General features: G+C 42.4%; 85 protein-coding genes and 4 tRNA genes (1 of these 89 cut by a window edge). 41 read left to right on the top strand and 48 right to left on the bottom strand.

Annotated elements, in window-relative coordinates:
• Positions 1-779: 779 nt before the first annotated feature.
• Positions 780-1,553 (top strand): sulfite exporter TauE/SafE family protein, encoded by a 774-nt coding sequence (locus JMW39_RS06525; protein WP_227679435.1) that lies wholly within the window; start codon positions 780-782, stop codon positions 1,551-1,553.
• Between the two features lie 334 nt (positions 1,554-1,887).
• On the opposite strand, the gene JMW39_RS06520 is transcribed toward JMW39_RS06525, so the two are convergent.
• Positions 1,888-2,613: a GntR family transcriptional regulator gene (locus JMW39_RS06520; RefSeq protein ID WP_201544940.1), complete on the bottom strand. Its 726-nt coding sequence runs from the start codon at positions 2,611-2,613 to the stop codon at positions 1,888-1,890.
• Between the two features lie 305 nt (positions 2,614-2,918).
• Between JMW39_RS06520 and JMW39_RS06515 the strand changes: the two genes are divergently transcribed.
• The 4 genes from JMW39_RS06515 to JMW39_RS06500 all read left to right on the top strand — a co-directional run bounded on the left by JMW39_RS06515 (position 2,919) and on the right by JMW39_RS06500 (position 7,835).
• Positions 2,919-4,208 carry an SLC13 family permease gene (locus JMW39_RS06515; RefSeq protein WP_201544938.1) on the top strand — a complete coding sequence of 430 codons (1,290 nt, stop codon included), beginning with the start codon at positions 2,919-2,921 and terminating at the stop codon, positions 4,206-4,208.
• Positions 4,209-4,716: 508 nt separating this feature from the next.
• The gene (locus JMW39_RS06510) at positions 4,717-5,754 is read left to right on the top strand and encodes a tripartite tricarboxylate transporter substrate binding protein (RefSeq protein WP_201544936.1); all 1,038 of its coding nucleotides are present in this window, start codon (positions 4,717-4,719) and stop codon (positions 5,752-5,754) included.
• 117 nt (positions 5,755-5,871) lie between these two features.
• Complete coding sequence (locus JMW39_RS06505) at positions 5,872-6,327, top strand: tripartite tricarboxylate transporter TctB family protein (RefSeq protein WP_201544934.1); 456 nt, start codon at positions 5,872-5,874, stop codon at positions 6,325-6,327.
• A 5-nt stretch (positions 6,328-6,332) separates the two neighbouring features.
• Positions 6,333-7,835, top strand: a complete 1,503-nt coding sequence (locus JMW39_RS06500) for a tripartite tricarboxylate transporter permease (protein ID WP_149488930.1) — start codon at positions 6,333-6,335, stop codon at positions 7,833-7,835.
• A 265-nt stretch (positions 7,836-8,100) separates the two neighbouring features.
• Here JMW39_RS06500 and JMW39_RS06495 read toward each other — a convergent pair.
• Positions 8,101-8,177 (bottom strand) — tRNA-Val (locus JMW39_RS06495).
• 211 nt (positions 8,178-8,388) lie between these two features.
• On the opposite strand from JMW39_RS06495, the gene JMW39_RS06490 reads away from it, so the two are divergent.
• Complete coding sequence (locus JMW39_RS06490) at positions 8,389-9,141, top strand: type 1 glutamine amidotransferase (protein WP_201544933.1); 753 nt, start codon at positions 8,389-8,391, stop codon at positions 9,139-9,141.
• Positions 9,142-9,165: 24 nt separating this feature from the next.
• Here JMW39_RS06490 and JMW39_RS06485 read toward each other — a convergent pair whose 3' ends face one another.
• The 4 genes from JMW39_RS06485 to JMW39_RS06470 all read right to left on the bottom strand — a co-directional run bounded on the left by JMW39_RS06485 (position 9,166) and on the right by JMW39_RS06470 (position 12,062).
• Positions 9,166-10,011 (bottom strand): sterol desaturase family protein, encoded by an 846-nt coding sequence (locus tag JMW39_RS06485; RefSeq protein ID WP_201544932.1) that lies wholly within the window; start codon positions 10,009-10,011, stop codon positions 9,166-9,168.
• 117 nt (positions 10,012-10,128) lie between these two features.
• The gene (locus tag JMW39_RS06480; protein WP_201544931.1) at positions 10,129-11,073 is read right to left on the bottom strand and encodes a DMT family transporter; all 945 of its coding nucleotides are present in this window, start codon (positions 11,071-11,073) and stop codon (positions 10,129-10,131) included.
• Between the two features lie 104 nt (positions 11,074-11,177).
• On the bottom strand, positions 11,178-11,666 hold the full coding sequence (locus JMW39_RS06475) for a M48 family metallopeptidase (RefSeq protein WP_201544930.1): 489 nt from the start codon (positions 11,664-11,666) through the stop codon (positions 11,178-11,180).
• Positions 11,667-11,717: 51 nt separating this feature from the next.
• On the bottom strand, positions 11,718-12,062 hold the full coding sequence (locus JMW39_RS06470) for a DMT family transporter (RefSeq protein ID WP_201544929.1): 345 nt from the start codon (positions 12,060-12,062) through the stop codon (positions 11,718-11,720).
• A gap of 500 nt (positions 12,063-12,562) precedes the next feature.
• Here JMW39_RS06470 and JMW39_RS06465 point away from each other — a divergent pair.
• The 3 genes from JMW39_RS06465 (at position 12,563) to JMW39_RS06455 (ending at position 14,143) form a co-directional block, all read left to right on the top strand.
• Positions 12,563-12,638: transfer RNA gene (locus tag JMW39_RS06465), tRNA-Asn, on the top strand.
• A gap of 208 nt (positions 12,639-12,846) precedes the next feature.
• Positions 12,847-13,173 (top strand): CopG family transcriptional regulator, encoded by a 327-nt coding sequence (locus JMW39_RS06460; protein ID WP_149488924.1) that lies wholly within the window; start codon positions 12,847-12,849, stop codon positions 13,171-13,173.
• A 226-nt stretch (positions 13,174-13,399) separates the two neighbouring features.
• Positions 13,400-14,143, top strand: a complete 744-nt coding sequence (locus JMW39_RS06455) for a hypothetical protein (protein ID WP_227679434.1) — start codon at positions 13,400-13,402, stop codon at positions 14,141-14,143.
• A 78-nt stretch (positions 14,144-14,221) separates the two neighbouring features.
• On the opposite strand, the gene JMW39_RS06450 is transcribed toward JMW39_RS06455, so the two are convergent.
• The 3 genes from JMW39_RS06450 to JMW39_RS06440 form a co-directional block, all read right to left on the bottom strand.
• Positions 14,222-14,312, bottom strand: a tRNA-Ser gene (locus JMW39_RS06450).
• Positions 14,313-14,435: 123 nt separating this feature from the next.
• The gene (locus JMW39_RS06445; RefSeq protein WP_201544996.1) at positions 14,436-15,611 is read right to left on the bottom strand and encodes a type I glyceraldehyde-3-phosphate dehydrogenase; all 1,176 of its coding nucleotides are present in this window, start codon (positions 15,609-15,611) and stop codon (positions 14,436-14,438) included.
• 144 nt (positions 15,612-15,755) lie between these two features.
• Complete coding sequence (locus JMW39_RS06440; protein WP_201544928.1) at positions 15,756-17,687, bottom strand: AAA family ATPase; 1,932 nt, start codon at positions 17,685-17,687, stop codon at positions 15,756-15,758.
• Between the two features lie 274 nt (positions 17,688-17,961).
• On the opposite strand from JMW39_RS06440, the gene JMW39_RS06435 reads away from it, so the two are divergent.
• The 8 genes from JMW39_RS06435 to JMW39_RS06400 all read left to right on the top strand — a co-directional run bounded on the left by JMW39_RS06435 (position 17,962) and on the right by JMW39_RS06400 (position 28,309).
• The gene (locus tag JMW39_RS06435; protein WP_201544927.1) at positions 17,962-19,488 is read left to right on the top strand and encodes an aldehyde dehydrogenase family protein; all 1,527 of its coding nucleotides are present in this window, start codon (positions 17,962-17,964) and stop codon (positions 19,486-19,488) included.
• 119 nt (positions 19,489-19,607) lie between these two features.
• Positions 19,608-19,934: a DUF779 domain-containing protein gene (locus JMW39_RS06430; protein WP_201544925.1), complete on the top strand. Its 327-nt coding sequence runs from the start codon at positions 19,608-19,610 to the stop codon at positions 19,932-19,934.
• Positions 19,935-20,166: 232 nt separating this feature from the next.
• Entirely contained in the window at positions 20,167-21,810 is a 1,644-nt protein-coding gene (locus JMW39_RS06425; protein WP_201544923.1) for a GMC family oxidoreductase, read from the top strand.
• A 534-nt stretch (positions 21,811-22,344) separates the two neighbouring features.
• Positions 22,345-23,985, top strand: a complete 1,641-nt coding sequence (locus tag JMW39_RS06420) for an ABC transporter substrate-binding protein (RefSeq protein WP_201544921.1) — start codon at positions 22,345-22,347, stop codon at positions 23,983-23,985.
• A gap of 190 nt (positions 23,986-24,175) precedes the next feature.
• A complete protein-coding gene (locus JMW39_RS06415; protein ID WP_183620690.1) occupies positions 24,176-25,192 on the top strand; it encodes an ABC transporter permease in 1,017 nt (338 codons plus the stop codon).
• A gap of 151 nt (positions 25,193-25,343) precedes the next feature.
• Entirely contained in the window at positions 25,344-26,258 is a 915-nt protein-coding gene (locus JMW39_RS06410) for an ABC transporter permease (protein ID WP_025650615.1), read from the top strand.
• 1 nt (position 26,259) lies between these two features.
• The gene (locus JMW39_RS06405) at positions 26,260-27,348 is read left to right on the top strand and encodes an ABC transporter ATP-binding protein (RefSeq protein ID WP_265088446.1); all 1,089 of its coding nucleotides are present in this window, start codon (positions 26,260-26,262) and stop codon (positions 27,346-27,348) included.
• Positions 27,338-28,309 (top strand): peptide ABC transporter ATP-binding protein, encoded by a 972-nt coding sequence (locus JMW39_RS06400; protein WP_201544919.1) that lies wholly within the window; start codon positions 27,338-27,340, stop codon positions 28,307-28,309. Before JMW39_RS06405 ends, JMW39_RS06400 begins: the two co-directional genes overlap by 11 nt.
• A 12-nt stretch (positions 28,310-28,321) precedes the next feature.
• Here JMW39_RS06400 and JMW39_RS06395 read toward each other — a convergent pair whose 3' ends face one another.
• Positions 28,322-29,368: an NERD domain-containing protein gene (locus tag JMW39_RS06395; protein ID WP_201544917.1), complete on the bottom strand. Its 1,047-nt coding sequence runs from the start codon at positions 29,366-29,368 to the stop codon at positions 28,322-28,324.
• 225 nt (positions 29,369-29,593) lie between these two features.
• On the opposite strand from JMW39_RS06395, the gene JMW39_RS06390 reads away from it, so the two are divergent.
• Positions 29,594-30,199 carry a YceI family protein gene (locus tag JMW39_RS06390; protein ID WP_201544915.1) on the top strand — a complete coding sequence of 202 codons (606 nt, stop codon included), beginning with the start codon at positions 29,594-29,596 and terminating at the stop codon, positions 30,197-30,199.
• A gap of 163 nt (positions 30,200-30,362) precedes the next feature.
• Here the strand turns inward: JMW39_RS06390 and JMW39_RS06385 are convergent, their stop codons facing one another.
• The 3 genes from JMW39_RS06385 to serS all read right to left on the bottom strand — a co-directional run bounded on the left by JMW39_RS06385 (position 30,363) and on the right by serS (position 34,727).
• On the bottom strand, positions 30,363-30,683 hold the full coding sequence (locus JMW39_RS06385; protein ID WP_201544913.1) for a hypothetical protein: 321 nt from the start codon (positions 30,681-30,683) through the stop codon (positions 30,363-30,365).
• A gap of 440 nt (positions 30,684-31,123) precedes the next feature.
• Positions 31,124-33,121 carry a transketolase gene (gene tkt, locus JMW39_RS06380; protein WP_201544911.1) on the bottom strand — a complete coding sequence of 666 codons (1,998 nt, stop codon included), beginning with the start codon at positions 33,119-33,121 and terminating at the stop codon, positions 31,124-31,126.
• A gap of 319 nt (positions 33,122-33,440) precedes the next feature.
• Entirely contained in the window at positions 33,441-34,727 is a 1,287-nt protein-coding gene (serS, locus tag JMW39_RS06375) for a serine--tRNA ligase (RefSeq protein WP_201544910.1), read from the bottom strand.
• Between the two features lie 512 nt (positions 34,728-35,239).
• On the opposite strand from serS, the gene JMW39_RS06370 reads away from it, so the two are divergent.
• Complete coding sequence (locus JMW39_RS06370; RefSeq protein WP_201544909.1) at positions 35,240-35,905, top strand: YcxB family protein; 666 nt, start codon at positions 35,240-35,242, stop codon at positions 35,903-35,905.
• 372 nt (positions 35,906-36,277) lie between these two features.
• The gene (locus JMW39_RS06365) at positions 36,278-36,766 is read left to right on the top strand and encodes a Dps family protein (RefSeq protein ID WP_201544908.1); all 489 of its coding nucleotides are present in this window, start codon (positions 36,278-36,280) and stop codon (positions 36,764-36,766) included.
• Positions 36,767-36,891: 125 nt separating this feature from the next.
• Here JMW39_RS06365 and JMW39_RS06360 read toward each other — a convergent pair whose 3' ends face one another.
• The 3 genes from JMW39_RS06360 to JMW39_RS06350 all read right to left on the bottom strand — a co-directional run bounded on the left by JMW39_RS06360 (position 36,892) and on the right by JMW39_RS06350 (position 39,862).
• Positions 36,892-37,590: a DUF2057 family protein gene (locus tag JMW39_RS06360; RefSeq protein WP_201544907.1), complete on the bottom strand. Its 699-nt coding sequence runs from the start codon at positions 37,588-37,590 to the stop codon at positions 36,892-36,894.
• A 67-nt stretch (positions 37,591-37,657) separates the two neighbouring features.
• Positions 37,658-38,461, bottom strand: coding sequence for a DnaA regulatory inactivator Hda (hda, locus tag JMW39_RS06355; protein ID WP_201544906.1), 804 nt, complete (start codon positions 38,459-38,461; stop codon positions 37,658-37,660).
• Positions 38,462-38,755: 294 nt separating this feature from the next.
• A complete protein-coding gene (locus tag JMW39_RS06350) occupies positions 38,756-39,862 on the bottom strand; it encodes an AI-2E family transporter (RefSeq protein WP_201544905.1) in 1,107 nt (368 codons plus the stop codon).
• Between the two features lie 375 nt (positions 39,863-40,237).
• Here JMW39_RS06350 and purM point away from each other — a divergent pair, with 375 nt between their 5' ends.
• Together purM and purN are read left to right on the top strand one after the other, a co-directional pair.
• A complete protein-coding gene (gene purM, locus JMW39_RS06345; RefSeq protein ID WP_201544903.1) occupies positions 40,238-41,287 on the top strand; it encodes a phosphoribosylformylglycinamidine cyclo-ligase in 1,050 nt (349 codons plus the stop codon).
• Positions 41,287-41,988 (top strand): phosphoribosylglycinamide formyltransferase, encoded by a 702-nt coding sequence (gene purN / locus JMW39_RS06340; RefSeq protein ID WP_201544902.1) that lies wholly within the window; start codon positions 41,287-41,289, stop codon positions 41,986-41,988. The genes purM and purN overlap by 1 nt, the downstream gene beginning before the upstream one ends.
• Positions 41,989-42,150: 162 nt before the next feature.
• Here purN and JMW39_RS06335 read toward each other — a convergent pair whose 3' ends face one another.
• Both JMW39_RS06335 and JMW39_RS06330 read right to left on the bottom strand, forming a co-directional pair.
• Positions 42,151-43,539, bottom strand: coding sequence for an NAD-dependent succinate-semialdehyde dehydrogenase (locus JMW39_RS06335; protein ID WP_201544901.1), 1,389 nt, complete (start codon positions 43,537-43,539; stop codon positions 42,151-42,153).
• A 387-nt stretch (positions 43,540-43,926) separates the two neighbouring features.
• Entirely contained in the window at positions 43,927-44,916 is a 990-nt protein-coding gene (locus tag JMW39_RS06330) for a LysR family transcriptional regulator (RefSeq protein ID WP_201544900.1), read from the bottom strand.
• 906 nt (positions 44,917-45,822) lie between these two features.
• Here JMW39_RS06330 and JMW39_RS06325 point away from each other — a divergent pair.
• Both JMW39_RS06325 and JMW39_RS06320 read left to right on the top strand, forming a co-directional pair.
• Positions 45,823-47,409 (top strand): isocitrate lyase, encoded by a 1,587-nt coding sequence (locus JMW39_RS06325; protein WP_201544899.1) that lies wholly within the window; start codon positions 45,823-45,825, stop codon positions 47,407-47,409.
• Positions 47,410-47,672: 263 nt separating this feature from the next.
• Positions 47,673-49,367: a CYTH and CHAD domain-containing protein gene (locus JMW39_RS06320; protein WP_201544896.1), complete on the top strand. Its 1,695-nt coding sequence runs from the start codon at positions 47,673-47,675 to the stop codon at positions 49,365-49,367.
• Positions 49,368-49,613: 246 nt separating this feature from the next.
• Here JMW39_RS06320 and JMW39_RS06315 read toward each other — a convergent pair whose 3' ends face one another.
• The gene (locus JMW39_RS06315; RefSeq protein ID WP_413786216.1) at positions 49,614-50,228 is read right to left on the bottom strand and encodes a nitroreductase family protein; all 615 of its coding nucleotides are present in this window, start codon (positions 50,226-50,228) and stop codon (positions 49,614-49,616) included.
• Positions 50,229-50,439: 211 nt separating this feature from the next.
• Positions 50,440-50,979 carry a L,D-transpeptidase gene (locus tag JMW39_RS06310; protein ID WP_201544892.1) on the bottom strand — a complete coding sequence of 180 codons (540 nt, stop codon included), beginning with the start codon at positions 50,977-50,979 and terminating at the stop codon, positions 50,440-50,442.
• A gap of 146 nt (positions 50,980-51,125) precedes the next feature.
• Here JMW39_RS06310 and JMW39_RS06305 point away from each other — a divergent pair, with 146 nt between their 5' ends.
• Positions 51,126-52,421 (top strand): hypothetical protein, encoded by a 1,296-nt coding sequence (locus JMW39_RS06305; protein WP_201544890.1) that lies wholly within the window; start codon positions 51,126-51,128, stop codon positions 52,419-52,421.
• A 147-nt stretch (positions 52,422-52,568) separates the two neighbouring features.
• Here JMW39_RS06305 and JMW39_RS06300 read toward each other — a convergent pair whose 3' ends face one another.
• Entirely contained in the window at positions 52,569-53,807 is a 1,239-nt protein-coding gene (locus tag JMW39_RS06300; protein WP_201544888.1) for an argininosuccinate synthase, read from the bottom strand.
• A gap of 397 nt (positions 53,808-54,204) precedes the next feature.
• Here JMW39_RS06300 and pyrC point away from each other — a divergent pair, with 397 nt between their 5' ends.
• The 3 genes from pyrC (at position 54,205) to JMW39_RS06285 (ending at position 56,889) form a co-directional block, all read left to right on the top strand.
• Positions 54,205-55,275 (top strand): dihydroorotase, encoded by a 1,071-nt coding sequence (gene pyrC, locus JMW39_RS06295; RefSeq protein ID WP_201544994.1) that lies wholly within the window; start codon positions 54,205-54,207, stop codon positions 55,273-55,275.
• 318 nt (positions 55,276-55,593) lie between these two features.
• The gene (gene rnt / locus JMW39_RS06290) at positions 55,594-56,352 is read left to right on the top strand and encodes a ribonuclease T (RefSeq protein WP_201544886.1); all 759 of its coding nucleotides are present in this window, start codon (positions 55,594-55,596) and stop codon (positions 56,350-56,352) included.
• Positions 56,353-56,813: 461 nt separating this feature from the next.
• A tRNA-Glu gene (locus JMW39_RS06285) sits at positions 56,814-56,889 on the top strand.
• Positions 56,890-57,132: 243 nt separating this feature from the next.
• Here JMW39_RS06285 and JMW39_RS06280 read toward each other — a convergent pair.
• The 12 genes from JMW39_RS06280 to JMW39_RS06225 all read right to left on the bottom strand — a co-directional run bounded on the left by JMW39_RS06280 (position 57,133) and on the right by JMW39_RS06225 (position 72,343).
• Entirely contained in the window at positions 57,133-57,756 is a 624-nt protein-coding gene (locus tag JMW39_RS06280; protein WP_201544884.1) for a BLUF domain-containing protein, read from the bottom strand.
• 422 nt (positions 57,757-58,178) lie between these two features.
• The gene (locus tag JMW39_RS06275; RefSeq protein ID WP_227679433.1) at positions 58,179-58,970 is read right to left on the bottom strand and encodes an IspD/TarI family cytidylyltransferase; all 792 of its coding nucleotides are present in this window, start codon (positions 58,968-58,970) and stop codon (positions 58,179-58,181) included.
• A 115-nt stretch (positions 58,971-59,085) separates the two neighbouring features.
• The gene (locus JMW39_RS06270; RefSeq protein WP_201544882.1) at positions 59,086-59,394 is read right to left on the bottom strand and encodes an FtsB family cell division protein; all 309 of its coding nucleotides are present in this window, start codon (positions 59,392-59,394) and stop codon (positions 59,086-59,088) included.
• Positions 59,395-59,528: 134 nt separating this feature from the next.
• Positions 59,529-60,845 (bottom strand): phosphopyruvate hydratase, encoded by a 1,317-nt coding sequence (gene eno / locus JMW39_RS06265; protein WP_201544880.1) that lies wholly within the window; start codon positions 60,843-60,845, stop codon positions 59,529-59,531.
• Positions 60,846-61,176: 331 nt separating this feature from the next.
• Positions 61,177-63,525, bottom strand: coding sequence for a heavy metal translocating P-type ATPase (locus JMW39_RS06260; RefSeq protein WP_201544878.1), 2,349 nt, complete (start codon positions 63,523-63,525; stop codon positions 61,177-61,179).
• Positions 63,526-63,875: 350 nt separating this feature from the next.
• The gene (locus tag JMW39_RS06255) at positions 63,876-64,100 is read right to left on the bottom strand and encodes a heavy-metal-associated domain-containing protein (RefSeq protein ID WP_201544876.1); all 225 of its coding nucleotides are present in this window, start codon (positions 64,098-64,100) and stop codon (positions 63,876-63,878) included.
• Positions 64,101-64,330: 230 nt separating this feature from the next.
• Entirely contained in the window at positions 64,331-64,585 is a 255-nt protein-coding gene (locus tag JMW39_RS06250) for a hypothetical protein (protein WP_201544874.1), read from the bottom strand.
• Between the two features lie 27 nt (positions 64,586-64,612).
• Complete coding sequence (kdsA, locus tag JMW39_RS06245; RefSeq protein WP_201544873.1) at positions 64,613-65,488, bottom strand: 3-deoxy-8-phosphooctulonate synthase; 876 nt, start codon at positions 65,486-65,488, stop codon at positions 64,613-64,615.
• Between the two features lie 259 nt (positions 65,489-65,747).
• Entirely contained in the window at positions 65,748-67,382 is a 1,635-nt protein-coding gene (locus tag JMW39_RS06240) for a CTP synthase (RefSeq protein WP_201544872.1), read from the bottom strand.
• A gap of 155 nt (positions 67,383-67,537) precedes the next feature.
• Entirely contained in the window at positions 67,538-68,293 is a 756-nt protein-coding gene (locus JMW39_RS06235) for a hypothetical protein (protein ID WP_227679432.1), read from the bottom strand.
• A 223-nt stretch (positions 68,294-68,516) separates the two neighbouring features.
• On the bottom strand, positions 68,517-69,596 hold the full coding sequence (locus JMW39_RS06230; protein ID WP_201544870.1) for a porin: 1,080 nt from the start codon (positions 69,594-69,596) through the stop codon (positions 68,517-68,519).
• A 548-nt stretch (positions 69,597-70,144) separates the two neighbouring features.
• Positions 70,145-72,343 carry a malate synthase G gene (locus tag JMW39_RS06225; protein ID WP_201544869.1) on the bottom strand — a complete coding sequence of 733 codons (2,199 nt, stop codon included), beginning with the start codon at positions 72,341-72,343 and terminating at the stop codon, positions 70,145-70,147.
• Positions 72,344-72,922: 579 nt separating this feature from the next.
• Between JMW39_RS06225 and JMW39_RS06220 the strand changes: the two genes are divergently transcribed.
• Positions 72,923-73,666, top strand: a complete 744-nt coding sequence (locus JMW39_RS06220; RefSeq protein WP_201544867.1) for a tRNA-(ms[2]io[6]A)-hydroxylase — start codon at positions 72,923-72,925, stop codon at positions 73,664-73,666.
• Between the two features lie 131 nt (positions 73,667-73,797).
• On the opposite strand, the gene JMW39_RS06215 is transcribed toward JMW39_RS06220, so the two are convergent.
• From JMW39_RS06215 to mtgA, 5 genes are all read right to left on the bottom strand, one after another.
• Positions 73,798-74,175 carry a hypothetical protein gene (locus JMW39_RS06215; RefSeq protein WP_227679431.1) on the bottom strand — a complete coding sequence of 126 codons (378 nt, stop codon included), beginning with the start codon at positions 74,173-74,175 and terminating at the stop codon, positions 73,798-73,800.
• A 101-nt stretch (positions 74,176-74,276) separates the two neighbouring features.
• Complete coding sequence (locus JMW39_RS06210; protein ID WP_201544865.1) at positions 74,277-74,528, bottom strand: hypothetical protein; 252 nt, start codon at positions 74,526-74,528, stop codon at positions 74,277-74,279.
• A 96-nt stretch (positions 74,529-74,624) separates the two neighbouring features.
• A complete protein-coding gene (locus JMW39_RS06205; protein WP_201544863.1) occupies positions 74,625-74,795 on the bottom strand; it encodes a hypothetical protein in 171 nt (56 codons plus the stop codon).
• A gap of 331 nt (positions 74,796-75,126) precedes the next feature.
• Complete coding sequence (gene ppk1 / locus JMW39_RS06200) at positions 75,127-77,373, bottom strand: polyphosphate kinase 1 (protein WP_413786218.1); 2,247 nt, start codon at positions 77,371-77,373, stop codon at positions 75,127-75,129.
• 179 nt (positions 77,374-77,552) lie between these two features.
• The gene (mtgA, locus tag JMW39_RS06195; protein ID WP_201544861.1) at positions 77,553-78,239 is read right to left on the bottom strand and encodes a monofunctional biosynthetic peptidoglycan transglycosylase; all 687 of its coding nucleotides are present in this window, start codon (positions 78,237-78,239) and stop codon (positions 77,553-77,555) included.
• Positions 78,240-78,512: 273 nt separating this feature from the next.
• Here mtgA and JMW39_RS06190 point away from each other — a divergent pair, with 273 nt between their 5' ends.
• The 4 genes from JMW39_RS06190 (at position 78,513) to JMW39_RS06175 (ending at position 82,108) form a co-directional block, all read left to right on the top strand.
• Positions 78,513-78,830, top strand: a complete 318-nt coding sequence (locus JMW39_RS06190) for a glutaredoxin family protein (protein ID WP_201544859.1) — start codon at positions 78,513-78,515, stop codon at positions 78,828-78,830.
• A gap of 80 nt (positions 78,831-78,910) precedes the next feature.
• Entirely contained in the window at positions 78,911-80,098 is a 1,188-nt protein-coding gene (locus tag JMW39_RS06185) for an alpha-hydroxy acid oxidase (RefSeq protein WP_201544857.1), read from the top strand.
• A 134-nt stretch (positions 80,099-80,232) separates the two neighbouring features.
• A complete protein-coding gene (locus JMW39_RS06180) occupies positions 80,233-81,219 on the top strand; it encodes a rhomboid family intramembrane serine protease (protein ID WP_201544855.1) in 987 nt (328 codons plus the stop codon).
• A 76-nt stretch (positions 81,220-81,295) separates the two neighbouring features.
• Positions 81,296-82,108, top strand: coding sequence for a MipA/OmpV family protein (locus JMW39_RS06175; protein WP_201544853.1), 813 nt, complete (start codon positions 81,296-81,298; stop codon positions 82,106-82,108).
• Between the two features lie 154 nt (positions 82,109-82,262).
• Here JMW39_RS06175 and JMW39_RS06170 read toward each other — a convergent pair whose 3' ends face one another.
• From JMW39_RS06170 to fumC, 3 genes are all read right to left on the bottom strand, one after another.
• Positions 82,263-82,778 (bottom strand): DUF6680 family protein, encoded by a 516-nt coding sequence (locus tag JMW39_RS06170; RefSeq protein WP_193008758.1) that lies wholly within the window; start codon positions 82,776-82,778, stop codon positions 82,263-82,265.
• Positions 82,779-83,057: 279 nt separating this feature from the next.
• Complete coding sequence (locus JMW39_RS06165) at positions 83,058-83,489, bottom strand: adhesin (protein ID WP_201544851.1); 432 nt, start codon at positions 83,487-83,489, stop codon at positions 83,058-83,060.
• Positions 83,490-83,916: 427 nt separating this feature from the next.
• Positions 83,917-85,320: a class II fumarate hydratase gene (fumC, locus tag JMW39_RS06160; protein ID WP_201544849.1), complete on the bottom strand. Its 1,404-nt coding sequence runs from the start codon at positions 85,318-85,320 to the stop codon at positions 83,917-83,919.
• A 141-nt stretch (positions 85,321-85,461) separates the two neighbouring features.
• Here fumC and JMW39_RS06155 point away from each other — a divergent pair, with 141 nt between their 5' ends.
• Both JMW39_RS06155 and JMW39_RS06150 read left to right on the top strand, forming a co-directional pair.
• Positions 85,462-86,178, top strand: coding sequence for a 5-formyltetrahydrofolate cyclo-ligase (locus tag JMW39_RS06155; RefSeq protein WP_201544847.1), 717 nt, complete (start codon positions 85,462-85,464; stop codon positions 86,176-86,178).
• Entirely contained in the window at positions 86,178-86,411 is a 234-nt protein-coding gene (locus JMW39_RS06150) for a hypothetical protein (RefSeq protein ID WP_201544845.1), read from the top strand. Before JMW39_RS06155 ends, JMW39_RS06150 begins: the two co-directional genes overlap by 1 nt.
• A 28-nt stretch (positions 86,412-86,439) precedes the next feature.
• Here JMW39_RS06150 and JMW39_RS06145 read toward each other — a convergent pair whose 3' ends face one another.
• Positions 86,440-86,655: a hypothetical protein gene (locus JMW39_RS06145; protein WP_201544843.1), complete on the bottom strand. Its 216-nt coding sequence runs from the start codon at positions 86,653-86,655 to the stop codon at positions 86,440-86,442.
• Between the two features lie 127 nt (positions 86,656-86,782).
• Positions 86,783-88,144 (bottom strand): Na+/H+ antiporter family protein, encoded by a 1,362-nt coding sequence (locus JMW39_RS06140; RefSeq protein ID WP_227679429.1) that lies wholly within the window; start codon positions 88,142-88,144, stop codon positions 86,783-86,785.
• A 320-nt stretch (positions 88,145-88,464) separates the two neighbouring features.
• Here JMW39_RS06140 and lon point away from each other — a divergent pair, with 320 nt between their 5' ends.
• The 3 genes from lon to JMW39_RS06125 all read left to right on the top strand — a co-directional run bounded on the left by lon (position 88,465) and on the right by JMW39_RS06125 (position 93,076).
• The gene (gene lon, locus JMW39_RS06135; protein WP_227679428.1) at positions 88,465-91,083 is read left to right on the top strand and encodes an endopeptidase La; all 2,619 of its coding nucleotides are present in this window, start codon (positions 88,465-88,467) and stop codon (positions 91,081-91,083) included.
• A gap of 154 nt (positions 91,084-91,237) precedes the next feature.
• Positions 91,238-92,344: an META domain-containing protein gene (locus JMW39_RS06130; protein ID WP_201544841.1), complete on the top strand. Its 1,107-nt coding sequence runs from the start codon at positions 91,238-91,240 to the stop codon at positions 92,342-92,344.
• 174 nt (positions 92,345-92,518) lie between these two features.
• On the top strand, positions 92,519-93,076 hold the full coding sequence (locus tag JMW39_RS06125) for a superoxide dismutase family protein (RefSeq protein WP_183620600.1): 558 nt from the start codon (positions 92,519-92,521) through the stop codon (positions 93,074-93,076).
• Positions 93,077-93,175: 99 nt separating this feature from the next.
• Here JMW39_RS06125 and topA read toward each other — a convergent pair whose 3' ends face one another.
• On the bottom strand, positions 93,176-95,842 hold the full coding sequence (topA, locus tag JMW39_RS06120; protein ID WP_227679423.1) for a type I DNA topoisomerase: 2,667 nt from the start codon (positions 95,840-95,842) through the stop codon (positions 93,176-93,178).
• A 293-nt stretch (positions 95,843-96,135) separates the two neighbouring features.
• Positions 96,136-96,720, bottom strand: coding sequence for a hypothetical protein (locus JMW39_RS06115; RefSeq protein WP_201544839.1), 585 nt, complete (start codon positions 96,718-96,720; stop codon positions 96,136-96,138).
• Positions 96,721-97,090: 370 nt separating this feature from the next.
• Between JMW39_RS06115 and JMW39_RS06110 the strand changes: the two genes are divergently transcribed.
• Positions 97,091-97,630: a DUF2799 domain-containing protein gene (locus JMW39_RS06110; protein ID WP_201544837.1), complete on the top strand. Its 540-nt coding sequence runs from the start codon at positions 97,091-97,093 to the stop codon at positions 97,628-97,630.
• Positions 97,631-97,887: 257 nt separating this feature from the next.
• Here the strand turns inward: JMW39_RS06110 and JMW39_RS06105 are convergent, their stop codons facing one another.
• The 3 genes from JMW39_RS06105 to JMW39_RS06095 form a co-directional block, all read right to left on the bottom strand.
• Positions 97,888-98,289, bottom strand: a complete 402-nt coding sequence (locus JMW39_RS06105) for an ExbD/TolR family protein (RefSeq protein WP_201544835.1) — start codon at positions 98,287-98,289, stop codon at positions 97,888-97,890.
• 76 nt (positions 98,290-98,365) lie between these two features.
• Entirely contained in the window at positions 98,366-99,067 is a 702-nt protein-coding gene (locus JMW39_RS06100) for a MotA/TolQ/ExbB proton channel family protein (RefSeq protein WP_201544832.1), read from the bottom strand.
• A 152-nt stretch (positions 99,068-99,219) separates the two neighbouring features.
• Positions 99,220-100,212 carry an energy transducer TonB gene (locus JMW39_RS06095; protein ID WP_201544830.1) on the bottom strand — a complete coding sequence of 331 codons (993 nt, stop codon included), beginning with the start codon at positions 100,210-100,212 and terminating at the stop codon, positions 99,220-99,222.
• Positions 100,213-100,651: 439 nt separating this feature from the next.
• On the opposite strand from JMW39_RS06095, the gene JMW39_RS06090 reads away from it, so the two are divergent.
• Both JMW39_RS06090 and JMW39_RS06085 read left to right on the top strand, forming a co-directional pair.
• Positions 100,652-101,707 (top strand): siderophore ABC transporter substrate-binding protein, encoded by a 1,056-nt coding sequence (locus JMW39_RS06090; protein WP_201544828.1) that lies wholly within the window; start codon positions 100,652-100,654, stop codon positions 101,705-101,707.
• Between the two features lie 102 nt (positions 101,708-101,809).
• Positions 101,810-102,297, top strand: the 5' end (the start) of a protein-coding gene (locus JMW39_RS06085; RefSeq protein ID WP_265088445.1) for an ABC transporter permease. 622 nt of this gene lie beyond the right edge of the window; 488 of the gene's 1,110 nt are visible here — the first part of the coding sequence; its start codon is at positions 101,810-101,812; its stop codon lies beyond the right edge, outside the window.

Raw genomic sequence — 102,297 nt, 5'->3', positions numbered from 1 at the left:
CTCAGCGGGGGTAGCAGTTTGCTGAGTATAGCCTGTTTACGTTCTTCGCTATATCGTGGCATGATGTGTCCTCATTGTCCCCTTTGGAATTATTATTTAGGGGTGACAACTATCCTGCCATAGGGGGGTTCCTAAAAATACAAGATATAAAGGTCTTCCAATTATTGAGAAAATAGGGAGCATATTACCCATATTCATCAGTATTCCAATTACATTGAGTGGCAATGGTAAAACTAAAAATGCTGTTATTAAACAACTGTATAGGAGCATTACACATTTATTTGTGGGATGTTATTGACACTGGAATTGAATCTAGACGTTGAATTGCAATTAGATACAGTAATTATATAGATAGTTAGAACATCTGAAATTGAAAGTTAAACATTAAATAAGAATCAAGTGCACCTTTTTGACGCCTATCATTTTGAACTGAATAGCTATCGTATGCCTGCATATTTATAATGATACTTATAAGATGATCAATAATACCCCTGCAGAAATACTCAATGGCAAAGCTCGATACACGGTAGAAAATATTGCTTCACTGTTCTCATTATTGCGGTATGATCTTAGCATCACCACCTTACCAAAACTCTTTTTTTTCTAATAACCCAGAGCTGGCCTGGATAGCATTACTTCACCCTTCTTTGAACAGACAAATTGGTGTTTTTAAACGGGCGAATAGATACATCCCACCGCCATTTCAAGCCTTTTATGAGCTATGCATTAATTATGGGAAAAATCATTACTTGATACAATTTATGAAATAGGACTTTATAGTGTCCCTTGTTTTAGATCTATTGCAAGCCATCCCGAATTGGCACTTAGTAGGCTTGTTTACTGCTGGCATGGTTGCTTTTATCATCTCTACTATATCGGGTGGTGGCGGTGCTATGCTACTGATACCAACCACCTCTTGGATGATAGGACCAGCAGTTGCACCACCTGTGATCAATTTGGCTACCTTCATTAGTAATGCTTCGCGCCTGTATCTATTCTGGAATGATATTGATTGGTCATTAACTAAATACTATGTACCAAGCGCCATCGTAGGCGCATGGCTAGCAGCATTGGTTTTTAGTCGTTTAGATGCAAACTGGATTCAATTATTGGTTGGCGTTTTTTTAGTGTCTACTATTTTCCAATATAAGTTTGGTAAGGTAAATAAAACGTTTGATATGCCAAAGGCAGGCTTTATCCCTTTGGGCTTTGTCGTTGCGTTTATGAGTACATTGGTGGGTGGTCTCGGTCCTATCCTTAACCCTTTTTATATGAATGCCGGACTAGAAAAAGAAAACCTTATTGCCACTAAAACCGCTAATTCTTTTTTTGTAGGTATTGTACAAATAGCTAGCTACAGTTTTTTTGGCGTAATCACTGCCAAGCTTTGGATATATGGTCTGGTATTAGGGCTAGGTGCCGTTGTTGGCAATGTCATTGGTAAACGCTTTTTGGCGGGAATGAGTATTAGTCAGTTTAGGATAATGCTGCTCATTCTAATGGTCATCAGTGGCATAGTAATGATAATAAGAAACGTCAATGTGTTGTTCTAATACACCATTGATTTGATATAGATACCTAATTAGATACAAAAACCCTGAAAGTACAATAGATATAAATGCTTGCTGAACGTGGAGCTACGTATGTATTAAGAATGGCATAGAGTATATAGCTCACGCACTCTAGAAACTTACTTTGTTGGCCGCTACTATGATCTTAGGATTATATTGCTTAGTGCTGACAAGATTGCCTTGCTTGGCCTTATTTTGCCCATAACATAAGGTCTACCTTGCTATACCTAACTGCTTTGCAGTCGCTAAAGTATGACCCTTACTTACTGCCTGCTATCTTATGTCGCTTAGCTTAACCGATGACACGCCGCGACCATCAAATAATATTAATTTTATAACTGAACTTCTCTGCTAGCCCATAGGATTCTCTATATTCGATAGGATCGCCTTCTAGATTTTTAGCGATACGGCATACCTTAACCAAGCTTTCTTGCTCAGCATTGCCTAAATAATGGTCGCTGTGATCGGTTATAAAAAACAGTGTCTCTACGGCAGACGACACAAACTGGCCACACTTTTTATAGTAAAACGGATAGAGCAGATTCTCAAAATCTTCAGGGTCTAAGGTTGCAAAGGCTTCGTAACGATTCTTAGGTAACCAAATCCTTTCACTCAACAAGACTTTATCTTCAACCATACGCATACGTTCTATATAAATTAAAGCTTCATTTTTACCTATATTTAGTTTTTCATTAATATCATCAATACCATCTATTACCATGATTTTTTTGACTACGCCCGTCGGTGTGTCATAGCAAGCGTCTTTATCACGGAACTTAAAAAATCTTAATAATGAGCTTTCAAAATCTGGACGCTTTAAAAAAGTACCTTTGCCTTGCTGCTTCATTAAAACGCCCTCTTCTACCAATTTTTCGACAGCTTTACGGACGGTTCCTACCGATACCTCATATTTATCTGCAAACTCCTGTTCCGTAGGTAAAGGCGTACTTTCATCCCATTTACTTTCTGTCAGTAATGTCTGTATGTGCCAGCGCACTTGCTCATAGCGTGGGATTTTGAAATCTTTAAAATTATTTAACATTTTTTTTCACCACAATGGAAAGGTTTTTATTAATTGTCTCAATCTCGTCAAGCGTTGCTATTACTGTAAAAATCAGGACATACCGAATCACTTTAATATTAATACTCACCTATGTACTGGTGATCAATTTTATCTAATTAACATCATCTTTTTTGCTATCATTCTACTCAGTTAGATATGCTATAAGGCTTATACGATTTTCTAGTCTAGAAATATTTTTGTCGATATTGTCCTAATGCTCTTTACTCTGTAAAAACTGCTATGGTTTTTTATAGAATTCATACAGTTAAAGTCAAGGAGTAGTCGTGACTCTTTATATTCTAGCCGCTATCGTGATATGTATCATTTTGGGCTATACCACTAAAATAAATATTGGTCTATTTGCTATTGCATTTTCATACCTTATCGGTTGTTTTGGTATGGGGCTGAAGTCATATGGAATTATTGAGCTATGGCCTCTCAAGATTTTTTTCGTTATTTTTGCCGTGACTCTTTTCTATAACTTTCCTCTAGCTAATGGTGCTTTAGAAAAGCTATCCAATCATTTAATCTATAAGTGCCGTCACTTTCCCGCATTCTTACCTTTAGTTATTTTCTTAGTGGCCACGATTATTGCAGGATTAGGAGCCGGTTATTACACTGTCTTAGCGACGATGGCACCGATGATCCTGCTGTTGTCTAAACGCACTAACTTGAATCTTGTCATTGCTACTTTATCGGTTAACTATGGTGCCTTAGCTGGTGCTAACTTTATCACCTCACAAAGCGGTGTTATCTTTAGAGAGCTCATGCGCGGCGCAGGCGTCGCAAATGATAATACTTTTACTTATGTTTTAGGGATCTTCGCTGTTACTTTTTTAATGCCTGTGATTGTATTGGGTGGTTACAGCTTTATCAATGCTAAAAACAGCAAAATCGCGATTCAAACGACCGCACCAGAGCCTTTTGATAGTAAGCAAAAACAATCTCTTATACTGATTTTTATTATGATGGCTATTGTACTTATTGTGCCCATTTTAAATCTACTCATGCCACAAGTGTCAGCGATTCAATTTTTGAACGCTCGGATTGACATTGGTTTTATCGCCATTTTTTTTGCTTTAGTAAGCTTATTCCTGAAGCTAGGCGATGAAAAAGCAGTGATTGCTTTAATACCTTGGAATACCCTCATTATGATTTGTGGTGTCGGTATGTTAATCAGCCTCGGAGTAGAAGTAGGCGTTATTTACGAGCTGACAGAATGGCTAAGTACCAATGTACCCATCTGGATGATACCGATTTTAGTTTTTGTTATTAGCGCCATTATGTCTATATTTGCCAGTACACTCGGGGTAGTCGCCCCTACCTTATTTCCTATGGTGCTGCCCCTAGCGGTTGCCTCTGGACTAAGCCCTTTATTACTATTTACCTGTATCGTTGTGGGAGCACAAAGCTCATCCCTGTCGCCTTTCTCATCAGGAGGTAGTCTGATGTTAGGCGCCTCTCAAGTCGTTATAGACAAAGACAAGCTTTTTAATGCGCTTTTATTCAGGGCTGTGCCCTTAGATATTGGTATTGGAATACTCACAATTCTAATTATCCAGTTCATTTTCTAACGGCTCATAAGTAAAATATACCGTGGGTTTTTAATATTTTTTACACCTGCTTGCTATAGCTTGATCCCAAAACATCTATTCTTCCCATTAAATACATAATTACTTAAACCGTTACCTCAGCCTCATGATGATACTAATATCAATGTGATTCTCAGCATATTTGAATAATCTGTACTACAGATATCCTTATATATCTAATTGTTTTAATTACCAAAAATACCTTCATTAATGAAAATTAGGCTATTTGCTTTTATCTTTCACATTGATAAAAAAAGACCAATAATTAATCTTTGAGTCAATATATTACTATAAAATTCATATATACATACATATGTTTCTTGTCATTTACAAAATATTCTGTTACTTTTATATAGTGACAAAAAAACATATTTTGACGAAGTTTAGTAACCTCTTTAATGAGGTTGTAGCTTGACCTGTAATAACTCTATTTATTTTGATCAGAATCCTATTAAATTTTTACTATGAAAATACACACAAGGAGTGTCGTGTGAAAAAATTATCTTATCTGGCTCTTGGCCTGTCTATCCTATCTTTGACCGCTTGTAACAAGCCAAACGAAACTGCCAGTACAGATGCGACTGCCGCAGACGGCTCAAGTGAGCTGACCGCACCTTCACGTCCGGAATGTATTGCACCTGCCAAACCAGGCGGCGGCTTTGACTTGACTTGTAAGCTTGCTCAGGCGGGTTTAAAAGAGACGGGTATCCTAAAAGATCCCATGCGGGTTACCTATATGCCAGGTGGCGTAGGTGCTGTTGCTTATAACAAGATTGTTGCTAATGATCGCGCTAACGGCAATGCCATTATTGCGTTCTCTACTGGTTCTATCCTCAATTTATCGCAGGGTAAATTTGGTAAATTCACTGAAAAAGATGTGAAATGGCTGGCGGGTGTCGGTACTGATTATGGCGCAGTCGCCGTCAATGCTGATTCACCGATCAAAGATCTAGCAGGCTTAGTCGCTGAGCTCAAAAAGAACCCTAAAGCTATCAGCTTTGGCGCTGGGGGTAGTGTCGGTGGTCAAGATTGGATGCAAACCGCTATCTTAGCCAAAGCAGTTGGCGTCAATCCTAGTGATATGACTTATGTCGCGATGGAAGGTGGCGGTGAGGCCATCACAGCGGTAATGGGCAACCATATTACAGCCGTTAGTGCGGGTATTGCTGAGATTATGCCACAAGCCACTGCTGGTAAGCTGCGTGTACTAGCCGTGTTTGCAGATGAAAGGTTGGGTGGCTCTATGGCCGATATTCCTACTGCAAAAGAGCAAGGTTACGATGTAACTTGGCCAGTTGTTCGTGGCTTCTATATGGGACCAGACGTTAGCCCTAGCGCTTATAACTGGTGGAAACAGGCCTTTGATAAAATGCTTGCTGATCCAAAATTCGCCGAAATACGTGAGCAGCAAGAATTACTACCATTTGCGATGACTGGCGAAGAGCTACAAGCCTATGTTTATAAGCAGACGGGTGAGTTACGTGAATTGTCTGCTGAATATGGTCTTGTTGAAGCTGAAGCAAAATAGCAATATTAAGACTCAATTATTTAATTGATTGACTATTAAAGCTTTATCGTACTTTTAAAAGGCTGACAAAAGATGAATATGTCAGCCTTTTTGCCCCAAAATTCAAGGAGTCTCCTTATGACAATGGAACGTCTGTTTTCTGGGATAATGGCCCTGGTTAGTTTATTCTTAATATACTTAGCGATCGGTTATGTAGCCCCTATTGCTTATGATCCGATTGGCCCTCGTCCTTACCCTATTTTAATCTTTTCATTGCTGGCATTTGGCGCTTTAGTGGTCGCTTTTCGTCCAGCACGTTTTACTAAGCCTATTGAACTGGGGCTTACTAAACCGATCATCAAAAATCTAGTGCTTTGTGCACTCGCTTTATTGGTTTATGGTCTTATTTTTGAAGACTTAGGCTTTATTCTTTCTACTATCATAATGTCTTTTGCAGTAGGTTTGCTGTTTGCAGGTAATCCGCTCAAAAGTCTTGTCTTTTCAGTTTTAATCAGTATTGGCCTATATGTCTTATTTGACATATTTTTAGATGTCAAATTACCACTCGGATTGTTGTCAGGGATAATAGGATAGCCAATATGGATACTTTTGATTTTTTGATGCATGGCTTTGCTATCGCATCCACCCCAAAGAACTTACTAATTGCACTGATCGGTGCTTTTTTAGGTACGATTGTGGGCATGTTGCCGGGTCTTGGTCCGATCAATGGTGTGGCAATATTGCTGCCTTTCGCCTTTGCACTTGGCTTACCACCAGAGAGCGCTCTCATTCTGCTTGCAGCCGTTTACCTTGGCTGTGAATACGGTGGTCGTATTTCTGCCATTCTCATTAACGTACCCGGTGATGCCGGTGCTATTATGACAACTTTGGATGGTTATCCACTGGCAAAGCAAGGCAAGGCTGGTATTGCCTTGTCTTTATCGGCTGTTAGCTCTTTCATTGGCGCCACTATCGCGACAATCGGTGTGGTACTATTTGCCCCTTTATTAGCCAAGTGGGCAATCTCATTTGGACCCGCTGAATACTTTGTATTGATGGTATTTGCTATTACCTGCCTAAGCGGTTTGGTGGGTGATCAACCTGTTAAAACGGGCATTGCCGCGTTAATTGGTCTTGGTCTAGCAACGGTCGGTGTCGATGCCGTGACCGGAATTTACCGCTTTACCTTTGATTCTGTCAACTTGTCTGATGGTATTCAATTTACCACCATTGTTATTGGTTTCTTTAGTGTGAGTGAGATCTTAATCTTGCTCGAAAAAACCACTACTGGTCACAAGGTCATTGAACAAGGTAAGCGCAGTTTATTAAATTTTAAAGAGTTTACTTTTACACTAGGCGCTATGATACGTAGTGGTCTAATGGGCTTTGTGGTTGGTATTTTACCAGGTGCAGGGGCTACCATTGCCAGTGCCATGACCTATGCCAGTGAACGTAAAATCGCTGGTGATACCGGTACCTTCGGTGACGGTGATCTTCGTGGCGTCGCGTCACCAGAGGCGGCAAATAATGCCTCAGCTTGTGGCTCATTCGTGCCAATGCTGACGTTAGGCGTACCAGGTTCTGGTACAACAGCGGTCATGATGGGCGCCCTAACTTTATATAACATTACACCAGGTCCGCAGTTATTTACTGAGCAGCCAGATATCGTTTGGGGTCTTATCGCCTCTTTGTTTATCTGTAACGTCATTTTGTTAATTATGAACATACCCTTGGTTGGTTTGTTTGCCAAATTACTTGATGTGCCAAATTATATATTAATACCAGGCATCGCTGCCGTCAGCTTCGTTGGGGTATATTCAATCCATAGCACAACCTTTGACTTGGTATTTATGGTAGCGCTTGGTATCTTCGGTTATTTCTTACGTAAATTAAACTTCCCATTGTCAGCGCTTATTTTGGGCTATGTATTGGGTGAGCTAATGGAATCTAACTTAAGACGCGCCTTGTCTATTTCTCAAGGGGAGCTGAGTATTCTATGGAGCAGTCCTATTACTGTCGTACTATGGTTATTGGCTATTTTGATGGTCTTTATGCCTGTGATACGCAGTATCTACCGCAGAAAATTTAAGCCTGCTGTTTAGGTTCTAGCCATTCTGTTATCAAAATACTTTATCTGCGGTGGTTGTGCTCTATGTATGACCGCCGTTTTTTTTACATCAATTCAATGTATACCTGTAAATACCCCACTCAAAACCACTGTATTGGTCACTGACTCTTTTTTTGAGTCATTCAGAGCTGATTAAAGAATTATGAATATAGAGTGATACGAGCAGAGATTTTCTGCTACAGCCTATATTTTATAGACAAAAAAAAGCCCCAATCATAAAGATTGGGGCTTTCTAAATTTGGTAGGCATAAGCAGACTCGAACTGCTGACCTCTACCATGTCAAGGTAGCGCTCTAACCAACTGAGCTATACGCCTATTTAGGTCATGCATTTTAGCAAGTTTTTAAAACTTTGCAAGCCTTTTCTATCACAATATTAGGTTATTATTAGAATACTTATTTTTAAGCTTTATAATGAAGCACTTAAGAAAACCAGGCACTTCTAAATAGTTTCCGCTATCTAAGATATCTCATACCTTGTAGACTTTTAATATCATAAAAACATAACTTCTTAATAGAGGCCATCACATGACTTTACGCATTCATGCCTTATTTCACACAGATTACGAAGACCTCAGTTTTATTAAGCACTGGGCAAATAATCATCAGCACACGATTACCTACACCCGCTCTTATAATCAAGACTCCTTGCCTGCGCTCAACAGCTTTGATTGGCTAATCGTGATGGGCGGGCCAATGAGTGTCCATGATGAGGATAGCCATCCTTGGTTGATAGATGAAAAACGGCTGATTAAACAAAGTGTGGATAGCGGAAAAACTGTGATTGGTGTTTGCTTGGGTGCACAGCTTATTGCGCATTGTCTGGGGGCAAGCGTAGAGCCAGCGGGCGTAAAAGAAATCGGTTGGCTACCTATTCAGTTAAGCAAAGACGCTCAGGTGCATCCTTTATTACAAGACTTACCAAAGCAGCCCTTTACCGTCTTTCATTGGCATGGTGATGGTTTTGAAGATCCACAAGGAGCGATTCCTTTAGCGACGTCAGAAGCATGGCCCAATCAAGGCTTTCTGTATCAAACGCCGCGGCATAAAGCGCTCGGTACTTGGGTCATGGCCTGGCAATGTCATTTTGAGGTGACTAAAGAAAGTATCGTTAAGATGGTAGCAAATGGCGAAAATACTATTCAAAAAGGGCTAATCGACTATCCTAAAACGGTACAATCAGCGGCTGAGATAATTGCGCTTGGGGATAAATATATCACCGATAACAATGCGCGCTTAGCAGCCATGCTCAATCGCATGGTAAAGACTGCTAATATTTAAACTTAATTTCTGAAAACCAAAAACTCAACGGTTTATCTGCTTTTTGCGTTTTTTAGCATCAAGTTCGCTTTGCTCAATTTCTAACGGCGTTAAACCATTTTTCTTACCTTTAAGATAACTAAGATAAGCGGGAATATGGGTCTTGCCCAAGTATTTATCCAAATAAGGTAAAAACCCCGCATAATTGCCTTTAAATTTGGCATGATGAAAGTCATGATAAACAGGGCCTTCGTACACAGGCAATAAATGCGCGGGATTCCACGGAATATCGTAGCCAATATGCCCATCTGCTCCTTCGATTTGACGTAAAATCACCCACATCCATACCACATAGATATGCGCACCTAGAATGATTGGACCCACTAACGTCAGCGTTGCCGTCAATGAATACTCAACCCAGTGCATATAATTGCCATTGATACCGCAGGTATTGCGAATGCGGTGGTGCACACTGTGGATGTTTCTTAGCAGCCACTTATTTTCGTGCATATAACGGTGCATACAGTAGTATAAAAAATCATCAATCAGCACGAAAAAAATCAACTGCGCGATGATAATATACCAAACGGGCATCTCACCATTATGAACGCCGGTCAGCTTTAATAGCGGCCAAGCCAGCACCAATAATGCGGCTAAAATAATATTGTTAATAATGATGCGACCGATAGACGGTAATAGAAACTGTTTCATCTCAAACGGTTTTTGTTGAATCTTATATTTACGCAAGGATACTGGATCGCGCCAAGCAACTATTGTCCACGGAATAGCGACTGCTAGAAAGGCTGCTGTGCTGATGGCAAGGGTCGCCATGGGGAACTGCCAAAACCAAGGGTCGTTATAAAACCCTTGCCAATACGAAAACACATCCATATGTCACCTATTGAACATTACGTTTGCAGGTAAAAAGCTTTAAAAGCAAATAAATGAATTAAGAACCTTTATAAGTAGTTAATAATACCAACATAAGTTAATTAATATATTTATATCTTAGCGCTTATCTGCTACTGATGTCGCCATTTTTACCCCACCATATGTGACTAATACTACACCTAGCACTATCAATGACGCACCTAAAAACAGCCCTTCTGGCGGACTTTCCCCTTGCAAGAAAATGGCAACAGGTACACCAACGACCGCACCGACTGAGCCTAATAAGCTGAGTAGCACAGGCCCGCCCGTTTTTTGTAGTAAGAATAATAGTAAGAACTGACCAGCAAAAACGAATGCCTGCACCACAATCAACCCTAACGGTAATATCTCTGTCGTCGGCACTGCCAGTGAAAATTGCGGCATGATACTAACTAAGCCCAGGAGCATTGAGGCCGCTATGAGCATACCGGGTGCAAGCGCGCTTGGCGAAAGATTATTTGGCCAATATAAGGTGCGATAAATATTGCCAATCGCTAATAATACCGGGCCAAAAAGCGCAAGACCAATCCAAAAGATACTGGCATCAGGCGCGGAAAATTTACGCGCCGCCAGTAACCCTACTCCAGCAAGTGCAGCGACCACGCCAAGTGCCCGCAGCTTAGTAAAGTGCTCTATTTTTAAGATGATGGCTGCTAGATACGTTAGAAGCGGCGGCAGAGAAATAATCAAAGCGACAAAACCTGCGCCGACATGCGGAATAGCAGAGAAGAAGATTAAATTTGAGCCTGCCACACTGACTAACGCTGCAACCAAATAATAGCGAAGGGTTGCTTTACTTAAAGGCGGCAGCTCATGACGTAGAAATGCATAATTAAACAAAATAAACGCCGCGCCGGTAATGGACCAAAACAGAAATGCCAGCGGCGTTAAACCTACTTCGCCAGCAAACTTTGCTAGATTGGTAGAAATACCGATTAATCCGCCGCCCGCTATGAGACACAGCACAGGAATGAGCCACGCTTTTTTACCTTCAGCCATACCTTGTTGCGCTGACTCACTCATAGGCTACCTTACTCTTAAAATGGCGGTTTTATTCATTATAGTCAGCCTCATTATTTTGGCTTAGCTTGCTAATAATTAGATAGACTCCATGTTACCAACATAGATTAGCGTTCGCGCCAATGCAACCACAAACGGGTATCGAGCTCAAACTGATGATAATCGGGTTCCATATGACAGCACAGCTGATAAAAAGCCTTGTTATGCTCTTGTTCCTTAAAATGTGCCAACTCATGCACCACGATCATACGCAAAAACTCAGGCGGCGCTTCTTTAAATAGGCTTGCCACCGTGATGCTATTATGTGATTTCAGCTTACTACCTTGCACGCGTGATTGATAAGTATGGATACCAAGCGCATGTTTTAACACGGCAAGTTTACTATTATAAGTCACCTGCGACAGCGGGCTACTTTTGCGCATATAATAATTTTTAATCTCACTAATATATTGATATAGCGCTTTATCGCTTTGTATTTGATGGCGATTAGGATAGTTTTTATCCAAATAGTCACCCAATCTGCCCGTGCTAATCAGCGTCGCCGCTTGGCTTTGAATCTGCTCAGAATAATGAGCGATATACTTTAATGTGGTCAATGTATTTATCCTTGACGTTTTATTTTTTAACGACTAATCGTTATTATTTATTTAATGCGCCACCGAATCAGAAAGCAAGTTCATCACCACGACACCGCCAACAATCATCGCAATACCAACCACGGCAGCGGTATCAAGCGTTTGCTTAAAGAAGAACAGCCCCACTAATGAGGTCAACACGATACCGAGCCCGCCCCATAACGCATAAGCAATACCGATGGGTATAGTTTTTATGGTTTGGGTTAATAAATAGAACGAAATTGCATAAAGCACCGTCATAATAAGCGTGGGAATAAAGCGTGTAAACTGTTCTGACTTGACTAAAAAAGTGGTGCCAATCACTTCACAAACAATAGCAATGGCAAGGTAACCGTAAGCAATCGTGGTTGGACTCATATTGAAGGTACCTATATCAGTTAAAACATTGGTTAAAACCTGTTGCTTGATAGCAAATAAAGTTAAAAAACAGCCAATTAATGCCAAAATACTAAAGAAACGCTCGGCTGGCTATTTTATAGGTTTATATCAGTGCTTGAAATAGCGTTTTTAAGGTTTAAAGCAATGCAAAAATTTTATTTATTTTCAATGAGATGATTTAATTGAACCGGCTAAAAGAGTGAAGCTTTACAATCTTTATCGCAATTTGATTTTTTATATATTCTAGACGTATTGCATCCGGGTTGTTTATAAAAACATTCAATAAAGCATCTACTTTAAAAGTAATTATGCTCAACTTCCTATAGATTTTGATTATATTTATAATTAATCACGTAATAAGGTTGACAGCTCACAACTACTTGGCTAAAATGTGCCCCACATAACGCAAACAAGATAAGCAATCGCGCTCACCAAAGCCTTTGTAAAACTTGCGATAGTAACCGTTATAAACAACTTATTCTCCAATAGCTCAGTTGGTAGAGCAACGGACTGTTAATCCGTGTGTCCCTGGTTCGAGCCCAGGTTGGAGAGCCATATTATAAAAGACCTTCATCACTTATCTGATGGAGGTTTTTTTATGGTCGTAGCTTTTAGCCACTAATCGCATCGGTCTAAAGCCGCACAATATTAATACGGCCATGGTGTTCTTTTAGCGGCTTTTGTTGTATGGTAAGGTTAGCTGTGACTGAGTCAGTTTTTCCCTGAGTGCTTTACTCCTACTCACTAAAAGTAATGGTTTATTATGATACCTGTGCGCATAAAAAATAAGTTCTCTGATCACCCGCAAAAAATCACGCGTCCGATCAGTATTCGCTTGTCTGAAGAGATGATTAGATTATTAGAGTCTACCTCGTCAGAGTTGGGCTTTAAACGTATTCAAGGACTAATTCGTCTTTATATTCGTCAAGGACTGGATCGCGATCATCAGGATTATACCCTAGCTCATGATGAAGTTTTTATCGAAAGTCTGCGTAAGCGCGGTGTCAGCCAACGTATTATTGATGAGGCGATTGTAGTGACTCATAATAATAACACTACTCACCCGTTGTCTGAGCTGCAAGATAAATAGTAACGCTAGTAGTTGGCTGATCATACATACAGAATAAAAGGACTAAGTTTGCTTAATAGCGCTTAGTCTTTTTTCACCACTTAATTTGCTATTTAAAATATACCCTCCTCAATGAACCTAATAACGTCAGTGGCTATTAGCGATAAACAAACATACAAAATTATCATAGGCGCTATATTGGTATAAAAGCTATTAGCATTTATATGGGTTTAGAAGGAGGCATACGATGATTGCTTTATATAAGCATGCACGCCATGCAAGAAAAGCCATGTTATTGGCATTTACTTTGGCAATGCCACTTGTTATCAATGGCTGCTCACAGCCGCCAGCGGATCCAACTAAGCAGACTATACCGACCAACTCTGACCAATGGCAAAAGAAGCTCGGCGATACGTTTGAGCGTTTGCCTGAAGGTGATAGGCAGCTGCTAAGCCGCTATATGCTGCGTATGAAGCTCAGCGGGGCTTATGAGTCCGGCGCAATGCCCCGTATCACCATTAAGCAAGCACTTATCCAACAGCGTGAATATGAGCGCTTGCATCCAAATAATCCAACCGGTAAAAAAAGCCCGATTGTAACTAGTCCACAATTAAATACTGCTAAGGCGCAGAATTACCCTGTTGCTTTGCTACCTGTCAAAACCAGCGATAGCGATAGCTTAAACCAAGTTAAGCTACAGTTTATGCTCTCAAACCACGGTAAGGTGGCGATTAAAAGTTTTAAAGGTAAGCTCACTATGAAAGAGAAGCACTTAACCAAAAGTAAAACCTTTAATGTGCCGTCAACTCAGTTCAAACCACCAATCGAACCAGAACAATCGGGCAAAATAATCATTGAAAGCAGTATTGAAGACATCAATGTGATGCGTGCGATTAAAAATAACACAGGGATAAGCATTGAGATTAGCAAAGGTAAGCTAGTGTTAGTGGATGGGCAAGAAATTGAGTTTGATGAGCTGCTAACGAAATAAGCCGACGGTTATAAAACCTGCAAAAACATCGCATAAAAAAAGCCCCAATCAGTAATTGATTGGGGCTTTTTTTGAATTTGGCGGAGACGGAGAGATTCGAACTCTCGAAGGGCTATGAACCCTTGTCGGTTTTCAAGACCGGTGCATTCAACCGCTCTGCCACGTCTCCATTGGTGCATCATTATATAGATATCATTAGATAATGCAAGCGTATAATATAAAAAAATGCAATTAATTTACAGCTGGTTTTAAATCAATAACTTACCGTTTGCTCGAAACTGTTTATTCAAAGCTATTTACTCGAAGCTAAGTGTAAGCACATATCAAGCAGCCTATTAGCATATCCCCATTCATTATCATACCAAGCAAAGACCTTATACTGGTCACCTACATGCATAAGCTGTTGTCCATCGATAATGAGTGACTCTGTTTGATGGATAAAGTCACTTGAGACCAAGGGCTCATCAGTATAAGCCATGATATCGAGCAAATAACCTTTACTAGCAGCTTTAAGCACCTCACGAATCGCTTCTATACTGACGCCAGCTGTATCAAATACAAAGGTCACATCAATAGCCGCGACATCAATAGTTGGCACTCTAATTGAATGGCCGTTTATCTTACCTACCATCGCTGGCAATACGCGCTCGGTCGCAGCGATACTGCTAGAAGTCGTTGGAATGATATTATGGCCAGACGCACGCGCACGCCTTGGGTCGCGATGTGCTTGATCTAGTACGGTCTGATCCGCAGTCACGGCATGAATCTCGGTCATCATCGCTGACTTTACCCCAAATGCTTTATCGAGGGTAGCAATCAGCGGTACCAATGCCTGCGTGGTACAAGAAACACTCGATATAATCGGCAGCTTACGTGTGAGCTCATCGGTATTGACGCCCATAACGATACAGGCATCGACATCATCGAAGGGTGCAGCACCGATAATGACTTGCTGCGCGCCCGCCGCTATGTGCAGCTGAGCTTGCTCATAAGAGCGAAAATGTCCGGTACACTCTAGCACCACATCGACGCCTAATTCATGCCACGGTAAGTTTTTTGGGTCAGATTCTGAGAGCATTTTAATGCAGTACGTTAAGTTGTTTTTAGTCAGACACAGCTGAGTATCTTTGTTAATAGTCGTATTGCTATACCCTTTGCCAGCATCGACTTCACCCATTACAATATCAGCGCTGACACCAAGTCTGCTTAAACGACCGTGCGTACTATCAAATTTCAATAAATGCAGCAGAATATCAGCCGGTGCCAAATCATTAATCGCCACCACATGAATAGCGCGCCCTAACACCTCAAAGCGCTCTAGCAAGGCACGCAGTACATTGCGCCCTATACGGCCAAAGCCATTGACAGCCACTCTCAGTGGCTGCGTGTGCTCGCCAGTCGCGTGCAAAAGTGTTGCTGCTTGCGAAATCGCGTTCAATTGATAGGTGGCGCTAGAAAAATCAGGCATCACGTCGGGTATAACATTGGGCATAACAAAGCATCGCTATAAAAAGTATCACTATAAAGGGATATAAAAAGAGTGGCGCGCTACATTGAAAATTATCAGCGTGGTGACAGTATTCATTTAGAGATTTTTCTCACTGACTTGGTGCTATGGTGTAATAAAAATCAATGCCAAACGAATGGTATTATAGTCAATTGTTTGCTTAAGATGGTCAAATATCGGACGCAGCTTAATACTACCATCATCATTAAAGTCGTTCGGATTATTGGCGACTTTAATCGCTACATAAGCATTACCAACCGCCGTCATCACCTCGTCTTCTGGGCGCAAATGATCACAGGCAAGGCTTGGATCTTGAGATTTTAGATCGCCAATATGGCGCATAATGGTCGCCTGTGAAAGCTGACGCGCTTGAGAAATCTCCGCAATAGATAAGCTTTCTTCTAGTAGTATTCGTGTGGCGAGCAAGGTGCTGTCCGACTTATCAGAGACTTGATTGCCAAGTATTTGTTTTTTATCTAGCTGCGCTTGCTGTTGCTCACGGCGCTTTTTCTGTAGATTGGCATAAGCGTCAATGACTGATTTGCTGAGGGTTCCACCCGACTTTAGGATAAACTTCTCATGAGACTGCGTCATGCTTTCTTCATCGAGCATCGCATAATTGGCATCAGCCTCGTCAGACAGCGCTATAAAGCGTTTATCCGCGCCGCGTGCTAGCGGATCAAGTTGCAAACTCATGTCATTCATACCAAGCAGTTGCAGCCCTGCCAGCGATTTTAATCGTGATAATGCCACATAACCTTGGCCAAGCTCAAAGGTGCGCGACAAGTCAATCTCCGCCGCATCAAGGGTCATACCTTGCGATTTATGAATGGTAATCGCCCAAGCTAAGCATAATGGTACTTGTTCATAGCTTGCCAGCACGTCACCGGTCTCATCTTCGATAATCCATTCTTCCGGTTCAGCGATGACTTCACGACCAGAATTTAGCCTAACCACAGGCATTTTTTGCGTGCTTGGTTTTTTAACTTTTGGTTTATCTTTGTCTTTGGTAGTCTTTTTACCTTTGCCTTTTGTACTCTTATCAGTCTCACTTTCAGTGCTTTCACTATCGTCTTCTATCAAATCATCACTATTATCTTTATCATCATTAATTTTTACCGCAGCAAAACCAATCAGCTCGCCCATTGTGCCATTAGAGACGCCTAGCTCGGTATTGTTTTTAATAAACATTACCTTGGCACCGACTTTTAATACCAAATCATCTTGGGTACGGACGGTCTTTTTAAGGGTCTCAACCAGTTTACTATCGCCCGTAGACGTGGCGGTAAAGCGCATCATCTCGCCCTCTAACGCCGCAAGCTCTTTATCATTGATACTATTAACGTTGAGGTTATGGGTATAAAGACGCGTGCGTTTGATATCAACATTTTGATCAAAGGTCGCCTCTAAAGCTGTAATCGCTTCAAACGTCACTTCTTGACGGCGAATTTGATTGAGAATATCGTCCAAATCAAGTCCGCCATTAGCCGCCTCGCTCACCTGTCTGTGTTGCTCGGATAAATAGCAAATATGGAATTTAGCATCGAGCCACGCTTCCGACATAAAGGCAAATTTCTCGCGGTTGGTCTCGCCCTTACTACCAATCGGAGGTAACTGGAAAAAGTCGCCGGCAACGACGACCTGAATACCACCAAAGGCTTTGTCATTCTTACGTACATGCTTTAGGACTTGGCTGACCAAATTAATCTGCTTAGCATGCAGCATTGATATCTCATCAATGATGAGTACAGCCGTATCTTTTAAACGGTCTGCCAAAAACTGCTTACGTGATAAATTGCTTAAGTCGCGATCCGTTAGCTCATCCTTGATACCAATGCCCGACCAACTATGAATGGTCGTACCGTTCATGTGCGTGGCAGCGATACCCGTACTGGCAGTCACAGCCACAGGAACGCGGCGCGCGCGCAGATAATCAATATATTGATTGAGAGTATAAGTCTTACCTGAACCTGCTGAGCCAGTCAAAAACACGTTTTGACCCGTTTTTAAGATATCGAGAGCAGAAGATTGACGCATATATCCAAACCAATTTAGTTAATAGTAATAAGAAAAGGAGCTTAAGTACAAATTATGAGGGAAAAGCTGTCCACAATTATAACAGCTACGCCGGTTTTGCGAACCACTTTAACCCGCCAAGCTTACATAACCTAAAGTTATGTGATACAAAATATATCATTATAAAAAGTCATTATCGCTCAAAGCCAAAGCTCAGTACGATAGAGTCATAGCTTGGTCAGGAAGGCCAGGTATGTTTATCTACATAACCATAGTACACAACAAGGAATCGTTCATGTTATACGCCTATCCCAATACTGAAAAAAGTCCCGTCCAATTCCGCAAAAAATATGACAACTTCATCAATGGTGAGTGGGTCGCGCCACTCGATGGTGAATACTTTGACAACTCAAGTCCTATCGACGGTAAAGTCTTCTGTCAAATCGCACGCTCAAAAGAAGCAGATGTCGAAGCAGCTCTAGATGCCGCTCATGCTGCAAAAGACGCTTGGGGCAAAACCAGTGTCACTGAACGCTCTAATATGTTGCTCAAACTTGCCGACGGTATCGAAGCCAATTTAGAGGCAATCGCTATCGCCGAGAGTTATGAAAACGGTAAACCCGTACGTGAAACCCTCGCTGCTGATATTCCAATCGCCATCGACCATTTGCGTTACTTCGCTGGCGTTATCCGCGCACAAGAAGGCGGTATCAGCCAAATTGATGAAGACACGGTCGCCTATCATTTCCATGAGCCATTAGGTGTCGTCGGTCAAATCATTCCTTGGAACTTCCCTATTTTAATGGCGATTTGGAAAATTGCTCCTGCTCTTGCAGCGGGTAACTGTGTCGTCCTTAAGCCTGCCGAGCAAACCCCTGCTTCTGTTCTGTACATGCTTGACTTAATAGGCGCGGCGGACATTTTACCAAAAGGCGTACTAAACGTCGTTAACGGTTTTGGTGTTGAAGCTGGTAAGCCAATCGCTTCTAACCCCCGTATCGATAAAGTTTCCTTTACTGGTGAGACCACTACTGGTCGCTTAATTATGCAATACGCCAGTGAAAACATCATTCCAGTAACGCTAGAGCTCGGTGGTAAGAGTCCAAACATATTCTTTGCCGATATTATGGATGAAGACGATGACTTCTTAGATAAAGCCGTTGAAGGCTTGGTGATGTTTGCGCTGAATCAAGGCGAAGTCTGTACTTGCCCATCACGCGCCCTCGTGCACGAAAGCATCTATGATGAATTTATGAAACGCTGTATTGCGCGTGTTAAAGCCATCAAAATGGGTAACCCGCTCGATACCGATACCATGATTGGCGCGCAGGCCAGCTCAGATCAGTTAGAAAAAATCCTCTCTTATCTCGATATTGGTAAAAAAGAAGGTGCAAAAGTCCTTGTCGGCGGTGAACTTGCCAAACATGATGGCGACATGGCAAACGGTTACTATGTACAGCCAACCATCTTTGAAGGCACCAATGATATGCGCGTGTTCCAAGAAGAGATCTTTGGTCCTGTGCTTGCCGTCACCACTTTTAAAGACGATGAAGAAGCCATGGCGCTTGCCAATGATACCTTATACGGTCTAGGTGCTGGTGTCTGGACGCGTAACGGCACTCGCGCTTATCGTTTCGGTCGCGGCATTAAAGCGGGTCGCGTTTGGACCAACTGTTATCACCTTTATCCTGCGCATTCAGCGTTTGGTGGTTATAAGCAGTCTGGTATCGGTCGTGAAAACCATCTGATGATGCTTGATCATTATCAGCAAACCAAAAACATGCTCGTATCGTACAGTCCTAAAGCGATGGGCTTCTTTTAAATCTAAAAGCATGTTCTAATTTAGATAAATAAATGCAATCTATCGTAAGGTAGATTGCATTTTTGCTTTAATAAAGCAGCGATAAGAATAAGCTATTCATAAATGATAAGGAAATCATTATGAAAGTCATGGCGACAGAGTCCTGCAAAGCATTAATCGAATTACTAAAATCTAAGCATGGCGAGCTGATGTTTCATCAATCGGGCGGCTGCTGCGATGGTAGCTCACCGATGTGTTATCCATTGGGTGAATTTAAAGTAGGTGGACAAGATGTCCTCATCGGCGAGTTGGTTGGCTGTCCCTTCTATATGGGTAAAGCGCAGCATAAACTTTGGCAACATACGGATTTGACCATAGACGTGGTCGATGGACGCGGTGCCAGTTTTTCGTTAGAGATACCTGAAGGTAAGCGCTTTATCGTCCGTTCAGAAATAGGCGCGGTATAAAATGCTACTTTATTCACAATAAGCCATCAGTGTCATATCAGAACATTTTTATATTTTATTGGCCGTTGAATTTTTCATAACATTTTGAGCAATATAACTTTGCCAAATACCACTTAGTCATTTTTATTGCATTATTTGAGCAAAATAATAGATACTGTAAGACGGAAGCTATTTTAGAGGCTCGCTTTAATAAGCGCATTTTAATAAGCATGGATGCTATAAGGAAGATAACATGGAAGTTGATCCAAAGTTTGATTACGTCATCGTGGGTGGCGGTTCTGCAGGCTGCGTGCTTGCCAGCCGGCTGACAGAAAATCCAGACATCAGTGTCTGCTTATTGGAATATGGCGGTGAAGGCAAAGACCTCGCCGTTCGTGTCCCGGCAGGTCTGATACTTCTGGTACCAGGCAAGCCACTGAAATTGAACAATTGGTGCTTTCATACTACCCCGCAAGCGCATCTGAATAACCGGCGCGGCTTCCAACCACGTGGGCAATGCTTGGGTGGCTCATCAGCGATTAACGCCATGATTTATACTCGTGGTAGTGCGCTTGATTACGAGCGCTGGGTTGAGCAAGGCTGTGAAGGTTGGGGCTTTGACGATGTGTTGCCCTACTTTATAAAATCAGAAAACAATAGCCATGGCGCGGATGAACTACATGGTGACAGTGGACCTTTGCACGTCAGTGATTTATTAAGTCCTCGTGAGATATCAAAAGCATTTGTAGAAGCTGCCGTTGCCAATGGTTTAGATCAAAATGATGACTTTAATGGCAAAAAGCAAGACGGCGCAGGCTTATATCAAGTCACCCATTTTCATGGCGAAAAACAAGGTCAACGTTGCTCTGCGGCTGCCGCCTATCTACATCCAGTTCAAAGCCGACCCAATCTGACCGTCATTACCCACGCCCAAGCCAACCGAGTTATTTTTGAAGACAAACAAGCCGTTGGCGTCGCTTATGAAAAAGATGGCGTCGAGCATACAGTGATGGCAAACCATGAAGTGATTTTATCAGGTGGCACCTTTGGCTCACCCAAAGTCCTGATGTTATCGGGTATTGGTCCTGCTGAGCATTTGCAGTCTCACGATATCGATGTGTTGGTGGATGCGCCCGACGTTGGCGGTAACCTACAAGACCATTTAGACGTGGTCTTTGATTATGAGGTCAATACGACCGATGTCATCGGTATTGGTATGGCAAGCATTTCAACCTTAGCCAAGAGCATTCGGCAATGGAGAAAGGATGGCACGGGCCTGCTGTCTACCAATTATGCAGAAGCGGGCGCGTTTTTTAGCGTCGGTGATGACCCAAAAGAATGGCCAAATACCCAATTGCATTTTGTCATATCGCGCGTGATTGAGCATGGTCGTGATCTTAGACGCGGCTTTGCCGTCTCTTGTCATAGCTGCTATCTGCGCCCTGAAAGCCGCGGCACCGTCAGGCTTGATTCAGCTGACCCATCAGCGGCAGTGTTGATTGATCCAAACTATCTCTCACATCCCAAAGATATAGAGTATATGGTGGCAGGCGCTGAGCGTACGCGCGCCATCATGCAAGAAGCGCCCATCGCCAAATATATTACTGAAGACTACCCTGCCCCTTATATCGAAAAAGACGGCATGCTCGGGTATATTCGCAACAAGTCAGATACTATATATCATCCTGTTGGTACTTGCCGTATGGGTTCAGATGAAAACTCTGTTGTCGATTTAGAACTAAAAGTACGCGGTGTCAGTGGATTACGGGTTATTGATGCGTCTGTGATGCCGACCTTGATAAGCGCCAATACCAATGCGCCAACGATTATGATTGCTGAAAGAATGGCAGATCTGATTAAGGCAAAGCATAATCATATTGAGCTAGCCGCGTCATAAAATACGTTAGGATGGGATAAGCAGCTTATTATGGCTGCTTTTCTTTAACAAGCTTATCTATTTAAAACTTTATATTCGATAAAATGAAAATAAGCTGATTGTATAAAATGCGGCTCATATTTTTTCGTTGCTATCTTTAGGACTTATTTAGACCATCCTATATTAGCAATCTATGTTCTGGTTTTTAGAATACGGAAAAAATCGATAAGCTGTGCTAGCTTACTGAATTCAATGGCGAATAGTAAATTTGGTAATAAAGATATTAAAACGAAACGTTTTCTATCAAAATTAGTTTATAGATGCCTTGCATTAGCACTGTTTAACAGAGTATATTTAAACGACTTATTTATATCAGTATTTTTGCAAAACTGACTGACGGTTTATAGAACCTGACGCATTTTTTATTTGCTTATCAATAATACGATATAAACAATTGCTTTAAAGGGAATTAAAAGTACGTCAAGCATATTTATGGTTCGCAAACGAACTTATAAAGCTGCTTGGCAACTAATTATAATTACATAGGATGTAATAATGCAAAAATCACTTTTCAAATTGACCCTGTTGGCGACAGTTATCTTAGGTATAAGCGCCTGCAGCGGCGACAACAAAACCACTGACGGAACTGCTGCCAGCTCAGACGCTAAAGCCGCGAAAACCTTACTTTATTGCTCAGAAGGCAGCCCTGCTGGCTTCGATCCCGCACAGTATACGGCAGGTACGGATTTTGATGCGAGCGCCTATCCTATATACAACGGCTTGGTAGAATTCAAAAGAGATGGCACTGAGATTCAGCCAGCCTTAGCCGAAAGCTGGGATATTAGTGAAGACGGCAAGACCTATACCTTTAATCTACGTAAAGGCGTCAAATTTGGTAAAACCGATTACTTTACCCCAACCCGCGATTTTAATGCGGACGACGTGGTCTTTACGCTAGAACGTATCACCAATCCTGAGTTTGAATTTAATAAAGCTTATCCTGCTGAGTTCCCGTACTCTGTCGGCATGGGGTTGCCTGATCTCATCTCTAATATCGAAAAAGTGGATGAAAATACCGTAAAAATTACTCTAAGTGAGACCAATGCGCCGTTTCTGCAAAACTTAGCGATGGCTTTTGCTTACATCGATTCTGCTGAATATGCAGACAAGTTAATGGCTGCTGGTAATGCAGCTGATATCAACACCAAACCAGTAGGTACCGGACCTTTCGTCTTTACTTCCTATCAAAAAGACGCCCAAATTCGTTATAGCAAAAATCCAGATTATTGGAATAAAGACGATATCCATATCGACAATCTTGTGTTTGTTATCACCAAAGACTCAGCGGTTCGTGCGCAAAAAGTGCAAGCTGGCGAATGTCATGTGTCCGCCTATCCAAAACCTGCCGAAATTGAGTCTATCAAAAAATCCGGTAAGGTCACGGTTCTTGATCAACCAGGCTTCAACGTCGGTTATGTCGGCTATAACGTTGAAAAACCAAAGCTTAGCGACCTTAAAGTTCGTCAAGCATTAGATATGGCCATCAACAAAGACGCTATTATCAACGCCGTTTATCAAAGTGAAGGGCTTAAAGCAACCAACCCTATGCCACCAACGCAGTGGGGTTACGATAAATCGATTAAAGATGCGCCTTATGACGTCGAAAAAGCCAAGTCTCTTATGAAAGAAGCAGGGGCGGATAAGCTTGCCATCAACCTCTGGTATATGCCAGTTCAGCGCCCGTACAATCCAAATGCCAAACTTATGGCTGAAATGCTACAAGCAGATTGGGCGAAGATTGGTGTTAATACCAAGCTGGTCACTTATGAGTGGGGCGAGTATCTAAACCGCGCCGCTAAAGGTGAGCACGATGTCATTTTAGCAGGCTGGACCGGCGACAATGGGGATCCAGATAACTGGCTTGGTACCTTATTATCTTGTGATGCGGTCGGTGGCAATAACTACTCACGCTGGTGTAATAAGGATTTTGACAGTTTGGTGACTAACGCCCGTCAGATTACCAATCAAGATGATCGCGTTACTGACTACGTAAAAGCTCAGCAGATATTCAAAGAGCAATTGCCTTGGACAACGATGGCGCATTCGGTGGTGACGGTATTCACCGCACCAAACGTCGTCGATTATAAAATCAGTCCGCTTGGCTCAATACGCTTCGATGGTGTAAAAGTTGAATAATCTTAACTGATGAAGTCCGGTACGACATGCACGATTGTTTAATTGCTATTCGGCTGGGTCAGATACTCTGCTCCAGCCGTATTTATATCAGTTAAGCGCTTTGTTAAGCATTCTGTCACCGATACTCTCATCACTGCCAACATTCTAATCATTAACTTAAAACCATTGAACCACAACTATTGAGCAGCCCATGCTACTTTATATTTTGCGTCGTATTGCCATTCTCATTCCTGTCTATCTTGGCTTAACGCTATCTACTTTTACCCTGATTCGGCTCGTCCCTGGAGATGCCGTCGAGATTATGATGGGTGAGCGTATGGTCGATCCAGAGCTCCATGCTCGTGCCTTAGAAAGGCTAGGATTAGACAAACCTCTTATTGTCCAATATTGGGATTACTTAACCGGCATATTGACCGGAGATTTTGGGGCGTCCTTTCGTACCCGTACCCCGGTACTACAAGACTTCTTTGCCCATTTTGTACCAACCTTAGAGCTAGCATTGTGTGCCATTGTCATTGCCAGTGTCATTGGGGTTAGCTTAGGTATTTTTGCAGCGCTGCGCCGTGGTACATGGATTGATTACACCTTGATGTCAGGCGCGCTGGCTGGCTACTCCATGCCCATCTATTTATTGGGACCTATCCTGACCGGTATATTTGCCCATTATCTAGGTCTATTACCCGTCGCCGGTGTCATATCTGTCGCGCAGTTTTTGGATGTCAAACCTTTATATGGTTCGTGGCTGCTTGGCTCTTTAACATCAGGCGAACCTGGCGCATTTTGGGACGTGGTAAAACACTTTATCCTACCGTCTATTGCTTTATCGACCATTCCACTCGCGATGATTGCGCGGATGACGCGCTCGGCGATGCTAGAAGTATTAGATGAAGACTACGTGCGTACCGCGCGAGCAAAAGGCTTATCGCCGCGCCGCGTGATATTGGTACACGTGATGCGCAATGCCTTGATAACTGTGGTGACGGTGATTGGCTTACAAATGGCAACCTTGCTTGCTGGCGCTATTATCACTGAGACTATCTTTAGTTGGCCGGGTGTTGGTAATTGGCTACTCGATGGCTTCTTTACCCGTGATTATCCTATTGTGCAAAACGGTATCTTATTGGTCGCCACCGCCTTGATTTTGGTTAGTTTATTTATTGATATTTTGTATGGTCTGATCAATCCGCGTATCAGACATACTTCTTAATTTAACATTGATAAATACTCATATTATAAATAGTGGCTATTGTTGTTTGCATGGTTTTGAGTAATCTTTTAGCAAATGCTTAATATCTATTAAGGCTAAAACTCTAAAACTTTAAATATTAGCAAAGCGCTAGTCACTGTAGGAAATGCTCATGAAGCCTTCTGTTCTTCCCTCTGATCTTAAGCTGATGGCCGCCACACCGCCGTCATCTTGGCAGCTATTTTTATCGACATTTTGCCGCAATAAAGGCGCGGTGCTTGGTTTTATAGTACTGGCCTTGATGGTGATTATAGCCATACTTGCGCCTGCCCTTGCACCCCATGACCCTTATGAATTGTTTACCGGTCAAGAGCAATTGCCACCAGCATTTTTAAGTGGCGGCGATACGATGTTTTGGCTTGGGACTGATGATGCCGGTCGAGATACCTTATCTCGAGTGATGTATGGCGCGCGTTATTCCCTATTTATCGGTCTTAGCGCGACGACCCTTGCCATGTTAGTCGGCGTCTCGTTAGGGCTTAGCGCCGCATTTTGGCCAAAGGTTTGGGGCAAAGCGGTGATGTTGGTCAATGATATTTTGATGTCTTATCCAAGCTTGCTATTGGCGATTATTATTGCGGCTATCTTAGGGCCGTCTATGACCAATACCATCATTACCATTGCCTTGGTTTGTACGCCGCCTTTTATTCGTCTGACACGCGCTACCGCCATGGTAGAGCTACAACGTGAGTACTTTGTTGCCTCGCAAGTCATGGGTGCTGGCGTGCTACGCTTATTATTCATCACCATTTTGCCCAACTGTATGGCACCGCTCATCGTCCAAGCAACGATGATTTTCTCTTCGGCTATTTTAGAGGCAGGGGCGATTGGTTTCTTAGGCTTTGGCGTACAACCACCAGATGCCGAATGGGGCGCAATGCTAGGGACAGCGCGCCAATATATTCAAAGTAATGTTTGGCTCGCTATTTGGCCGGGTGTCGCTATCTTCTTAGCTGCCTTGTCGATTAACCTGACTGGTGATGGCTTACGCGATGCGCTAGATCCCAAATTAAAGCAGGTGACCTAAGATGACTGATACCTTAAATAAAACAGCGCTTACCAATACCTCTATGAATGGCTCGTTAATAAAACAAGCACCACTGTTGTTAGATATTGAAAATCTTTCGGTCACCTTTGGTCAAGGCGCGCGTGCTTTTCGCGCGGTAGATGATGTGTCATTGAAAATCACCCAAGGCGAAGTCATCGCTGTCGTCGGTGAATCAGGTTCAGGTAAGTCCGTCACCATGATGGCGCTCATGGGGCTCTTGCCACCTTCTGCCACAGTGCGTGCCAAGCGGGTGATGTTTGATAATAAAGACATGCTGGGTATCTCTGCCAAAGAGAAACGCGGCATCATTGGCAAAGACATTTCTATGATTTTTCAAAATGCGATGTCTTGTCTAAATCCAAGCTTTACCGTTGAGATGCAGTTAGGTGAAGTACTGCGCAAACATCTTGGTTTACGTGGTGCAGCAGTACAGGCGCGTATCTTAGAGCTGCTAGAATTGGTTGAGATGCCTGATGCCAAAAACCGACTTAAGGTATATCCGCATCAATTATCGGGTGGTATGAGTCAGCGGGTCATGATTGCAATGGCAATTGCTTGCGAGCCAAAACTGCTTATCGCCGATGAGCCAACCACGGCGCTTGACGTCACGGTGCAAGCGCAAATCATGGACTTGCTCGGGCGCTTACAACGCGAAAAACAAATGGCAATGGTGCTTATCACCCATGACTTGGGTTTGGTCGCGCAAAACTCACGCGATGTCGCCGTTATGTATGCCGGACAAGTGGTTGAAACCAGTACGGTACCAGAGATTTTTCAACATCCTGCTCACCCTTATACCGAAGCTTTGCTACAAGCCATCCCTGAGCTGGCTATCGGTCAAGATAGACTCAATAGCTTGCCGGGTGTGGTGCCCAGCCAATATGATCGCCCAAGCGGTTGCTTATTGTCTCCGCGTTGTCCATATAAAGAGCCTGCATGTGAAGTACCGCCGCCCATTTTAGATACGCCCAATGGCAAAGTGCGCTGTATTCACTCTGAATTGCCTAATCTACCTTCTCGCACCTCTACCCCTCACCCTGCTACTTTGGAGTCACAGCATGAGTCATAAAGTGGTCTTAAAAGCAGACAACCTACACAAGCATTACCCGGTATCACAAGGATTGGGCAAGCCTAAGGCTTATGTTAAAGCCCTAAACGGTATCTCGTTTGAGCTTGAAGCGGGAAAGACGCTTGCAGTCGTTGGTGAGTCAGGCTGCGGTAAATCAACGCTTGCCCGCCAGCTAACGCTCATCGAATCTCCTACTGATGGTCAGCTGTTTATCAATGATGAAGGGACGACCGACTACAGCAGAAAAGCGCTAAAAGACTTGCGTACCGAAATTCAAATGGTCTTTCAAAACCCTTATGGTAGCTTAAACCCGCGCCATACTGTCGGTTATCAATTGACCGAACCATTAGATATCCATACCAAACTATCAAAGGAAGAAAAGCGCGACAAGATTAATGAGATGATGAGAAATGTTGGTCTGCGTCCAGAGCATGCTGGCCGTTATCCACACATGTTTTCAGGGGGTCAGCGCCAGCGTATTGCCCTTGCCCGCGCTATGATGCTGAATCCAAAGATTGTCGTCGCTGATGAGCCGACCTCCGCGCTAGATGTATCGATTCAAGCACAAGTATTGAATCTATTTATGGATTTACAGGACGAATATCATACTGCTTACGTCTTTATCTCGCACAACTTATCTGTCGTGCGCCATGTGGCAGATGATGTGATGGTGATGTACTTAGGTCAAGCGGTCGAACACGGACCCAAAGAGGCGATTTATAACGCACCAAAACATCCGTATACCATCGCTTTATTAGCGGCTGCACCAACTGTGAACGGCCATAAGAACGACTTAACGCTACAAGGTGAGCTACCAAGCCCGCTGAATCCACCGAGTGGCTGCGCCTTGCATAAACGCTGCCCATATGCCAAACCACAATGCAGCGAAGTAGAGCCACAACTTCGAGAATGGGATGGTCGCTTGGTGGCTTGTTTACGCTTAGAAGAAATACATGGTTAAGGTGACTAGTGGCTAATCAATATTCACCACACCTCGACACTTAGGAAATTGACAACAACCAAAAAAGGTCTGACCTTGGCGAGCACCTTTTTTGGCAACGCGTTTAACCATCTCGCTATTGCACTTAGGGCAATTTGGCGCTTGAGCTAAAATAGTTGGTTGGTTTATTGGCTTAATTGTCGGAGCTTCATTCAGTTTTAGCTCAGACTCTACAACCTTAAACGGGGTGATAAAAACCTTGTCATTATTAAGCGGTTTATTGCTAAGCTGCTCATTATTAGGTTGTTCATTGCTAAACTGAATATCGATAGACGGCGTAATAGCTATGTTAGCCTGCGCCACTTCTGTTTGACCAGACCATCGCGGCACTTCTCTGCTTTGAAGGGTGGTTTTTTTAGGAGGTTCTTGTACTATTGGCTCAGACGCAGGCTGATTAGCTGGTTTAGTCACTGCTTTAGCATTTGGTTTATCACTAGCTTGCTTATTTGACGGGCTATGCTTGTCTTTTAAATAGGCTTTATGCTGCCTATTGGTTTTCAAAGATTTACTAAATCTGTTGCTTTCAATCTGCTCAACGATAGCTTTCACTTCATCTTGGGTTAATAACTCATGTTGTTTTTTCTTAACATAAGATGCCATGCCGCTCGTCAATACATGCTCTGGTAACTCATCTCGAGTTTTAAGCTCGCACTCACCAATGAACGCAATCATCGAATGGAAATAACTCAAATCTAGCTCTAACAAATCTGCTAATGTTTTGATATGCAGATAATTCTGCCTGAGTGGGTTTTGAAATTTATACTTACGACCCATGATGACCTGCGTCCACTGTATTTGCTTCTCATTACCGAATATCCAGCCTTTATAGTTTTTGGTTTCGATGACAAAGATGCCATACATAGAAACGATGACATGGTCGATTTGGGTACTGCCACCATTTACCAATGGCAAAGTGATATTATTCAGGCGATGATAAACATCTTTTTCAAGTTTTAACCACATGGCAATGTTAATGACGGTTTCGCCTAAAACACCTTTAAAGCTGGACATTAGCGACATGATTGTTTCTACTATATAGAGAATTACATTATTTATTTTAAGCGATAAGCCCTTACTAATGCTTACTTTTATAACAACCCATAACTTTAATAATACATTGAAACAGCACAGTTGTAGTACTCTATCGCATTATTATTTAAGCTATAAAGCTCAGCACTACTTTAAAACCACTTTAAAAGTACTTTCAATACTGACGACTTTATTACTACCCTTTGGATCATACGTATGAATACACGCGCCGCTTCTTGGCTTAAAATCACGTTAAGCACCTCTTTATTATTCTCCTTACCAGTAATGGGGCTGGCCGCGAACACGATGCCACAAAAGTGGAAGCTAGATGTACCAAAGACCAATGTGGATTTTGAGGTCAAGTACTTAGGCAAGGCGACCACCGATGGTAAGTTCCGTAAGGTAAATGGCGCCATCAATTATGATGTCAAAAAACCTGCAAGCACGACCATCAATTTTACCGTGCATACCAATAGTATCGACACCGAGCGTGGTCTACGCGATGCTTTTTTGCGCCGAAAAGAGCTGCTAAATACGCAGCAATATCCGACAATGACGTTTGTCTCAAAAAAAGTCACGATGATTACGCCTAAAGAAGCCAATGTGACCGGTGATTTTACGGTTTTAGGGCAAACCAAACCGTTAACAGTGAGAGTTACTTTATCCGATGTCGAAATTGACCCTGCAACCTCTCAACCGACGTTAAAGTTTCGCGCGACAGGTATGGTCGATCGCTATAGTTACGGGGTGACAGCCTTCCCAAAACTTATTAGTAATATCATCCCACTTGAGATATCAGGTAAGCTGATTGCTGCTAATTAATTAAGTGACAAAAAACCCAACTTAGAATCTTCTAAGTTGGGTAGATAACACAATAGATTTTTAATACGCTCTTTTACAGAAACGCTCCATTATTTAGAATCATTATGACCTGAAAAATAAATCGAAAACCTATTAAATATTAAAACCATATTTTTTAAAGTTTTTAGTACTGCCATATTTGATCTTCTGCTATACCAGCTTTGTCTATTTTATTTCTTCTTTTCTGAATTTTGGTATCTATTTTTTCTTGCTTTTTCATTGCTTTTTGGTTGATATCGTCTATCATTCCTTGAATCTTCTTATCAACTTTGTGTTGTTCTTTTTGACGCTGTTTATCTAACTTTTCTAGCTCTTTTTGACGCACCTTGTCTACTTTATCTTGCTCTTTTTGACGCTGCAGATTCAGCTTACTTAGCTTTTTTTGAACCTTTTTACTTAACGTAATATCATCTTTCGCTTGTTTTTTAACCGATTTATTCGACATGATAACTCTCCTGAATCATATTATATAAGATATTTAGATACTTGATGGTAAGTGAATCTTCATGTCTAATCAACGTCCCAGTACAAAACAGGTACACGTCCTTAAGCTCGCTTTAAATTAGCAAACCAGATAGAACACTAATAACGGCTCACTATAGAACATCCTATTAAGCTTGGTTAAAATCGAGAATTAATTAATATCAATTATTTCGAAGTTAAAACCATATTCATCATTAGCTTAGCGCGGAGTCATTTTCGGAAATAAATACATTCTTTGTTCTTTTCATATTTATGCATTGGGGCGCGGGTCGCACCTTACGTTACAGCTTAACAATTCGTTTATAATTATTGAAAACTAAAAATCAAACCATAAAAAAGAACTGCCAGATGACTCTAGCAGCTCTTTGATAAATTCAAAAACTAAGCCTAAGCCTTGATTAATCAGACCAAACTATTTACCGCATCAACCACTGCATCAGTGGTAATACCAAACTCTTTATACAACTCATCAGCAGGCGCGGATTCACCATAAGTGGTCATACCGATGACTTTACCATCAAGACCGACAAACTTATACCAGTAATCTATATGCGCAGCTTCTACAGCGACGCGAGCACGGATATTGGCTGGCAATACAGCTTCACGGTAGCTAGCATCTTGCTCCACAAAGATTTCTGCACATGGCATAGAGACCACACGGACGCCAACGCCATTTTCGCTCAACGTTGCATATGCTTCCATGGCTAAACCAACTTCTGAACCCGTGGCGATGATGATTGCTTGTAGCTCGCCTTGCTCTTTGGCTAGGACATAGCCGCCTTTAGTGATGTTAGCGACTTGCTCAGCATCACGTGCTTGATGTGGCAAGCTTTGACGGCTAAAGATAAGCGCCGATGGATTGTGTTCAGACTTAATCGCTTCAACCCAAGCGCTAGCAGATTCAGTTGCATCACACGGACGCCATGTGCGTAGGTTTGGCGTGGTACGGAGGCTGGTCAATTGCTCGACCGGCTGATGCGTAGGACCATCTTCACCCAAACCGATAGAATCATGCGTATAAACATGAATGACACGTTGCTTCATGAGTGCGCCCATACGTACAGCGTTACGTGCGTATTCCATAAACATCAGGAAGGTTGCCACGTAAGGGATAAAGCCGCCATGAAGCGCGATACCATTGGCAATAGCCGTCATACCAAACTCACGCACGCCATAATAGATATAGTTGCCGTCAGCATCTTTCTCAATGCCTTTCGCGCCTTTAAATAGCGTAAGGTTCGAGCCAGCCAAATCTGCTGAACCGCCTAACAGCTCTGGCAATAATGGCTGCAAAGTATTAATGGCATTTTGACTGGCTTTACGACTGGCAACATCACCGCCCTGCTCTTGCGTTTGCTGAATATAGGCTTGTGCTTGCTTGTCAAAATTCGCAGGCAATTCGCCATTTAAACGACGTAGTAATTCGGCTGCCAATTCTGGATAAGCCTTTTTATACGCTTCAAAGTCGGCATCCCAGTTCTTTTGTTGTACATCGCCTTTCGCTTTAGCATCCCACGCTTCGTAGATTTCATTATCTAATTCAAATGGTGCATGCTTCCAAGATAGCGCATCGCGGGTTAAGACAATTTCATCATTACCTAATGGTGCACCATGGCTAGCCGCTAAGCCTTGCTTGTTTGGGCTGCCCGCACCGATCGTAGTTTTACAAATAATTAAGCTTGGCTTAGTGGTTTCTTTGATCGCTTGCTCAGTGGCTTGCGTAATCTCATCGGTATCATGACCGTCAACTTTAATCACCTGCCAACCATAGGCTTCAAAACGCGCTTGCGTGTCGTCAGTAAACCAGCCTTCGACATTACCATCGATTGAGATGCCATTGTCATCATAAAAGAATACCAGCTTGCCAAGACCTAACGTGCCAGCCAAGGAGCAGACTTCATGGCTGATACCTTCCATCAAGCAGCCATCGCCTAGGAATGCATACGTATGGTGGTCGACGATGTTATGACCATAACGGTTAAACTGCGCGGCAAGCGTCTTCTCTGCAATAGCAAAACCAACGGCGTTAGCAATACCTTGACCTAATGGACCAGTCGTTGTCTCAATACCTGGGGTATAGCCAAGCTCAGGATGACCTGGGGTTTTTGAATGTAATTGACGAAAACCTTTTAGGTCATCAACGCTGACATCATAACCCGTTAAATGCAGCAATGAATAAATGAGCATTGAGCCATGACCGTTTGATAACACAAAGCGGTCACGGTTATGCCATTGTGGATCAGCTGGGTTGTGCTTTAAAAACTTACGCCACAAAACTTCAGCAATATCAGCCATGCCCATCGGCGCGCCTGGATGTCCAGAGTTGGCTTTTTGAACCGCATCAAACGACAACACGCGGATGGCATTGGCTAATTTACGTTCGCTAATTGGAGCTGGCATAGAGTGTCCTAATATTCAAATGAGAAGTATGGATGACAAGCAAAAAATCGATGGAGCAATAGACATGAAACAATAGAATAATAGTGCGATAAACGCTCTTAAGAATTAGGGGTTTAATTAAATGACAATATTAAATGACAATTTTAACATATTTGCCATAAGCCAAACTAAAAATGCGCTGACAGAAGCGTTTGCATTTAGCAATCACTCCTATCAGTTTTGTTAAACGACAAACAATGTTAGATTGCTAATTATAAACTGCGAGTACTTATGTTAACTCGCCGCTTATTGTTGAAAATTATGATAGATAACTGACTTATTAAGCGCTAATGGTTTCAACACCACCCATAAATGGACGCAACACTTCAGGAATGGTGATGCTGCCATCAGCGTTTTGATGATTTTCCATCACCGCAAGTAAAGTACGACCAACGGCCAAACCTGAACCATTTAACGTATGAGCTAAACTGGTCTGCTTGCCATCTTTAACACGCGTGCCCATACGGCGTGCTTGGAAATCGCCACAATTAGAACAACTAGAGATTTCACGATAGGTATCTTGGCTCGGTAACCATACTTCGATATCATAAGTCTTTTGCGCAGCAAAGCCCATATCACCCGTACATAATTTGACCACGCGGTACGGCAGATTAAGCTGCTGTAAGATATATTCTGCTTGTCCTGTCATCGCCTCAAGCAACTCATCTGATTGCTCAGCTGTAGCAATATTGACCATCTCAACTTTTTCAAATTGATGCTGACGGATCAGACCACGGGTATCACGACCGTGCGAGCCGGCTTCACTACGGAAGCAGGGCGTATGGGCAGTGAACTTTAACGGCAGCTCTTTAATATCTAAGCGCTCACCACGTACCAAGTTGGTCATCGGTACTTCCGCCGTTGGAATCAGATAAAAGTCTGTGCCATCGTTATTGGTATGATTGGTCAGTTTAAATAAATCATCTTCAAACTTCGGCAATTGACCCGTACCTTTTAAACTTTCAGAGTTCACAATATAAGGAACATATGTCTCAGTATAACCGTACTTAATGGTATGGGTATTGAGCATAAACTGAATCAAGGCGCGATGCATTTGCGCAAGCTGACCTTTTAATACATTAAAACGGCTACCGGTCAATTTAGCTGCCGTTTCAAAGTCGAGCATACCCAGTGTCTCGCCGATATGAGTATGATCTTGAATTTCAAAATCAAACGCGCGCGGCGTTCCCCATTTGCGTACTTCGACGTTATCGTCTTCTGACGTACCAACTGGCACATCTGCTGCTGGGATATTGGGAATTTGCATTGCTGCTTGGCTAATACGCTCTTGCAAGGTACGCAGCTCATCTTCGGCTATTTTAATCTCGCCACTGACACTTTGCATCTCAGCCAACAGCGCGCTGGCATCTTCGCCCGATTTTTTTAGCGCACCCACTTGCTTGGCACCCGCATTACGTCGCGATTGCAGCTCTTCAGTTTTGACTTGCAAGGATTTACGTTCGTTTTCAACATTTTGCCAAAACGCCATATCAAGCTTATAACCACGAGTAGCGAGCTGCTGTTGTAAATCAGTTAAATCACCGCGTAAGAGTTTTGGGTCAATCATAATAGTTGCCTGTAGCGCTAAAAGTGAGTAAGAAATTAAAAGAGAAAAATAGTAGCCAAGTATAAGTAGCCATGTAATGAGGTAAAACAAAAAATAGCGTGCAAAGCCTTATAATATCGTTATAAAGCTGCGCAATGACGCCATGTGAATCATAAGAATAAATAATAGTCACTATCATACCAAGACCCAGCAGATTTGACCATGTTTTGGCTATATTTCGGCTAAATCTCGCCTGTTCTTTACGGCAGCTTTGCTAAGTAAAGACGCCATAATATAAGCCGCATAATTCTCTTATTAACCAAGCCCTCTGATTAACCCTCCCATAAATAACAATGCTATCTGAGAAATAACCCTGCTATCCGTCAACAGACCCGCTTATATGTTTCATTTAAGAGCAGTTTTCGGTAAGATAAGCGCATATCTTTATTCTACTGCCAGCCAAGCACGGCATCGCAGCTTCGCTTTGGCGCTTTTCATCCCACGCTTTTAATCTAAGTATCTGAGAAACCTTTATGGCCCTGTACCCCTACACGCTACAACCTGTCGCCTTAAACTTAACTGAGGCTGAATTTCACCAAGCACAGTATGAGCTATTTGCCAGTGCCAGCCCCTCTTTTGGCCTGTCCAGCATTAAAATGAAAGAGTGGATTATTATGGCAGTGGCTGTCATTTTAGCCCTTGCTGGTCTGGTTTTTTTGACCGGTTACTCGACCATTATTTTTTGGCTTATGCTAGCGTCTGTGGTTATTTATTTATTGGTTCGTACCCTTGGATTTAAATGGTATGTCAAAAGAGAGTTTGAAAAACAAGTCGCTGACCAAGAAATGCCTGATGAGATGCGCCAGATGAAATTGGGGGTGCAAAAGCACGGTCTAGTGATGGCAATGCCGGTCAATCAGCCTGATATGTTTAATAGCAATCAGATGCGCGGCATGCAAATGCGTCCCGGTAGCACTCAGCAAGCAGTCATTCCTTGGAGTGCCATTAAAAGCTGGGATGAGACTGATGATTATATCTTTATGATGTTTGAGATGAAAGGTCAGCAAGGCAGCCAAATCGTTCCGAAACGCTTACAAGCGCAGAAATTTCCAATCGATACGGTACGTCAGCATTTACTAGAAGTGATTCCTGCTAAAGGCTTAAACCCTGAGAATCTGCAACCGCCTGCAAAAATATAAATCGCCTGCTAGGTTGTTAGCATGACTTGTTAGCCTTGTAGGATAGCTTGAATTGTATAATATAGATTGAATAGCCAAAACTAAATAATAAAGACGCCGTGGTTTAGGTAAATCAATTAGATACTTCGATTAATTGAATTTAACTTATCATGGTTTCTTTGCTATTATAATAAGCATCAATAGACAACGTGTAGAAGAGATAAAAAATATAGAAGATAGATAACGAGCATGGCAATGAATGATATGACTTGCTACACTCTTAGTCTTCTATATTTAACTTAATGCTTTTATACTCATCTGAGTAGGGCAAATACTAAGTCTATAAAAATAAACAATCTATTAAATGAACACTCAAACTATAAGGATAATATTATGAGTAATACTAATAATGCAACCAACCAAATCGGTCTAGAAAAAGCAGATATGAGCGAAGTGATTGCGAAGCTAAACGATTTATTATCAAGCTATCATATGTTCTACATCAACGTACGTGGCTATCACTGGAACGTAAAAGGTGAGCATTTCTTCACCTTGCACCCACAGTTCGAAGAGCTGTATACCAATTTGCAAGTAGAAATTGATGAAATCGCTGAACGTATTTTAACCTTGGGTGGCACGCCGCTTCATGCTTATAGCGACTTTAGCCAACATACTAGCATTCAAGAAGATAAAAACGTAAAAGACGGTAATGCTTGTGTGAAAGGCGTTGTAACTGGTCTACAAGCGCTGATTGAAGAGCAACGTGAAGTGTCAGCGTTAGCACAGAAAGCTGAAGACCAAGGTACGGCTGACTTAGTTGATGAGTACGTACAACAGCAAGAAAAGCTGATTTGGATGTATAACGCCTTTTTGGCTAAATAACTGCTGAAGAATCAGTTATCACTAAATTACTGTTTCTAAAAACGTCATTAGTGAATGAGTAAGTAAGAAAAAAGCACCTAATTTAGGTGCTTTTTTTTGCGCTGTATTTGCCAATTAATTACTTTTTACTTCTGAATCCACTGACGCATTTTCTCACGCTCAGCTGGGGTTGCTTGGAGCCAAATTTGCATAAACTGATCTAAAGTATTGGTAGATGCCGCAGCGCTTGTGGTTTGCGAAATCGTGGTCACTGCGCCTGTATTTACAGTGCTGGCAGTAGGTTGACCTAAAGCAGCTATTGCACGTTGGTTTTGTAGCTCGGCATCATCAGCGCCACCAAATACCCCGCCCAATGTTTTACCCAAACCTGACAACAAACCACCTTGATTACCGCCTAGACTCTGCTGGCTTGCCACGATAGTGTTATTCTGCTGCACTGCTAATGTCGGACGCTTTGCATACTCTCTTGCCGCTTCATATTTTTCTGGCTGATTTGGCATAGTGAGACGGTAGGTTTGATTGTCTTTCAATTCTGCCGTCACACTCACATTACCTGAGCGCAAATAATCGTGCTCATCACGCGGCAAATTGTATAAACGATCATATTTAGCGGTAATCGCATGCTGACCCGGCTCTAAGGTAAACGACTTCTTCAATGGCTGAAACGCGCTTTGCTGGATTTCTTGGCCATTAATCGCAGTCACTTTGATATGGTCATCGACAAGCAAGGTCACTGCAGCATGCGATAACATCGATACTGAGCCAGCAGTCATTAGTAACGAGCCAACAGTCAGTTTTTTTAGCAAAGAAGCGTTTGGTTTCATAATTTATTCCAGAGATAGTAAGGTGGCGGTATAAAGGGCGTGTTTATGATTGTTAAAAAATGAAATATTAAAAATCGAGCGGCATGGTATGTTGGTCTTGATTGGCGACATCATTATCTACTTGCGTTTCTTGGGCGATATCGGCAAGCTCGGCGGCAAGCGTTTGCTCATCGATGGTGCGCAGCGCATCACTGATGACCGCTTTAGATATATTACTGCGGCCAAGATTGGAGAACATCGGCTGAATATAGTTCAGTACGTCCATCATAGCGCCGATACGATGCGGGCCTTCAGTAAGCAAATAATCAATAATGCGCTCATCGAACTGCCAACCACGCCGGCGTAAGATAGATTGCAACAATGCCTGACGGTCTGCCAAATCATGACCAGTCGGCACTTTAAAGCTTGGCGATTGCGCCAAACGGGTAAGCAAGTCTGTTAGCTGAAACGGTAATTCGGTCGCCGGTTTGTTAGAGGCAAAAATCAGCTGACGCTGCCCTTCTCGGCTACGATTAATCAGGTGAAACAATGCTTCTTGCCATTGACTGCTTTGCTCAAGCACCTCTAAATCATCAATCGCAATCAGGGAAAAATTCTCTAGAGAGGATAGAACATTGACATCGGTATGAATCAGCTCATTCAATGACAGACAAATTGCCGATTTGTCCATCTCAATAAACGACTCACAAATGGCGGATAATAAGTGCGACTTGCCTGTCTCTGGGCTGCCAAATAGGTACAGCTGACCAATCAGGCCGACATGGAGCTGCCGCACTGCATCGATAATAGACATCCAACCCGGACCGGCAAAGTCGCTGAGACTCGCATCATGCTTAATGTCCAGATTGAGACTTAGCTGTGCTTCTGCCATGAATCATCAACTCGGTTTGCGTAGCGCAATCACTAAAAAGGCTAAACGACTAATATTCTGTAAACTGGCTTTGCTAACTTTTACACTTATCAAAGCCAACCTAGTAACGGCAAATACCGTTAATACTGCGCCTATATATAACATATTTGCAAAATGACTGACAAGTCTTTTACCCATTAAGCCCAATCAATCATTATTTATCCATTTTACAATAAACTATTAATGATTGATGAGGTGCTAAAATTCACACTTAACTAGCAGAAAAAAGCGCTACAAGATTAATTTATTATAAATTTATTTTTCTTCAAATAAAGCCAACTGTTTACGACCTTTATAAAAGTCAGTCGATTGGTAATAAGCATACAGATGACGGAATAAAACATTAAGCACAGCGGACACCGGTAGCGCGATAAGCATACCAACAAAGCCCAGCAAACTTGCCCCTGCCAATACCGCAAAGATAACCCATAACGGTGACAGACCTATCTTGTCGCCTAATAATAGTGGCTGCAAAACATAACCTTCTGCCGCTTGCCCTACTAAAAATGCCCCAACAATCAACGCTAGATAAGTCCAGTCTAAGCCAAACTGGAACAGACAGGCTATAATCGCGGAAATAAAACCGATACCAAAACCCAAGTACGGAACAAAGCTAGCAACCCCAGCGACCATACCAATAATCAAGCCAAGCTCAAGTCCGATAAGCTGCAACTGTATCGCATAAATCGCGCCCAGTAGTACCATGACCAACAGCTGACCCTTAATAAATGCCATCAGCGCCTGATCACATTCTTTGGCAATCTGAACGACTTTTTCATTATAAGCCGCCGGAATAGCGAGCCGCCACGTCTGTAAACGCTTGTCCCAATTAAACAAGAAATAAAAGGTTAAAATTGGCACTAATACAATCAAGCCAGCATTATTGATAAAATTCATACTAGAGGCCAGTATTTGACTCATCATGGTACTGGCATCAGCAAACTTGTAATTGGTTTGCATATAATCAACCAAGGTTTCAGAAAAACCTTTAGCTTCTAGTTCTGGCAGACGAATGCGGCTATTATTGGCAAACCACTCACGCACAACTTGGTTATACCAATTTAATACTTTGGGGAGATATTCCCATGCCGCTTGCAGTTGGTGCCATAAGGTTGGTATTAGCCACCAAAGCAGCAGCACCATACCAAGGGTAATGGTCGAATAAACAATAATAATCGCCATCCAACGCTTGATATATTTTGATAAACGCTTGACCAGCGGATTGAATAAATAAGCCAGTACAAAGGCAACGACAAACGGTACGATAACCGGCATCATCAAATACAATAAAAACACGGTCACAACAATCGCAACGACGATGAATAAGCGCCGGAAAAAGGGATCTATTGGTTGGTTTATCATTAAGGGTAACCCTACGATTAAGTCAATGTAAAATGCTGGCTTATGATGGTTTTTTAATCAAGTTATGTCGTTAGCAACTTTATATTTATTATGTTATTTAGCAGCGTCATTGTCGTAGGTTTTGCCAACGACTTTGGCGTTCTATTATCGCAGAGTCCAACAAAAAAGCAGTCATTTTTTGTTTCTTAATTTTTTATTGAGCCTGATACAGTCTTTATTAGCAGTCTTCTTCAAATATCAGCCAAATATTGGTAAGTTGCTTTGCGGGCAAGGGTCATTTTTGGGTATAATGCGCGCACTATCTGCGAAATTAACACGACCGATCCGCTTTTCTACTGACAGACCTTCATTCCCTATAAAATTTGTGAGATGACCATGAGTAACAAGCCTTCTTTAAGCTACAAAGATGCTGGCGTTGATATTGATGCTGGCGATGCGTTGGTACAGCGTATTAAATCAGTGGCAAAAGCCACCTCTCGTCCTGAGGTTGTGGGCGGACTTGGCGGTTTTGGGGCGCTTTGTCGTATTCCGACTGGTTACACCTCACCGTTATTGGTTTCGGGTACTGATGGTGTCGGCACCAAGCTTAAACTGGCATTACAATTAAACCGTCATGACACTATCGGTATCGACTTGGTTGCTATGTGCGTAAACGATTTATTGGTTTGCGGTGCTGAGCCATTATTCTTCTTAGATTATTATGCGACAGGCAAGCTTGATGTCGATGTTGCTGCTACTGTTGTCACTGGCATTGGTGAAGGCTGTAAATTATCAAATTGCGCACTTATCGGTGGCGAAACGGCTGAGATGCCTGGCATGTATCAAGATGATGATTATGACCTAGCGGGATTCTGCGTCGGCGTAGTCGAAGAAGCGGAAGTTATCACTGGTGAAAACGTGGCAGAAGGCGATGTATTGATTGCCCTTGCCTCAAGTGGCGCGCATTCAAACGGTTATTCATTGGTACGTAAAGTCATAGAAGTGAGCGGCGTTGATATTACTACTAGCAACGAGCAATTAGACGGTCAGCCTATTCAAGACGCACTGATGGCTCCTACTCGCATTTATGTTAAAGCGATTAAAGCGCTACAAGACACCCTTGGTAGCTCAGCCTTACATGCCATGTCACATATTACTGGTGGCGGTTTAACAGATAACCTGCCACGCGTACTACCGGATAACTTGGCGGCTAGCATTGATACCAACAGCTGGAAGTTCTCAGAACTATTTACTTGGCTACAAACCCAAGGTAATATCGAGCAAAGCGAGATGTACCGTACCTTTAACTGCGGCGTTGGTTTTGTCATCGTTGTCCCTAAAGATAAAGCAGATGCTGCTATTCAAACCTTGACCGATGCTGGTGAAAAGGCATGGAAATTAGGTGAAATGGTCAAGCGTGAAGCGGACGCCGTGGTGTACCGTTAATGTCAGACGACAATTTAAAAAGTATTGCAAAACAATCAGCTAAGCCTTTACGCGTCGCTGTTTTAGTATCTGGTAGTGGTAGCAACCTGCAAGTATTGATTAATGCCATGCAAGCTGGAGCGTTACCGATTGAAATAGTAGGTGTCATCAGTAACCGTGAAGACGCTTATGCCATCACACGTGCCAATGACGCATCTATTCCCGTTGCCGTCTTATCTCATGTTGCGAGCGGCAAACGCATGGGCATCAAAACCTTTGAAGCCCATGCCAGCGCGCAACTAAGCGCTTGGCAGCCTGATTTGATTGTCTTAGCAGGATTTATGCGGGTGCTAAGTGGCGAATTTATCGATAACGCCCCTGCGCCGATGATTAATCTGCATCCTGCTCTATTGCCTGCTTATAAGGGTCTTAATACCCATCAGCGTGCCATACAAGCCGGTGAACGCCATCATGGCTGTAGTATTCATCTGGTCACCGCTGAGCTTGATGCCGGTGCTGTTTTGACCCAAGCGTTGCTTGAAGTCAATCAAAGAGATACTGCTGATAGCCTACAAGCACGCGTACAAAAAGGTGAACATCAACTGCTACCATGGACGATACTACTGATTGCTAACGGTATTATTAACTTAAGTAATCCAAATAATGATACTGAATTATCTTATTTACCCGCTTTACCTTTAAAGCTATGGATAAATAATTAGGCACTAAAGCTTTAAATATAGAGCTATATTTTATAAAAAGCAGAACCAGTTATGGTTCTGCTTTTTTTATGTGCTGAAATGATCGGTAATTTATAGCAAAAAAAATACCTCGTTATTTAATAACGAGGCATTTAAAATTAGAAGGCCAAAACATTCTAATAATTAAACAGGCTTTTTACCAACCACGTGCACAGCTTTGATATTGACAAACTCTTTGATACCAAAGCCACCATGCTCACGACCATAACCTGAGTCTTTAACACCACCAAATGGCAATCCTGGATTGACTAAGTTATAACCATTGATATAAACCATACCCGTGTCAAAATGCTGCTGGGCTAAATGAATCGCCTTCTCTTCGTCTTTTGAAAAGATAGCACCGCCCAGTCCATAACGGCTGTCATTAGCAATTCTGAAAGCATCGTCTTGGTCTTTGGCACGAATGAGCGCCGCAACAGGACCAAATAACTCATCTTTATAAGCAGGTTGATCTGGTTTGATGTTCTCCAAAATCGTTGGTGGATAAAACGCACCTGGCTTATCAGGTACTTCACCGCCTAAAGTAATGGTCGCACCTTTGCTAACACTTTCTTGCACTTGCTTATGCAACTCATCACGCTGCTTGCTGCTTGACATCGGACCTACGTCAGTCGATTCTTCCATTGGATCGCCAACCTTGTAGCTGTTGAATTTCTCAATAACCAGATCACGGAATTTATCGTAAACACTATCGACGACCACAAAACGTTTAGCTGCGATACAAGTTTCACCGTTATTGTATAAACGTGCATGAGCACAAGTAGTAGCCGCTAAATCCAAGTCCGCATCTTCTAATACGATAAAGGCATCGTTCGAACCAAGCTCCATAACGGTCTTTTTCAGCACTTTAGCCGCTTGCTGCGCTACCACTCGGCCGGCGACATCACTACCGGTTAAGGTAACACCGCGTACTTTTTCGTGCTCAATGACTTGCTCTGACTGATCATGATTAATGATGAGTGTACGGAACAAATCGTTTGGTAAATCAGACTCATGCATGATTTTTTCAATCAACAACCCTGAACCTGTTACGTTTGAGGCGTGCTTAAGCAGGATACTATTACCAGCCATTAGATTTGCAATGGTATAGCGGAATACTTGATAAGCGGGAAAGTTCCATGGCTGGATACCATAGATAATGCCGATAGGATTGTAGCTGATTAAACCTTTTTTGATACCTTCGATATCGCGCTCATCATTCGCTAGAGCGGCAACTCCTTCAGCAGCGGTGAAATCACAAATCGCTTTACATAGATCTACTTCGCCTAAGCTCGCCTCTAAAGTCTTACCGCGCTCCTCGGTCATCAGCTTCGCGAGCTCTTCTTTATACTTCATTAGCGTATTGCCAATCGAGTTGATTACTTTGGCACGCTCATCGGCACTGACCAAACGCCATTCTGAAAAAGCTTTGTGCGAGGCATCGATGATTTTATTGACTTCATCGCTACTCATATAAGTGTAGTCTTTAATGTCTTTACCCGTCGCCGGGTTCACAGTGGTAATATCTGCCATGATAATTATCCTTATTTATTTGATTATTATTTAATGAATACTTAATCAGCGAGGCACAATTGTTAAAAAACAATCTATCAACAAATGAGTCGATATTATCGAATCACTTAACAATGGCCGCTATAATTGTCTTTTTTCTTAACGTCTATTTAGCATAACAAAATGCATTGGCTATAGGTTTACAAGTTATAAAGAAGTGTGAGTATGATGTTAATAATGTGACAGTCTTATAAAGCTCATCTGAAACCTTATAATCTTAAATGACCTTATAAGCTTAAATGATAGGTAAAGCTTAAAAACTAAATCACCAAGAAAATAGACAAATAAAAAAACCAGCACATGAGACATGAACTGGTTTTTTTATTTGTCTATTTTCTTGTTAGCGCATTAGAATAAGTGATTAATAATCGGTATCTCTTGCGGCGGATTCTCTTCATCATCGACGATTTGGCGAGCAACGTGCATGATAAGCTGACGCAACCAGCGATGGGCTGGATGATGCTGCAATAAGGGTGACCAAGCCATGGTCAGCTCAAACTCAGGAATAAAGAACGGTGGCTCTTCCATGATGATACTGTCGTTATTTGCCTGCATTTTTGCTACCCGAGTGGGCAAGGTTGCAACCAAATCCTTGTTCGCCGCGAGCATGGCAGGCATTTGATAGTGACGGGTAAAAACACTGATTTGACGTTTTTGACCTAAGCGTTGCAACGCCTGATCGATAGAGCCAAGTCCGCCAGATTTTTCTGGATTGACCCCAAAGCCAACACCCATACCGGTTTTAGATACCCAAACATGCTGGGCTTTTAGATAATTTTTGAGGTTGAAGCGATGAGCATAAGGACTTTCAGAAGATAGTAAGCAGCTGAAGGTATCACGCCATACCAATACTTGATGGAAGCTTTGTGGAATCTCGTTAAAGCGGTTGATTGCCAAATCTACCCGCCCCTGCTCCATATCTCTGTATGAAACGTCAGATGGCGTCAAGAAATCTAAAATGACATTGGGCGCTTCAGAGCGAAGGGCTTTAACCAGTTTTGGCACCAAAGTCGCCTCAGCGTAGTCTGAAGTCATAATACGGAAAACGCGGGAGGTGCTATAAGGGCGAAACTCGGTACGCGGCTCAAGCACTTGCGTCAAATCTGCCAGTATCTCACGAATGCGTGGTTGCAGCTCAAGCGCACGCTCAGTTGGCGTCATACCCTCTGATGAACGTACCAATAATGGGTCATTAAACAGTTTGCGTAAACGTCGCAAAATATTACTCATCGCAGGCTGGGTAATGCCAAGCTGCTCAGCAGCACGTGTCACATTTTTTTCGCGAAGCAGCACATCTAAATGTACCAATAAATTCAAATCAACCCGCTGCAAATTCATATATTTTTCTCTTTACCTTAGAATAAATACCACAATAAGCTTGAGCAAACTTGGTATTTTTCGCACTGTTATTTTAACTAAACCTACTATAACAGCATAATATAACGATATTTTTTACTAGAATCTCTTGAAGTATTCATATTATAACTCAAATTAACCGCCATAAGCCATTGTTTTATCTACACTATAACCGTATAAAATACCCAAGATAATAATCATAAACTAGATAAATTTTGGTAAGGCAGTTATAGTGATTGCCGTAGACCAAATACAGCTAAGACTATAAAAACAAGCTTTTAGCATTAAATATAATGAGTCTAAACGCTTAATAATAAAAGTATTTTGAAAATAAGTTCCAATAGTAGATACGATTAAATAGGTAATGAACCATCATAAATTATTGTGTCGTCGCCTATCTTATAGATAGACAGCATTGATTATTGTAACACCTCTTATCACCAAATATGACACCGCTGACCCATAATTGCTTAAACGTTATATAGAAGCTTTTAAGCATATAACATTTTTAATAAATACCGCTATCAGCTAGATACAATCACTTGATCGTCAACAACTTTTTTACTCATTCTTTTTAAACTCAGTAGTTTTTAACTGACGAGTTCAGCAATCGCCTTGTATTAATAGACAGGTTTGTTTAGGGTAAGTAAGGCTGGATGATTAAGCGGCAACCTAGTTTGAGCGATATTAAATTGGCTATATCATGCAAACCGCTATACCCACTGTCATAAAAGCTTGATAAAGTGACAATAAGAATTCGGTTTAGGTTTTAGTAAAATACAAAGTTAGTAAGATATACATTTAGCAAGATACAAGGTTAGTTGCCCTATCTTTAATTGTTGTGACAATTAAATTTTCGTTTTTTACACCCCACCAAGGAGACTATAGATGTCAACTGCATATAAATCAGCGATCGATTTAGTACGTGAATTAAAGCAAAAGCACGGTAACTGGCAGAACATTAGCGAGACTGATGCGGCACGTATGATGTCACAAAACCGTTTTAAAACCGGTTTGGATATCGCCAAATATACTGCAAAAATCATGCGTCAAGATATGGAAGATTATGACAATGATACGTCTCAGTACACGCAGTCTTTAGGTGCATGGCATGGTTTTGTTGCCCAGCAAACTATGTACGCTAAGAAAAAATACTTTGGTACGACTTCTAAAACTTATATCTACCTATCAGGTTGGATGGTTGCAGCCCTTCGTTCTGAGTTTGGTCCTCTTCCTGACCAATCTATGCATGAAAAAACCTCTGTACCTAAGCTAATCGAAGAAATCTACACTTTCTTACGTCAAGCAGATGCTAAAGTATTAAACGACTACTTCCGTGAGCTAAACGCTGCAGAAGAAGCCGGTCAAGACACTTCAGCTATCCTAGAAAAAATTGAAAACTTTGATTCACACGTTGTGCCAATCATTGCTGACATCGATGCAGGTTTCGGTAACGAAGAAGCGACTTACTTGCTAACCAAGCAAATGATCGAAGCGGGTGCTTGTGCTATTCAGGTTGAAAACCAAGTATCTGACGCTAAACAATGTGGCCACCAAGCGGGTAAAGTAACGGTTCCGCATGAAGACTTCATCTCTAAACTAAATGCTATTCGTTATGCATTCCTAGAGCTAGGTGTTGAAGACGGTATTATCGTTGCTCGTACTGACTCTGAAGGCGCATCACTAACGCAAAAAATCCCAGTATCAAATGAGCCAGGCGACCTTGCTTCTAAATACATCGACTTCATCGAAATGGAAGAAGTGACTTTAGAAAACGCAAAAGAGAACGACAGCTTGCTTAAGCACAACGGCAAACTAGTACGTCCAGTTCGCTTGCCAAACGGTCTATACCAGTTCCGTGAAGAAACGAACATCGACCGCGTTGTACTTGACTGTGTCACTGCTCTAGAAAACGGTGCTGATCTACTATGGATCGAAACACCAACGCCAGATGTAGAACACATCAAAATGATGGTTGACCGTATCAAAGAGCAACAGCCTAAAGCGAAGCTTGTATACAACAACAGCCCATCATTCAACTGGACGCTTAACTTCCGTAAGCAAGTTATCGCTCAGTGGGAAGAAGAAGGCAAAGACATCTCTGCATACAATAAAGATGACTTGATGAGTGCTGATTACGATGGTACTGAACTTGATACCGCAGCTGACGAAGCAGCTAGAAACTTCCAACGTGATGCATCACGTGAAGCAGGTGTATTCCATCACTTAATCACGCTACCTACTTATCACACTACTGCACTTAGCGTTCATGAACTTGCTAAAGGCTACTTCGGTGATGACGGTATGCTTGCTTATGCAGCTGGTGTACAACGTAAAGAAATCCGTGAAGGCATTGCTTGTGTTAAGCACCAAGCAATGGCCGGTTCTGACCTTGGCGATGATCATAAAGAGATCTTCTCTGGTGAAAACGCCCTTAAAGCTGGCGGCGGTAAGAACACGATGAACCAGTTCTAATCACCGATTAGTTTATAAGTACATTTTATAAGTAAAAGCTATAAGAAAAGCCGCCCTACATCGTAGGGCGGCTTTTTTATGCGCTATACATAACCCCATCTACTGCGATAACAGTACTATTTAAGCAATCGTTTCATTAACCGCTATTCTAATCAATGCTCCTATAATTTGAGCCAACCAAAACGAAAGTTTTACTTGTTATTCACCGGTAGCTTTCATACGATGGTAATCAATTATATTTACTAAAATAATCGGGAGCCATCATGCAAGAGATAGAGCTAAAGTTTTTGGTACCAGAATCACGATTAAAGGGTTTGCTGCGCCAAGCACAAATCAAATCTTCCGAGGTGACGCAACTGGCTGCCCATTATTACGACACCCCTGACCAACAGCTTGCACAGGCAGGTATTGGCTTACGTATTCGTCAAGAAGGCGATGCTTGGGTACAGACTATCAAAGCAGGCGGCGACGGTATTGCGGCACGTTTAGAACACAATGCAGTACTGGATAATAAGCAGGTACAGGCGATGCTCGAGAGTAATACGCTCATGCCTGATTTAAGCATTTATAAAAACACCTCTGTCGCTCCTGCTCTGGCTAAATTTAAGCTAAAGAAATTGGCCAAAAAACTCATACGGCTATATGTGACCGATGTAGAGCGCACCACCCGATTGCTGGTAGACGATAGTGACGATGAATCGAATAACCATATTGAGATGGCATACGATTATGGAGAAATTATTCACGGTAATGATGAAACCTATCGCACCCCTATTCAAGAAATTGAGTTTGAGCTGATATCAGGCGATATAGATTTTTTATTTACAACCGCCAAAACCTGGTGTAAGCGCTATAAACTTTGCCTATCTACGGTTACCAAAGCTGAGCGCGGTGGTCTGCTAATCACTGAGCAAAATCATAGCCCAGCGGTTGGCGCTGACCTCAACCAACTGACTGTCAACAAAAACAGCAGCATGCCTGCTTTTATACGTGCAGCCGTGCATAACTGTCTGTTGCAAATACTACCAAATAGCAGTGCTATCGTGGCTGGCAGCGACGACAATGACCATATCCTGCAATTGTATATCGGCACTGCCCGCTTGCAAGCTGCTCTACAAGTATTTGCCAGCTATTCTGACGAGATCAATCCAGACTGGCTACCAATATTAAAACAAACAGCGGCGTTATTGAGTGAGTACCGAGAACTTACCTATCTCGCCTCGCGCATAGAGCCTGACTTACAACAGCAAGGCGCACCTATCGTCGATTGGACAGTAGACATTGATGCGCTAAAGATGATCCCAAAGGATGCTGTCAGCGCCAATGATTTTCAGCTGATCTTGCTTGAGCTGATTGCTTTCACCATGAGTGACCCAAGCCTTGAACCGCAAGCTGATAAACCCGTCATTGATAAGCTCGCAAAAACGCTATCCAAACAGTATGCAAAGCTTGGCAAAACAGCGCAAACGTTACAGAGTAAAAAGGATGCTGACTTTGATAGTATCAATGGAGAAAATAATGACTTAATAAATGACGATTTAAAAAGTGTTGGTTCAAAAGATATTGACTCAGGAAGCATCCATTCAAAAAACGTTGATGTAGAAAATGACGATATAGAAAACATTGATATAGATGATAACAATGAAGAGCAAGCCATTCATGAGCTTAATCACCAGTTAACAACCTTACTTTATATCAGTGAATTCGCCGCGCCATTATTAGATAAGAAAAAGTCAAAAAAGAAAACCAAACGCTGGCTAAAACGTGTGGTCAAAGCGCAAACAGCCTTGAATCAATATCGCAATCATCTAACATATCAACAGCGCTATCAGTTGAAATCAGAGACTGATATCAATGCCTTATATGGCGCTGGCTGGTTTACATCCATGATAACTAGAGACCATAAGCGCAGCAAAAATCGCTTGACTAAAGTGATAAACAGTTCTATTTTTTGGTAAAATACTTATAACAGCGTCAATAAAACTTAGAATAAACAATGCTTTAAAAAAAATAAGCTTAGAACAAAAAAAGACAGCGCATTTTATATGGGCTGTCTTTTTTTGTGGTGCGTTTTTTAAAGGGCTTTTCCCGATTGGATAAGTCAACTAAACTATATTAAAAAATTAACGCTTTAACTCAGCCAATTAAATATCGAAGATTGATATTGGTTTTCTAGGTCTAGCTCTTTTATCAGCTTAGCGCTTTTATAAACCCAACACTTTCATACGCTCATTGACTGGCTGATAAGTTTTCTTGCCAGCAGGCTCAACAATATTACCAAACGGCATTTGCGCCACCAATTCCCAGCTATCTGGGATAGAAAAAGCCTTAGCCACATCTTCATCAACAAGCGGATTATAGTGCTGTAGGTTGGCGCCAACATTCAAAGTACGTAGCTCTGTCCACATGGCATACTGGTGCATGGCTGAGGTTTGCTGTGCCCAAACTGGGAATTTGTCAGCGTATAGCGCAAACTGTTGTTGCAGTGATTTGGTCACATTTTTATCTTCATAAAATAGCACGGTACCAGCGGCGGCACGGAAGCCATCCAGCTTTTGCTTGCTGCCAGAAAAGTCGCCATCACCGACTGCTTCACGCAGTTTTTCTTCAGCGATGTCCCACAATTTCTGGTGCTCTACACCAAACAAGACGACCAAGCGCGAAGATTGTGAATTAAAAGAAGAAGGAGTATGTAATAAAACCCGCTCTGCCATATTTACAATCGCTTGTGGCGCTATTAGTAGCTCGTTGCCCAATGCATATATTGAACGGCGCTCATCAAAGGCTTGTTGTAACGTCACTAGGCTTTCTTTAGACATCATCATTATCCTTGTAATTATAATAAAATGTAGATTAAACGAGCCATGCTTGGCATAACACGTTAATTATGAACAAGGAAGTTATTATATCAATATACTAAATAACGTCTAGACTCTATAAAGTTTATTTTATCAATCACTCTATAAAGTTATTCTGTTTAACTTAAAATTCAAGAAAATAATTTACCACGTAATCGTTAATAAATAGTAGTTAATTAGCGATAATCGTCACCGATGTGCCCTCTTGCACGTGCTCAAATAGCTCAACAATATCTTCATTGCGCATACGTATACAGCCATGCGAGAGTGGCACGCCCATCGGCTCAGTATCTGGCGTACCATGAATATAAATATAACGCTGATAGGTATCACAATCACCTTGGCTATTACTGCCCTTATTAAGCCCCTCTTCCAGACCACTTAACCATAGAATACGGCTTAATATCCAATCGCGCTCAGAATGTTGTTTACCAAGCTCTGCACTATATATCTCGCCTGTAGGAACACGTCCAATAAATACCGCATTCATAGGTTCATTTGCGCCAATTTTTTCGGCGATAAAATGTTTGCCAAGGGGCGTACAACCGCTATCTTGCTGACTGCCTATGCCATTTTTAGCCGTAGAAACCGTATATTGAGTCAATTCTTTATCGTGTTGGTAAAGCGTTAGCGTTTGCTGAGCAATATTAATCACTAAATGCGCATTAGAACTTGCGTTAAATTTTTCATTAAAGCTTTCGTTATTTGTCATAGAAGTCTTCCGGCGGTCATTCATCTAATGGATGTCATTGTTGACCGCATGATAAGTAAGTTGATTAAATTTTTCTATTATTAAGGGATTGTATCAAGGCTTTTGGCACCGTAATATAGGGGCACACTTTTTGATGCTAGCAGATTATGACGACTATTTCACCGACACGTGTGTCGATGTATGATTTTCTTTATCAAGATACTAAGCCGATGGTGTCATTATTGGCAGATGCGGCCAAGCTTTCATTACCGCAAGCAAGATTGGCGATGGATGCAAGTTTGCAGGCCATTGTCAGTGCCTTGCTTGCTTATCAGCAGCACAATGATGGGCAAGCCGTGAGCAAAAAGCTGTTTGGTCGCGGCGCTGTCAAAGAGCTACGCCAATATAACTCAATGAATTTTTCCACCATTAATGCGACGTTATATCATCGTCATGAAGCCTCGGATGCGATATTTTATGATAATGCCCGTGTGGTTAAAGCCAGTGATTACATTGCTGAGCAGATTGACGCGACGACGCAGCAAGTGCAGATACTCTTCACCTGTTTATGCGTGATTGTCTTACGTGAGCTGGCCATTTTAGCCGAATATAGCCAACTTGATAACGACGAGATAGATAAATGGTTTTCTCTACAGCCACAGTTTTTATCAGCTACTCGCTTTGCCATCAATGAGCCAGCGTCTGTCTCTGTTAAATTGAATGAGGTTAATGAAGATAACGGTCTGATTGCAGCAGAGGTCAATTCAGAATTGGCAGTAAAAACAAAAGCAGCAGCCGAATCCGAAAACAGTCCTAACACAGAACGTTCGTTATTGAGTATAGAGCAACTCGCTGATAACCCGCCAGCTTTCAATCCTTACTGGCATGAGTTGACAACATTCAAGCCTGAAAATCAACAGCCTGTGCAAGACATGCAACTGGCGACCGGTAATTATTTAAAAGTCATCGGGCGCTCCTCTACGAATGCCCAACAAGGCAAACATAATGACTTGCTCATGTTTGCAGAAATGAGCGCCATCAGCTTGCCGCACCAACGCTGGCTGCTGCAACTGGCTAAAATTTCAGAAATATACTTACAGCGTAACCGCCTACGCATCACCTCCGAGCCTGCCAGCGCACCAAAACCCCCTTTGGTCAGCTTAGGTCTAATCGGTAGCAATAACGACAATACGCCGACTACCACCAGTGAAAAACCCATTGAATACGACGCACCTATACCTCTCTGGAAAAATCCCGTTATCCTGATTATTATTGTTGTTATCGGGGTGCTCGGTGGACTAGCCGCTCTCAAATATCAAAGCCAGAAATCTGACGGTATGTTACTGGCGACAAAAGAGGTGATAGAACAAGACCTGATGAAAGAGCGCCAACAGCAAGATGTGGCCATTGTTATGGTAAACGATGATGAAGATGATGCTGAAGAAACAAAAGCGGCTCAATAATAAGTGACAGAAATTAGTACATAACTTCTTAAGCATCAAAAAATAGTCGAACCAACCTGCAAAAAAAGACCCAAAAAAAAGGCGCTATCTTAATAGCACCTTTTCTACTTATATGTTTTTATTCATGCTTTATCTAGCAAGACCTGCTTACTTCGATAAATCACGACCACGGCTGGCTTCAATCGCCAAACGTAGACCATTTAAACGAATGAAGCCTTCGGCGTCTTTTTGATCATAGGCGCCCGCATCATCTTCAAAAGTTGCAATTTTTTCATCAAACAATGAATCATCTGATTTACGACCAACAACGCTTACGTTTCCTTTGTATAATTTTACGCGTACCGTACCATTGACATATTCTTGTGATTTATCAATCAACGCTTGTAGCATCATACGCTCAGGGCTAAACCAATAGCCGTTATAGATAATTTTTGCGTAACGTGGCATCAGTTCATCTTTTAGATGCGCCGCTTCACGGTCAAGCGTTAATGATTCGATACCGCGATGTGCTTTCAGCATAATAGTACCAGCTGGGGTCTCGTAGCAGCCGCGTGACTTCATACCAACATAACGGTTTTCAACGATATCTAAACGACCAATACCATGCTTGCCACCAATTTCATTCAATTTAATCATAATCTCGAAAGGCTTTAGCTTTTCACCATCAATAGCAACGATGTCGCCTTTTTCATACTCTAGTTCTAGATATTGCGCTTCATCAGGTGCTTCTTCTGGGCTGACTGACCAGCGCCACATATCATCTTCTGCTTCGGCGTATGGGTCTTCTAAGATACCCCCTTCATAAGAGATATGCAGTAAGTTGGCGTCCATTGAATACGGAGATTTGGTCTTATTGCCGGCATAGTCGATGGCAATATTATGTTCTTTAGCATAGTCCATCAAGCTTTCACGGCTCGATAAATCCCACTCACGCCATGGCGCAATTGTGACTACATCAGGAGATAAGGCAACGGCACCAAGCTCAAAACGTACTTGGTCATTACCTTTACCGGTCGCACCATGACTGATGGCATCGGCATTATGTTCTTTAGCAATTTCAACCAAGCGCTTAGCGATTAATGGACGCGCGATAGAAGTACCTAACAAATACTCGCCTTCATAGATAGCATTGGCGCGGAACATTGGGAACACATAGTCACGAGCAAACTCTTCGCGTAAGTCTTCGATATGGATATGTTTGATGCCCATCGCTTCAGCTTTGGCGCGCGCCGGCTCAACTTCTTCACCTTGACCAATGTCAGCGGTGAAAGTAATCACTTCTGCATCATAGGTTTCTTGTAGCCATCTGGCGATAATTGAGGTGTCAAGACCACCCGAATATGCCAAGACGATTTTATTAATAGTTTTTGGATCAAGCTGAGCCATGAAGAACTCCTAATATAAGAATTTATTGTCGAATACATTTAATGGGACGTAAAATGCGAATGAGGGGATGAAATCAATAAAAGACAGATTGCCTACTCAGTGTACATCATATTTACTAACGGCAAAAGTGGCACGGCTATCAGCCACTGGGTTTTCCCTTATATTTGGGGTTAATTCTAGAAATAGACTTATTTAAAATAGCAGACAACTTAATCAACCCTCATTTCTAACGACACTCTTAAAACTCTAGCTAAAGTTAATCAGATAAAAATCGCTTATCATTTATGTACAGATATTTCGCCGCATATTTAGTCAAGTAGGCAAATCTGTTATGATAGCAGCACAGCAAGACTGCCCCTTCACTCCCGTATATGACAATATAGAGCGCGATGACACCATGACCGATTCGATTAGAGAATTAACCATCCTGCAGCCAGATGATTGGCATATTCATTTGCGCGATGATAAAGCGTTAGCAACCACCGTTGCTCATGCCGCCCAAAGCTTTAACCGCGTTATCTGTATGCCAAACCTTGTGCCACCAGTTAAAAATATCGATGATGCTCATGCTTACCGTGCGCGTATCATTCAGCAGCTAGAAGCAAGTGATTTAAGTGCTGAGCGTAAAGCGGCGTTTGACCCACGCATGACCTTGTATCTCACCGACCATACCACCGCACAAGATATCGAAATGGCAGCAAAATCAGGTATCGTCCAAGCGGTCAAGCTTTACCCAGCGGGTGCAACGACCAACTCTACTGATGGCGTCACCGATATCAATGCCCGCGTCGATATCTTTGAAGCCTTAGAAAAATACAATCTACCTTTACTACTCCATGGTGAAGTGACTCACGACCATGTCGATATTTTCGACCGTGAAAAGCGCTTTTTAGATGAAGTGTTGGCGCAAATCATCGTCAAATTTCCGACTATGAAGATTGTACTAGAACATATAACCACCAGTGATGCCGCTGACTTTGTCTTAGAACAAGGCAACCAAGTTGCTGCTACGATTACGCCGCAGCATTTGATGTTTAACCGCAATCATTTATTGGTCGGTGGGATTAAGCCGCATTTTTATTGCTTGCCTATTTTGAAGCGTGAAAGCCATCAAAAAGTATTGTTAGATGTCGCCACTAGTGGCAATCCAAAATTCTTTTTAGGCACAGACTCTGCGCCTCATGCAACGGACGCGAAAGAATCTGCTTGCGGTTGTGCGGGTTGTTATAGCGCCGCTACTGCACTACCGCTATACGCCACCGCTTTTGATAGTGTCGGTAAAATAGACAAGTTAGAAGGGTTTGCGAGCCGCTTTGGCGCTCAATTCTATGGCTTACCGGTACACGAGAGCACCATTACTTTGATAAATACGCCGATGCAAGTACCAACCGACTATCCTTACTTTGATGGTTCGTCGTTAACGCCATTAATGGCTGGTGAGATGTTACCTTGGTCGATTAAAGCCTAATAGCCACGACGTAAAACTGCCTACGTCTCTATTATCTATAAAATAAACATAGCGCTACTGGTATAAATTTTGCACAGCCTCTGGAGTGCGAAGCGCACAGCAAGCAAGGAAAACTTATACCAGTAGCGTATTATAATATTTGTACTTATTTTATTTAGGGCTATATCCTATGATAGACAATGCGCTTCTGCTAAAAGGCAACTTCATTAGCAAAGGCAATACTCCTATCATAGGATATTTATTTTTTAGCGATTTTTAACTTAATTTTTACCTCAATTCAATGCCACAGCACGACTGATAAAAGCGATTTAACTTGATATGACCATTCAAAACGATACCGCCCTACCTGAAGACAAGACAAACAATCCTAGCAAAGTGCCAGATACGATCGATAGCAACACAGACGAACAAGCACCGATGACCTTAAAAGAACGTTTTCGTAAGTTCCTGCCTGTGGTCGTCGATGTTGAAACGGCTGGTTTTAATGCGCAAACTGACGCCTTATTAGAGATTGCCTGTATTCCTGTGCTATTAAATGAGCAGGGCGTGTTTTATCCGGGTGAGGCACTGAACGCTCATATCGAACCTTTTGAAGGGGCGAATCTCGAGCCGAGTGCGCTTGCCTTTACTGGCATTGATCCAAATAATCCATTACGTAAAGCCATTGCTGAAGATGAAAAAACGGCGCTACGCCGTATTTTTAAAGGTTTAAAAGAATTACGCCGCGCTGAAGACTGCCGCCAATGCGTTTTGATTGGACACAATGCGCATTTTGACTTAGCATTTTTAAATGCGGCAGTACTGCGCACCAATAGCAAAAGCCACAACCCGTTTCATAATTTCTCAGTCTTTGATACCGTGACACTGTCGGCCTTGGCATTTGGACAAACAGTATTAGCACGGGCTTGTAAGGCCGCTGGACTTGATTTTGATGGCAATGATGCGCATTCAGCGCTCTATGATACCCAAAAGACCGCTGAGCTGTTTTGTCATATCCTGAACAGCTACCCTATGCTGGCTAATGCGATGCATAGCGAACCTGAGTCTACCGAAGTAGCTACTGAAAATAATCAATAAATTCTTTATTACAGATTATGTATTGTTCATCATGAATAATAGTGGTACTTGTAAGGTTTACTAACTTTAACCGTTCTATTTAAAAGTATAATTTAACCCTTTATAAACGCGCTATAAAAATAATGGGTCAAATCTATAGATGGTTTGAGTTACCTACTGTGCTTTAAGCGCCCTTGATAGGCGCTTAAAGCTTAATAAAAGGGACTTTATTATGGAACCACAGTTTAAGTTATGGGCAACCATCATCGGTTATATGCTGCTGGCATTAACCATTAGTACTTGTACATCGTTATGGATTCGGTATCATTTAAAGCGTAATGACCTACATCCACGCCGCGCCCTCAAAAAAAGATATTTAATTTTAAAAAGACGTAGAAAAAGGCTTGACAGTAGACACGGACGCTATTAGAATACGCACCACTTCAACATAAATGGTGAAAGCAGTTGAAGCGTTGTTACTAGTCCCCATCGTCTAGAGGCCTAGGACACCGCCCTTTCACGGCGGTAACGGGGGTTCGAATCCCCCTGGGGACGCCACTATTTGGCGTCACTTATTAGCAAGTTTGCTATAAAGCATCTATAAGACTAATAAGCGTACCATCAAAAAGCCCATTCACATTTTTGTGAGTGGGCTTTTTTTATGCCTGTTTATTTTTTAGAATTTTATATAAAAGCTTTTACGCATCAAAATAAAGCATTCTAAAGTAGTTTTATGACAGCAAAAAGCCAGCAATTTATGCTGGCCTTTTAAATATATACGCGCTAATTATTTAAAACAGCTTACCAAATTTTATCTGCTAGCATCAACCAAAGTAGCGCCAATACAATCAAGCCGCCTAGTACAGTCTGTATCAGGAAAAAGGCTTGGTGCTGTCCCACTACTTTGCCCAAGGTTACCCCGAGGGTATTATATTTTATCGGCTGGGTATCAAGCTCACCGCTTCTTTCTTGGTCTTCATAATAACCTTGCAGAATATCTAAAAACTGCTGCCATTCATTGTTGTCCCACATATTGGGCTTAAACGGCATAAAAGTTTTAAGCTTAGGTTCATTCATCATCCAACGCTCGAGGGTAATCGAACGTAGTGACCAACCAGCAAAACGGCGCTCAGCGATGGCTGAAAAATCCAATATTTTTAACTCTTTATGTCGATCATCTACCAATAAGCGGTTTTTTAGATTGGTTAATGCTTGTTCGGAGCCTTCCACACATTGCAAAAAGTAGCCATTGCCGTAGCAAAGGATACCCGTAATATTATCGGCTTTATTATGCTTAATGGCGACTTCTGCGATGTCGTTAAGCGTACTCGCACTTGCAAGACCAGTCGACGTAATGTGGCTCAGATATACAAACTGGCAGAGATCTGGCGTTACTGGATTTGTCCAATCATTGACTGTTGACAATCAGCTTCTCCCTATTTTCAGGTAAATGTAGCTAAGACAACCATACTAACTTTAGAAAAAATAGAGCAACAAGGCATTCAAAGGTAACAAATTGGCTTGTTATATTATTGATTTATAAATGTTTATATTAATTGTATTAAGTTGGTTACATCATAGGCTAATTTCGTCATCAAAGCAATATATGTTTATCTTAAGCCTCTACTTATTAATGCTAAGCTATGCTTTAAAATTATTTATATGCAAAATATGACATGAATATATCTTCCTAGAATAAGCCCTTTAAAATTTTTAGACACATAACCGCAAAAAACGGACGCAGTGAATTTGAAGCGCTCGATTTAAATATCGAGAACAGAAAGGTTTATAAAAATAGTTATATTAGAAAATAAGAAATGATAAGTGCTGTAAAGTTTTTAGGACAGTTAGGATTGGGCGCTAAGAATCGCTGTGAGCAAAATAGCGTCGTCAGGATAAGTCAGTTTGATATTTTGGCGGCTGCCAGACACTAAGCGAATCGGCATTTCTAAATGCTCAAATGCACTGGCTTCATCAGTGATAGCAAGCTGATGCTCAGCAACATACGTTAATACTCGCTGCAACTGATCGAGGCGAAAGACTTGCGGGGTTTGTGCCTGCCACATATTACTGCGGTCAATAGTACGTCTAGCATAAGAATATGAGCTACTGTTAACGGTAGATTTAACAGTAGCAGGCTCGTTTACAGGGTTAGATTGAGTGGTAGAGTGTGCATAAGACTGTTTAAGAGTATCCGCCACTGGTGTAGCAAGAATAGCGCCATAAGGCTCTAGCATCGCCGCTTCAATAACTTTATTAATATCTTGTTGAGGCACCGCCGGACGCGCCGCATCATGAATGAGTACCAAGTCCGAATCCTCAGCCCCTGACTGAAGAATGGCTTCTACCCCTGCTTGTACCGATTGCCAACGCTCAACGCCGCCAATAGCATATTCTATAGGTAGTGCAAAATTAAGCGTTTGTGCTGTATTATCATCCGCTGCTATAACGAGTAAGCACTGATTAATATACGCGCTACAAGCAAGCCGCGCGACGCTATGCTGTAACAAGGTCTGTCCTTGTAGCATGGTATATTGCTTGGCAATAGAGGTACCAAAACGACTGCCACGACCCGCAGCGACAATCATGGCATGTATTTTAGGTGTGGTATTCATAGGGCGGTTTTGAATAGTACTCATGGGCGGATTCCATGATGATATGACTGGATTGGATAGAAAGGAATCTTAAAAAGAATAGTAATTTAAATACAAGCAGAACAACTATAGATAACCGTTTATTTTGCAATAGTTAAAATCAATAACGACTATGCGTCGTAGGTGCCGTTGATACTTGTACAAAGGTTTCATTTGGCTTAATCAAGCCTAAGTCTAAACGCGCGTGTTCTTCTACCGCTTCAAGACCGGTCTTTAGGTCATGAACATCAGTGCGTAGCAAGTTATTTGCCGATACTTGATTGTCATTTAAACGTTGTTGCTCATCAATATGTGTCAGCAATTTATTATGCTCAAACTGTCCATTTTCACCCAGCCAATACTGATATTGCAGTCCTAACAGTACAGCGACCGCTAAAGCAAGTAAGATAAATTGGCTAAAGTATTTCATAAATTGATTACGCCAAATGATGGAGAGATAATAATTAAAATCGAAAATTAGATGAACTTATCAGGCGCTATATCATCATCTGAATGACAATATAGCACTTAGTTTTAAACCCAACTTATTAGCGCTTCAGCTGATTAGCCACGTAGACCGATAAACTCTTCACGGCCACGGTAGCTTGCGCGAACTTGTTGTTCGATACGTAGTAGTTGATTGTATTTCGCAACGCGGTCTGAGCGGCATAGTGAGCCAGTTTTTATTTGACCTGCTGCTGTACCTACTGCCAAGTCAGCAATGGTGCTGTCTTCAGTTTCACCTGAACGATGTGAGATAATCGTCGCGTAGCCATTTTTCTTCGCCAGATAAATCGCATCTAGGGTTTCTGATAAGGTACCAATTTGGTTAAATTTAATCAAAATCGCATTGGCAATTTTTTTATCGATACCTTCTTGCAAAATAGTAGGGTTGGTCACAAACAAATCATCGCCAACCAACTGGACTTTATCACCAATCTGCTCAGTCAAATACTTCCAGCCATCCCAATCTGACTCATCAAGACCGTCTTCGATAGAGATAATAGGATATTGACGCGTTAAGCCAACGAGATAGTCAGAGAAACCTTGGCTATCAAAGGACTTATTACCCTCGCCTGCCAAGATATATTGACCATCTTTATAAAATTCGCTAGCCGCACAATCTAGGGCAAGATGAATGTCTTCGCCTGCTTTATAGCCGACTTGCTCAATCGCTTGCATGATAACGGTGATAGCTTCTTCGTTGCTACGCAGGTTTGGTGCAAAACCACCTTCATCACCGACGGCTGTATTCAAGCCTTGCGATTTTAGGACAGATTTTAAGCTGTGGAAAATCTCTGTACCCGCACGCAGCGCTTCTGAGAAGCTAGTAAAACCAACAGGCTCAATCATAAACTCTTGGATATCAACGGTGTTATCCGCGTGCTCACCACCATTGATGATATTCATCATGGGTACAGGCATCGTCAATGACGTCTGATTGCGTAAGTTTGCGATATATTGATGTAGTGGCAGACTTTGTGACTTGGCAGCAGCTTTTGCCGTTGCAAGAGACACAGCCAATATTGCATTTGCGCCAAGGTTGTCTTTGTTTTCTGTACCATCGAGCGCAATCATAGCGTCATCAATGGCTTGCTGCTCAGTGACGTCTTTATCCATCAGCGCACTGCGAATCTGGCTATTGACGTTGGCAACGGCTTTTTTGACGCCTTTACCCATGTAGCGATCTTTGTCGCCATCACGCAGCTCAAGCGCTTCACGTGAGCCTGTTGACGCGCCACTTGGTGCAGCAGCACGTCCAACCGTGCCGTCAGCTAAGATGACATCAGCTTCAATCGTTGGGTTACCGCGCGAGTCTAAAATTTCACGAGCGCGAATGTCTTTAATTGCGGCGACGTTGGTGGTTTCTTCAGCGTACATAATGTCTGTTAATTCCTTTGGTCATGCCAAGTTTGTGGGATAAATAACGGCAACTAGAATACAAAAAAGATAAAGCGAAATATCGTATAGCACTTATAGCAAAACCAGCCTTACCTATTCATATCATTGGCCAGTTTTATGCATTATTAAAGGTTTATCTAATAATTTAAGTGTCAGCTATAGTGCTTGGCATCATAGCATAAATTTTGCCACACTTCCCTTATCTTACACCAACTTGCGCCCATAAAATTCAATATGGACAGCAATATCAGCCATTGAAGATGAGTTTTAACCCCTATTAACAATGACGATATGACAGGTGATTTAGTATTTATACTTTTGTTAAACGCTCGCTGTCAGTATGAGAATTAGATACAGTATTATTTAGCTCAACCTTGGTTTTAAATCGCGTTAAACGTAGGGCATTCATCAATACTGAGATAGAGCTGAGCGCCATTGCAGCAGCGGCAATCATAGGGTTTAAAAAACCAAAAGCGGCAAGCGGAATACCAAGGCAATTATAAATAAAAGCAAAGAATAGATTCTGCTTGATATTACGCACTGTTGCATTCGCAATTTTTTGCGCCGCATCGATATGCATCAGCGACTCACCCATCAAGCGCGCAGAGGCACTATGCTGGGCGACATCCGTACCTTCAAACATGGCAAAACTGGCATCAGCGGTTGCCATTGCTGGCGCATCGTTGACGCCGTCACCTGCCATCGCCACTTTGTGACCAGCTGTTTGCAACAGGGCAATTTGGCTCGCCTTATCACGTGGGCTCATTTTACCGTACGCTTGTTCGATACCTAGCTGACCTGCCACATGATCAACGACCGACTGCTTATCACCACTCATCAAGATGACATTGATACCCGCATCCTGTAGTGCGGTAATGGCTTGCGGCGTGTCATCTTTTAAATCGTCAGCTAAGGCAAACGCGCCCAAAGCTTCATCGTTGATACTAATGGCTACGGTACTGGCAATTTGCCATACTTTTGGCATCAGTTTTGGCAGCATTAAATGAGCAAACTCCGCAGTACCAACCTTTACCACACCTAAGCCTTCGATATTTGCTTGTATGCCCGCACCTTTGATGACACTGATATCAGTCACAGTCATCAACGGCAAGTTTCGTTCAGTAGCCGCGTTAATCAATGCCGTCGCTAAAGGATGGCTAGCATGCGCTTCAACGCTTGCGGCTATTTGTAAGACATCATCAACCGCAAGTGACTTATCCACCATGACCTGATCGACGATAGTAGGCTTACCAATGGTTAAAGTACCCGTTTTATCGAGTACCACTGTATCAATATTGCCTGCCGCCTCTAAGCTTTGCGCATCTTTAAACCAAACGCCATGACGCGCGGCGACGCCCATACCAGCCATGATAGCAGCTGGCGTTGCTAAACCAAGCGCACAAGGGCAAGCAATGACCAATACCGACACCGCATGCATCAAGGCGGTATCGACCATACCCGTGAGCCACCACGTCAGCCCAAATGTGACCAAGGCAATTGTCACCACTACTGGGACAAAAATAGCCGTCACTCTATCAGCAAGGCGCGCTAAATTAGCTTTTGAGCCTTGCGCATCGCTGAGCGCTTGTACCATATCACCGAGCTTGGTATCGCTACCTTTAGCACTGACACGATATAGCAAGCTGCCATTTTCAACGAGAGCGCCTGCTAGCAGTCCCTCACCTACTTCTTTTTTAAGTGGTACGGACTCGCCGGTTAAATGACTTTCCACACACCAGCCACTACCATCGATAACGACACCATCGGTGGCGACACGGCTGCCTTGTTTAGCACGCAGGATATCGCCTACTTGCACATCCTGTAGCGCGACATTATGAAAATCGCCATTTGGCTGTTGCTGCTCGACTTCATCAGGCGTTAAGGACAATAATAAATCGATACTGTTTAAGCTGTGCTTTTTGGTGCGCTCTTCAAGATATTTACCCGTACGCACAAAAGCAATAACCATCACGCCGGCTTCAAAGTAAACGGCTGGTCCGTGTCCGCCTGCATGCCCGCTTTGCAATAAGCTGCTTAACGTGCCATCGCCATGGGTCAACCATAGATAGGTCGAATATGCCCAAATGGTTACCGTACCAATGACCACCAATACGTCCATATTGGCAAGACCACCTTTGATAGATGCCCAAGCGCTTTTATAAAAAGGTAACGCCAATCCAAATTGTACAATCGTCGCTAAGATAAATTGAATCCAAACCGGTGGCATCCACGCCATACCTTGTCCGACAAGCATGCCAGCCATACCGACCAAAAACGGCAGCAAACACACCCACAATCCAATCAAACGCCACGGATATTCAGTTGCCGTATCTTCATCCGACTTAGCAAACAAACTATCGGCTGCCTGCAAATTGGCCACGAAACCGGTTTTATTTACCCATTCTGTGACTTGTTCAGGCGTGGTTTGCGTCGGATCATAATCGACATTGGCGGTCTCGCCAGCGAAGTTGACATTTACCTCATACACCGCTGGCTTCTTATTAAGGACTTTCTCGATTCGAGACGCACAAGCCTGACACGTCATCCCTTCAATCGCCAGTTGCAGATGGGCACGCTCGGGCGTCAGCGGCGTATTTGACTGAATATCAGTTTCAACTTCATAGGATTGCTCGGTGTCGGTACGGGTAGCATCATTCATAAATAAAACTCGTTATTACATTATTACGTTATTGCGCGTTATAGCGTTTATAAATTCGTTTGAGCTAACAGAAGCGCTCAATGGATAGCAAATCTAAATCAAACAGTCCAGTCATAAAAAAACATACAATTAGTCTACGTTTTAGACTGTTTAACACTTCTACGATTTTATTCCTACAAAACTTAAATGGTCATGATTAGCAGCAATTCAACATTCATTTATCTGCTAGCAAGCGGGCTTGTTAATAAATACAAGCTAGGAAAATAAAGTATATTCTCATACCGCTAGCGATATTTTAGCCATTAAAAAACCAGCCATGATAGCCGGTTCTGGGATAAATACGAATAATATTAAGCCTTGGCAACGGTGGCATCAAAGCCTGCATCGTCGATAGCCGTTGCAATAGCTTCGGCGCTGGTCTTGCTGTCATCAAAGGTGACGGTCGCTTGGTTGTCTGCCAGCTCGATACTGATATCATCTAAACCATCAATATCAGCGGTAGCATTATGGATGCTTGCCACACAGCCACCACAAGTCATGCCGTCAATTTTAATAATACGTGTTTGGTTTGCCATGAGAGGATCCTTATTTTTGTAACTGAGTTTTTATTAATGAGTATTTTTATCATTTAAATAAACTGCTTTTATAGTTTTTTAAATTATACAGCACTTATAAATGCAGGTTATCACTAGCATAAGCCGAATTGAGACGAACAACAAGTTTGGTTGCTTGTATCTTTATGAAATCACTTTATTAATATGAAATCAATTTATTAAAGTGCTTTCATATTATCAGTGCTTCACAGCTAATCATGGTAACGTGGGTTTTGCGGGGCATCGATAGGAAACGGCTGGGTAACGTAATCAACCATACTAATTGCCGCGACAAAAGCATGGATGGTCGTTTGCGTATCATCATAATGAATGAATGCCATTTTATTCTCAGGCTCTAGCTCAATTTCAGTGACACCAGTAATGTTTTTTAGCGCCGTCATAACGCTCTCAAGCCCTTCGGTATCATCGATATTTTCAATACTTACTTGTGCAACTTTAATCGCCATGGTCCTCTCCTCTTATCATTTATAGCATTAATGCGTATCTAATACCTCAAAGCCTTTGACCAACTCATCGATCTGCTTCAGCTGACGTAAGAACGGCTCTAGTTGACTCATACGTAGTGCACATGGGCCATCACATTTCGCATTTTCTGGGTTTGGATGCGCCTCTAAAAATAACCCTGCCAATCCGGTTGCCATCCCTGCGCGTGCAAGGGTTGTGATTTGCTCACGGCGGCCTCCAGCACTATCACTACGTGCACCCGGCTGCTGCAAACTATGCGTTACATCAAAAAACACAGGAATATTCATTTGCTTCATGGTATCAAAACCCAGCATATCGACGACCAGATTATTATAACCAAAGGCGCTACCACGCTCACAAAGGATAAGCTTATCGTTGCCACCTTCAAGGCATTTATTAACAATATGAAGCATCTCATGTGGCGCTAAAAACTGTGCTTTTTTGATATTAATAATCGCATCGGTCTTTGCCATCGCGTGCACTAAGTCAGTCTGACGTGACAAAAACGCAGGAAGCTGGATAATGTCGGCAACTTCAGCGACAGGCGCTGCTTGATACGGCTCATGTACATCAGTGATGATCGGCACTTGGAATTTTTCTTTAATTTGACCTAGCCAATCGATACCTTGCTCTAATCCCGGGCCACGATACGAGTGCAAGCTTGAACGGTTGGCTTTATCAAAGCTGGCTTTAAATACATAGCCGATGCCCAAACGCTGGCATATCTCAACATGCTGCTCAGCAATTTCAAACGCCAACTCTTTGGACTCTAAGACATTCATACCACCGAATAGTACAAACGGTTGGTCATTACCAATATTAATCGTATTGCCATTTGGCGTATTAAGCTTGATATGTGATTGCGCCGTTAATAAATTTTCCATGAAGTGGTGACCCTCGTTATTGTTATTTACTGTCGTTATCAACAGTTATTATTAATATGACTTTTTTATATTGTAACCGATAGCCCAATGAAAAAAAGTATCTAAGCGTAATTACATCTCACTGATATTGTAGATTAATTAATAATAAAAGCGCTATGGATAGAAACAGCTATTAAAAAACAGCTAAATAAAGTCCAAAAAAAAGACCAATCCGAAGATCAGTCTTTTTTATAATTATTAAGCTGTTGTAAGATAACGATTATTTATTATCACTATAGATTCTTGCAGCTTTTACAAAGCTGTTAAACAATGGATGACCACCGCGTGGCGAGCTGGTAAATTCAGGATGGAACTGTACCGCGATAAACCAAGGATGGTTAGGAATCTCAACCGACTCAACCAAATGCTGCTTGGCAGAATAACCGGATATATTCATACCTGCTTGCTCTAATGGCTCGATATAGCGATTGTTCATCTCATAACGATGGCGATGACGCTCAGTGATATTGGTTGAGCCATAGATTTGGGCAAGTTTACTACCAGCAACCAGTTCCGCTTGCTGCGCGCCTAAACGCATGGTACCACCAAGATCTGAATCATCGCTACGAATCTGCAATTCGCCGCGCTCATCTAACCATTCGGTAATCAAACCAATAATAGGCTCAGCCGCCGTGCGCTGGAACTCAGAAGAATTGGCATCGATGTGTAGCACATTACGCGCATATTCAATCACAGCCAGTTGCATACCAAGGCAGATGCCTAGATACGGTACGTTGTTTTCACGCGCATAAGTAATGGCTTTCATCTTGCCATTGGTACCACGTTCACCAAACCCACCTGGTACTAAAATAGCATCGGCATCGTTAAGACGAGCAAATAACGCATCATCCGTTTCTAACAGCTCAGCATCGATATAGTCGATTTTGACATCGGCTTTATGGGTAATACCAGCGTGTAACAAAGCTTCGTTGATAGACTTATAAGCATCAGGCAATTCAACATACTTACCAACCATCGCTACTGTTACCGTCGCTTCAGGATTGAGCTGTGCTTCGACTACTTTATCCCAATCGCTCAAATCCGCTTCTGGCAAATCAAGACCAAAACGCTCACAGATTAAGTCATCAAGATCTTGCTCATGCAGGGTACGCGGTATTTGATAAATACTTTGCGCATCTTCACACATGATAACCGCACGCTCTTCGACGTTGGTAAATAGTGCAATCTTCCGGCGGTTGTCTTGTGAGATATGGTGATCAGAGCGGCAGATTAAAATATCAGGCTGCAGACCGATAGAGCGTAGCTCTTTCACTGAATGCTGAGTAGGCTTGGTTTTGGTTTCACCCGCACTCGCGATATAAGGTACTAGCGTTAAATGCATCAGCATGGCGCGATTGCGGCCAAGCTCTACTTGCATTTGGCGTACGGCTTCCATAAAGGGAAGTGATTCGATATCACCAACCGTACCGCCAATCTCGATAATAGCGATGTCATAGCCTTCGCCACTGGCAAGGATTTTGCTTTTGATTTCATCAGTGATATGCGGAATCACCTGCACCGTACCGCCCAAATATTCACCGCGGCGCTCTTTATTCAAAACGTTTTGATAGATACGACCACTAGTGAAGTTGTTGCTCTTACTCATCTTTGAATGGCGTAAAAAACGCTCATAGTAGCCCAAATCTAAATCGGTCTCAGCACCATCTTCGGTCACGAACACTTCACCGTGCTGGAACGGGCTCATCGTACCTGGATCGACGTTGATATACGGATCCATTTTGGTCATGGTCACGTTTACGCCACGCGCTTCTAAGACCGCTGCAAGGGAAGCTGCGGTAATACCTTTTCCTAGTGAGGACACTACCCCACCGGTCACAAATATAAACTTGGTCATAGTACTCTGTCGGTAATTGGTAAAGAAGGATTCTACTAAAAATACGCCACAAAATATAGGGCAAAAGCGCAAACTATATTAAATTTCGGCGATATTATACGCTTATAGGCTTTTAGTATATTCAACTAACTGATATAAATTCATTCAGAGCGCCTTTAATGAGACTTAGCACTGGCTCTATGTTTAAATACTACTAGACAGACAATTATAAAGACGAGCAATGCTGCCGACGCTCCAAAACGGCTTAATGCTAGACCGCCATGATCAATAGGTTTGTCCAAAAAGTCTCCTAACACTGCTCCTAATGGTCTAGTAAGAATAAAAGCTGACCAAAACAGTAGTGTTCTAGATATCTTTGTCCAAAAATATGCTCCTGCGATTATCGCCAATAAGCTGCCAAATATGATAGCGCTCGTAGTATAGCCCATGCCTTTGCTATCTGCTACCCAATCTCCAAGTGCGGTACCTAATGTTTGAGAGAACATTATTGTCGTCCAATAAAACATCTCAGCCTTAGGTGACACAATACTATCAACGCTGATACTGCCCATAGTTTTTCGCCAAACTACTAAGCATAGAATTAGCATTACAAATAATAGCGATGCTCCACCAGCATAGCCAATCCCTAGAGAGCGATCAACAAAATCTGCAATAGTAGTTCCAAGGGTCGTTGTCGCGACAATAGTACCCCAATAGAGCCATTTATTAAACTGCTTCGCTTTGATTTGTGTGGCGACTGCGATGGCAAATATGACGGCAAATATTGCTGTACTTACGATATACCCCAAGTTCAACGACATGGATAATGCGTCGCCCGCTGTTTCGCCTAAAGTGGTGGCTGCTATTTTGATTATCCAAAATAATAACGTGACCTCTGGTACTTTTACTAATGCTTGCTTTACAGTAGCCATGTGATTATCTGATATGAGTTTGTCCATTTTTCTGCCTCTTTAAGTCATTACTTCAGTTTAACCACCTTAATTAATAAATTCACTTTATAAACAACACTGATATTAGAAAGCCAACTTATTAAACAGTAGCACTAAAGCCGTTAAGAAAGCATCAAGATGCACAAAAAAAGGCCTATCAATTTTGATAGGCCTTTTTTTATATTTTTACTTTATACCAAGAAATTTAGAACTTGTATTCTAGACCAGTACCAACTACGAATACTTCAGCATCGCCTCTTACATTATTGTAGATAAAGTCACCGTAACTATTTTTAACACCACTATTATAGGCATGGTTAACATTATCTGCTTTGTTCATACCAGCATAAGCATGAGCAATGATGTTGTCTTTATAGAAGTACTTGCCACCAACCACGATCTGATTTGTATCAGCGTCATTAAAACCCTCTAGGTTGTCAGTTTTGTTGTACTGAGCATAGACAGAAGCTGGACGAGCAAAGTTAGTTAAAGCCATTTCGCCACTGATTACTAAACCTTTCTCTTTAGAAGAGCCACCATCGTAATCAGCTACTTGATATAGCGCACCTAACGTTACTGGAGCAGCCATATATTTACCTAGATCAACAGTTGCAGTACCACGGATGATATCACCAACGATATTTTGATCTTTGTCATACGCTAGGCCAGCAGTGAAGCCCGTACCTTGATCAAACATAGCAGCAACACCAAAGCCTGCATTATCATTACCACGTGCATCATCAGAGCTATACATTGCAGATAACTGTAATGGAAGACCGTCATACTTAGGTGCAGTCCAAATGATTGAACTTGGGATACGGTTACTATCAGCCATGTTCAGAGCTTGAACAAGGTCATCATCATTGTTAGTCTTACCTAAGTTATCAAAGTAACCTTGGTTCACAACAACGTTGTCAATACGAGCTAGACTTGATTGGTTTTTACCAACACGGAACTCACCGAATTGTTTGTTGTTTACGCCAAGATATGTATCACGGTTAGTGAAACCATTGCTATCACCATCAATCTTTGTGCCGTATTCTAACTGATAAATTACATCAGTATTAGCAGTCATAGCTTCAGAGCCCTTAAGACCGATACGTGAAGCATGAGAGTTGATTTCAACCGTATCTTCGTTGTACTGCCTTGTACTAGGAGCATATGCATCAAAATCGGCATTAACATAGTCCATAGCAACGAAAGCTTTACCATAAACAGTCGGAGCGGCGTTGGCTGCAGATACAGATAGGGCAGCGATTGCTGTAGCTAAAAGTAGTTTTTTCATGGGGGTATCTCCACTTTACAATTTTAGTAATGAGCGAGCTATTATTAGCCGGTGCCCAATATGGTATCGTCACAAATCCTCAAAGATATAATGTGTAACTGGCTACCGAGATTAGTCAGAAACAAGTGTGGCGAAGTTCTATTACCGTAAGATGAAAAAAACCATGACTTACATAACTGGGATCAAAATCGTAACTGCCATGTAAACGTTGGTCTTTATCGCTCTGTTGCGTAACATCCGTTACCAAACTCATACTTCGAGTACAAGCATAACAACTTTGACATAATTTGCAACATATTTTTAAGTGTTTAATGACGAAATATTTTCAAACCCATGCCCAATATAAGGTTTAGCCAATCTTTAATTAGGGACAAAAAAAACACCCCTATTCGCTATAGGCAAATAAGGGCTGCACTGATAAATATCAGTAATAATACTATAAACAATCTTTGAAAGGCGCAGTAAGACCTAGGCAATAAAGGGCTACTTATGCATTGATAAGTAGCCCTTTAGTAAAGTTTATTAATCAACCATATAGCTAGGTTATTTTAGCAATTGGCTTTTAAATCAAGGCGTGCTTGGTGCAACAATGGCTCGGTGTAACCACTTGGCTGCTCACGACCTTTAAAGACCAAATCACAGGCGGCTTTGAAGGCATAAGAGTGCTCAAGGTTGTTAGCCATTGTCTGATAGCCATTATCGTCAGCATTTTGCTCATCGACGACCTTTGCCATGCGCTTCATGGTTTCCATGACTTGCTCTTCACTCACCACGCCATGATGTAACCAGTTAGCGATATGCTGGCTTGATATACGCAATGTCGCACGGTCTTCCATGAGACCTACATCATTGATATCTGGTACTTTAGAACAACCAACGCCTTGGTTTACCCAGCGTACGACATAACCTAAGATACCCTGAGCGTTATTGTCTAGCTCTTGCTGCTTCTCTTCATCTGTCCAATTGGTATTTTTCGCTAATGGAATAGTCAGAATATCATCTAAACTGGCACGCGCGCGTGATTTTAGCTTGTCTTGCACCTCAGCGACATTTACCTCATGGTAATGCATGCTGTGCAAAGTAGCGCCCGTTGGTGATGGTACCCATGCTGTGCTAGCACCTGCTTTTGGATGAGCGGCTTTGGTTTCCATCATCTCTTTCATTTCATCAGGCTTCGCCCACATGCCTTTACCAATCTGAGCGTGACCTTGTAGACCCGTCTCTAAACCGATATCGACGTTCCACTGCTCATAAGCTGGCTGCCATGCTTGCGACTTCATATCACCTTTTCGCACAAAAGGTCCAGCGTTCATGCTGGTATGCATCTCATCACCGGTACGGTCTAAGAAGCCAGTATTGATAAAGATAACACGCTCTTTGGCTTGGCGAATGGCTTCTTTTAGGTTGACCGTCATACGGCGTTCTTCGTCCATAATACCGATTTTAAGGGTATTACGTTCTAAGCCCAATAAGTCCTCTGAGGCATTGAACAAATCATTGGCCATTTTGACTTCTTCAGGACCATGCATTTTTGGTTTAACAATATACATTGAACCTTTGCGCGAGTTTGATAGCTGGTTTTTACCTTTAAGATCGTTTAAAGACAATAGCGGTGTAATCAAACCATCCATTAATCCTTCAAAAATCTCTTCTTGACCATTACCCAAATCGACTAAGATCGCAGGATTTTGCATCAAGTGACCAACGTTACGAATTAATAGTAGCGAACGACCTGGTAAGGTAAGTGTACCGCCATCTGGTTTGGTGTATTCACGGTCTGGATTTTGTTTACGCGTACGGGTTTTGCCACCTTTTTCAAAGGTTTCTTGCAAGTCGCCATTCATCAAACCGAACCAGTTGCGATAGACTTCTACTTTTTCTTCAGCATCAACCGCAGCGATTGAATCTTCACAATCTTGAATTGCTGTAATGGCTGATTCTAGTAGTACATCTTTGATGTTCGCAGGATCGTCTTTACCGACTGGATGGCTGCCATCGATTTGAATCTCAGCGTGGAGGTTATTATTCTTTAATAAGATACCGGTTGGGCTTTCAGCCTCACCCACAAAACCCGCAAATTGAGCAGCATCTTTTAATTGAGCGCTGCTATCGCCTTGTACTACTTCAAGCTTGCCATTGACAACTTTGAAGCCAGTGGCATCGTTGTATGATCCTGATGCTAAGGCAAAGTTTTCATCTAAGAATTTTTTGGCATACGCCACGACAGCTGCGCCGCGAATTGGGTTATACCCACCTTTTGCTTCTTGACCATTTTCATCGCTAATCACGTCTGTGCCATACAAGGCATCATATAGGCTGCCCCAACGAGCGTTGGTCGCGTTCAATGCATAGCGCGCGTTGCGTACTGGTACGACTAACTGCGGGCCTGCGATATGGGCAATCTCGTCGTCGACGTTTTGGGTACTAACTTTGAAATCATCGCCTTCTGGTAACAGATAGCTAATTTCTTGCAAAAATGCTTTATAAGCTGGATAATCAATATCGCCATTTTTGGTAGGATTATCGAGATGCCACTGATCAATCTGGGCTTGAATTTTGTCACGAGTCGCCAGCAGCGCTTTATTACGCGGCGTAAATTCCTTAATGACCTTTTCAAAACCTGACCAGTAACTGTCTGAATCTACACCGACTTTCGGCAGCACTTCATTTTCAATAAAATCGAACATCTGCTTATCGATGGCAAGAATGCCCTTTTGAATACGATTGGCGTTAGAAGACTGGCTCATATTGTTATCCTTATCTGTTCGTGAAGTGTGTTAATCCCGGGTACTACTATCGGAGTTAAGATCTAAGTTGCTACTATTTAGACCAGTTCTGAGCAAATGCTAAGGCAATAAACCTTACTTTTTGCGATAGCATGGATAGTTGATATAATGCTGAGTATCAACTATTCACTAGCAATTAATAGTAAGACAGAATGTCCCAAAAGCAAAATCTCATCCTACTATCAAATAATGAAATAAACAAGGAAACATCATTCACAAAGTAAATACTTAGGCTGTATATAAATGATACTCTATAAGATGTATGGCTTTAGATGCCGTAAATGGCTTGCTTAAGCATAATAATTGAAATGATGTATAAACGGTAAGTAATCACTACTATCTTAATTTATGCTTAACAGTTATCTATTAAGCATAAATATTTAAAAGCATCAAGCGCGTCAGATTATCCGCTATGCCAGAAATGCCAGACACTATTAAAAATATTTGCCATTATAATAGTCTTTTTCCTTCTTAAACCTTTTCATTATTCTCTAATAAATACCGCCCTACACCCACTCGTTAATAAAGCCCGATAAAATTATGACTATCAATACAAAAAACCTTGCAACCTTAATCCAAGAAAATAACGCTCAAGAAGACACTAATCAACAAGATAACTCTCAAGAAGACCATAATAAAGAAGACAGTGTCGATATCGCGCAATTACGAACGCCTATAAAGGTAGACCTATCTCCTATTTATAATTTTTTGGGTGCGCGCACCACCCAAGCTTGGGTAGATGCTGCTATTGCTGATTTGCCATTAATCATTCAAGACCATGCTAATTGTGAAAAAAAAGCGGCTGGTACAGCGATGAACCTACTATTTCGCTACGAGTTCTCTTATGATTTACAGAGGAAATTGGCGCAGTTGATACGCGAGGAGATGCTGCATTATGAGCAAGTGCTCGGCATCATGAATGAGCGCGGGCAAGAGTGGGAATATCTAAGTGCCGGACGTTATGCTAAAGGCATGCTCAAACATAAACGTACTTACGAGCCAGCTGCGATGATAGATGTATTGATTATCGGGGCATTTATTGAAGCGCGCTCTTGTGAGCGTTTTGCCGCATTGGCTGAAGTGATTAACGATGAGCGTTTGGCGAAATATTATCGCTACTTACTTAAATCAGAAAGCCGTCACTTTGAAGATTATCTGGCATTAGCGCAGTTATTGTCTGAAGATAATATCGACGAGCGCGTGGCGTTTTTTAAAGTAGTCGAAGCAGAGCTGATATCGAGCCCCGATACTGAACTGCGTTTTCATAGTGGTACACCCGCTTAGGATTTATAAATTTTATCTGAGCTCTTAACAGCTATAAATAATGATTAAAAAAAGGTGCAACAATCAGTTGATAAGAGTATCGCTGATTGTTGCACCTTTTTAGCTTTGACTTAATAGCTGAAACCCAAATATTAGGAATCTTTTTCATCAGGATTTAGTACGCGTGTTTGGGCATTATCAACGTTTGCATAGCGGTTTGAGTCATTGATATCTGCGCTTTTAGGAGTACCACCCACAATCGTATGCTCATTGATACCTTCATCAAAAGCATTGCCCTCTTGGTCACGGCGATCTGGCTGACGTGCAGGATTGTCATTGTTGTCCACATGTTCTGAATTTATCACGCCTTCTTTAAAGGTATCCGTCCCTTTATTTTCAGTCATGCTCTGTTCGAGTTCATCATGAGCATCAATACGAGTGCTATTGGTATCGAGCGTATTAACATCGGACTCTTCAATACGCGTTTTGGTTAACGCTGGATCTTTTGTTTGCATCTTCTCACTTTGCATTATGATGTCCTTGTCATTTTGAATTGTTGTGATTATCGTTATTATTATTAATCATTCAACTTCTAAAACTACTGGCTTGCAAATTTAACAACAGCTAAACCCTATTCATTGCCTTTTTGGGATAAATCATAAGCATTTAAGTCTGCGACATTCTTACCGCCGTCTGGTAAATTTTCTTCCTTACGAGGATCGGAATATATCTCGTCCGTTTCCTGTGATTTCTGCTGTGGTCCATCGATATCGGGCTCGTGTTTACGACCTTCATAACTGTCTTGGGCATTGTCTGGATGTAAGGCTGCCTGATCATGAACGGGTACCGCTTCTTCATGATTTGGATGAGTATTAGTTGGCATAGCGCTTCCCTCGCTTTTATGGTTTAAAACATTATTTATTTTTATGAATGAATAAAGATGCTAATTGCTACTGATTTCTTTGGAATGAAGCTGATATCACTTATCGGTGCGTAATTCATCATTAATAAAAGAAGTCTGTTCTTCTTCACTCAACTCTTCTGGCGCATCGACTGGTTTATTCTCTTGAAAATTTTTCTCGATTTGTTGGCTATCTGCCTGTTCTGCTGCTTTTTTAATATCTGAGGTATCGTTATTGGTATTGCTCATGATTCATTTCCTATTTTTTATAATTTATGTATTGGTAACAAGACCTGTGTCAATTATAAGTAGAATTTTCAATCGCTGACCAGTGTACTGCGGTATCAATGTGTGAATAAATGTGAGGTTACCAGACAGTTTGTAACGCATGTTTCATCTTTATACTTATCGTCATTCGCAATGGAGATTATTAATACGAAAAAGCCAAGCGTAGATTATATCCACGCTTGGCTTTTATTGAGAATAATTTAACTGGAAATGTTAAAATTTAATGCAATTCAGGTTAACCAGAGATATCAGCAAGCACGTCTAATAAAACCAGCTGATTAAAGCCAATACTCTAAACTGGCTCGCCAACCCCGTTAATCACTTTTAATAAATGCTCCTGCGCGATATGCGGCAATTCGCCTGCGGCTGGTTCATTCTGCTGCCAGACACCATTACCGTCAAGCGTCCATGCTTGCACATTGTCTTTGAGATAATTTAAGAGCCCGTCTTCATAAATCTGCTTGAACAGTTTTTTATCTTCAATAGGAAATGCCACCTCGACGCGATGGAATAAGTTGCGATCCATCCAGTCAGCACTACCGCAATATAGCCGCTCATCCCCATCGTTATGGAAGTAATAAATACGTGTATGCTCCAAAAAGCGCCCGATGACAGAGCGGACAGTAATGTTCTCAGACAGCCCTTTTACTTGTGGACGCAAGCAGCACATGGAGCGCAAAATCAGCTCAATCCTAACCCCTGCTTGCGACGCATCATACAACTTATCTATCAGGCGACGTTCTGTCAGCGCATTGACCTTAACCATGATATGGGCACGCTTGCCCGCTTTGGCATGGGCAATCTCGTCATCGATAAAGCTCATTAGTTTCTCATGCAAAGTAAAGGGCGCATGGAGGAGCTTTTTCAAATTGGCTGGTTTGCCCATTCCCGTCAGCTCTTGAAATATCTTGTGTACGTCTTCTGAGATATCTGGGTCGGCACTGAATAAGCCATAATCGGTATAAACCTTGGCATTGGCAGCGTGATAGTTCCCTGTGCCTAAATGCACATAACGGCGAATCTTATCGTCTTCACGGCGCACGATGAGCATCAGCTTGGCGTGGGTCTTATAGCCCACAATTCCATAAACCACGACTGCGCCTGCTTCTTGTAGATAGTTGGCAACCGCGATATTAGACGCTTCATCAAAACGCGCACGTAACTCAATAACCGCCGTCACTTCTTTACCATGACGCGCTGCTGCTGCTAGCGCTTTGACAATCTCTGAATTGGTACCTGAACGATATAGAGTTTGTTTAATGGCCAATACTTTTGGGTCGCTTGCTGCCTGCCAAAGCAAATTGATAATCGGTGAAAACGCATGGAACGGATGATGTGCCAATACATCACCTTTACGCATCGCTGCAAACATACTGGTCGCTTTATCAAGCTTATCGACTTCACGGCGAAAAGGCTTGGGTACGACATGGGTAAATGGCTGATAACGTAACGCTGGAATATTAAAGTCAAACAGCAGCCGCGTTAGGTTCACCGGTCCATTGACACGGTATAATTGATTGTCATGCAGCTCAAACTCATTGAGCAAATAATCACTAATGGGCGTCGGACAGTCAGTGGTGACCTCTAAACGTACCTTGTCGCCAAAGCGGCGGTTTTCAAGCTCGCCTTCTAAGGCCTTGGCAATATCATCGACATCGTCTGCTAGGTCTAAATCTGCGTTGCGCGTCAATCTAAACTGATGACAGCCGGTGACATTCATCCCAGGGAAGAGCTCACCAATATGTTCGTGAATCACGGCTGATAGCATCACATGGTGCTCTTTACCACCCGTCAGCTCATCAGGCAGACGAATCACGCGCGGCAAGCTGCGCGGTGCTGGTACAATCGCCAGATTGATATCGCGGCCAAAGGCATCTTTGCCTTCTAAGGTGGCAATAAAGTTTAAGCTCTTATTGACTAAACGTGGAAATGGATGCGCAGGGTCAATGCTAATGGGGGTTAAAACCGGAGATACTTGCTCAGTAAAATAGCGCTTCATCCATGCCGATTGCTCGCTATTTAGCTCATCACGTTTTAAGTAGCGAATATCTTCTTTAGCAAGTGCTGGCAGGATATCTTCATTGAGAATGCGGTATTGCTCGTCGATGGCATCATGGGTTATTGCTGATATTTCATTAAGAATCTCACTGGGGCGCATACCATGGACACTGGTCGATACATCACCCAGATTGAGTTTTTGCATGATACCGGCGACGCGAATCTCAAAGAACTCATCGATATTGGATGAAAAAATAATTAAGAAAAACAACCGCTCTAATAAAGGGTGGCGCGGACTGGCCGCCTGCGCTAAAACCCGCAAATGAAACTGTAGTAAAGAGAAATCGCGATTGATATAACTGCTCGGCGAATAGCTACCGTCTTCTGAACGTTGCCAGTCAATTTCAGTTAAGTTCTCAGTTAAACTATTAGTCACACTATCGGTCGAATTGTCACTCACTTCAATAAAGTTTGGGCTTGTTTCATTGTCAGATTTTATACTCATATCAATACTGTCATTAACTTCATGCTTATTGTCCATCTCTGCCATTTTCCCACTCCTTTAGTGTTATCGATACGCCATCATCTTTTATTTTTATACTCAAACCCGCTTAAGAAATTTTTATACTAATTTTTTTAAAGAGGCTAATTCTATATCCTATAACATAGCACAATTAGGCTTACTGCTATTTAAAATCACTAACAGTTTAAGCGAGCAATTTAAGCCGATTGCGGCAAGACAGCATTCTTCATTCGCTTTTTAATAATGCGTTGCTTATTACGCAAGCGTTTGTCGCTTTGATGACTTTCATAGTATTTTGGATTGGTCAGCATGGCGATAAGTAAAGCGGATTCATCACGGTTTAGATTGGCAGCTGATTTATCAAAATAATGCTGGGCTGCAGCATCAATACCGTAAATGCCATTGCCAAACTCCGCCACATTGAGATAAGCGGTCAAAATACGCTGTTTATCCCAAAAGGTTTCTATCATTATAGTGAGAATAGCTTCTTCGGCTTTACGGGTATAAGAGCGATGTGAGGTGAGAAATAAGTTTTTGGCCAATTGCTGAGTGATCGTTGAGCCGCCCGCTGACATCTTGCCAGTCTCTTCGTTCTTTTTCTGCGCCGCCTTAATGCCTTTCATATCAAAGCCATTATGCTGGCTAAACGTCGAATCTTCGCTGACAATCGCCGCTTGTTTGGCAGATTTGGCAATGGCGTCATATTCAGCCCATGTCTGCGTGACTGTGCCGCCGGTCAAACGATGGGTCAGCATAAACATACTATTATTAATTGGCTGAGTCTTCCAAATCAACAACAGCCCTGCGACCAACACATGGAATGCCACCACCAGCACTATAAATGCCAATAATAAGCGTTTGATAAATTTGCCAAAACTTGTCATGCGTGCGATATCCGAGTGGTTAAAAAATAGTCATATAAAAAGTGGCTGTCTATAAATGACTCACTATAAACGGCAAGCTATCAATAAGACACTAATAATGCGCAATGATAAATAGCAGGTCATCTTACCTAATCTCACAATCGCTGTCATTATTTACCCCATTTCTTTATCATGTAAATAATACTAAGTGATATGAATACTTTTCTTTAAAAGACTTAAGATAAGCACTTGGCGACAAATGCGATAAACAGACATAAGAATAAGAGCGTGAATATGGATAATGATACTACGATAGCAATGCTACGGGCACGTATGAGTGCCGCCAATCCCAATCTTGGTACGGCTGAAAATCAGGATAAATGGTGGCTACTCGGGACGACTGGCTGCCATCTTTGTGACATCGCTGAGCAGTTGCTCACCCAATTTCAAGCGGTGCAGCCGATAAGCTATCAGCATGTTGATATTGCTGATTTTGATGAAGCGCTTATGATGGAGTTTGCCACCACGATTCCTGTGATATTAACGCCATTAAAACGTTTAAATTATCCGTTTTCAGTGCTAGATTTGCAGCAGTTATTAGTAGCGTCATAAAGCACTTTTTATAAAGCAGTCTTTATAAAGCAGCCAGCATAAGAGCGCTGTTATAAAACAATCATAATAATGAGAAACCTATGAGAGATTTAAAGAAAATAACGGAAATTGAAGACCTGCGCCGAGTCGCTGAGCGTAAAGTACCACGCATGTTTTATGATTATGTCGATTCAGGCTCATGGACTGAGACCACTTATCGCAATAATGAAACCGACTTTGACCGTATTAAATTGCGCCAGCGGGTATTGGTCAATATGGAAGGACGCTCGCTTGCCACTAATATGCTGGGCTCAAAAGCCAAAATGCCAGTCGCTATCGCGCCTACTGGCTTTACAGGTATGATGTGGGCAGATGGCGAGATTCACGCCGCGCGGGCAGCGGAGAAATTTGGTGTGCCCTTCTCGCTTTCGACCATGAGTATCTGCTCTATCGAAGATGTGGCAGAAAACACCAGTGCGCCGTTTTGGTTTCAGCTATATGTGATGCGCGACCAAGAATTTATGGCAAACCTGATTCGCCGTGCTAAGGCTGCCAATTGTTCAGCGCTTATCTTAACCGCGGATTTACAAGTGCTCGGACAGCGCCATAAAGACATTAAAAATGGTCTATCGGCGCCGCCAAAGCCCACCCTTGCCAATATACTGAATCTCATGACCAAGCCACAATGGTGCATGAATATGCTCGGCACCAAACGACATAGCTTTGGCAATATCGTCGGCCATGCCAAAAACGTCGAGGATATCTCATCGCTATCGGCATGGACGGCTGAACAGTTTGACCCAGCGCTGAGCTGGGATGACGTCGCGCGTATTAAAGATATGTGGGGCGGCAAGCTGATTATCAAAGGTATTATGGAACCTGAAGACGCGATATTGGCTGCCCGTAGCGGTGCCGATGCGCTGGTCGTCTCAAACCATGGCGGACGTCAGCTCGATGGGGCACTATCTTCCATTGCGGCGCTTGCTGATATCGTGCAAGCGGTACGAGCGGAAAATAGCAATATTGAGGTTTGGCTTGATAGCGGTATTCGCTCTGGTCAAGATGTGCTCAAAGCACTCGCTGTAGGCGCTACTGGTACGATGATTGGTCGCGCGTTTTTATATGGGCTTGGTGCTTACGGTGAAGATGGCGTGCGCCGTGCGCTAGAGCTTATTTATAACGAATGCGATATCAGTATGGCGTTTTGTGGTCATACCGATATCAATCAAGTGACCGATGATATTTTGGTTAAAGGCACTTATGAGAATCTTAAGACTAATTCTTATTAAAAACTGGTTCTTATTAAACTGGTTCTTATTAAAAAGGTAGCCTCTATTAAATATTCATAACCAGCTTATGGGTGACACGCCCTAACCCTAGCCTTTATACTGTATTGATAATTTTTTATTGATAATTAGATTTTATGACCATTCAACAATTATTAAAAACCGCACCTGTCACCACTTTGCTATTAGTTAGCTTTATCGGGCTATTTATAATACAGGTGCTGACTGGCGTCGATGCCAATAATCCATCGACTGCAGAATTGCTGAAATGGGGTGCCAATGCTTTGCCTTATACCATGGATAATGAACCATGGCGCTTGGCAAGTAGTGCGTTTTTGCATATCGGTCTGATGCATTTATTGTTTAATGGTTTTGCCATGTATTTCTTTGGGCAAATCGCCGAGCCAATGTTTGGTTCAGCAAAGTTTTTGGCACTGTTTTTACTAGCGGCAATCGGTGGCAACTTACTGAATAACCATATTACGTGGCAAGGTATCTTAGATGGCACTGGACAACCCGGACTATCGGCGGGCGCATCTGGTGGTATTATGGGTATCGGTGCCGCGCTATTGATAGCCGCACTGTTTAAAATATCAGTCAACGGTATGGTGCTGAATCTTAAAAGCCTAATCATTATTATGGGCATCAATTTGGTATATGGCTTTGCCGTACCGGGGATTGATAATGCCGGACATATTGGCGGCGCAGTAACGGGATTGGTGATTGCATTGGCGTTCGCGATTGCTTACCGTCAGCGGTTGGCTGCTACGCTACAGAATGCACCTAGCCGAGATGGAGACATTTATCAGACGACGTATATCAACTCTGCAGTAAACAGCGACCCTAACTTTTCTGCCGACACTTCTCGCTTTGACAATGATGGTAATTTTGATAATAACAGCAGTTTTAATCATGACTCTGCTGTAAACTTACCCTTAGATAGCTATGCTAATCACGCAACCCTTAATCGCCCTAACTCTAACGAACAGAAAACAGCGACCAAATCGACGCTTATTTGGCAATTGCTACCGTGGCTGGTCATGCTGCTGATTAGTATTGGCTTTATATGGTGGTGGCAAGATATTCATCAGCAAATATTACAAGTGCTAGCAGCCATTGAGTAAAGTGCCAGACTTATTTATCATTCTATTTATCGACTCTGTTTTAACCATTTATCCCACCCACTTATGAGAGCAAACCATGTTTAAATCATCAGCACTATCGCAATCGTTAACGCGTACTGTCCTTAGCGCATTGACCGCCACCGCCCTAATTAGTGTCGCTAGCTTCTCTAATGCTGCACTTTTTAAGAACAACTTACCGACTGATAAAGATGCAATTTTAAGCGTCGGCGTCAACGTCATGGCGGTCAAATCAGCTTATGATTTGGAAGATAGCACTGAGATAAAAGTATTGCCGGGTGTGTTTTATGATAACAACAGAATCTATGCACGCGGTGCGCAGGCTGGCGCTTATATCATCAATGATGGCACCAATCAGCTAGCGGCTTATGCGCAGCTTGACGGCAGTGAGTTCGACCCTGACGATGCGACTGGCGCCCTTCAAGGTCTGGATAAACGCAAGGCATCAGCCGCTGCCGGTCTATCGTATCTACGTCGTACGCCTGTTGGCGGTTTCCGTCTGCAAGTCGCGACTGACGTTTTAGATAATAGTGGTGGTAATACAGCGCGCTTGACCTACCTTGCCAAAATCACTAAAGATAAGCTGACAGTCTATCCAAGCATTGGCTTTGAATATCATGACGCTGACTATAACAACTATTATTATGGCGTCAGTGCTGAGGAATCAGCTAAGACAGGCGTTGCGGCTTATACCTCTAACTCAAGCTTGAATCCGTATATCAATATCAGTGCCAACTATGATTTCAATGAGCGTTGGGCAGGATTTGCTAATCAAAGCTTAAGCTATCTGGCAAATGAGCAACATGACAGTCCAATGGTAGATTCGCGTACGGATGCAACAACGACGCTAGGTTTGCTTTATAAATTCTAATAAATCTTAGGTTTAGATAAAAAAAAGACCTTGTCGCGTTATGTGATAAGGTCTTTTTTTATCTCTACTTTAATTATAGGGTGCGCCTAGGGCACCGATAAAATAGATAGTTTTTGGAATAGGTGTGGGGAATGCACCCTAAGATACTTTAAAGTTATTTTTTATAATTATTAAGGTCAGGAAAAGATATTGGTATATGCTTCTTTCCTTCTAAAACTTCTAGTAATCCACGACGCAAAGCTATTTGCTCCTCTTCAGTTGCACTATGAACCGTTGGTGCGTAAAAAGAGTTTTTGATATGAGTTTTGTCAAAATCATAGTTGAGGACTTTTGCCATCTTATGCAGGAGTTCAACTAATAAATCCACTCTCTTAATATTCCACTGTTCAGAGTTAATAGAACTATTGCTTAATAAATCAAGATACTCTTTCCAAGCAGAAATTACAGCTTTCTCTTTTTTATTATTATGGTCAAACTCTAAATCAATGCGATTAAGAGCCTCGACATGCGCCCATGAAACGTTGTAAGCTCTGGTTGCCATCAAGGTCTTAAATATATCCAACTTTCTTTCTCTTATTTCCTTTATTCTATCTAGGTATCTAGTCAACTGGACAGCTATTATTGGCCCAAATAAAACTGCAAATATCATAAGCCAATCAGCTATACCCATTTTTTAATTCCTTTTCTAATAATATTTAAGATTATCAATAAAAACTCAATCAAGAGTATACTGCAAATTAACAGCTGAAATTTCAAGATAGCCCAAATAAAATTTATAATTGTCTCTTGCATCGTTGTAGATGAATATAAGATATATTCTGTTTTTTACAGTAGACAAGACACTTTTTTTAACGCTTATCAGGTATTAGCTCCAGCCTTAAATATAAAATACCTTGCCACATTACATGACAAGGTCTTTTTTTATCTATATCTAATAGCCTACTAAAAACTAGCCTTTAAGCTTTTTGGTAGAAGCAACATTACAACCTTTATAAAGAATTTCACTCTTAGCGTTTTGGATATTAGCCGATGATTTATGATAATTATTTAAACGCAGTGCACCAGTCATAATACTAAAGTTTTCTTCATCACCAAACACGGTATCAACATCGTCAGAGCGACCTAAGTTAATCGGTAAAAATCTTTTTTTACCATTCAGATTGGCTTCTGCAAAGGTCGGTAGGTTTTGCTTATTAAAACCATAAGTCACGCTGACTTTCTTGTTGCTTTGGCAAGTATAGTTGACTTGTCTAATTTTAACAGCAGTGTCATAGCTCTCGCTAGCTTCCATTACTTGATCCGAGTAAGCCATGGCTGAACCAGAACCCAACATTGCCATCAAAATACCAGCTGATGATAGAGCGGCCGTTAACTTTTTCATAAATTACCTCAATGATATAATTAGAATGGTCATAGATAAGAGAATACAAACATGGACGTTAGCGGCGAACTATTTTTAGTTAGTCTCATCGTTCGCTCTTATTGTCTTTGTCGTGATTTATAACTGTTATTCACGAACTCTTACCTATGCGCTCATTATAAGCAAAATTTTTGTTGGCGCTGTTATAAGTATTGGTTTGCTTGTTGTTTGAGCGTAAGACATTGTTTCTCTCGATGTATGTGCTTCAATTGATAGATAAAAAAAAGACCTTGCCACATCCGTTTATAAAGGATGACAAGGTCTTTTTAAAGAACTTACTTCTTAGTGGAACAAATATGACACGGCTACAAGGAAGAGGAGCGCAAATTGTACCTGTCGTACATTAAGCGAGTCTGACACCGTAGCAGGTCACTATTTGGTCTACGACTTAAGAAGGGTGTACCATATCAGCAGGTGTTACCCACTCATCAAACTGAGCTTCAGTTAACAGCTCTAACTCAACCGCAACTTGCTTCAACGTTTTGTTCTCTTTATAAGCCGTCTTAGCGATTTTCGCTGCATTTTCATAACCGACATGACGGTTTAATGCCGTTACTAGCATTAATGAGTTATGCAAAAAGTCATCGATTTTGTCTTTTACTGGCTCAATACCAACGGCACAGTTTTCGTTAAAGCTATTACACGCATCGCCAAGCAGTTTAATAGATTGCAACAAGTTAAACGCGATAACTGGCTTATAAACGTTTAGCTCAAAGTTACCTGACGCGCCTGCCATGCTGATAGTGACATCGTTACCCATCACTTGAGCGACAACCATGGTCATTGCTTCTGACTGAGTTGGATTCACTTTACCCGGCATAATAGAAGAACCTGGCTCATTCTCAGGAATCGTCAACTCGCCCAAACCACAACGAGGGCCTGAAGCCAACCAACGTACATCGTTAGCGATTTTGTTTAAGCTGCCAGCTAAGGTTTTTAATGCACCTGAAGCAAATACTTCAGCATCACGAGCCGCTAGTGCTTCAAATTTATTTGGTGAGGTGACAAATGGTAGACCAGTCAAGGTTGATAATTGCTCAGCTGATTTTACCGCATAATCAGGGTGAGCGTTTAGACCAGTACCGACTGCAGTACCGCCTAATGGCAATTCATATAGACCTTGTAGGGCATTGTCGATACGAGTTAATGAGTGGTCAAGTTGGCTCACATAACCACTAAATTCTTGACCTAAGGTCAAAGGCGTGGCATCTTGCAAATGCGTACGACCGATTTTGACAATGCTATCAAACTCTTTAGCTTTAGCAGCCAAGGTATCACGTAGTGCTTTTACCGCTGGAATCAATAAGCCATTGATTTCACGAGCAGCGGCAACACGAATCGCAGTTGGGAAGCTGTCGTTGGTAGATTGTGCATGGTTAACATGATCATTTGGGTGAATCGGCGTGTAGCTGCCACGCTCAGAACCAGCGATTTCGTTGGCACGATTGGCCAATACTTCGTTCATGTTCATGTTTGACTGAGTGCCAGAACCAGTCTGCCATACAACCAATGGGAACTGATCGGTTAAACCACCGTTGATGACTTCATCAGCAGCTTGGACAATAAGGTCACGCTTATCGCCTTCGATACGCTCAAGGCTAGAATTGGTAATCGCAGCGGCTTTTTTGACCAGCGCCATTGCTTCAATCATTGGACGTGGCAACGTCTCACCACCGATTTTAAAGTTCTCACGGCTACGCTGGGTTTGCGCACCCCAATAAGCGTCAGCTGGGACTTCCACGTTGCCCATGGTATCTTTTTCGGTACGAGTTGCCTGATTCTGTGTCGACATAACTACCCTCTTTGATGGTTGGTTGTATAGCTGCTTCGAAAAAAGTGCAACACACGCTGCACATAAAGGAAAATACGATGTAAAGTGGCGTTATGATAGCATGACTTATCACAAATTTCTCCAAGTCCGTGAGGCTAACTGATGTCTAAAAACACCAGCCAACAACAATCTGCTACTTCGCTATCAAGGCTATGTGAGCTGTCCAATGAGGTCGACCCTTCTAAAAAAGAGGGCAAAATCTCTGATATTTTAATCAATCCGCCCAGACGGCAATTTACTCGCCAGCGTCATAAGCTAACGGATGGCGAGCGCAGGCAATATGCTCGTATGGCAAGCTTGCACTTAATTAAGTTGCAACAGCGCTTAGCACTGCATGCGCGTATCGGCTTATATTATGATGGCTTTGGTGAGCTGCCCACTCAGCCACTGTTGGACTGGTGTCAACGCTTAGGCTATTTTCCTTACTTGCCAGTAGTTGGCTCGCTCAGTCGCGATGATAAGGGTAATATGGATAAACGGCTGCGCTTTGTCCCTATTCATCATGCAAAGTTATTAAACATACCGACGCGTATTCATAGTCTGGGTATGAAGCAAAATCATCATCGCCGATTATTGTGGGCAGCTGAATTGGATGTCATTATCTGCCCATTAACAGCAGTTGATAAAAACGGTAACCGTATGGGCATGGGTGGCGGTTTTTATGATACGACCCTTAGTAAAAGCTATCAAACAGGGTTAAAAAAACTATTAAGAATTGGCTGGTGTTATGACTTTCAGGTAGTCGAGCAATTACAGCCACAACCGTGGGATGTGCCGTTAGATGGTTTGATTACGCCAAGTGGCTTGAGGTGGTTTTAATGAGTGATAATAAGAGGCCACTGGAAACTAACTCTAGCGCAGAGCATATTGAGCAGCATTTGCAAGAGTTAGAAAAAGCGGATTATGAGCTGCTCTATTATAGTCAAGAGCAGTCTTTTAGCGCTGATGAGCTAGCACGGCTTATTAATGAAGAACGCTTAAACGAATTACTGGCGCAGAGTGATGATTTTTTAACAAGCTTGGGTAGTGAGCTTAAAGATTTTGATGAGTAATTTATTAATTTAACATCACTTTACTAAGCTAGCCTTTTTCCAGCTTGCGAATTAAATCTATTATATTATTACGGTCTTCTTCATATTTTTCCTTATCTATAGCAAATACTTCCATATATGGATCGCTTCTTACATAAAACTGTTTGATTAGTACAGGATCATTCTGCGAGTTTTTAGATAGGAGTAACTTCAATCCTTTTATCAACAGCATCACTTCATTCTGAGTAAAATATTGAGTGCTCATAACGCCTAGCCTGTGTTTAATAGATTAGATTTTATAAAGATTACAGTTAATTAAGGATTGATGAAAGCTATAGGATGCACACGGTAAATCTTATACAACTACTCACCCCTTTATACATGTTAGCAAACTACAACACCATAGCGGCAATCCAACCAAATATTAATAATGGAATGTTGTAATGGATAAAGGTTGGTATCACACTGTCCTTGATATGGTCGTGCTGGCCATCAACGTTTAGACCAGACGTAGGACCTAAAGTAGAATCAGAGGCAGGCGAACCGGCATCACCAAGCGCCCCTGCTGTACCTACAATAGCAACCGTAGCTAAAGGTGAAAACCCTAACGAGATACAAAGCGGCACATAAATCGCTGCCAAAATTGGAATGGTCGAGAATGACGAGCCGATACCCATTGTCACAATTAAACCCAGTAATAGCATAACAAAGGCTGCCATCGCTTTATTACCGCCAAAAATAGCCGTAGCACCATCAACCAATGGCTGAATTTGTTCGGTGGCTTTCATGACTTCAGCAAAGCCTTGCGCAGTAATCATAATAAAGCCAATCATCGCCATGAGTTTGATGCCGTCATTAAAGACCGTATCGGCATCACGCCATTTAACCACGCCCGTTGCCATAAACACGCCAAAACCAAACATCGAGCCCAGTAATAATGAATCAGTATAGAGCTGTACGACAAAGGCAGTAACGATAGCAATCAGCGCAACGATGGTTTTCATCTTGCTTTGCGTTTGTGCGTCGGCTGCTGTTTTGCTTAACGCATCGCCCTCAACGACAGCATCGCGAGCTTGTTTATCGATTGCCAGCTGCTGATACTGACGCGGCTTACGGTAGCTGATAAATACCGCCACTAGCAAACCAACGAGCATGCCAAGTGCTGGAATCGCCATAGCTTTGGTAACCGAAATATTCGATACATCAATACCGGCTTCACCGACGTTTTTTAGCATGATTTGATTGAGATAAATATCACCAAAGCCATAAGGAATAAACATATAAGTAGTGACAAGACCAAAAGTAATCAGACAGGCAATTAGGCGTCTATCGATTTGCATGCGGTTAAAGGCGAGCAATAAAGGCGGCACGAGCAATGGAATAAATGCAATATGAATGGGAATTAAGTTTTGGCTAAAGCAGCTCATGGTAACCAAACCGGCAAACAGCATGTATTTAATCATGCCACTGGTGCCACCGGCATCAATGCGTTTAATGACCGCACCTGCCAAAGATTGAGGCAAGCCCGAATGCGCAATAGCTACCGCAAACGCACCTAGTAGCGCATAAGACAACGCAATTTGTGCGCCATTTTTAATACCTTCTTGAAAGGCATTCAAGGTATCGGTCATACCCAAACCAGCAATGAGCCCACCTGCCAGCGCCCCGATTAATAAACTAAGTACCACGTGTACTCGCGCTAAAGACAGCCCTAGCATGATAATTACCGCTAGTAGCACCGCATTGATGGTCATATTCTCGCCCCTTACCCTATGTTTTTTGGCCTGCTATTGACACCTTGCCGACCTATTTATTTCGCCCTAGCGTTTTAACTCACATGTTAATCCATATCGTTGCTATTTGGACGGAGCGGTTAAGACGCGCGTCATTTTACCTGATTCTAGCCATAAAGCCCACGCGCAAAACCTAGCAGACATCAGCGATAATGCAAATAAAGGCGCAATATTCTCATTACTGTTAGTGATAGAGCCTTGTAATTTTGTTTAGCAGCACCATTTATCTAAACATGAACCACTAACTTGACTTTACAAGTCTGGTGAACGAGGAAGAATATATGAGTGAACATAAAATTGCCCAAGACAATATCGACATCGATGTCGACGTTTCATCTAACGTTCCTGATGATAATGCGCTAAATACTTCATCTGACGATATGTTAGAAAACGAGTCGGCGTCTGAAACGGTTAAAAACGAAACTGTCGAAGACAATGAGAGTAAAGACAGCGATTCTGAAGATATTGAGGCTAAAGACGCTGAAGAAAACTATCTACCGCTACTGGCATTGCGCGATGTGGTTGTTTATCCGCATATGCAAATTGCCTTATTTGTTGGTCGTGCGCCCTCGGTGAAAGCTGTTGAATTGGCACAAGCTGAGTACGGCAATAAAGTATTGGTGGTTGCGCAAAAAGATTCGCTCACCGAAGATATTGACCACGACAACTTATATCAATACGGTACGGTTTGCCGCATCGTTAGTACCATGCCACATGATAGCGATGAGAATTGCATCAAAGTACTGATCGAAGGTCAATATCGCGCGCGCGTTGACTCGATACAGAGTCATGATGGGCTATTGATGGCAAAATTTGAACGTGCTGACCTTGATGTTGACATGGATGAGAGCCAGCAAAAAAATACCATTCAAGCATTAACAACGTTGTTTGAAGGCTATGCCGACGCTCGTCTACGTAATGCCCGTGAGCTAACGCGCGTGGCCAAGCGCATCGATGATTTGCTTGAATTGGTTTATTTTATCTCGACCCGCGTGTCGATGGATTTGGATATTAAGCAATCGTTCTTAGAACAAGACGATATCAAAACGCATATCAATACTTTGACTGAATACTTGGTTAAACAAAGTGCTGAACAAAATATCGAGCAGGATATCCAAGATGCGGTTCGTCAGCAAATGGAAGACAACCAGCGCGAGTACTTCTTAAACGAGAAGATGAAAGCCATCAAGAATGAGCTGTCAGATATGAATGACGGCGCCTTTGATGGTGAAGATGACGTGGTCGAGCTTGAGCAGCGTCTAGAAGATGCTGACTTGCCAGAAGATGTACGCAAAAAAGCTGATCAGGAGCTGAAAAAACTCAAAATGATGCCACCAGCATCGAGTGAATCGTCAGTAGTGCGCAACTATATTGAATGGATTTTGGATACGCCGTGGAATGCGACGACCAAAGTTTCTATCAATTTAGACAAAGCCAAAACCGTCTTAGACGAAGACCATTATGGCTTGCAAGATGTGAAAGACCGCATTTTAGAATACTTAGCCGTACAATCACGCGTGAAAAAACTTCGCGGTCCTATTCTTTGCTTAGTCGGTCCTCCTGGTGTTGGTAAAACCTCATTAGGTGAGTCGATTGCACGTGCTACTGGTCGTAAGTTTGTGCGTATGGCGCTTGGCGGCGTACGTGATGAAGCGGAAATTCGTGGTCATCGCCGTACCTATATCGGTGCTATGCCGGGTAAAATTGTCCAATCACTGGCAAAAGTGGAAGTTAAAAACCCGCTATTCTTATTAGATGAAATCGATAAGATGGCGCAAGACTTTCGCGGAGATCCAGCATCAGCGTTGCTTGAAGTGCTAGATCCTTCACAGAACGATACCTTTAACGACCATTATTTAGATATGGACTTGGACTTATCGCAAGTGATGTTTATCTGTACCGCCAACAGCATGGATATCCCGCCTGCCCTGCTTGACCGTATGGAAGTGATTCGTTTACCGGGTTATACCGAAGCAGAAAAAGTGAATATCGCGCAAAAATACCTCGTGCCAAAAGCCATTAAAAATAATGGTCTTAAAGAAGGCGAGATTGAGATTGTTGAAGCGGCGCTGCATAGCATCGTCCGTAGCTATACGCGTGAAGCCGGTGTGCGTAACCTTGAGCGTGAAGTCAATAAAATTTGCCGTAAAGTGGTTCGCGGTTCTGTTGAGACGCATGGTGCCCGCGCTCCGAAAAGAGCAGAACGTCAGCTAGTGGTAGTCGACGATAAGAATATCGATGACTATCTAGGCGTCCATCAATATGACTACGGTCTGGCTGAAGAAGAGCCTGAGATTGGTCGTATTACTGGTCTTGCGTGGACGCAAGTCGGTGGCGAGCTACTCACTATCGAAGCGGTCGCAATGAAAGGCAAAGGTGAGCTTATCTTTACTGGCTCACTCGGCGATGTGATGAAAGAGTCGATTCGTGCTGCCATGAGTGTGGTTCGTGCCCGCGGTGACAGCTTAGGTATCGATTACGAGACCTTTAAAACCACTGACGTCCACGTACATATGCCAGAAGGCGCAACCCCGAAAGACGGTCCATCTGCTGGTGGCGCGCTAACCACAGCGTTAGTTTCTGCGTTGACGGGTATTGCTATTCGTCCAGATATTGCCATGACAGGTGAGATTACTTTACGTGGTAAAATACTACGTATCGGTGGTCTTAAAGAGAAGCTACTCGCGGCGCATCGTGGTGGTATTAAGCATGTCTTGATTCCAGATACCAACGAGCGCGACTTGGCTGATATCCCTGATAACGTCAAAGAAGGTCTGACCATTCAGCCTGTCGCGACGATTGATGAGATATTAAAAGTAGCATTGGTCAGTATGCCAGTACCGCTTAAGCCTGCGAAAGTGACGGTTGATAAAACCTCAGGCAAAGCGCTGCATAACTAATCTGATTAGTTACTAATCCAGTCTTACAAATTAAAGAGCCGCTCATCGTCATGATGGGCGGCTCTTTTTTGGCAATAATTTTTGGCAATAATAAACAACAATCTAAATAAAACCCTATGCTATATTTCAGACAAATGTTTATATGGTAATGAAAATGACTTTAAATCGCTTAACTCTATACTTATTGCTAGCTGCTTCGTTTTCTGTAGCGTTAACAGGCTGTCAGTCCGCACCGATGAAAAGCCCTCAACAAACGAATACAGTAGATAATACAACCTTCAATACTATCAACCCTACTGACAATGCTGTCATAAGTGAAGCGCAAGTGATGCAGTGGTCAGGTCACTATGACTGGCAATTGGCGCAAGTAATTAATCAAAACGGTAACATAATCGATATCGAAAATTTTGCTCCGATTACCTTAGCAATAGAACCCAGTTCAGTCAGATTTTATCAAGGTTGCGAGCAATATATGCTGGATTTCTATGCGATGTCCGCGCCGCCTTATCCCTATTATTCTCATCTTGCCAAAGTTCCTGCGACCTGTAACGATGACAAGGCCCTTGATAATAAAACTGTGATTACAGAGGATAATAGTATTCAATCATTATTTGTTAAGTACGCACCTGTTAGGCTTAATTTCGAGTTATTGCCAACTTCGCATTTAACATCAAAATCAGCGCCAGTCGCCATACAAGCCGCCCCTAAACGCTTGGCGCTTAATATCGAAAATGGCAATCGCTTAATCTTTACAGGTTTAGCAAAGCCACTAGTAGCTCCCACTGGATTGCCGATTACTAATGAGTTATTGGAACACTACGATTGGCAGCTGGTCAGCGCCGTCAGCAATACTTTTGATGAAAAAGGTCAATTAATCAGAAAATCTTTGGGTAATTTTTATCATCCTGACCACCCTATTTCAGCAAGCTTTGAGAGTTGGCCTGACAATCAATACGCCTCCTTTAGCTCAGGCTGTAACGGCTCGCGTGCGCCTTATTTTTTACTCAAAGATAATACTTTTAAGGTCGGCACTATTATTAGTACTGTAATGGGTTGCGGTGAGACAGGCAATAGAATCGAGTCTGCTTTGTTTGATTTAATGCGTGATAGCAGCAGTCAGCTAACGCTAAGTTTACAACCTTCACAACCGATATCACCAACAGCAGACAATCAGACCGATATGCCTCGTTATAATTTATTGCAAACAATGGAAACTGGCGAAACCTTATTATGGCAAAACGAAGTAAAGAAAATGCCGTAAACCCTTTTCAAACCCATACGATACTTACATTTATTAACCGATTGTTGCGCATTTGATGAATAACTATATCTAACGCTTGGCTATACTGGTTGCGACATTAAGTAATGTTTGAGTATTTTAATAAAACAATAGACATTCATCACAACAAATAAATAAATATAAACGGAGATAATAATGAATAAGACGATGCTTGCAAGTGCCCTATTATGTGGTTCAGCGTTGGTAATGACGGGTTGCCAAACCGTCGAAGGTCAAATGCAAACCGGTAATCCACTTAGCCAACCTGCGCTAAAATCTACGATCAATGCAGTCGCTGGTAATAAAAATGAAGTGGGTCAAGTATTCCTACGTCCAGTTGATGGCGGCGTACAAGTCTACGGTAAGCTCATGAACCTGCAACCAGGTAAAACGGTATCATTACACATCCATGAAACCGGTAGCTGTGCTGATATGGGTAAAGCGGCAGGTGGTCACTTTAATCCAGATAATAAACCACATTCTAACCCTGACGATATGAATGGTCATGCGGGCGACTTACCGAACTTAACCGCCAATGCTGATGGTGTTGCTACTATCAACTTTGTAAATAAGAAAATCTCTGCTGCTGATGCCGGTAAATATAGTGTTAACCGCCTAGCCTTTATCGTCCATAGCGGTGTTGATGATTATACTAGCCAGCCAGCCGGCAATGCAGGCGATCGCGTTGCTTGTGGTATCATCGAAAAGAACTAATCTTATTTATAACTCTATATTATTAATAGCAAAAAAACCTCTTAGATTATCTAAGAGGTTTTTTTATTTAAAGCGATTGATGGTAAAAGTAAAAGAGGTTTATTCTTCTACCCACTCACCGTTACGCCAGTATACACCCCAACGGGTGGCCTTACCGTTTTTCTCAGAGCCGATATACTGCTCTTTTTTCTTACGCGACCAGCGTAGAATTGTTGGATTGCCATCAGAATCTTCATCTGGACCTGCAAACAGATACTGGAATTTATCTTCCATCTTATCTTTGATTTCGCGCAGCTCAGCAAGCTTTGGCGGACGTGTCTCCCGTACTTTCGGGAATTTAGACGCCGCTAAGAACATCCCAGCCGCGCCTTCACGCAAGATAAAGTAATCATCGTGCTTGGTTGATTTTAGCTCTGGCAGATGGATAGGATCCATACGCGGCGGTGCAGCTTCGCCGGTTTTGAGCACTTTACGAGTATTGTCACATTTCTGACAAGCAAAGTAAGGGCCAAAACGTCCAGTTTTTAGTTCCATCTGTCCGTCACACTTATTACAGTCGATGGTTGGGGCATCTGAACCCGGTACTTCAAACTTACCTTCTTCTAAGATATAACCGTCACAATCAGGATTATTACCACAGATATGGAGCTTGAGACCACCATCAACGATATAGCCATTCATGGCGGTACCGCATTTCGGGCAGCGTTTTTTCTCCATCAAATCTTTAACTTCGGCCGCTTCGTCATCGCTGTCGCTATCATCAAGATTGGCAAACGCTTCGACCGGCATCAAGTTTTTGGTGCCTTTACAGCGCTCTTTTGGCGGTAGGTTATAGCCAGTACAGCCTAAAAATACACCTGTTGAACCGGTACGCAGTTGCATCGGACGATCGCAAATATCGCAATGTACGTCTGGCACATCGGTTGGATCATTCGGACGCATTCCGTCTTTTTCTTTGGCACGATCTAGAGTCTTTTTAAAGTCGCCATAAAAGTTATCGAGGACATCTTTCCAGTCAGTATCGCCTTCAGCGACATGGTCAAGCTTGTCTTCTAGCGCGGCAGTAAAGGTATAATCCATCAAATCTGGGAAGCTTGCGGTCAGTCTATCAGTGACGATATCGCCCATTTTTTCGGCGAATAAACGCTTATTCTCTAATTTCACGTAACCACGATCTTGAATGGTCGAGATGATAGAAGCGTAAGTCGATGGACGACCGATGCCTTTTTTCTCAAGCTCTTTAACCAAGCTTGCCTCAGTATAGCGCGGTGGCGGCTTGGTAAAGTGTTGGCTAGGATCGAGCTTATCAAGCGTTAACTTATCGCCTTTTTTGACATCTGGTAATAAAGTATCATCGGTCTTCGCTGGTGGCATGACTCTAGTAAAGCCATCAAATACTAAGGTGCGACCGCGAGCTTTTAGTTCAATATCGCCCGCAGCGACAAACAGATTTACTGACAGATATTTTGCTGGCAGCATCTGACAGGCGACAAACTGACGCCAAATTAGCTCATATAAACGGATAGCATCACGCTCAACACCTTTAAGCTGGGTTGATTTCATATTGACGTTAGAGGGACGAATGGCTTCATGCGCCTCTTGTGCGCCTTGCTTATTACCATAGAAGTTTGGCTTTTCTGGCACATATTTTGCGCCATAGCTGTCTTCTATATAGCCACGTACCGCCGCCAATGCGTCACCAGATAAAAAGGTCGAGTCGGTACGCATATAAGTAATATGACCGGCTTCGTATAAACGCTGCGCCAAAATCATGGTTTTCTTAACTGAAAAACCCAATCGCGTGCTGGCCGCTTGCTGCAATGTTGAGGTGATAAACGGCGCACTTGGACGCGATTGCGTTGGCTTCTCTTCGCGCTCTTTAACAATAAAGTCGCTTGAGTTAAGTACTGCTAAGACTTTATCGGTCTGCTCTTTATTGACGAGCTTTAGCGTTTTGCCACCTTGCTTGGTCGCTTCTAAACGAATGGCAATTTGCTCAGCATCTTTTTTACCGCTAGCGACGTGAGTATCAGCATGAATCTGCCAGTATTCTTCTGGAATAAAGGCGCGAATCTCATGCTCTCTTTCCACAACCAAACGCATGGCAACCGATTGGACACGACCTGCTGACAGACCGCGAGCAACCTTTTGCCACAATAATGGCGATACCATAAAGCCAACGACACGGTCTAAAAAACGCCGTGCTTGTTGGGCGTTAACACGGTCAATATCGAGCTTCGATGGTTGTTTAAAAGCATTTTGGATGGCAGATTTGGTAATCTCGTTAAAGACCACGCGCTCATATTTACTGTCTGGACCGCCGATAACTTCTTTTAGGTGCCAAGCAATCGCTTCCCCTTCTCTATCCATATCCGTTGCGAGATAGATCTTGTCAGCGTCTTTGGCTAAGGCCTTAAGCTCTTTGATAACCTTGGTTTTATTGGGCAATACTTCATAGACTGCCGCCCAGTTATGTTCTGGGTCGACGCCCATGCGCCGGACCAATGCTTGCTGGGTTTTTTCTTCTTTGCTTAGGCTGTCATCTTTTTTGCTTGCGGCAGGCTTCTTCGCGCTTTTGCTCGCGCCCACTGGCAAATCACGGATATGACCGATACTTGAGCGTACGATAAAGTCGTCGCCTAAGTATTTGTTAATGGTTTTTGCCTTGGCGGGTGATTCTACAATCACCAAAGACTTGCCCTTTGGGCTGTCTTTAGTTTTGTCAGCAGCCGCAGCTGGACTTTTTTTGGTTGCGGGTTTTGCCATAAGTGACGACACCATAATAAGTAAATTAAAATAAGGATAAATTCGGCAGCTGGCAATTTATAATAGTTAGTTATAATGGCTCAGCGAATTATTGTAGTAAGGGCTGCCGATAAAAACGGTTATAAAACAAACAATAACCATAACGCATAGATACAGTTATAAAGACGTTACACTGCTAAGCGTTAAGCTGTCAACTTAAAATGACTGAGAGTTTGCCAAAAGGACTTGCATATTGCCTCTTAATGGAGACGAAAAATTGATTTACTACCCTGACACGATTTTCATAAGCTCTTTTACATCTGTAGCGCCCACTCTTCAAGCTTCTGTTTAAGCAATAATAAATCACTCTCAATCAATTTTTGCTGATAAGCAGGATTGGTCGCAGGACGCACATAGGCAATATCTTCCCAATAAATTACAATGCTATTAGCCTTCGTCAATAAGCCTTTTACATAGGGCTCAATACTGACGGGTAAATCTAGTGGCACTTTATCCAAACGAAAATTGGTCTTCTTAACCGTCATATGATTATTGCTTTGACTAGACCGAATAGCACTTGGAATATTGAGCTTAGTCGCATCTGTAGTGGTATCGACAAAACTGCTATCTGGTCGCCATTGCCCATCAATCACTTGATAGCGTGTATATGGCAGCTGTGTATCATCGAGCACCAAGCAATATTGACCCATCATCCCACGACCATACTCATTGTCTTTACCCTTTACCCAATCTGGGCAAGTCACCAATTTAGGATTGAGTTGTAAGCGACGCGCAGTCATGCGCAGCTTATCCAAACGCTGGTCGATACCGCTAGGTTTGAGCGCCATCATACTCCCTAATACGAATAGTACAATGGCGATCGCAATCCACATTCCCATAACAGTCTGACCTTTTAACTTAATTAGTGTAGTGCTAGCAATTAAAACAGGATAAATAACCTATTAATGTGGTTATTTATATAAAAAGCTTAATTATAAACCGCTATTAGCGATACAGATTTTATCAGCTATATAATATCTACGTGCTTATAATGCGCGTAAACCTTTAAAAATCAAGCGGTCGCAAATACTATCGCTGCTAAGTAGCTAAATACTGAGCAAGCCTGATACCCACCAATGCGCTGCTATTTATAGTGCTATATCAAATACTTAGTACAGAAAACGCCTCATTTACCAACAAGATGCAAGAAGTTGACTATATAAAAAAGTGCTATGATAAACCATAATTTTAAACACGCGCAGGTTTATTATGAATTATCTTCTTGAGCGAAACTCATCGACCACTGCATTAGCAAGCAAAGGTATCGGTAAACTTGTGAGTAAATCCGGACTAACTATCTCACTAGTAGGCGCGGCTTTATTTGCCTTATCCGGCTGCGCAACCACCCAAAGCCTAACGCCTGAACAATGCCAAAATAGCAACTGGCAAGAAGTCGGCTATGCTGATGGTATCCGTGGGCGCTCAGGCGCTTACTTTGGCAACTATACCAATCAATGCGCAAGCGTCGTTGGCGCAACGCCAAACCGCGTATTATGGGAGCAAGGTCGTCAGCAAGGGCTGAAAAATTACTGTACTGAGCTCAATGCTTATAAACTTGGCCGCGAAGGTTATGATTGGCAGCCTGTTTGTCCGCTCGAAGGCATCGATAAGCTTGAAGAAGCCTACGCGCAAGGACGCTACTATTATATTCGCCAGCGCGACCTTGATTATTTGCGTTCGCCCTATCCGTTTGGTTATGGACCTGGTCGCTTTGGCTATGGTTATCGCCCATTTGGTTATGGTTGGTAATAGCGCAACTTCTACAATCCATTAGTGCGAATACAGTTACGTTTATAGCAATGTTGTCGTCGAAAACAGGCGATCAGCAAAAAGATAACCTCGCAAGGTTACCCATGCGAGGCCGGAGAAAACATTTATTATTTTAATTATTCTTGTTATTGTTTTGGCTATTTTCTTATTGCTAAGCTTATTTATTTATCTTGGTAGCTTATTATTTTAGAAGATTTCTTTACCGCCTATCTACTTTTTAATTACCCTTCCAAACCTTACTCATTGACGAACGCAACCTTCGTTAACCCCGCTTGACTGGCAGCTGCCAATACTTGCGCCACGGTATCGTACTTTCCTTCTTTGTCCGCACGCAACTGGATCGAAGGATCCTTGCCGCTCGCCGACTGTTGTTGCAGACGCACTTCCAATGCTTCTATGCTGATAGGCTCATCATCCCAAAATAAACCTGCATCTTTATCGATACTAATTTGAATGGCCTCTGGCGGCGTTTCATTGACCTCGGCACTGGTCTTCGGTAAATCTAAGGGCACCGTTGGATTTAGTACGGTCGCCGTCAATAAAAAGATAATCATCAATACCAGCATAATATCGATAAGCGGAATAAGGTTCATCTCATTCATGCTTTGACTGTCATCATCACCCAATTGAAATGCCATAATTATTCTCAATACCGTTAATTGTAGTCTTTGCTGCACGTTGCTTTTGTAGCTTATATTTTTTATTGAATAATCACTACAGCTGCGATGGTGCCGATTTATGATAATGCTCAGATGACTGCACCGCTTGTCTATCTGTATTTCCGTGTTTTGTTAACTGAGTTTGATTAGTAGTACTATGCTGGGCTGCTGAGTTTTGGATTGGCGCTTGTTGGACCGCAGCAAGCTCGGTAGATTGCGCCAATAAATCATGCGCTCTATCATTGGCGTGGTACATGACGCGGCGATTGATACGTATTGCAAGGTTATAAAACACCACCGCTGGAATGGCAACAGCAATCCCGAGACCGGTCATAATAAGGGCTTCACCGACTGGTCCCGCTACTTGTCCTAATCCCGCTTGGCCGCTGACACCGATATTACGCAGCGCGTGAAAAATACCCCACACCGTGCCAAACAAACCAATAAATGGCGCGATTGCGGCTGTTGTACCAAGTATCGGCAGCCCGCGCTCACTGGCAAAACGGTAGCGACCGATATGCTTCAGTAACGTCTGCTCAATCACCAAACGCCGAGACGCGGCATCTGTGTCAACCAGACTAGCCTGCTTACTGTGAATCTGCGCACTCAAATCATCAGCGACACTAGCCGCCAGTTTGCGACTTTGTAGGATGCGGATGATACCGGTCACCCAAGAGGCGATAGATAAAACAAGGAGCAAAAAGAATAAGGTTCTCGTCACCATATCGCTATATTGCCAGTAAGTTGTAAAGTCCATATCAGACTCCTTAAAGTGGGATGTCGTTACTTGTTATGTTATGATTTTTAGCAGTACGCGTTTCAATATCTATTATCGTATCTAGTTGCTCTCTATCGACTTTTATATATCTGCTTTTATATATCCGCTTGTATATATTCGATTTTCCATATCTAGGGAACCGCATAAGCGATTGGCAGGGTGACATTGCCGACCACTGGTACGCCGTTTTTGGTAAAGGGTTTGAACTTACCAGAGCGGACCTGACGCTGTGCGTCTTTATCTACTAGTGAGTTGCCTGATGATTGGATAATTCGCACGCTATCGATACCGCCTTGTTTATTAACCCTCAATACTAACACCACATTAAGCGTATCGCCTGAACGGGCTCGCCTAGCCGCGCGCTCGGGAAAGCTAAAGTTAGGGGCAGAAGCCCAGTTAGCAGCGCTGGCAGTAAAATTGACAGGTTCATTACTTGCAGCAGCAGCTTTGGCATCAGCCTCTGCTCGGGCAGCGGCTTCTGCAGCTTGTTTAGCAGCATTTTCGGCTGCCTGCGCTTGGGCCTCAAGAGCGGCTTTTGCATTTGCTTTTTGAATGTCTTCTTGCAGCGCTTTTACTTGAGCTTGACTTTCAGTTTGTTGCGCCGCTTTTTCTGCCTGCGCGGCTATCATACGGCGTTGTTCGGCAGCGACTGCCTTATCAGCATCTATTTGCTTCTGTTGTGGTTGCTTGTTTTCTATTTTTTTCTTTACAGGTTGTTCTTTTATAGGCAGCTTCTCCGTTGGAGTTTCTTTCTGAACGGCTGGTTCTTTCTCTGTTACCACTGGATCTGCTGGCGTAAGCGCTTTCATTTTTTGTTGAATTTTTGGTTCAGGCTTACGTTCGGATTTGGGCTCAAGCTTAGGTTCAGTTTTGGACTCTGGTATAGGTTGGGCTTTACTTTGCGGAGTTTCCTCTACCTCAGCAACCACACTTTCAGCAAGCTTTGCAGGTAATGTAACCATTTGGATTTCAAGCGGCGGCATTTCTTTGATAGGCTCATCTTTAGGCTCAGGCGCTTTTATTGTCACCAAGGCGATTGCCGTAAGTACGTGTAGCCCGACCACTATAAAAATAGCGATAAGTATCAATCTCAGTGGTGGCGCGTCTAAATCCGTTGAACTCATAACACCCTAACATTTAACCGTTATAGAATGGCGTTGATAATAATGCAAACGATAATTATTATCAATAGTAAATTTACTCTGTCTTGATGCTTGCACCTTATTTACTAAATAAAAAGGTTTAAAAGGTCAATTGCAATATCAAGATTTTGCATTGCTTTCAAACCAAGCTAGCACAATTTTTGGGGTAGCTATCATTTAAACATTAACTAATAATTAGAGTAGCTATCGTTGAATTCTTACCTGTTAATAAAAACCATTATCATTAATATTGATAATAAGTCTCAATTACCTTATGATGGCAGTTGTTTTTTTATATTATAAATAGCAACTTATGGTAAAACTTTAATTATAAAGCCGCTATTTCTTATCCATTATTTTGCCGTTTTTTTCAGCATTTTTATAATAATACCAACCAAATCTTTGATATACCGAGTTATTTATGTCTACTACTTTATGTTCTAATCGTACCGAAAACCCACTTTTTAAACGTCCGTTATTAGCTGCCATGATGACAGCTTTGATCGCCAGTATTGGCCTAGCAGGTTGTAGCTCGCCTGACTCAAATGATAATGAGATAACAGAAACCAAAGCTGAGAACCAAACGGCTGATGCCGCTTCGAACGTTGCTGAGAATGACAACGTCTCTGTTGCAACCATCGCAGTTGATACGGTGAATGGCAAAGTCGATTTAGCCATAAATCCGTCACCTCTGGTCGTTTATGACATGACCTTGATGCAAGACTTAGCCGCGCTTGATGTGGCGGTTGACGGTATGCCAAGTGGGCTACATTTAGATAATTTACAATCAAAAGTGCATCCTGATCCTAAAGAAGTCGGTACGGTATTTGAGCCCGACCTTGAAGCGTTGAACGCCATGCAGCCGCAAGCTATTTTGATCGGCTCGCGTATGGCAGAAAAATACAACGAGCTCTCTAATATAGCGCCCACGCTCGATATGAGCATTGATACGGCAAATATTTACGAATCAAGCAAGCAGCGCTTACATGATTTGGGTGCCTTGTTTGGTAAAAGCGATCAAGCGGTAAAATTGCAAGGCAATATTGACGCGCTGATTGATGAGACGAAAGTCTTAACGAAAGCCAATAAAGGTAAAGGCTTAGTAGTCATGGTCAATGGCAATAAGCTGTCAGCCTATGGTGATAAATCGCGCTATGGCTTTATTCACGGGGTGTTAGATATTCCAATGGCAGATGACAAAATCACTGATGCGCGTCACGGTCAGCCAATCTCATTTGAATACATACAAAAGACCAATCCGGACTGGTTATTCGTCGTCGATCGCAGCGCAGCGATTGGTGAAGATAGTGCTGGTGCCAAAGCCGTACTAGACAATCCATTGGTGGCGCAAACCACTGCTTGGAGTAAAAACCAAGTGGTGTATCTAAGCCCAGATTCTTACCTAGCCTTTGGTGGTTACTATCAATGGATACAGGATTTAACGACGATTAAAAACGCCTTTGCTAAGGCAAAATAAATCCTAGTGCTATACAAGCAACTGTTGCTCACGACAGCCGCTGTTTATGACCCTTATCTTTCATGACAATCTCCATACTCTATTTGTAAGCCAGTAGCTGTTATGTCGTTATTTTCACCTCGTGCTCAAGCCAGCGCTAAAACCAGCTCTACTCTGCCAGCCGCACCATCAAGTTGGCAGAAGAGTGCCAGTAGTGGTGGCCGTTACGCTCGTGATAAACGATGCCGCGCCGCCATACCTCCTTGGCTTATCAATACTGGCAGCCTCATTATTATGGGGCTTTTGGTGTTATTAAGTTTATCAATTGGGGTGGCAGATTTTTCGTGGTTATGTGTTTTTCAAAGCCTTATCAGTCATAGCGCCAACTCTGATAGCTCATTATTATTAGTCAGCCGTATACCGCGCACCGTTGCCATTATTTTGACGGGTATCGCCATGGCGGTGGCTGGGATGATTATTCAAGTGGTGCTTAAAAACCGCTTCGTTGAGCCCTCCATGGTCGGTGCGACCCAAAGCGCAGCGCTAGGTTTACTGGTCGTCAGTTTATTGTTCCCCGCCAGTGCTCTACTGGTCAAAATGGGTGTCGCAAC

This window comes from Psychrobacter immobilis (assembly GCF_904846175.1).
GTDB lineage: Bacteria > Pseudomonadota > Gammaproteobacteria > Pseudomonadales > Moraxellaceae > Psychrobacter > Psychrobacter immobilis_E.
The sequence above is the reverse complement of the archived record's forward strand: the minus strand, read 5'-3'. Positions and strand labels throughout refer to the sequence as shown.

Coding starts and splice junctions, on each gene's coding strand:
- serS (WP_201544910.1), bottom strand. CDS start 34,727: ATGATTGACCCAAAACTCTTACGCGGTGATTTAACTGATTTACAACAG.
- JMW39_RS06445 (WP_201544996.1), bottom strand. CDS start 15,611: ATGCCTGATTTTTCTAGCGCCACCTATCAATTGAACGCGATTTCGCAA.
- JMW39_RS06425 (WP_201544923.1), top strand. CDS start 20,167: ATGGAAGTTGATCCAAAGTTTGATTACGTCATCGTGGGTGGCGGTTCT.
- JMW39_RS06330 (WP_201544900.1), bottom strand. CDS start 44,916: ATGAATTTGCAGCGGGTTGATTTGAATTTATTGGTACATTTAGATGTG.
- JMW39_RS06520 (WP_201544940.1), bottom strand. CDS start 2,613: ATGTTAAATAATTTTAAAGATTTCAAAATCCCACGCTATGAGCAAGTG.
- JMW39_RS06180 (WP_201544855.1), top strand. CDS start 80,233: ATGACCATTCAACAATTATTAAAAACCGCACCTGTCACCACTTTGCTA.
- JMW39_RS06455 (WP_227679434.1), top strand. CDS start 13,400: ATGATTGCTTTATATAAGCATGCACGCCATGCAAGAAAAGCCATGTTA.
- JMW39_RS06100 (WP_201544832.1), bottom strand. CDS start 99,067: ATGGACTTTACAACTTACTGGCAATATAGCGATATGGTGACGAGAACC.
- JMW39_RS06500 (WP_149488930.1), top strand. CDS start 6,333: ATGGATACTTTTGATTTTTTGATGCATGGCTTTGCTATCGCATCCACC.
- JMW39_RS06225 (WP_201544869.1), bottom strand. CDS start 72,343: ATGAGCCAGTCTTCTAACGCCAATCGTATTCAAAAGGGCATTCTTGCC.
- JMW39_RS06260 (WP_201544878.1), bottom strand. CDS start 63,525: ATGAATGATGCTACCCGTACCGACACCGAGCAATCCTATGAAGTTGAA.
- JMW39_RS06140 (WP_227679429.1), bottom strand. CDS start 88,144: ATGACCATCAATGCGGTGCTACTAGCGGTAATTATCATGCTAGGGCTG.
- JMW39_RS06095 (WP_201544830.1), bottom strand. CDS start 100,212: ATGAGTTCAACGGATTTAGACGCGCCACCACTGAGATTGATACTTATC.
- JMW39_RS06440 (WP_201544928.1), bottom strand. CDS start 17,687: ATGCGTCAATCTTCTGCTCTCGATATCTTAAAAACGGGTCAAAACGTG.
- JMW39_RS06490 (WP_201544933.1), top strand. CDS start 8,389: ATGACTTTACGCATTCATGCCTTATTTCACACAGATTACGAAGACCTC.
- rnt (WP_201544886.1), top strand. CDS start 55,594: ATGACCATTCAAAACGATACCGCCCTACCTGAAGACAAGACAAACAAT.
- kdsA (WP_201544873.1), bottom strand. CDS start 65,488: ATGGAAAATTTATTAACGGCGCAATCACATATCAAGCTTAATACGCCA.
- JMW39_RS06310 (WP_201544892.1), bottom strand. CDS start 50,979: ATGACAAATAACGAAAGCTTTAATGAAAAATTTAACGCAAGTTCTAAT.
- JMW39_RS06435 (WP_201544927.1), top strand. CDS start 17,962: ATGTTATACGCCTATCCCAATACTGAAAAAAGTCCCGTCCAATTCCGC.
- mtgA (WP_201544861.1), bottom strand. CDS start 78,239: ATGACAAGTTTTGGCAAATTTATCAAACGCTTATTATTGGCATTTATA.
- JMW39_RS06305 (WP_201544890.1), top strand. CDS start 51,126: ATGACGACTATTTCACCGACACGTGTGTCGATGTATGATTTTCTTTAT.
- JMW39_RS06485 (WP_201544932.1), bottom strand. CDS start 10,011: ATGGATGTGTTTTCGTATTGGCAAGGGTTTTATAACGACCCTTGGTTT.
- JMW39_RS06385 (WP_201544913.1), bottom strand. CDS start 30,683: ATGTCGAATAAATCGGTTAAAAAACAAGCGAAAGATGATATTACGTTA.
- JMW39_RS06430 (WP_201544925.1), top strand. CDS start 19,608: ATGAAAGTCATGGCGACAGAGTCCTGCAAAGCATTAATCGAATTACTA.
- JMW39_RS06230 (WP_201544870.1), bottom strand. CDS start 69,596: ATGAAAAAACTACTTTTAGCTACAGCAATCGCTGCCCTATCTGTATCT.
- JMW39_RS06420 (WP_201544921.1), top strand. CDS start 22,345: ATGCAAAAATCACTTTTCAAATTGACCCTGTTGGCGACAGTTATCTTA.
- JMW39_RS06185 (WP_201544857.1), top strand. CDS start 78,911: ATGAGAGATTTAAAGAAAATAACGGAAATTGAAGACCTGCGCCGAGTC.
- JMW39_RS06400 (WP_201544919.1), top strand. CDS start 27,338: ATGAGTCATAAAGTGGTCTTAAAAGCAGACAACCTACACAAGCATTAC.
- purM (WP_201544903.1), top strand. CDS start 40,238: ATGAGTAACAAGCCTTCTTTAAGCTACAAAGATGCTGGCGTTGATATT.
- JMW39_RS06190 (WP_201544859.1), top strand. CDS start 78,513: ATGGATAATGATACTACGATAGCAATGCTACGGGCACGTATGAGTGCC.
- JMW39_RS06415 (WP_183620690.1), top strand. CDS start 24,176: ATGCTACTTTATATTTTGCGTCGTATTGCCATTCTCATTCCTGTCTAT.
- fumC (WP_201544849.1), bottom strand. CDS start 85,320: ATGTCGACACAGAATCAGGCAACTCGTACCGAAAAAGATACCATGGGC.
- JMW39_RS06210 (WP_201544865.1), bottom strand. CDS start 74,528: ATGCCAACTAATACTCATCCAAATCATGAAGAAGCGGTACCCGTTCAT.
- JMW39_RS06125 (WP_183620600.1), top strand. CDS start 92,519: ATGAATAAGACGATGCTTGCAAGTGCCCTATTATGTGGTTCAGCGTTG.
- JMW39_RS06150 (WP_201544845.1), top strand. CDS start 86,178: ATGAGTGATAATAAGAGGCCACTGGAAACTAACTCTAGCGCAGAGCAT.
- JMW39_RS06110 (WP_201544837.1), top strand. CDS start 97,091: ATGAATTATCTTCTTGAGCGAAACTCATCGACCACTGCATTAGCAAGC.
- JMW39_RS06360 (WP_201544907.1), bottom strand. CDS start 37,590: ATGAAACCAAACGCTTCTTTGCTAAAAAAACTGACTGTTGGCTCGTTA.
- JMW39_RS06315 (WP_413786216.1), bottom strand. CDS start 50,228: ATGTCTAAAGAAAGCCTAGTGACGTTACAACAAGCCTTTGATGAGCGC.
- JMW39_RS06320 (WP_201544896.1), top strand. CDS start 47,673: ATGCAAGAGATAGAGCTAAAGTTTTTGGTACCAGAATCACGATTAAAG.
- JMW39_RS06370 (WP_201544909.1), top strand. CDS start 35,240: ATGGCCCTGTACCCCTACACGCTACAACCTGTCGCCTTAAACTTAACT.
- JMW39_RS06255 (WP_201544876.1), bottom strand. CDS start 64,100: ATGGCAAACCAAACACGTATTATTAAAATTGACGGCATGACTTGTGGT.
- JMW39_RS06460 (WP_149488924.1), top strand. CDS start 12,847: ATGATACCTGTGCGCATAAAAAATAAGTTCTCTGATCACCCGCAAAAA.
- JMW39_RS06090 (WP_201544828.1), top strand. CDS start 100,652: ATGTCTACTACTTTATGTTCTAATCGTACCGAAAACCCACTTTTTAAA.
- JMW39_RS06130 (WP_201544841.1), top strand. CDS start 91,238: ATGACTTTAAATCGCTTAACTCTATACTTATTGCTAGCTGCTTCGTTT.
- JMW39_RS06275 (WP_227679433.1), bottom strand. CDS start 58,970: ATGAGTACTATTCAAAACCGCCCTATGAATACCACACCTAAAATACAT.
- JMW39_RS06165 (WP_201544851.1), bottom strand. CDS start 83,489: ATGAAAAAGTTAACGGCCGCTCTATCATCAGCTGGTATTTTGATGGCA.
- JMW39_RS06390 (WP_201544915.1), top strand. CDS start 29,594: ATGAATACACGCGCCGCTTCTTGGCTTAAAATCACGTTAAGCACCTCT.
- ppk1 (WP_413786218.1), bottom strand. CDS start 77,373: ATGGACAATAAGCATGAAGTTAATGACAGTATTGATATGAGTATAAAA.
- JMW39_RS06105 (WP_201544835.1), bottom strand. CDS start 98,289: ATGGCATTTCAATTGGGTGATGATGACAGTCAAAGCATGAATGAGATG.
- JMW39_RS06365 (WP_201544908.1), top strand. CDS start 36,278: ATGAGTAATACTAATAATGCAACCAACCAAATCGGTCTAGAAAAAGCA.
- topA (WP_227679423.1), bottom strand. CDS start 95,842: ATGGCAAAACCCGCAACCAAAAAAAGTCCAGCTGCGGCTGCTGACAAA.
- tkt (WP_201544911.1), bottom strand. CDS start 33,121: ATGCCAGCTCCAATTAGCGAACGTAAATTAGCCAATGCCATCCGCGTG.
- JMW39_RS06270 (WP_201544882.1), bottom strand. CDS start 59,394: ATGAAATACTTTAGCCAATTTATCTTACTTGCTTTAGCGGTCGCTGTA.
- hda (WP_201544906.1), bottom strand. CDS start 38,461: ATGGCAGAAGCACAGCTAAGTCTCAATCTGGACATTAAGCATGATGCG.
- JMW39_RS06175 (WP_201544853.1), top strand. CDS start 81,296: ATGTTTAAATCATCAGCACTATCGCAATCGTTAACGCGTACTGTCCTT.
- JMW39_RS06215 (WP_227679431.1), bottom strand. CDS start 74,175: ATGCAAAGTGAGAAGATGCAAACAAAAGATCCAGCGTTAACCAAAACG.
- JMW39_RS06505 (WP_201544934.1), top strand. CDS start 5,872: ATGACAATGGAACGTCTGTTTTCTGGGATAATGGCCCTGGTTAGTTTA.
- JMW39_RS06235 (WP_227679432.1), bottom strand. CDS start 68,293: ATGGCTACTGTAAAGCAAGCATTAGTAAAAGTACCAGAGGTCACGTTA.
- purN (WP_201544902.1), top strand. CDS start 41,287: ATGTCAGACGACAATTTAAAAAGTATTGCAAAACAATCAGCTAAGCCT.
- JMW39_RS06335 (WP_201544901.1), bottom strand. CDS start 43,539: ATGGCAGATATTACCACTGTGAACCCGGCGACGGGTAAAGACATTAAA.
- JMW39_RS06395 (WP_201544917.1), bottom strand. CDS start 29,368: ATGTCGCTAATGTCCAGCTTTAAAGGTGTTTTAGGCGAAACCGTCATT.
- JMW39_RS06470 (WP_201544929.1), bottom strand. CDS start 12,062: ATGAGTCCAACCACGATTGCTTACGGTTACCTTGCCATTGCTATTGTT.
- JMW39_RS06410 (WP_025650615.1), top strand. CDS start 25,344: ATGAAGCCTTCTGTTCTTCCCTCTGATCTTAAGCTGATGGCCGCCACA.
- JMW39_RS06325 (WP_201544899.1), top strand. CDS start 45,823: ATGTCAACTGCATATAAATCAGCGATCGATTTAGTACGTGAATTAAAG.
- JMW39_RS06170 (WP_193008758.1), bottom strand. CDS start 82,778: ATGGGTATAGCTGATTGGCTTATGATATTTGCAGTTTTATTTGGGCCA.
- eno (WP_201544880.1), bottom strand. CDS start 60,845: ATGTACGCTGAAGAAACCACCAACGTCGCCGCAATTAAAGACATTCGC.
- JMW39_RS06205 (WP_201544863.1), bottom strand. CDS start 74,795: ATGAGCAATACCAATAACGATACCTCAGATATTAAAAAAGCAGCAGAA.
- JMW39_RS06300 (WP_201544888.1), bottom strand. CDS start 53,807: ATGGCTCAGCTTGATCCAAAAACTATTAATAAAATCGTCTTGGCATAT.
- JMW39_RS06115 (WP_201544839.1), bottom strand. CDS start 96,720: ATGGGAATGTGGATTGCGATCGCCATTGTACTATTCGTATTAGGGAGT.
- JMW39_RS06145 (WP_201544843.1), bottom strand. CDS start 86,655: ATGAGCACTCAATATTTTACTCAGAATGAAGTGATGCTGTTGATAAAA.
- JMW39_RS06220 (WP_201544867.1), top strand. CDS start 72,923: ATGACTATCAATACAAAAAACCTTGCAACCTTAATCCAAGAAAATAAC.
- JMW39_RS06350 (WP_201544905.1), bottom strand. CDS start 39,862: ATGATAAACCAACCAATAGATCCCTTTTTCCGGCGCTTATTCATCGTC.
- JMW39_RS06240 (WP_201544872.1), bottom strand. CDS start 67,382: ATGACCAAGTTTATATTTGTGACCGGTGGGGTAGTGTCCTCACTAGGA.
- JMW39_RS06405 (WP_265088446.1), top strand. CDS start 26,260: ATGACTGATACCTTAAATAAAACAGCGCTTACCAATACCTCTATGAAT.
- JMW39_RS06480 (WP_201544931.1), bottom strand. CDS start 11,073: ATGAGTGAGTCAGCGCAACAAGGTATGGCTGAAGGTAAAAAAGCGTGG.
- JMW39_RS06250 (WP_201544874.1), bottom strand. CDS start 64,585: ATGGCGATTAAAGTTGCACAAGTAAGTATTGAAAATATCGATGATACC.
- pyrC (WP_201544994.1), top strand. CDS start 54,205: ATGACCGATTCGATTAGAGAATTAACCATCCTGCAGCCAGATGATTGG.
- lon (WP_227679428.1), top strand. CDS start 88,465: ATGAGTGAACATAAAATTGCCCAAGACAATATCGACATCGATGTCGAC.
- JMW39_RS06155 (WP_201544847.1), top strand. CDS start 85,462: ATGTCTAAAAACACCAGCCAACAACAATCTGCTACTTCGCTATCAAGG.